This is a genomic window from Cohnella zeiphila, from assembly GCF_014212055.1.
Classification (GTDB): domain Bacteria; phylum Bacillota; class Bacilli; order Paenibacillales; family Paenibacillaceae; genus Cohnella; species Cohnella zeiphila.
The window spans coordinates 57,672-173,014 of sequence record NZ_JACJVO010000036.1 but is presented as its reverse complement, the minus strand read 5'-3'; the positions used below and the strand labels follow the sequence as shown (position 1 = coordinate 173,014).

Sequence of the window (115,343 nt, the reverse complement as noted above, 5' to 3'; positions counted from 1 at the left end):
CCTTTGATATCGTCGCCCAATACCTCTTGGACACGCTGACCGTCCGCCGCCGCTTCTTCGAGCAGGCCCAGCACCCCGTCGAGAATGGGCATGAGGTTGCGACCGGAGAAATTGGTGTACATCCAAATATTTCCGTTCACTTCTTTCCATGCCGCTTGATAACCGGCCGGCAGCTTTTGGGCTCGCGATTCAAAAGCTCTCATTTCTTTCGTCATGTCGTTGCCGGTGATTTTTTCCCAAAAATTCATGGATTTCTCTCCTTTAACTCGTTCATTTTTGACGATACGAACTCCCACTTTTCCCAGAACCTCCTCAGCTCCTCGCGCCCCGCGTCGTTGATCGCGAAAAACTTTCGAGGCGGTCCCATGTCGGAGGGCTTCTTGGTGATCTCCACCAGCTTGTTTTTTTCAAGCCGGATCAGGATGGTGTACACCGTTCCCTCCACAACATCCGTGAAGCCGAGGGCGTTCAGCCGCCGCGTGATTTCGTAGCCGTAGGTTTCGTTGCGGCTTATAATTTCAAGGACGCAGCCCTCCAGCACCCCTTTGAGCATTTCCGTTAGGTTTTCCAGCGCCATCACCTCTCGCTATTCTGTATGACCGGTATGCAGCGTTACTGACTACTGCTATAAAGTAACACGCAGTAGCTGGATTGTCAATAGCTTTTGCTCTGACAATCCTGCACGATACAATAAGAACAATCCATCCATACTCTAAATACAACATTCCGATTCATTGATGAAATGGATGATTTACGCTATGAAACGATTTGAATACAAGCCAACGACAAAGGTGGGAGAAGGATGAATCTGCACGCATTGCGCGTTTTTGCGGAGGTGGCCAGCACAGGAAGCGTGACCCGGGCCGCCGGCAACTTGCTGCTCAGCCAGCCCGCAGCCACCGCCCAACTGCGGAATCTGGAGCAGGAGCTCGGGATGAAGCTGGTTGCCTCCAAGGGGCGCTCCATTCAATTGACGCCAGCCGGCGAGCGGCTGGCCACCCGAGCGCTGCAGCTGTTTTCGCTGGAATATGAAATGGAGCGGGAAATGAACGCGCTCAAAAACGGTCTCGAAGGCAGTCTCCGGATCTGTGCCACGGATCTGCCCGGCCGAACCGTGCTTCCCCCCTGGATTGTCCGTTTCGGGCAGCAGTATCCGAAGGTGAATGTCCAGTTGACCCGAGGCAGCTCCCGTACCGCGATGAAGCGTCTGCTCGACCACTCGGCGGACATTGCGCTCATCTGCGGCGAGGGCCCGAAAGATTCCGGCTTGGAATACGTCACGCTGCTTGAGGATGAGCTGATCTTCATCGTCCATCGGGACCACCCATTGGCCGGTTCCGCCGCTACGCTCCAGGATCTCATGCAAACCGCTTTTATACTCAGGGAAGAAGGCAGCTACACCCGCAAGAAGCTCTTCTCCCTGTGCGACGTCTATGAAGTGCCGAAGCCGCGGACCGGGATCTGCATTGAAGGGATGCATGAAACAATTGAAGCCGTCAAATCGGGATACGGCGTTTCTTTTGTGCCTTCGCTGGCGGTAGCCCGGGAGCTCAAATCCGGCGAGCTTGCGGAGGTGCGCATTCCCGGGATGCGCGTCAAGGACCCGATCCGGCTTTACACCCGGATTGGTGAAGAGCCTCTGGCGCCAGCGGCTAACTTTATGGCCATGATTGCTTCCCCCGCTATCCCAGGTCCGGTCATGAAACATCCATTATATTGATGATACTGCTTGATATATATATTGGATTTATCCTCGAAAGCTCATTATGCTGAAAGCACGGCATGGAAATGAAACCGCTGTTCAAACCGATCTCCCAAAGGAGGCACAACCTATGATCTCAACACTGTTCACTGCATACCAAAGCGCGGTCAAGTCCCGCCTGGAAGAAATGAAACGCACCGCCGAAGCTGCCGTCGGGCAGCTCGAAGATTCCGCCCTTTCTTGGGCGCCGGAGCCCGGCTCCAACAGCATCGCCGTGATCATCAAGCACATGAGCGGGAATATGATTTCCAGATGGACCGATATGTTTACCACCGACGGGGAAAAGCCAGATCGAAACCGCGATGCGGAGTTCATTCCGGAAGAGCTTGACCGAGCAGCCCTGCTGCATCGCTGGGAACATGGCTGGAGCCTGTTCCTGGGACAACTCGCCGCGATCCGGGAGGAGCAACTACTGATGGAAATCACGATCAAGGGCCAGCCCGTAACCGTAATCGACGCCATTGAAAAAAGTCTGTACCATAGCGCATACCACACCGGTCAAATCGTCTATATCGCCAAGCAGTACCGTAAGGAGCAGTGGGTCAGTTTGTCGTGAGCCATACGCTTCTTTCTGACAAAACCTCTGAATAAAAAAAGAAAACCGCTCAATAGCCGGTTTTCTTCTCAGGATATCGACGATGATCATGATCCTTTGACGTGAGCGGAAGCGCAAGACTCACGCTCGATCAGCTCCGTCTTCAAGCTGATGTTGACTTCGGATATCGTCTTGTTCGTGATCAGCTCCGTGAGCATTTTGACGATCAGTCCGCTGATATCGTAGCGGAATCGCCTCACGGTCGTAAGGGGCGGCGTCATATACTCGGACAGCTTCAGGTCGTCGAAGCCGACCAGGGAAATTTCCTTGGGAATCTTCAGCTTCATTTCGGACAGGGCTTTCATTGCGCCGAAGGCCATAATGTCGTTGAAAGCGAACAGGGCGGTAATTCCGCTCCGCTGCCCGATCAGCTGCTTGGCGGCTTGATAGCCGTGCGACGGGTCGAAAGCGCCAGCCAAGACATTGCGATCGTTCCACGCGAGGCCAAGGTCTCGAAATGCGTCCTTGCAGCCGTCCAGCCGGTTCTGGCTGACCAGATGGTCCTCCGGCCCCGCGATCAGGCCGATCGTCCGGTGGCCGAGACGGTGCAAGTATTGAATCACCTCGTAGGCGCCCTTGCGGTTGTCGTAATCGATATAGTTCTGGACGCGGTCGTACCTTCTGCCGTTGGTCACTAAATAGGGAATCCCCTGTTCGATCAGCTCGTCGACGAGCCGGTCGTCGACGAAAGAATCGAAAACGATCGCGGCATCTACCTTGTTGTCGTTCAACAGCCGGTAGGCGGAGCCGGACGCAGGCGCGCCGCGCGAATGGGTCGCCAGCAGGAATTGATGCCCGCACGATTCGAATTCTTCCTTCAAATGGCTTAAATCCGCCGAAGAGGCGGGATCGTTGTCGACGAAATCATGAACCTCCGGCACGAATACGGCAATGGTATACGTCAGTCCGCCGATCTTGGCCGGCGTTACGCCCGGCTTCAAGTATTCCTTGGCGATCTCCATCACTTTGCGCCGCGTTGCCTCGCTGAAATTCCCTTGGTTGTTAATGATGCGGGATACGGTACTGATCGAGACATTCGCCTTGGCCGCGATTTCCTTTAGCTTCAAGAGGGTGGCTCCCTTCCTGCGCAAACCTTTACGCTTTTATTGTAAAATTTGCGCAAAAGGGAGTCAAACGGATTTTTCCGGTCTCTCGCTAGGAACTCCGGATCCCGCAGTCGTCAGCCAAGTTCCCGCCATATAGATCAGGAAACCGAACGCTCCGCCGGCGGAATTGAGAATCAGGTCGTCGACGTCGAACTTGCCGATAGCGAACAACACTTGCGCGCTTTCTAACCCGAGACTCACCGCAAAGGAACGCCAAAAAGCCCTCGCAAGCGCCAGCTTCCCGGCTTTCGCCGCGGTGCCGAGGAGCACGCCGAAGGGGACGAAGACGGCGATATTGCCCGCAAGGTTGAAAAGTCTCTGTCCCGACATCGAATCAAACGTGCCGGCGATTTCCTTTAAGGGGATCAGATTGCCGGCTTTCAGCCTGGCCGCGACTAACGCCGGATGAGCCATACTTAGCTGCAGACGCTCCCAAAGAAATGCAACGTCGATCGGGCCGAACTTAAGTACGATAATTTTGAACAGCACCCCCATATAAAAAAATAACAGAACTCCGGCGGCCCATGATTTCGCTTTGTTCATTCCCGTTTCCTCCTTACCTTTCATTCTCTTCAGGGTAAGGGAAACAGTTTAAAAAGAACCCGGGTTAAAGATAAATATTTTCTTAAACCCGAGCATTTCGCACATATAACGACGCAAGGGTCGGATTTGTAACACACAAAAAGCATCCCCCCTGCTTGGGAGATGCTTTTCTTTGAGACTACAAGATTTCGATATACCCTTCTGTTCCATGTACGCGAATTCGCTGCCCATCCTTGATCCGTTTGGTGGCATTCTCTACTCCCACAACTGCCGGCAAGCCGTATTCGCGCGCGATAACGGCTCCATGGGTCATCAGTCCGCCGACTTCGGTGACCAGGCCTTTTAAGGATACAAATAATGGCGTCCAGCCAGGATCCGTAAAGGAGGTGACCAATATATCTCCATCTTCCAGATCGGCATTTTCCATGTTTAAAATGACACGCGCTCTTCCTTCTATCACTCCGGAAGAAACAGGTAAGCCTACAATCGCGTTTGCCGGCACCTTTTCTCGTTTGTACTCGCCTGCAATGATTTCGCCATCAGACGTGATGACACGCGGGGGAGTTAGTTTTTCGAAAAGTTTGTAATCCTCTTTTCGTTTGTCGATGATCTGATCGTCAAGTTTGTTGGTGCGTACGGCTCCGTGAAGTTCTTCGAAAGCAAGATAAAAAATATCTTCCTTTTCATGGATTACGCCAGCTTGAACGAGTTGTTCGGCTTCTTTCAGTAAAGCCTGCTTATAAACGAAGTAGCGACTTACGATGCCGTATTTTGGATATTCCCGATAGCCGATGAAATTCCGGACGAGGTCGATCCTTCGTTTGGTTTCTTTGGCTTTTTGTTCTCCATCCGGCAATAGCTTCAATCGTTCCATTAACTCTTGTTCTTTGGCCAAAGCTTCCTGACGCCCCTGCTCAAATTTTCGATTGCCGGCATTCGGCTCAAAGTTTTTGATATTAGCCAGAATCATGGGAACGAGCCCAAGTGGTTTTTCGCTCCAACGAGTTCTCGTGATATCGATTTCTCCGGCACACCGCATTCCATATTTATGGAGATAAGCACAGATAGCGTCCCGGGCTTCCTGCCCGCCATCGAGCTTAACCAGTTCATCCAAAAAGTTATCCTCTTTGACTTGTTGCAAATAATCCACGACTTCCGGATAAGGGCGAATCGCATCTGCGACATCCAAAAGCGCCAGCCCCATCTCCGAAGTAATATTGTGGGGTACGGATTGGGAAAGCGTGTCGGCTGCGTTCTTCTCGCCTAACCACTCGTTCATTTTCTCGTTGATCCATGCCGAAGCATCCATAGCAGTCATAAACACAGCCGTACTTTGCGGGTCAAATAAGATCTTCTTTAGCTCCTTGATATCTTCCAGAATAAAATCAAACAAATCCGATCCCGATTTCTCTTGGATGTTTTGTTTCAACTCTTCTATCGATGCTTGACTACGATTAATCAAATCCGTAACGATGGCCGGATCGTTCTCGAACGGTGCGGGCCTATCTGTATTCCTTCTGCCCAGAATCGGTGCCGTTGGATCGTTCGGTAACGATTTTATAAAATCCCGCTCTATTATGGTCATGATTGCGCCTTTTAGGAGCGGATCGGATCCCAGCGTATTTAATAAAGCTTCCCGGCCGACAGGCGTAGCCAGCCTTGGCGCAACGTCAACAAACAACCTCCCGCCGGCTTTACGCATAGGTGCAGGAGTAAGCAACAGGTAAAAAGACAATCCCAACGGTTTTATGGGATCTGTCATCATTTGTTGATGACCGACAGATAAATAGACGTGATTTTCTTGATCGTTCGCTTCCGGGATCGGGAATAAAGTCGTGATGGGCCGACTTTGGACAATATAAAATGTATCGTGGTCCAAACACCATTCGATATCCTGGGGGCTGCCAAAATAGGCTTCAATCTGTTTTCCGATGCGTGCCAGCCGCAAGATTTGCCGTTCCGTCAGCGCCTGAGTCATCTGCCGATCGGGTTCGATCTGCCGAGTCTCGGTTCCGCCTTCCTTCCGTCCGTAGATCGCCAATTTTTTGGCTGCGATCCTTTTATCGACGATTTCACCATCCCGGACTTTATAGCAATCGGGAGAGACCAAGCCGGAGACCAGCGCTTCTCCAAGACCAAAACCCGCATCGATGGACAGCAGCTTGCGGCTTCCGGTAAGCGGATCGGCGGTAAATAAAATTCCGGATGCCTGCGGGAAAACCATCCTTTGAACGATCACGGATAAATAAACTTGACGGTGGCCGAAGCCATTTTGCATCCGGTAGATGACCGCGCGATCCGTAAAAAGCGAAGCCCAGCATTTGCTGATATGCTGCAGGATCGCTTCTTTGCCGATGATATTCAAATAGGTGTCTTGTTGACCGGCAAAAGAGGCATGCGGCAAATCTTCGGCGGTCGCGCTGGAACGAACGGCATAAGCATGCTCGTCGCCAAACCGGGAGAGATAACCGGCAACGGCTCTCGTTACATCGGAAGGAATTTCCGCTTCCATGATGACTTGCCGGATCTCCCTGCTGATTTCACCGATTCGAACCCGATCTTCTGCCTTTACCGTTGTCAGTCGATCCAACAAAGCCTGATACTCTTCGTTGGCTTCGATGGCTTTTTGATATCCCTCTGTTGTGACGCAAAATCCTTCCGGCACATGTATTCCTTGAATTTTAGATAGTTCCCCTAAATTCAACCCTTTTCCGCCAACGAGCAAAAGCTGCGATTTGTCCAATTCCTGAAAACCGAGAACCAAAGAACCCATCCGACATCTCTCCTCACCAATCATTTGAGAAAAACATTTGACAAGAGTTCACCGGCATAGTACAATAAAGATGTAAGATAAGATATTTATGACCATTTCACGAAAAACAGTCGTAACCCGATTGTATCATCGTGTCTGTTTATATGCAAGCAAAAAGAACCTGATCCCCTCATCAGGTTCTTTTTTGATTTTCCGAGACGGATTCGGACAGAGGACGACCTCTCCTCTTCGATTCCGATACCTGGCAAGCAGACGCCAAAAAACCGGGCAACCGTCCGCTGACGGTTGGCCCGGCCCGCGACATTTATCTAAGGCTGTGAAAAGCATTCCGGCGTCCGGTCTCCATCCGATTTTCGCAGGGTGTCGTTTCTCCAGAAGTCCACGTGATAAGTGGGTCCGACTGCGTTCCATATTTTGCTGACGATATCGAGACTGCCGTCGCCGTTGACGTCGCCGACGACCGCATCGTGCCAGCCCGGCCGCCCTTCGTGGATGACGACCGGCTCGAATACCGGCGGATTGCCGCCGCGGTTCATCCAGAACACGCCGCGCTCCAGCAAGCCCTCCGGCTTCATCGGCAGCCTTCCGGCGTCCATCATGCCCCGGTCCGGATCCTCCTGCTCTGCCGCGAAGATCTCCAGCCGACCGTCGTGATTGAAGTCGGCAACCGCAAGCGAGTGGAAGGAACCGGTATCCGGGTGTCCCGGCGGATCGGGCAGGCGATGAACGATCCAGTTATCTCCCCGGTCCAGATTCTCGACCCAATAAACGTGGGAATAGCCCGTATCGCAATCGCTGTAGACGATATCGTTACGGCCGTCGCCGTTGATGTCCGCGATCCATACGCGAATGCAGGTCCCGTAGGAAGCGTTCTTGATCGGCGAATGGGGCCACTCGTGCCGCTTCCACTCGCCGGAGCCGTTGCCCGGATTCTCGTACCAGACGCCCGGCAGCACGATGTCGGGCAACCCGTCGCCGTTCAGGTCTCCTACGCCGCAGGGCGCTACGCCGCCGTGATCATCGCGGCCCTCGGCGATAATCGTCCGGGCCAAGCCGTTCGACGTGTCGAACCAAGACAACACGTCGCCGTCGTAGCATACGATATCGAGCTTGCCGTCGCCATTGATGTCGGCGGCGATGATATCATGGCCGCCTCCCTCGAACGGGTGAGCCTCCCATGGCGCGTCGGGGTCGACGTGCAGATTGCCGGGATTTCGAAACCAGACCCGATGCGTGACATAATCGATCAGACCGTCCTGGTCGACATCGACGGCGACGCCTCCGAGAGCCTCCGCCAAATGCGGCGACGTGCCGACCGTGTGCCGAACCCAGACGGCATCGTCTTTCCGTTCGAACCAGTAGGCCGTCTGGGTCTCTCTGCGCGATACGATGACATCCAGGTCTCCGTCTCCGTCAAAATCGGCGAGTCCGATCACTCCCGTCCCCCAGGCGGAGCCCGGCAGGTTGCCGTCGATCGTGAAATGCGTCCATTTCATCTCCATTGCCCGATACCTCCGTAAATCAGACCGTTGCCGTTCGTCCTCATCATAAACATTCTGGGCCGGCAAAAGTATCGGGCATTGATCAGATTTCTACGGCGATCCGACGAAGTTAAGCGTCGGCAACTAGGCCGAAAATTTCGGGAAACGCGATAATGGATACCCAATTCCCCGTTCAGGCTACTTACATTTGCACGCCGCGCTTCTATACTGAGAGCGACAAGACTTACGGGAGGAAGAATCGTTCATGGTCGACGGAGCGGTAGACGCCGTCCTGACGGCAACGGCGGGCGGCATGAGGCTGGAGTGGGACGTATCGCGGGATGAAGCGCGGTTGCTAATAGCGGACTCGGGTGACAGCGGAGCGCCGCAGGGCGACTTCACCGTGTGGACAGGCAGTCTGCTGCCTGCCTTCGAGCTCGATGAGGGCGGGACGGCGCTGTACGTCAAAGCGGCAGCGAAGGCATGCGCCTTAGGGGAGAACGGAGAATGGCGGATCGGGCTTGACTTAGGCGAGCACGGCTCGGGCCTTCTGGTATGCGAACTGCCGGCATGGGGGCTGCGCATCAAGCGGCTGGAAGCGCACTGGTCGCGTCCCTCCCGCATCCTGTCGCTGCAGTTTGGCACCAGACTGCTGACGGCGGCCGAGCGCCGCCGGACGCCGGACGCCGGCACCGTCCATTGGCCGGATTGGTCGGCGGAAGGCTACTGTGTCCCCGCGGCAGGCTCTTCCCCGACCCATTCCTTCTGGCGCTCGTGGGACATGGGCGACGCGCGGCTGCCGCTCGGCAGCTTCGGCGATGCCATGGGGACGCCTTATGCGGCCGCCTTCCCGCGCCCGCTCTACGCCGCGGCGATGGGCGGCCGACGCGGCTGGCTTGCTTTCGGCCCGGGCGAGGTGCCGGACGCGCCGCTGACGCTGCGGCTCCGGTCCGCCACGGCCTGCATTCATTACGCTTACCGCGAGGATCTGTGGGAGCCTGCGGACGACTTGAGGCGCGTCTGGAACGAGCCGCTGCGGCTCGCCCGGGGCGATTCGGGCTACGAGGCGCTCGGCGCGCTGTTCGACAGCTTCGGCCCGTTCGAGCCGAAGTCGTCCCGCCATCTTCGGTCGTTCCTGTGCACGTGGGGCGACTTCAAGGAAAAACGGTTCGACCTGAGGCGATTCGTCGATCGGGTATCCGGCTCCGCGGCCGCGGACATGATCATTCTGGACGAATCGTGGGAGACGTTCGACGGCAGCGCGGAGCCTAATGCCGAGCTGTTCCCGGACTTCGACGCCGATCTGGCGATCATCCGGGAGCATGGATACGAGCTCGCGTTCTGGCAAAGCGTCGGCTGGACGGACGCCCCCGAATTGCAGGGGCTGACCAAGGAAGATTTGCTGTGCGGCCCCGACGGCGAACCGCGCGAATGGCGATGGTCCGGCAGCCCGTTCGGCGCCAAGTTCCATTACCTGCTCGATCCGAGCTCCGAGCGGACAAGACGGCTGATTGTCGAACGGACGATGCGGCTTGTGGCGAGATGGCGGCCGGCCGCGCTGAAGCTCGACTTCGGCTACGGCTACCCGGGGCCGGACGCGGCCGCGCCCCGCGACCCGGCTTACCGCGGCGAGCGGCTGGCTTACTCCCTGCTGAAGCTGATATACGACGCCGCCAAATCCGTCGATCCGGACATCACCATCATCTACTACGGCATTCACCCGCTCATGCGCGACGTCGCCGACCTGATCAGCATCGACGATCTCGGCGACGCCGGAGACAGCGCGGCGCATGAGATCGCCGGCCACAACCAGCGCTGCTTATGGGCCTCGCTGGCGGCCAGACACGGCATGGCCGTCAATACGTCGACCGGCTATTACTACGGCGCGCTCGGCTCGATCCTGCTCGATACGGCCGTCGTGGGCGTCAACGGTCTGACGCTTGGCGAGACCGACAACGACGGCAGTAGGATGGAGCCCGCGGATCTCAACCGTTGGACGGCGCTGCAGACCTGGCGCCGCCGCACCTGCGGCTGGAAGCCGCTGTGGCTCGACGCCGACCTTGGCAGCCTCAAGGGCGAACCGCGGCTCGGCTCGTGGGGACGTCTGGAGGCCGCCCCGGACGGCGCCGGAGCATCCAGGCTGACGGCGTTGACGCTTCGAGGCGACGAATCGGCCGCCTTCTCCTACCCGGTCGCCGGCTCGGTCAGCTTCACCGGACGCTGGGCGCTTATCGCGCAGGACGACCGCGACATCGCCGATGCGGAGCGGGTCGCCTGCATCCCGTTCGCGGCCGGCGAGCTTCGGCTGGACCGCTCTTTCAGCCGGGTTCAAGTCTACGCCTCGGCCGGCGGCAAAGTCACGCCGGCGCGCACGGTTGAAGCCGGCGACCTGCCCGAACGGAAGTTAATGGTGACCGAAGGCGAGCTGGCCTCGATCGCGGGATTCGTCATCGAGGGCTGATGCGCTTAGGACCTGTCGGGCGACCGTTCCATGGCGCTCTCCGCTCTCCGGTTTCATCCGGCCAGATAAGTCCTAATGCCGTCAAAAACGCCGCTCGCCAGCCTCTCCTGATAACCCGTCGTAATGCTGTTTGCGAGCTCCTTCGGATTGGATAGAAAGCAGCCTTCGATCAGAACGGCCGGCTGACGATTATTGCGCAAGACATACAATTGATCCTGCTCGACGTGTTCCTTCTCCTCTCTGCTGCCGAGCGAGGCTAACGCAGCCTCCTCGATCGCCTTCGCCGGCGCTGCCGATTCCGGTCCGCTGTAGAAAGTAATGGTGCCGGATACGCTTGGATCTTGCACGAACATATTTTGATGAATGCTGACAAAGAGGTCGGCGCCGCTCCGGTTCGACAAGTCCACCCGGCTTTGCAAAGTAACCGTTTGATCGTTGGAAGTTCGGGTCATCAGCACTTTCGCGCCGGCGGCTTGCAGCTTATGCTTCAGCGCTCGGGCGACGGACAGATTGACATCCCGCTCATAGACATCTTCAATCTTGCCTCGCGCCCCCGAATCGATGCCGCCGTGACCCGGATCGACGACGATCGTTTTTCCCTCCAGGGGACCTTTCGCCGCTTGGAGATTTCCGTCAACGCCTTCTCCCGATTCGTTAAACGCTGCAATTGAAGCAGGTTCCCCATGGGTCCAGATGGCGTCCGATGCCTTGATCCACGATGCGGTTTCGCCTTCCCCCTGCAATTCGATCCATTGTCCGCTCACTCGATTCGGAACATAGACATGGTTCGGCCGAGCGGTTCGTACCGGGCCGAACGAAACGTCAGGACCCGAAAAAATCGGCGCATCCGCTTGAATCGAAATCACTTGCCTATTTTCGGTCAGCTTTGTCGTTTCAGTCCCTTGCTCCGGAACCCAGCCGGATTGGCTATCGCCTAACCGGACTTCGTACCAATGATCTTCCTCCCTCAGCACGGGAAACCATTCGTCCGGGATTGCTTCCAGCATTTCCGGCGAAGTCGGCTTCGGCTCCTCGCGCAAAGCGGCGGCCGTCGTAATGCGCACCCATTGCGTTGCGGAGACGGAATTTTGCGCGGATTCGGAAGCCGCTCCGCTTGGATCCGGGTGATCTTGCGGACTCCGATTTCCCGTTATGTGCACCGGAGCAACGGTTTCCCCTCCCGGCCGAGCCAGCTTGTCCAATTGCAGCAGTACTTTCCCGTCGGCGTCAGGGGCCATCATCGGGCGAAACGCGATAATGCTGAAGCAGCAAGACGATAGAAACAAATAAAAATAGCCCCATCGCCAAAAAGAGCGCCGGAACGATCCATGAGTCCGATAACCAGTTTTCAATGTCCTCATCTTCTCTCAATCTATTTTTTTAAATGATATGAAGAAAAGGACCAAGATAGAATCATACAAAAAAACCTCACCGGAATACCGGTGAGGGAAATGGGTAAACTTACGCTTTGTAAACCAGATTGATGTGGTCGAGGTTCGTGCTGCTGTTGAAAATAAACTCGAGCTGATAGGCTCCGCGGATATAAACGATTTTTTTCTGCTCCACGCTGCCGGTTTTGATAACGGTGGAGGAATGAGGCGCCCCCCATTGCTGCACGAGCATCTTCACCGTAATGCCGCCGATATTGGCCTCCCGTTCCACATTTGTCCCGAAGTAGCGCATCTCCCGGATTTTGTCCTGCTTATACGAGATCGCATACCCGGGGTGGCCCATTTCCGCGTGATAGACATCGAATGCATTCGACGCATTGGACGGCATTTCAGGCTCGCCGATCGCTTTGACTACGTCCTCCCGCGTGCTTTTGCCTAACGTCAATCCCTCAAGACCGGGAAACTGGCCTTGAAGTGCCGGCTTGTAGAAGCTGTTCAGCGTCTGCAAGGCCTGCTTATAGTAATCTCCGGCAGCGGAAGAATTATCGGACCCCGCTGCGTCCTTTTTAACCAGATTGATGTGGTCGAGGTTCGTGCTGCTGTTGAAAATAAACTCGAGCTGATAGGCTCCGCGGATATAAACGATCTTTTTCTGCTCCACGCTGCCGGTTTTGAAAACGGTGGAGGAATGAGGCGCTCCCCATTGCTGCACGAGCATCTTCACCGTAATGCCGCCGATATTGGCCTCCCGTTCCACATTCGTCCCGAAGTAGCGCATCTCCTGGATTTTGTTCTGCTTATACGAGATCGCATACCCGGGGTGGCCCATCTCCGCGTGATAGACATCGAATGCATTCGACGCATTGGACGGCATTTCAGGCTCGCCGATCGCTTTGACTACGTCCTCGCGCGTGCTTTTGCCTAACGTCAATCCCCCAAGACCGGGAAATTGCCCTTGAAGCGCCGGTTTGTAGAAGCTGTTCAGCGTCTGTAAGGCCTGCTTATAGTACTCCGATGCTGCAGACGATGCGGACGCAGACGCCGCGGCTGCTTTTGCAGGCAAAAGTTCATTCGTAATTCCAGCGGTGCTTAGCGTTAAGGCTCCTACGGCCATAATTGCAACGGTTGCTTTTTTGATTCGTTTCATTCGATTCGTCTCCTTCTTTTGCTGTCTTGTAGAAATTGACGTCTCATCCTTGAATATTGTTACACTAAATTGCTGGAAGCGAAGCGGAGTTTGCCTGCGCAGAAAAAAGAACTGTCCGGCAACAGCCGTGCAGTTCTCTTCGTTCACCTTACCGTTTGTCGCTGAATGGTGCATAAAGTCCGGAAAATTGTAAAGAGCAAGTAAAATCGGCCGGAATTCATAACAAACCGATTTTGATCTTGATATAATCGGAGAAAAAGAGAAGAATTTCCCGGAGGGATAGGCAGTGGATATCTTAATTTGAAGCGTCCAGGAATTTCTAAGGCAAAAAAGACCCGATCCTTAAGGATCGAGTCTGCTCCCCAAATCGAAGCCTCATTGAACGCATATGAAGACGTGCCGTAACCGCCTAAATGACCTGATCGTCCCGCAGCAACCGCTCGCGCAGCTTGCCATACGGCACCGCCTGAACGGCGATGTCTGCCTCCAGCGCAAGCGCGGCCGCGGTCGCCGCCGACTGGCCCAGCGCCATGAACACGGGCTCCATCCGGATGGAGCCGTACGCGATATGCGAGGCAGACAGGCAGACGGGGACTAGCAAGTTGGCGCACTGTTCTTCCTCCGGCACGAGCGAACGGTAGCTGATGGGATAAGGAGAATTCAGCTTGATCTGCACGTCTCCCTCGTTCCGGACGTCGCCTTCCGGACTGACATGCCGCTGCACGTTGTGGGAATCCATCGTGTAGGAGCCGAGGCCGACGGGGTCGTCGATGGGTGAACGCAGGAAAATATGATTTTCGTTCATCACCAGACCGCTTACCATCCGTCTGGCTTCCCGGATGTACAGCTGCGGCGTCCAGTGGCCGTTCTCCGTGAACTCGTCAAGAGGAAGCCCCCACGGCTTGTAAAATTCGCGGATAGCGGCCGGAACGCGGGGATGATGCTGCAGAGTCCAGATCAAGCCGCGCTGATGGCGCTCATGGGCGGCCGCGAGCGCCTCTCTCTCCGCATAAGAGGCTTCCGGATAGGCATAATTGCAGCCGATAAAGTCCGTCGAGAATCCCTTGTCGTTATTGGAATCGGTCTTCCGGTTCGGCACCATCCGCAGCTTAAAGAATACGTTCTCTCCCTGTTCGGCGGCACGGAACAACAGCTCGTAGTCCCGTTCGTCGTAGCCCGCCGGCTGCTCCACGGGAAAGCGGTTATCCGGCGCGTCCGTCAAGCACATCCGGTAGCAGTACGCCTGGATTTTGTCGTCTCCTTCGCCGTCCCGTCCCCCGGAGTCGGGATTGACGCCGGGCAAAAGTCCGCTCGCCCGATCGCCCGGCACGACGTAAGGATCGATGCCCCGGGGCAGCTGGTTTTTGACGGCGGCCGCCGTCTGAATGCCGTTGTACGTCTCCCCGTACCGGCTGTTCGGCTCCCTGCCCAATGCATACGAGACTCCCGCCGCTTTCATCAGATCCCCTTCGTACCCGGCATCCATGAACATTCTGCCGGCGTACGTATGCCCCGATTCCGACCGGATCGACTCGATCCGATTGCCGCGCTTCGCGACGGGATCGGCCGGATCGAGCCTTTCGCCGTACCGGACCTCGATGCCGTATTCCTCCGCCCAATCCTCGAAGACGGACAGCGCCGTCTTCGGCTCGAACATCCAGACCGCTTCGTCCGAGCCGTACTTCCGGCCGACTCGCTTGTAGAATTCCAGCGACAGCCCGCCGATCGCCGACTTGTCGCCGAAATCGGTGTCGCCCAGCCCGCCGCTGCTTAACCCCCCCAGCCTGCGGGACGGCTCCAGGACAACCGGGTTCATGCCCATTCGGCGGGCTTGAACGGCAGCGGCCATTCCTGCCGCCGTGCCGCCGTAAATCACCAGATCGTAGATCATCTCTTTATGGGTCTCCTCTCTCTTGAAATTCGAGGCCTCGCCGTCAAGGCGAAGCCCCGAATCTCTTTCCTTAATGTTGTTGGCTTGCGTACCAGTCGTTCACTTCCTTCTCTACATCCTGGCCGCCTGCGTCGTTCCAAGCTTTCTGGAGATCGCCGATCGCCTTGTCGGACACCCCGTCCACGATCATCTGGATCAGACGATCGTTGACAAGCGTATCCAGCTTGACGCTGTTCGCCGAATACTTCGGCAGGTACGGCGCGAAGGCGAGCGGGTCCATATGAATCTGATCCTGGGGAACCGAATTGATGATCTTGTAATTGTCGAACATCGGCTTGCTCTTCTGCAGGCGGGCCTGCCAGTACTGGACGAAGTTGGCTTCGTCCATCCCGATGACGAAGTTGTTGGACTGGCCGCGATCGTCGAAAAATGCGGGAGCGATCGGCATGTAATTGCCGTTCTCCACCGTATACGTCTCGCCCTCTTTGCCGATGAACAGGTCTTTGAACGTGTCCGGATCCAGCATGGCGTTGACCAGCTTGATCGCATCCTCCGGGTGTTTGGCCGACTTGGGAACGAACGTAATCTTATTGAAGCCCCCGATCTCGGTAAATCCGCTTAGCCCGCCAGGTCCTTTCAACGGAGGAATGTATTGGTACGTTGCTCCCGGCACGTTCTTCTGCAGAGCTTCGTCATAGCCCGGGATCGACGACCATCCGGCCAAATAGATGCCCGCCCGGCCGCTGGTGAACTTCTCGGCCGCAGTCGCCGATTTGTTGGTGGCGAATTCCTTGTCCAACAATCCTTGATCGTACAGATCCCGGATGAAAGTGACGTAATCCTTGAGCCCGGGATGATTGACGACGTTCACCAGTTTGCCGTCCATCTCGGTCCACGATCCGAAAATTCCGTAAGCGCCCGTCAAGTTGTCCAGCAGCGCGACGGCATCGATCGTCATCGGAATGTTGTTCTTGCCGTTTCCGCCCGGGTCTTGGTCCTTAAACGCTTTCAAAACATCGACGAGTTCGTCCAGCGTCGTCGGCATCTTCTTGCCGACCTTCTCCAGCCAGTCGGTGCGGATCAGCAGTCCCGTCCGGACGTAAGAGACGTTCAAGGTCGGAATGCCGTAGATTTTCCCGTCGACCGTTACGCCTGAGAAGCTCTCCGGCGAGATCGCTTGCTTGATGTTCGGACCGTATTGGTCGATGAGCGGGGTCAAATCCGTCAGCGCGCCGTTCTGGGCGAAGTTGAAGAAGTCCTGCTTGTTCATGGCGTCCACCAGATCGTAATCCGAGCCGGAAGCCATGATCAGATTCAGCTTGTCGCCCGGATTCTCCTGGGGCAGCATATCGTTCTGCAGCTTGTAGCCGGTCGCTTCCTCCAGGAATTGATTCACCGGATACGTGTTGTAATCGTCGGCCATGTAATTGCGCAGCAGCTTCAGCGTCGGTTTGTCCTTCGCCTCGGCGCTTGGGCTTGCGGCCGCGCCGGAGGCCGTCGGCGCGCTTCCCGTCGCCGTGGCGTTCCCGCCATCGTTGTTGCCTCCGCTTCCGCATCCGGCCAGGATGACGGAGATGGCCAGCGGCAGCGTGACAGCTGCGGCAAACCGTTTTTTCTTCGACATGTGAACCCCTCCATACCGTAATTATAAATTAACCCTTGCGGTTCCGGGAATGAGGCCGGCTCGTCAAGGGATAATTCCGTTGCCGATGCCGCAGGCTTGTTATCCTTTGACGGAGCCGATCAGAATCCCCTTGATGAAGTACTTTTGCAGGAACGGATATACGAGCAGAATCGGGATCGTCGACACGATGATCGTCGCGTTGCGAATGCCTTCGGGCGAGGCGTTCAACAGCAGGTCGTTGTCCTGGTTCAGCAGATTCTCGTCCGACGCTTGCAGCACGACATCCCGCATATACAGCTGCAGAGGCTTCAATGCCGGATCGTTCAGATACAGCATCGGATGAAACCAGTCGCTCCAGAAGGAGACGGCATAGAATAAGCTGATCGTGGCGAACACGGGCGCCGAAAGCGGAATAATCAAGCGCAGCACGATGCGAAGGTTGCTGGCGCCGTCCAGCTTGGCCGATTCCTCCAGGCTCTCCGGCAGACTTTCGTAATAATTTTTCATCAGCAGCAGATTGAAGACGCTGATCAGCGCCGGCAGCACAAGCGACAGGAGGTTGTTCATCAACCCCAGGTTTTTGATCAACAGGTAATTCGGAACGAGTCCGCCGTTAAACAGCATCGTGAAGATGTATAGCAGCAGCACGAACTTGATCCCCGGCAAATGCTTCTTCGACAACGGATAGGCGGAGACAGCCGTCATGACGACCGAAGCCAGCGTGCCGACGACGGTGAGCGAGACCGAAATCAGGAATCCTCGCTGGAACATGTCGTCGCCGATGACGAACCCGATGTTCTTCAAGTTGAGGTCGATCGGCCAGAGCCCGACCTTCCCGGAGACGATCGCCCAGTTGGCGCTGAGCGATTTGGCCAGCACATTCAGGAACGGGAAGAGGCAGAGAATGCCTGCGCCGGTCAAGACAGCGTAGACTATCGATACATAGACGACTTCGGAAAAGGGCCGGCTGCGTGATGGGGTCATCGTCTCTCTCCTCTCGTCACCAGATGCTCTTGCCCGTGATCCGCTTGGACAGCTGATTGCCGCCGATGACCAGGAAGAAGCCGATCACCGACTCGAACAGTCCGACCGCGGTGGAGAAGCTGTATTCCATGGAAGTCAGCCCCATTCGGTAAATGTAAGTGCCGATGACGTCCCCCGTATGGTATACCGTCGGGTTATACAGCAGCAGAATCTGCTCGGTTCCCGCTTCCAGCACGCCGCCGATGCGCAGGATGAGCATGAGAACGATCGTCGTCGAGATTCCGGGCAGCGTGATGTGGAACATCTGGCGCACGCGGCTGGCGCCGTCAAGCCTGGCCGCTTCGTACAGCTCGGGGTCGAGGCCGGCAATGGCGGCGATGAAGATGATGGCGCTCCAGCCCGATTCCTTCCAACCCGCCGTGGCGACGAGAACGCTGCGGAAGTAATGGTTGTCCATGAAGAAGTTCACCGGCTCTCCGCCGAACCAGCCGATGATGCCGTTAACGATCCCCGTGGACGGCGACAGAATGTTGACGAACAGCCCCGCGATCACGACCCAGGACAGGAAATGCGGCAAATAAATAATCGTCTGAATCGACCGCTTGAACCCCATTCTGCCGACTTCGTTCAACAGCACGGCGATAATGATCGGGATCGGGAACAGGAAGACGATCTTGTACAAGCTGATAAGAAGCGTGTTCGTCATAATGCGGCCGAAATCCGCGGAATGAAACAGGCGCTCGAATTGCTGCAGACCGACCCATTCGCTTCCTCCGATGCCCTTGAAGATGTTGAAATTCTGGAAGGCGATGACCAGGCCGTAAATCGGCGTATATTTGAATATCAGCAAAAAAACGAGTCCCGGTATCAACAGCAGATACAAATCATAATTGCGGCGAATCTGGGAAAGCCAATCCGCTCGGCCTTTCATGCCCTTCCTCCTCCCTTCGGTGTAGGTTATGGTTCTTATCTTAGCGGGACCGGATGGCGGCGCGTGAGGTACAGCATTCAGCTTCGCTGGTCGAATCTTCAGGTAAGGGCGTCTGGCCCACGGCATAAAACAACAAACCGCCCTCCCCGAGCGGATGCTCGGAGAGAGCGGTTCAATCGCCTGATCTTATAGGGATTCGGATGTCTCGCCGGACGGAGCCCCCTCCGGGAACGTCAGGCTGACCGTCGTTCCTTCGCCCGGTATGGACGCGACGTCCAGGCGGCCGGCGCCTCCGGTATACAGACGCAGCCGTTCCCAGACGTTGTACAATCCGTAGCTGGACGTCGAGGTCGTCGGCGACGAGAAGCTCGCGAGAAGCTCGCGCACCTTGTCCTCGCTCATGCCCGTGCCGTCGTCGGCGACGCGGATGACGAAGCCGCCGTCCTGCTCGAACACTTCCAGCCGAATGCGGCCTTGATGTCCTTCCTTGTTCTGGATGCCGTGCAGAATCGCGTTCTCGATGATCGGCTGCACGGTCAGCTTCGGCAACGGGCGTCCGGCCAGCGATTCGGGATAGGTCAGCTCGTACTCGAAGCTATGGAACCTCTGCATCTGGATCTCGAGATACGCCTTCGCAAGGTTCATCTCCTCCTCCAGCGTGACGATATCCTTGCCCTTGCTCAGGCTGAGGCGGAAATACTGCGCGAGCATGTGCAGCATCCGGCTGATGTCCTTCGCCCCTTTGGTCAGCGCCATCCAGTTGATCGTGTCAAGCGCATTATAGAGGAAGTGCGGGTTGATTTGCGCCTGCAGCACCTTCAGCCGCGCTTCTTTCTCCTTCTCCTTCGTCCGATAGTTGTCCTCCAGCAGCTGCTGCAGCGTGCTTAGCATGTGCGTCACGCTTTTCTCGAGCCGAATGACGACGCCCCGCCGCTGGGGCAGTCCTTCCTCGATCACCACCGCGCCTCGCTCCTTCAGCTGTTCGGTGATGTGCCGCAGTCTCGCGATCATGCTGCGATTGACGTTTGCAAATACGAGGAACGCGCCCAGGATGACCAACAGCACCAGAGACAGAATCAGAACAACGGAGAAGCCGACGTTGAAGTCCGCATTCGTCCGGTTGATCAGGCGAACGGGCAGCAGCGAGACGACCTTCCATCCGTTCTCATCCAACGTGTCGAAGATCAAATAATAGGCTTCATTGCCGATCGTCACGCGCCGAATGCCCGAAGCCTGGTCCCGCACATCATCGAACAGATCCGGCTCCAGTAGCCGATTGCCGATCTGATCCTCCTGCGTATGGGACATAATGAGGCCTTCGCTATCGACGACATACATCGAGCGGCTCGTCCCCTGATACTCGGCCGGCGCGAGGATAGCCGACAGGTTGGCCTCCGGCACGTCAAGCTCCAGAATGCCGATGATTCGGGCAAACTGGTGCGGATCCCGGATGATGCGGGCGGAGGAGACGACTCGAACCGAGCCCGGGGAACCGAGGAAGGAGACCGTCCGGGTGGGAATCCAGGACACGGCGCCGTTGCTCTTCATCACCTGCTCGTACCATGGCTCCTCCTTGGCTTCGTCCAGGCTGAAAAAGTTGACGTGCTCGCGAGCGTACATTTTGTCGGGATTGACGTACAGCTTGATCTTTTGAATGTCGTTCCCCTGCAGGCTTCGAACCAGATTGCCCAGTTTGGCTTCTTCCTGCACCTGGCTGTAATGCGAGCCCGCGAGCGGATCGCTGGCCAGCTGGTCGTACAGATCCGTATTCAAGATCAGCGCGTCTGAAATTTCGTCGACCTTGGACAAGCGGTAGTCCAAGTTGATCTTCACCTGCCGGATCGAGTTCAAGATCGACACGGTCACTTGCCGCTCGAGAATGTTCTCGGACCGCTGAAAGTAGTAATACAGCAGCATGCCGGCCGGCAGCAGCACGATAAGCAAATAGAGGAGAATCGTCCTTCTGTACGTCGCCCACAACAGACGGAATTGGCGAACTACGCCCATCGCCGCTGCACCGCCTCTCCTCCGATATCAGAGTGCCGCCAGGAAGGGAATAGCCAGATCGGCAATCCGCCGGTGGCCCGCCTCGTTCGGATGCAGCCGGTCGGTCGTCAACGCGTCGAGCGTCAGCTTATTGAAGCCGCTTCGCGCGTGCAAATCCAGCACGGGCAAAGCATACATCTTCCCGATCGCGACAACGGCCTCCGCGTAATCCGCCAGCAAGGCGCCTTGATCGTTGCGCCGCTCGCCGTCGAAGCCGTCCTTATCCCGCTGCAGTGGCGTCCACAGGTTCAGACGGCACAGCGGATGGCGCGCCAGCAAACCTTCGATAACCGTCTGATAGGCGCCGCAAAAAGCGCGAATATCAAAAGACGCCTGGCCGGCCGGGCAAAGGTCCCCTAAAGGCATGCCGAGCCGGTAATCGTTCGTTCCTGCGAAGACGGTCACGCAGTCGTAAGCTTCCTCGAGTCGCTCGGCCATATAAACCGTCGCGCCCTCGTCCCTGTCGCTGCCCGCCGTCATCGGACAGCCGCTCCGGCCATAATTGCCGACTCGCTCGAATGCGAGCGCTTCCGTAACCGGCGGCTGATAGCCGTTTGCCGCGGTAATACTGTCGCCGAGCGTCGCCCAGCTTTTGCCCCGCCAACGTTCCCTCATGTCCTTTACCTCCGATGAATGTCTCTGTATTCGCTTGGCTTCATGCCGGCGTATTTGCGGAATTGCTTCGTGAAGTAGCTCGGTTCCGAGTAGCCGATGGCCTGACTGACGTCGGCCAGCTTCTTGTCCGTCTCCTTCAGCAGCTCCCTCGCCTTCTCCATCCGGACTCTCGTGATATATTCGTTGATGGTCTCCCCCGTCTCCTGCTTGAAGAGCAGGCAAATATACGTTTTGGCCAAATAAACCTGCTGCGCGATATCCGAGATCGTCAGGTTCTCCGCATAACGTTCGCCGATTATCCGGACGATCTCCCCGATCACGTCGTGGGCCTTCTTGAACGACTTCGTCTCTACCTGGCGGCAGATCGAGAACAAATAATGCTTCAGATGCCGGCTCATCTCGTCCAGCGTCTCCAGCTTCAGCAGCTGCTCCCACACTTCGGATTCTTCGCCGTTCTGGAGGTCGGTGCGAAGGCCGAATTCGGACAGAAATTGCGAGGCGACGAGCAGCACCTGCAAGCAGATCCGCTGGCAATCCTTATAGCCGATCCCGCGGCTGAGGCTCAGTTCCCGGAACATCGCGTCCAGCAGCTGCTCGATCTGGTTCGCGTCCTCCGTCTTGAGCACGGATGCGATGGCCGCCAGCATCTCGTTGATGCGCCGGTAGTCGACGTCCTTGCGGGCCGCCATTGCGTCGAACATGACGGCCTGGTTCCGGCCGAGGAACAGCTTGCGCTCGATCGCCTCCTCAGCCGTATGATAGCTTTCGGCCAATTGGCCCAAGTGCGCGGCGGTGCCGCCGATGCCGATCGTCAGGTGGAGCTCCACCAGCCGCTTCAGGAATCCGTTCAGGCTGGTCGTCAATTCCTCGACGAACGGAAGGAGAATATCTTCTCCCAACATCTCCGGCAAAGCGATGATGAGCACGTATTCGCCGCGGCGATTCTCGAACGCGTAGCCCGACGCGTGCCGATCGACCAGCTCCTGGCAAATGTTCTGGATCGCGAACGAGATCAGCTGCGTGCTCTGCTCCGACATCGCTTCGAACACGGCGATCGCATTGTCGATCCGGATGATGAGCGCGCAGTAGGCAGCGTCGAAGGGCAGGCGCAGCTCCAGGAAGCCGATCCGCTTCTCGATCTGGGTTCGGTCCGGGCTGCCGTCCCGGATCAATTGGATAAAGAACTTCTCTCTCAGCAGCGGAATGCTCTGGTGCAGCTTGGCGCTCATTCGCTGCAGCAGGTCCTTGCGATTCTCTTCGCGCTTGGACATATCCATGATTTTCTCGACGACGGCTGTCAATTCGTCCAGGTTGACCGGCTTCAGGATGTAATCCACCGCGTCCATCTTCATCGCCGACTTCAGATACGCAATATCGTCGTAACCGCTAATAAAGACGATCTTGGTATCGGGCATGTCCGCCCTCAGCCGTCTGACCATCTCGATGCCGTCCATGCCGGGCATTTTGACGTCCGTCAGCACGATGTCGGGCCGGCAGCTTTGAGCCAGCGCCAGTCCCTTCGTCCCGTTCTCGGCTTCGCCGACGACTTCAATGCCGTATTCCAGCCAGTTGATGCACAAGGCAAGCCCGTTGCGGGTCGAAAATTCATCGTCGACGATGATCAATTTGTACATGAACGGCCCCTCTCCCCCAAGCGAGGTTTTGTCTCTCCATTATAAATGGAGACCACAGAGACCGCTGGTACAATCATCTCTATATCTGGTCGAATTTTCTGCAATTTCTGACCATGGGACACAGAAAGGCCGGGCAGCCGTCAATCGACGGGCGGCCCGGCCTGCGACGTTCCCCTTATCTGCCGTGCGTGGACATTCCGGAAGAACCTGTTTCCGAAGTCAGCGATGCATGCTGCAGCACGTAGCTTAAATCCTTGACCAACGAACCCGATTTCGCGCGTACCGCCCCGGACGAGAGAGCTTTATTGATTCGGTCGATGGCTTGAATGGCTTTGGGATCCCTTACCGTCAGATGAATCGCCTGATCCGCGCTCTGTTCCTGATAATTGGGGATGCCCCTTCCCTTCCTGGCGCTTCTCCCGGCGTTGCCGGCCATGGAGCGGGCGCCAAGGCCCGTTTCCCCGCTTGTCCCTTCGATTCTCATCCAGTTCCCAAGCTGCAAAATATGGGACCGTGTGCCCGGGGATGCAGTCTGTGTATGGCCGACGGCTTGATTGCCTCCGGGACGGGACAACACGTGTTGCCGAATGTTGCCTGCTTGATTCATGCTTTTGGCTGTTAAATGGCCTGCCTTATTGATGCTTTTGGTGGTTACATTGCCTGCATTGTTCATGCCGCCGCAACCGGCGAGCAGCATAGCCGAAAGTCCGACGCAAGCGAGCGACTGCACCATTCTGTTCAAATCCATAACCTCCCGCAATTCGTTTCCTGTAGTATTTGCGGCCCGGAAGGAATTAAGCGAGAGATGTTTTGGCAATACTTGTTGTTTAGAAAGAGGCATACAGCCCGCAACCGACGCCGGCGCAGATCGCCGCTCCCCGCGACGCTTCCTCCCCACCGTCGGGCAGGAGGAGCGGCAGGCCGAATAGGCGCTCCAATATACGCCGCAGCGCTCCGTTTCGACGCACCCCATTACCGGAGACAACCAGCGCTTTCGCCCGTTCCCTGACGGAAGGCGGCAATAAGTCGTAATAGCCGGCCAGTTCGCCTGCCATCCCCTCCAGAAACCCGCGGATCAAGTGACCCGGGGTCCAATTGTCCGGACAGACGCCGTCGATCGTCCCTCGCGCCAGCGGATCGGCCCGGGTGCCGAAGAACCGCGTATTTACCTTTAATTCAAATTCGTCCGCCGTCTCCGCCTCCGCCATTCGGTTCATCGTCTCGTACAGGCTTGACTCGTCGGAACCCGTAAACGACGTTATCACTTCACGAAAGAACCGCTCCAGCAGCGCATACGATTTGCCTCCGCTTAAGGAAGCGCCGACGAGCAGATATCCGCCGCCCGGGAAGGGACGAATGTCGATTCCCCCAGCCGTCCGGCATTCGTCCGCACAATACGCATCCGAATAGACGGAAATTTGCGATCCCGTGCCGATATTAAGCAGAACCGAGGACCGAACATCCGGAACCGCTCCGAGAAAGCTGGCCTGATTGTCGCCGAGCGCGGTGGCGACCGGTATTCCATCCTTTATCCTGCCGATGACCGTTCCCGACGGAACTTGTTCCGGCAGCAGACCGGCGTCGATCTCGGCGTGCGTCAGGGCGGCCCGGTCGAATTCCAGCAGCCGGGGATCATACAGCCCCAAGCCCGACGCATTCGTCGGGTCAATCAACGGTCTCGTTCGATTTGCGAGCCGCATCGCCACATAATCGGCAATCGTACAGAGGGCCGAGGCGCCTGGCGGAACCAGGCCGTTCTGCTGGTTGTAGAAATGGGTCGCCATCCCGAAGCCCGTCGCCATCGGATAACAGGTCAACCGTGCGAGCTGTTCGGCGTATGTCGCTTCCTTGGAATAAGGCATGTCGCCCCGCTTATCCTGCCATGTGTAGAGGGGCGACACCGCGTTCCCTTCCTTATCGACGTACAGGATGCCGTGCATTTGGCCGGTAATGCCGATGCCGAGGACTTCCGCACGGTCGCTGCGAAGCTCGGACAAAACCGACTCCGCCGTTCGCCAGATGGACTCTGCGTCCTGCGCAAACTCCCAGCTCCGGGAAGAACGCAAAGCGGCCGTATTGTCCAAGGTAACCGACCGGATCATTCGGCGCGTCCGTGCTTCCAGCAGCGCCCCGCACACCGAAGTCGTACCGATATCCAATCCGATCAAATGCAACGAAATCATCCCCTTTCAGTCCGATATCCGCTTGAAAATTCATTCAACCCGTTCCCGCCGCAGCATCGACTCGCTGTCGAACTCGAAATCGAGCCGTATATCCAGCGGCCTGGGCTGACGCTCCGGCTTCTCCGCGGAGGCCCACCGGCGCCACCGCTCCGGATCCGCGTCTTCCATGCGACCGCTTAACCGGCGCAGCTCCAGCAGCGCGCCGCGGGCCAGCATCGACCGGTTGTCCGACAGATAAGCGATCAGAACGGCATAGCCTTCCTCGCTTCCGCATCGGGCCAGCGCCCGTCCGATCGCCAGCTCCAGCATAGCCCGGCGTTCGAGGAAATAATCCGCCTGAGCCCGGTCCGAGCATTGCTGTCCGTTCAGCAGCGGAATCCGATGCAGCCGCTCCAGGGCCGGGAGGGCGGCGCGGCTGCCGAGCCGCTCGGCCCCCCGGCACACTGCGTCTACATAATAGAACAGGCCTTTGCGGGAATCCTTGAAGCTGACTTCGTCCAGATCGATCCGTTCGGCCACCTGTTCCCATGCCTTCACGCTGCGCGGATCGGCCGCCGGGGCAAGCGAATAGAGCAGATAAGCCGCATCCGGCATCGCGCCGTGGTCCGGCGGAAGCTGGACATACAGGATGTCCGCCGTGCGCTCCGGAAGCCGGGGGCCCTGCAGCTCTCGCTGAATCGCGTCCAGCAGCACGGGCACGCCCGAACGGGATTGCAGCATGCACAGCGCCTGGGCGATACGGATTCGGCGGTTGCCTTCCGCCCGTCCCATCGCACGCTCGAGAACCGGAACGATACGAGGGCCGACAGAACAGATCTCGACGAATGGAATCGGTTTTTCATAGGTCTCGTTCATCCGCATGTTGGCATATTCGTACAGCGGCTCCGTCTCGATCGAATCGACGAGGCGTTCCAGTTCCGCCTCCGAAAAACGTACCGGCTCCAGCCGGCGCTCCAGGACTCGCTCCGGAATCAACCCTTCGGCGGCGAGTCGGGCTTGCAACTTGGACAGCGTTAGGTTCCGCAGCCCTTCATTCGCGCGGACGGCCATCGAAGCCGCCAGCGCCGCCGCGGCGCCCAGGTTCTCCAGATCGGCCTGCATGCGGATCGCGGGCAGCGCGTCATGGGTCGCCGAGATCGCCTTGCCCGCGACAAGCAGCCCTTCCAACCCTTTCGGGAGAAGCATGCGATAAGGGATCTCGATGTCCAGATTGGGCGGGATCAAGCCGACGTTGACCCATTCCGCGCCGCTGACTCCTTTGACGTCATGGTTGCTGAAATGAACGTTGATGACGTCATGCCATCGGCGGTGCAGCAGCTGGTCGGTCAGGCGCATGACGACTTCCCCCATGATGTGTCGGCTTTCCCGGGTTGCGACGTAGATACCGTGGTCATGCAAATCTTCACCGCGCCGGCGTCCGGCCAGTATCGCCCGCGTATAGTCCAAGACGTTCGACACGTCCACCATGCCGGTAAAATTGTTCGTGCTCTTGCCCGGTTCCTTGAATTGAGCCAAAGAATACCACATGACCGCGTGGTCCCGCTCCGAGCCGTAGACGAATTCGGCACCGGCAAAGGCGGCGACGTCGCCATCTCCGGATGCGTCGATGACAACCGAAGCGAGCACCGTCGACAGTCCCCATCGGGTTGCCACGACCGCGCCGCACACCCGCCTGCCGAGCATTGCCGCCCCGCAGGTAACGGCATTCAGCAGCAGGTCGGCTCCCGTCTTCTCCGCTTCGCAGAGTAGCGCGTGCATCTTGGCTTCGAGGTTCCACTTGTGGCCTTTGTAGCGGAGCTCAGACTGCACCAACCGCACCAGCTCCGCTATTTTCGCCGCATAGCCCGTTTTCCGTCCAAACCAATAGCTGTCGACTCCGCCGTACGTCCCGGTGCCTCCCAGCCCGGGATTCAAGTCGATCAGCGTCGTCGCAGAGCCTTCTCCGGCTGCCGTAATCGCGGCGCTCGCGCCGCTGGACCCGCCCCCGACGACCAGCACCTCGGTCCGCTTCCATACCGGGATCGCCCGCGCTTCCACCGGGATCGTCCGCTCCACGCGCTGGAAGAAGTCCGTCCCCGGCACGCACAGCTCATATTCGTTCCGGTCAGACGCATCGATCCCGATACCGATTGCCGCAGCTGCCGGCTCGTCGGCCGAATGATCCGTAGCACCCGTTACCCGCTCCAGCATCGCATCCGCCGCCTGTCGTCCGAGAACGCTCGCCTGCACCGGGTCGTGCAGCATCTCGCTGCCGAACGCGAATATCGACTTCGCCAGGCTGACGACATCGGGGCGGCCGACCTCGCAATCCGCGATCGTAAAAGGCATCTCGCCCCTCGTTGCCGGCAGCGGATACGGTCCCAGCAGCTCGTGCGACGAGGCAGCCAGATCCGCTTTGCGGAAAGCCGGCGCCTGCCGGATCAGCCAGACGGCCAGACGCATGCCGGCGTGCCTGGCTTGCGATTCCCGATCGCGGTTCGCCTCGAGCGTGTTCGCGCTGGGCAGCTCGAGCTCGAATTCCGCCCAGACATGGCCGCCCCCGGCGCTGCCCGGCAGAAGGCGAATCCGATCGCCGGCCAGGCCGAGCTCCGTCGGAACAGGCAGTTCGCCTAGCGATTGCCCGGCAGCGTCCACATTCGTAAATTCAAGCGTTCTTCTATACAGCGCCCGCTCCCCTGGCCGATACCTGGACATATCCTCGCCGCATAAGGCGGCGGCCAGTGCGGTCTCCGTCGCATCGACGACGAACCGGCATTCGATGGCCTGCCTGCCGGATTTGTTCGCGATCTCCAGGCCAACCGTCCGTCCTTGCCGTTCCAGCACGGCGGTTGGCAGCGAAGCGTACAGCAGTTCGATCGAACGGCCGGCCAGCAGATCTTCCAGGCTCCGCTTCAACCGGTCGGCATGAAGCGGCCGCACTTCGTCCGAAGGGCGCATCGCCTCGCTAAGCGCCAGCACGTGACGGATCGGATCAGGCAGCGAGGCCTTCTCTTCTTCCTCCGAAAGTTCAAGCCAGGGCCGAAGCGTGGCCGTCAGCTCGCGCCCCAGATACGTTCGAGGCTCGACGACGACGACGCGCAGCCCGCATTCGGCCAGCCGCAGCGCGCAGGCGATTCCGGCGAAGGAGCCGCCGATTACCGCGGCATCCGCCTCGTAAAGGACCGGCAGGCGATCCGAAGACAATACACATTTCATTTCCAAACAACCATCCTTTCCGTTTCCGATGCTGATCTAACCGTTTTCGCTTAAGGGGCATGCAGCGAAAATGCGGCTGCTTCGGCAAAGAAGCAACCGCACCGCTTATGGCTAATGAAGCTTCCGACCGGTCGTTCGAAGCGGCTTCCCTACTTGGTCGTCTGGTACCATTCGTTGTATTGGTCCGCGAGTGCCTGGCCGCCTTTCTCCTTCCACTGCTTGACGAAGTCGTCGAACTTCGCGAGGGAGCTGTCGTCCAGCATCATCTTGATCAGCTGCTCATGGCTGAAGGTGCGCAGCTGCTGGCCGAAATCCTGCTCGGCCTGAACGACCGGCGCCTGATTGACGACCGGAGTGTATACATAAGAATCCGCTTTGGCGTTGATATCGTCCCACAGCGCGGCCATCTCCGGTTCCTTGCGGGCCCGGGCGCCGAACAGAGGCGTATACATTTTCGATTCATTGACCGGGTAGAACCAGCGGCCTTTGTTCAGCTTGTCGAACGCGGGGAAGATCGGATAGTATTTGCCGTCCTCCACCTTGTACGTCACGTTCTCGTCTCCGAGAATGAGCTTCGTATAGTTGGCCGGGTCCAGGAATGCGTTCGCGTATTGAACGACATCGGCTGCTTTCTTCGACGCTTGCGGCACGATAACGAAGCTGTAAAGCCCGCCGGTGCCGGATATTTTCTGGTTGCCGTTCGGGTCCTTCATCGGCGGCAGGAAGGCCAGCTCGGCGTTCGGATCGCTCTCCTTGAGCGCTCTGACGGCTCCTGAATCCCAGCAGGACATCGTGGCCGCCCCGACGTATCCGGCTCCGACTTTCTCCATGACTTTGTCATGCTTGGAAGCGGCAGCGTCCGGGTCGAGCAGGTCTTCTTTGTTCAGCTTGTTCAGGTACGCGATATACTCCTTGGCACCGGGCGTGTCCAGACCGGAGACGATCTTGCCGCCCTGTTCGATGAAGTCGGTCGGACCGCGGCCGAGGCCGAAGGCTTCCGCCAGCCCGCTGATCTCCAGCAGGTTGCCGTCTTCGCCGGCATGGTAGGCAAACGGAATGACGTTGTCCTTGCCGACGCCGCCCGGATCTTGCTCCTTAAACGCTTTCAATGTCTGATACAATTCGTCAGGCGTCGTCGGCATCGGCAGCCCCAATTTATCGAGCCAATCCTTGCGGATAATGAGCCCGTCGGTTACCGCCTCGTAGTTGAACGTCGGCAACGCATAGATTTCGCCGTCGACGGAGACCATGTCCCATTCCTCTTGCGTAAACGCATTTTTCAAATTCGGCCCGTATTGATCGATCAGCGTCGTCAACGGTTGAATCGCCTTGTTCTTGGCATACATGGCCAGCAGGTTCCGGTTGTTCATCGAGATCATGTCGTAGTCTTGACCGGAGCTCAAGATCAGGTTGACCTTGTCGTCGTCGTTGCCCATCGTAGGCACGATGTCGACGCCGAGCATGTCCTTGATGGCTTGGCGTTCATAGTCCGTCTCCGGGTCGAAGTTATCCTGGTAGGACAGAAACTTCAATTGAGTGTTTAGCTTGCTTCCCGACGCGGGAGCCGATGAGACCCCGGATGCCGTACTTGGCGCGGACGGCGTCGCCGTCGAGGCGGCGTTGTCCGTAGATTGGCCTCCGCAGCCGGCCAGCGTCAACGAAGCGGCCAGCACCAGCGAGCCGACAATCCCTTTTTTTCCCATTCGCATGGATGATCCCCCCTGAGTAAGATGAAGCATAATTGTTTAGGTTGCGGCTATCCATGTTCCATTGCCGCCGGGCCGTCGCGGACCCGTTCGCTCGATTTCATAAGCTTCCCCTCCCCCGATTATCCTTTGACCGATCCGATAACCATCCCGCGCAGGAAATGCTTCTGCAGGAACGGATACAGCACCGCCATCGGCAGCATCGACAGAAATACCGTTGCGTTGATAATGCTCTGCGGCGCGACGTTGCGAAGCGAGTTCTGGTCGAGCTTGAAGTTCCCCGTCGGATCCTGCGCCTCGAAGATGACCGTGCGCAGGTACACCTGAAGCGGCATCAAGTGCTGATCGGTAATGTACATTCTGGCGTTGAAATAATCGTTCCAGAAGCCGACCGCGAAGAACAAGAAGATGGTCGCCAGCACCGGCTTGGACAGCGGGAGCATGATCGTGAACAGAATCTTGAGCTGGGAAGCTCCGTCGATCTTGGCCGCTTCCTCGATCTCGCCGGGCAGCGCCTCGAAGAAGTTTTTGACGATCAGCAGATTGAACACGCTCGTGACGGAAGGAAAGATTACCGCCCATATCGTGTTCAGCAAATGCAGCTTGTTGATCAGCAAGTATTGCGGCACGATGCCCCCGCTGAACATCATGGTGAAGACGAACGCCAGCACGATCCATTTGCGGGCCGGCAAACCGGGTTTGGACAGCGGGTAAGCGGCCATTACGGCTAGAAGAAGTCCCAGCACGCTGCCGAGCAGCGTCATGATGACAGAGACTCGAAACGCGCTGAAGAACGTTTTGGATTGAATGACATACCGATAGGCATCGAATTGAAGCTGCTCCGGCCACAGCTTGATGGCGCCTGCGTATACGAGGTTTCCTCCGCTCAGCGAGACCGAGATCAGGTTGAGAACCGGAAGAGCCACGAGCAAACCCGTCACGATCAGAACAGTGTAGCAGACGGCGACGAAGACGCGGTCGCCCTTTGTCAGACGATGGATCAATGGGGCTCCCCTCCTCACCACATGCCCTGGTTAAAAAATTTCCGGCACAGCTTGTTGGCAGTCACGACCAGGATGAACCCGACCACGCCGCTGAAGATGCCGACGGCGGTCGTGTACGAATATTGCATCTGGCCGATGCCGTTGCGGAACACGTACGTCTCCAGCACGTCGCCGACATTGTAGACGGCGGGATTGTACATGATGAGAATCTGTTCGAACGAGTTGCCGAGCAGATTGCCGAGCGACATCATCGTCATGAGCACGATCGTGCCGCCGATTCCCGGAATCGTGATATGCCGGATTTGCCGCAGCTTGGATGCGCCGTCCGCTGCGGCCGCTTCGTACAGCTGCGGGTTGATGCCCGCGATGGCCGCGAGATAGACGATCGTCCCCCAGCCGACTTCCTTCCACATCGAGGATGCGACGATGATATGGCGGAAGTACGCCGGCTCGAGCAGGAACGAGACTCGTTTGCCGCCAAGCGATGCGATCAGGTCGTTGACCAAGCCGCCGTGCGTCTGCAGCAGGTTGACGAATACACCGCCGACGATAACCCAGGACAGGAAGTGGGGCAAATACAAAGTCGTCTGCAGAACTTTGCGAAACATCAGCTTGCGCACTTCGTTCAGCAGAATCGCGAAGAATGCGGGCAGCGGGACCCAAAACGCCAGTTTGTAGATGTTGATGACCAGCGTGTTGCGCAGGACCCGGTAGAACTCGTCGCTGGAGAATAAGGCGTGAAAGTGCTTCAACCCGACGAACGGACTGTGACCGATGCCTTGAAAAATATTGTAGTCTTGAAAGGCGACGATCAGCCCGCCCATCGGGATGTATTTGAACAGCACGAGCAGAGCCAGCGAAGGAAGCAGAATAAGGTACAGCTCCAAATAGCCTTCGCGATTGAATCGTTTTCGTCCCGAACGTTCACGGCCTTTGGCGCCGGGGGCAGGCTGACGAACCGATGCTTGTTCCGAGGTTGCCTGATTCATGAAGGTCGCCTCCTTTCCGAATGGTGATCAGCGCTTGCGTATGGTTGACTTCAAGGCTGATCTCATTGTAATCGGTTGCAATTCGGCAAGGAATGCACAGGATTCGGATCGACGGGTAATATATTAAATCCTTCGGGCTAAGGGCGAAGAATGGACGGAAGACGTAGAACGCAGCGGGTTCCTTCACCGAGAGCGCTATGCACGGTAAGACCATATGGCGCTTCATGCCGCATGCGGATTCGCCGGTGGACGTTGCGCAGCCCGGTACCGGACCCGTTCGTCGCCTCGGAGTCCAATCCCTGCATCACCTGTTTGAGCTTGGCGGCTTCCATTCCGAGCCCGTTGTCGCGGACTTCCAGGAACAGATCGCCTCCCTCCTCTTTGTCGCGCCAAGCGCGAATGACGATCGATCCCTTCAGCGTATCGTGCTTTAAAATTCCGTGCAGAATGGCATTCTCCACCAGCGGCTGCAAAATTAGCGGAAGCACCTGCAGCGGCTCCAGCGATTCCGGCACGCCGATCGTCAGATCGATCCGGTCCTCGAACCGGTACTTCTGAATGTTGAAATAAGCCCGGGTATGCATCAGCTCGGCCTCCAGCGTCGACGGGCCGTCGATATGCAAGCCGATGCGCAGAAAGCTCGACAAATTGCGAACCATGTAGCTGATGTCCGGCGCCTGATGTTTGACCGCCAACCAATTCACGCTGTCCAGCGTATTGTATAGAAAATGAGGATTGATCTGCGACTGAAGCAGCTTCAGTTCCGCTTCTTTTTTCTCGTAATTGGCTTTATAAACGTCCTCGATCAGCGTCCGGATGCGCTCGATCATCCAATTGAACCGGTGCGTCAGCGCCCCGATCTCGTCGTTGCGGTCGGTCGGCACCTGGATGTTGAATTGGCGGATTTCCACCGTGCCCATGACTTTCATCAGCTTCTTCAGCCGGCTGGTAACGTTGCTGGCGATTAGGTAAGCAAGTGCAAACGATACGGCAAGCACCAGCAGCGCCACGCCCCCGAATTGGTAGAGAATCTGGTGAGAGCGGTTCGTGATCTCGCGGTACGGAATATTGACCGCCAGGTACAGCGGATAACCGCCTACCGAATGGTAGACGAGCAGTTCCGCTCCATTCTTTCCTTCGAGCCGAAGACTGCCGGCCCCTGTTTGGCTCACTCGGCCGAGCTCGGCGGAATCGACCGTACGTGAAGGCATCCCGCCTCCGGCCGAACCTCCCGTATCGTAAAGAATCCGTCCCTGCGGATCGAAAACGTACAACGAGCGATCTCCCGGAATTGGCGTTCGGGAAAGGACGTCGGCCGCCGCTTTCGCACTCACGTCGAAGGCAACGGTGCCTAATTGCTGGCTGATGTCCGAACCGCTGATGATCCTTCGGCGCAGCGTGAACAGCATGTCGCCGGATTCCGGGTCCGACGGATTCGAATACAGGCTCCATTCCATCACCGAATTGCGACGGAACAAAACCGAATCGGACGCATCGCCCGACGCGCCGCTCTCTTGAAGATAACGCTCCCCATCGTTGAGGAAACGGCGCGGTTCCTTCAGGAACACCCGAATGCGGTAAGAAGGATAGTTTTTCTCGAATGCGTCGATAACCTTCTGCATATTCACATATCGGTCGTACTGCTGGATGACCGTAGCTGTACCGGGCGCAAGCGAATCCTGCACGACGTGGCTTCCCGCGAACAAATTCGCTTGCTGCTCGACTTCGGACAGCAAAACGTTCATTCCTTCCGCCGTCTGCGCCATCGTTCCTTGAACGGCGGACGTGAAGTTCTCTTCCGCCGTGCGCACGTTCGCCTTATAGGCGTAATAGCTGTAGGAGATGGTGGACACGATAAGAAGCAGCGAGAAATACAGGAACACGCGGTGTTTGAGCCGCATATCCTTCAGTCTCATCGGCTCGCCCTCCCCGACTTGTATTCGGAAGGAGAGACGTTCTCGTATTTCCGGAACACTTTGCTGAAATAATTCTCGTTGCTGTACCCTACCTTCAGGGCAACTTCAACGATTTTCATATCGGTCTCGGCCAACAAGGCTTTGGCCTTGCGAATCCGCAGCAGATTGGCGAAGTGATTGATCGTAATTCCCGTGACCTTCTTGAACGTCATGCAGAGATGGGCGCTGGTATAGGACAAGCCTTCGGCAATATCGTTAACCGTCATCGTCTCGTCGGCATAATGCCGCTCAATATAGGTCTTGATCGCTTCGACAAGCTGAGCGTTACGCTCCGATGGCGATTCGGCGTCGGGTTTTGCAGTTCCGATCTTGACCATTTGCTTGAGGCTTTCCCCGATCCGTTCCAGAGGCTCCCCCGCTTTGGACCGCTTTGCCGTTACCTGACAGCCGAAGTAATCCCGCGCGGCTTTTACGAATTCAATCGAAGCGTCCTCCAAATCCGGGAACGTTCCCGTTTTTGGGAATTCTCCGACCGCTACCATCCACTCAGGCTCCCAGGCGGTCAAGACATATCGGCAGTCGAACGCTTTGAACGCATGATGCAGCGCCGCCTTCAGCTCCTTCCGGACGACTGGAGTCAGTCTCGCCATCCGGCCTTCCCGTTCGTCGGCAAAGCGGAATACGACGGCCTGCCAACGTCGGTCTTCCTCAGCCGGAATGCCTAATGAAGCGCATAGAGACGCCAGCTCCTTATCCGGTTCGTGCTCTCCGCCGATCAGAGACAGCAGGAATTGCTCCTGCAGAAGCGGAAGGTTGCGGTCCAACACGTCGCGGTCCCGCCTGCGCGATTCGCTCTCCTCGATTCGCCGGATGGCAGACTGCACCGCCTGCTCGAGCTCGGCCATATCGACCGGCTTTAGCAGGTAGTCGACCGACTTGGTACGCATCGCCGACTTCAGATAGTTCAGTTCGGAATACGCGCTGAGCATAATGATGGCCGTATCCGGCAATTCGGTGCACAAGTGTCCGGACAGCTCGACGCCGTCCATGACGGGCATCCGAATGTCCGTGATGACGATGTCCGGCTCCATCTCCCGCGCGATCTTGAGCGCTTCTTGTCCGTTGCCCGCTTCGAGCAATTCGGAGACTCCCCATTTTTCCCAAGGAACATACTCCATCAGTGCTTCTCTCGTCTTGTTCTCATCCTCTACGATGAGCAGCGTGTACATGCTAGCCCCCCTCTTTGAGACCGCTTCCAACGATAATCGATATGGTCCGGCGGCGCCTTCATTGTATCAGAATTTTAGGATTCCGACTTCCGCTTCCGCCATTTTATAAATTAAAAAACGCCTGAATCACAGGCGTTTGCGGAGGAATATTATTTTCCTGAAATGGGTTCAGTCTTCCTCGGCTTTGATAGCGGAAACCCCGCCCACGACGATGACGGCAAGAAGAGCAGCAGCGCAAAGCGTTAAAAGGATCACATAAAGCAATTTAAATCCCTTCTTTCAAAAAGATGGCCTCTACTCAACCGATCCCATTTAATATAACAGTAACCCTTCGCCTCGTAACCATCCAATTCGACTTAAATTTATCCCATCCATTGATTCATATCCGTCCAAGCGAGTTTACTAACAGGTATACTGGCCAAGGAGGTTAGAGTGCATGAGCGAACATCGGAAAAGCTGGAAACCTGTCGCCGGCAAAAATGATCCTTGCCCCCCTCTCAAGTCCAAAACGTATGAGACTCCGCCCAATCTATATTTGGGCTTTCAGGAACCCGGGCTGAAGCAGTACAAGCCTGCCGAGGCCTTAAAGAAAGGCACGCTCTGGCCGGCATTGTTCGGTCCTTATGAATCCCCGTTCCGGTCGGCGGACTCCGCCGGAGGAAAGGAGGATTCCCGATGAAGCAGCCGACGGCAAAAGCGATGAAAACGTTGGAGGAGCTGCAGGCGCTCGATTTTGCGCTCGTCGAGCTGCGACTCTACTTGCATACTCATCCGGAGGATACGGAGGCGCTGAAGCAATATAACGAAACTGCCGAGCAGCGGACGGAGCTCAAGGGGCAGGTGGAGGCGGAATTCGGCTCGATTGCGCCGAATGAGCCGTTTACGCCCGGAAAGACGGCCGGCTGGAGCGATGATTTGTGGCCATGGCAGCTGTAATCCTTTAAACGAACACGATCGCAAGGGAGGAATGGTTGCATGTTCGTATACGAGAAAAAGCTGCTCTATCCCGTGAAGGCGAGCAGCTGCAATCCCAAATTGGCTAAATATTTGATAGAGCAGTACGGCGGATCGGACGGCGAGCTGGCCGCGGCGCTTCGGTACATGAACCAGCGCTATGCGATTCCGGATAAGGTCATCGGCTTGCTGACGGATATCGCCATGGAGGAGTTTTCCCATCTGGAGATGATTGCGGCGATGGTATTCAAGCTGACGAAGGACGCCACGCCCGATCAGATCAAAGAGGCTGGACTCGAGGCGCACTATGTCAACCACGGCAGCGGGCTTTATTATGAGAATGCCGGCGGCGTCCCTTTCAACGCATCGTATATTGCGGGAAAAGGGGATCCGATCGCCGACCTGTTCGAAGACATCGCGGCGGAAGAAAAGGCTCGGGCGACGTACCAATATATCATCGATTTAAGCGACGATCCCGACCTTAATGACGGTCTTAAGTTTCTGCGGGAGCGCGAAATCGTCCACGGGCAGCGGTTCCGCGAAGCCGTGGAATTGCTGAAGGAAGATTACGGCGCGAAAAAAGTATTTTAGCGATCCGATGAGTCATAGAGAAAGCGACCGCTCAGAAAGGGTCGCTTTTTTTGCCGGGCAGTCGGATGCCGCGCCAGTCGCTTACATCGCATTGCCCGCTATGGTTATCGCCTGCAGCAACCACCTTACCGTCCGATTGAAGACCAACGGTATGACGGCGCCCCGCCGCTAGAGTATTTTTAGGCCACAGTATAGGACACAAAGCTTTTCCTTCAACCCCCTTCCTCTTGCTGCGGAAGTTCTCGAATATCATAAATTCGATCTCGATACGTCTCTCCCCAATCCCTCATGGACAAAATGATCGGCTCCAACGTTCTTCCGAATTCCGTGAGCGAATATTCCACCTTGGGCGGTACCTGTTTATAAACCTCGCGGTGGACAATGCCGTCCCGTTCAAGCTCGCGGAGCTGCAGGGTAAGCATGAATTGCGTTATTCCCGGATAGAGGCGGCGGAATTCGTTAAATCTTTTCGGACCGTCGATCAGATGATAAAGAATGATCCCTTTCCATTTTCCTCCGATGACATCCAAAGTCGTATCAACAGGACACCCTTCCACGCTCGGAGTCGTGCAGCTCTTATTCCTTCGATTGCCCAAAGCCTCTACACCTCTAATAGTTTGATTTTTAATACTATATTATAAAATTATGCGTACTTTTCTAATCGCAGTATACACCCTATTATATAGCAGTATCAACGACACTTTCATTTGGAAGGAGACATCCCCTATGACCGCTATTAGCGCCACCCCCATCACCACTCCCAAAGCCGCGCGGCTTCCCCTCCCGGCACTGATCGTAATGGCCTGCACCGTTTTCATCGTGATCATGACCGAGACGATGCCGGCCGGACTTCTCCCGCAGATCGCCCGCGGGATCGGCGTCTCCGAAGGAGCGGCCGGCCAGCTCGTCAGCGCCTACGCGATCGGAACGGTCCTCGCGGCGATTCCTGCGATCATGCTGACCCGAGGGGCCCGGCGGAAGCCGCTTCTGTGCATCGGGCTGCTCGGCTTCCTCGTCGCGAACAGCGTCACCGCGCTGGCGCCCAACCTTGCCGTCGCTCTCGTCGTCCGGTTCATCGCGGGAGCGTTCTCCGGTCTGCTGTGGGGCATGCTCGCCGGATACGCGATGCGCATCGCCGCGCCGGAACGTGCCGGACGCGCCCTGGCCATTGCCATGTCCGGCACCCCGATCGCGCTCGCCGCGGGAACTCCACTGGGCACCTGGCTCGGTACGACGGTCGGATGGCGTTGGGCGTTCGCCGCGATGTCCCTGTTCATCGCCATCGTCCTCGTCAGCGCGCTGATCCTTGTCCCCGACGCTCCCGGCCAGCAGGCGCAGACACGTATCTCGTTCCTCAAGGTGCTGCGCATTCCAGGTCTGGCGACCATCCTCGCCGTCGTCTTTGTTTGGATGCTCGCGCACAATCTTCTCTACACCTACATCGCTCCCTACCTGCAGCAGGCGCGCCTCGATCTGAGGCCCGACCTGGCGCTCGTCATCTTCGGCGTCGCCGCGATCGGCGGGATCTGGATCACCGGCATGCTGGTCGACCGCATGCTCCGCCGCCTAACCCTGGCCAGCGTAAGTCTGTTCATCGTCGCCGGGGCGATCCTCCTCGCCACGCAGGGATCCGCACCGCTCGCGATCCTCGCCATCATCCTGTGGGGCATCGCCTTCGGCGGCTCGGCGACACAGCTCCAAACCGCCACGGGAGATGCCACGGGCGAGAATGCCGATGCGGCCATATCCCTGGTTACCACATCCTTTAACCTGGCGATTTTCGCGGGCGGCGCGCTGGGCGCGGTTCTTGTGGAAGGCATCGGAGCGTGGACCCTCCCCGTGGCGATGGTCGTTCTCGCGTTTATAGCGCTGATCGCGGTTGGTTTCGGCCGGCACGCGGCGTTCCGGTCCGGTCGCTGATCGACGCTAGCCGGGGCGCGCCATGTAACGAAAGAAGCCCGCCTTTTTCGCGGACTTCTTTCGGACAACTTTTTGTCATCCTTGATCTCAATTCCAGAAATATTTCATCTTCCTATACCCAACATCCCATAGTTTTTCATTTCCCTCGACGGTTATCGTAAGCTCGCTTACCGATTCGATCGGAATTTCGAACATTTCCGGTTCCCTGAGTTGATATTTCTCAGAGCTGGAAAAGACCTCATGGCCATCGACGAAAACGCTTATGCTTCCTTTATTATCCGTTTGATCCGGTATTCCGTAGAACAAGGAGAAAACAAGCTTCTCCTTACTGCCTAACATATACGTGTACGTTTCCCTATTTTTTCCTTCAACGCTAAACACGTTATATTGGGGTTCTACGTTTTGACCGCCCATTTCAAAGCTGTACCGTTTTGTTCCCGTCAGGGTATTTCCGGCGCTGTCTTTCAGTTCGTTTATAGCCGCGAAGGGACCTTCTTCTTGGGTGAACGCTTTGTCAACAAGCCCGCAGAATCCCCATACCCCAATTAGAAGGACAATAACGGAAATGCCGGTAGTCGCAAGAAGACTCCAAACGTTTTGGGTACGAAATCCAAGCTTGTAAGCCCCGAATCCGACTGCTGCGCCTATTGAGTTTTGAATGGCGTCGTTAACATCGAAGCTGCCGAGCAAAGTTAGGGCCTGTATGGTTTCAATCGCGAGAATGCACAGGATGAACCATGTAATGAATCGGATAAAGCTGATCCGGTATAACAATGGAATCAAGATGCCGAAAGGAATGAAGGCGGTGAGGTTTCCAAAATCTACGAAATCCATCAGCGTAGGATGCAGAAGATCGGATATGCTTGGCAGCTTAAAGAAACTGTCCGGTACAAAAATAAAGGTGTAGCCTGCCATTTGCTCTACGGTACCTAATCTACCGAAAGCGAGAAATATAAAATAAAGAATCAAAATCGTATACAGTATGGTAATGCTAAAAATAATCTTACGAGACTGCGGCATGGTGAACTCCTTTATAAATCCGGTTAAAAAGTGATCTCTTACCAATAGTCTAATATTTTATCTTCTGAAGACAATAGTCAACGGGAAAAAGCCAAAAAAGCGCGAAGAAGGTCGAATTCGACGATCCCCGGCGAGAATGGAGAGCAGAACGCCGCTATCGCTCTCGGACAGCTGCCAATACTTCCCGCTCGGCTCTTTGCTCTGCCCTATACCTTGCAATAGGTTCGAGCAGGCAGGAAAATGGGTAAGTAGATATACAATCTTCTGGCGAGGTGACCGCGATGAACGCATTTGAACGAAGCGCAGACCGTCAACGCGAGCAGCAGGGCAAGCGCGACAATCCGGAGGGCATTCCGACGGAGAAGGAGAGCCTGTTCGACAAGTTCGCCAGCGAGCGCACGGTCGATCCGATCCCGGTTGAGGACCAGTCCATCGAGCAGGAGGACGAGAAGGACAAGAACCGTACGAAACGGGATTCTTCCAGCGAGCGTAAGTATCGTACGGGGATTTGACTTGACGACAAAACAACAAGAAAGACCGCCGACGCTCGGCCTAAACCGAACGTGGCGATCCTCCTGCCGTCCGAAGACGGGGGTACCCGTGGCGCTCATTTGTTGCTTTGATTCGCATCCCGCGCCTCCGTCCGGGTCTAAATGTTTAGAATCGGGCGGACCGGGTAAGGGACGCGATCAACATGGAAGATTGAATGTTGACCACCTCCTTTCTTGTACAAACACTTTATCACAGCCGCAGGCAAAGCGCCAGATATTATTTTAATTTTCAGAACTTTCATTTATTCAATATGCGGAAACTAAGAGCTTCCACGGATTTCTTAGCGGTCACGAACTGATAAATGCCTTTAAACGTGCTGTCCAACGTGTCCGCGCTAAGTTTCGCTTCAACCGGAAAACCCAGCCCTTCTTCAAAAGCAGGCACGAACAGGCTGCCGCTCTTGGAGATCTGCCCGCCGATCACGATCGTGTCCGGCGCGAACGCGTTAAGCGCGGGCGCCAGAATATCCGCCATCCGCCGGCCGAACGCCGCGAACAGTCGCTTCGCATCCGCGTCCCCGGCGATCGCCTGCCGCGCGAAGTCGTGTACGTCCCGGCCATCCAAGTCCAAGCCGAATTCCCGCGCCAGGCTTAATATTCCTCTACGGGAGACGTAATCGTCCGCCATCCCTTCCCGAAAGGGCGTCGTGTATAACCATCCGTTCTCCGGAACGCCGTCCCCGTGCTTGACCCATCGTCCCCTCATCAAGTAACAGGATCCGAGCCCCGTTCCGATCGTCAGGCAAATCGCCCGGCTTGCGCCCGCCGCTTCCCCATAAGCAGCCTCGCCGAGGCCGAATAAAGCGGCGTCGTTCTCGAAATGGACTTCGAACGTCGGAGCAAGTCTGCCGACCAGCGCCTCGTTCCGGCGTATTTCCGCTTCCAGCAGTTTGCCTACGTTAAGCTCGTATAACGACTCGAACTTGCCCAGGCCGCGAATGAGGCTGATCCCGTTCTCGTAATCGAAGGGTCCGGGGAAAGCCATGCCGATCCCGCCGACCGGAAGCGATGCCGTCCCCGATTTGGCCACAAGATCGGCCGCGATCGCCGCAAAGTGCCCGGCGATCTCCTTCGCGCTTCGATCGGCATGGGAAGGGTAATGGGAGACGGTCGCCTCGATAAGCTCGCCTCCGACCAGTGCGCCGGCTTTGATTTGCGTGCCGCCGACATCGAAGGCAAGGATGAGCGAAGTTTCCATTTTTCGAGATCCCCCCTATACCCGGACGTACGCTTTGATGGTGCCGATCGTTTGCCCTATGCTCGGACCGCTTGGCCGGATCGTGTACGCGTCTATGCTAGCCGGAACGATAAACGTCTCCGCATAGCGGATGACGAACGGCTCGAAAGCTCCCGTCGGGCTTTCCACCGTCGCTTCTTCGCCTTCGATCAGGTTCAGCATTTGGACGCTTCCGTTCGTCTCGTGCCGGACCGGCTCGGAAAACCAATGGCGGCGCGTCTCGATAAATTCCAGCTCGTGCAAGCCCGTCCGCTCTTCCTTCCAGCCAGACCCTTCCGCGACAGTCTCCACCCGGCCCATGCAAGTCGAAGTCGTCCAATCGGTTGTCCGGGTCCACTGAATGACCTTGCCGCCGTGCTCCACGTGAACCGGACGCGGTCTCCCGTCAAGCCCTAACCGGTCCCAGTCCCACAGCTTAAACGTGAAAATATACGGAGTCGCGCTGATCTCCAGCACCATGCAGCCCGCGCCCGAGCAATGGACCGTGCCCGCCGGAATGAGGAAGTGATCGTGCTTTTATTCCGCGCCGAACCTGGCGTAAACCTTCTCCCCCAGCAGCTTGATCGATTCGAAGAACACGAGATTGATCGCCGGCAGTTCGATTCTTGTATCTCCGTATTGGAAGTAAAGGCTGTTCTCCTCCGGAACCCCGTCGAAGCCCCAGGCATACGGATGCTCCCGCTTAGGCAGCTCGATGTTCGACTCCAGCCACGTGCCGCCCCATACGCCGGGATCGAAGTAAGGCACGAGGCGGAACGGCTGCGCAGCCGTCTGGGCGAGACCGTCGAACAAGGCATGCCGCGTAACCATCTTCGGCTGATCCTTTACGTTCGTGTCCAAATAGTAATCGATGGCGTGGAAAAGCGATTTTTTAAGCCGGTCCGCCATGCGCCATTCGAAGAAGAAACCGCGTTTGTAGAGGCGCAACAGATCGTTCTCCGCGCGATTCGTCCGCCAATTGGCGTATTCTTTGGCGCGATAACGAAGCTGGATTTCCCAACGGGCAAGATCCGCGTAGAGGAGGATGTCGCCGTCCGCGACGATCGAAGCGCCAAACCCGATCACGAGCGTAACCCCAGCTTCGGCCGCCTCCAAACTTTGACGCAGCTCGGCGAGCTTGCTTGGGTCGTAAAACTCGTCGATCGCGAACGGAGCCATAAAGCCGAATACGCGGTCATCCGTTAGATATCGCTCCACGATCCGGTCGACATCCGCCGGATCCAAGGCCGCGTCTTCCGAGCGGATGATCTTTACCGGTTTAAGCGCAGCGGACAAGCCGGCGATGATCTCCTCCTGTCTGACGCCGGGATAACATTCCACGACGACGACGGAGCTGCGCCGGACTTTTTGGGCCAAAGCTTCCTTAAGGGTCGCTCCAATCGCCTCGTAGCCTGTCCAAATCTCGCGATCCCGGTTGCGAATCCGAATCGTCGGTTCTTTGTCATACGTTTTTCCCATGTTTCGGGCTCTGCTCCTTCTTATCCTTGCTGGCTTTGCCGTTCTTGCCGTACTGCGACATCAGAGCCTGAACCCGCTGCATCCAGGCTTGGTTGACGGTGCGGCAGGTCATGTCGTCCACTGCATTCGCAGCCGGACTCCATGAGGAGTAATAACCTAAATCGGCCGTATTCCGAAGTTTGTCGTTCAGCGTATCGATGTTCTGCCGAGCCGTATTCAGCCAAGCGATGTTGCCGTCCGCTTCATACAGCTTGATAAAAGATTGAGAGGCCCAACCGGAATAAACCGGACTGAGACGCGGATCCCATGTATTGATGATGAAGGCGCCGTTGCTGTTTTGCGTATTCCAAAGCACGGAATTCATGTTCGTCGCGAGAGCTTCCGCCTTCGTCAAATAAGCGTTGTCGCCCGTAATGTCCTTGTACAGCAAATTCACTTCGATCATGATGGCGTTATCGTACGTGAATTGGGCGGTTTGGACGCACCCGCAGCCTTGATCGTATTCCCAATTATAGAGCCCGTTGGAGTCCAACATTTCGCTGTTCAGCCAATCGTAGATCGAATCCGCCCATTGCTTGTAGTAGTCCGCGCCCGTGATCCGATACAATCGCAGGAACAACTGGCAAGCGAGCGCATTGACTTCGCTTCCTTTAATCTGAAAACCGGGGATCGTCTTGTTGGTCGTCCACCAGAAGCCCCCGCCGCTTGTCGAATCCCACAAGCCGCTGTTCATCAGCCAGTTCGCGATAGCGATCGCCGAATTCAAGTAGTTCGTCTGCGTCGTTCCGCTCGTCGCTTCATAGGCATCCAGATAAGCATTCCCCGTCAAGGAAGCGTCGTCGACGTACTTGTCCCCGCCGGCTCCCGTTCCGTCGATGTTGCCGAGGGCGAAATACCCGCCGATCGGACTGCCGAAATCCCACATATGACTCATGAACGCATAGGCGTCGTTTAAATAAGGCAAGTAGCTTGAGTCTCCCAAACGCACCATCGCCGCGTCCGCGTAGATTTGGCTGGCGTTATACCACTCGGTCGTCGTATGATCCCCGATCGATGTCCGATAGCTATGATAGGACGTGAGCAAATTGCCGACCGTAAAGTCATGCGTCTCCTGGGCGGCCGTCCAGTAACCGGAGCCTGCGCCGGCGGATGCGGCGCCCGCCGAACCCGAAACCAATCCCAATGCCAACAGAAGCTGAATCCCAATCATGAAAACGACTTTCGATTTCTGTTTGAAATACGATTGCTTGCGCATACACGAATGACCTCCTAAACGGTTGATGTAAGACAGGCCGGCCTCTGTCTTCGCCGTTTAGTATGCGGACCTTTTCGCCATCCGTATATATCGTATTTTTTCGAAACGCATCCGTTTTTTACGTTATTGGCTCCAGGGATACCGGAATCGTCACGCGCACCTTCGCGCCCTCCCCGGGCCGGCTCGAAATCGTGACGCCGTAGCCTATCCCGTACTGCATGCGAATCCTTTCGTTCACGTTAAACAGCCCGTAGCCCTTCGATTGCCTGGTGAGGATCTTGTCTGCGACCTCCTGCTCCATGCCGGGGCCGTTGTCCTCGACCGTGAACGCGGCGTTCGGACCTTCCCGTTCGGCGGCGATCCGGATGACGCCGCGGCCGGACCGCTTCTTGTCGATACCGTGCTCGAGCGCGTTCTCGACGATCGGCTGCAGGATCAGCTTGATCACTATGCATTCCATCAGCGATTCCTCGATGTCATAAACCGCATCGAACGAGTAGTCGTGCATGATGAGCTGGATCTCCATGTACGACTTCGTATTCTCCAACTCGTCCTTGAAACGAATTTCGTTGTTCCCTTGGTTCAGCGAAGTCCGGTAGAACACGGATAGCAGGTTCGTGATCCGGCTGATCTCGCGATTGTCGCTGTCGATGGCCTGCCAATTGATAATGGACAGCGAGTTGTAAAGAAAATGCGGGTTGATCTGCGCCTGCAGCGCCCGCAATTCCGCGTTTTTCCCGTCGATCTTGCTTTGGTACACTTCTTCGATAAGCGCCTTGATGCTGGTCAGCATCTTGATGAAACGACGCTCGAGGTCCCCGATCTCGTCCGGGGAATCGGTCTGCGCCGGAATATGGAAATCGCCCTGCTCGACCATCTTCATCTTCCGGATCAGCCGGTGAATTCGGCGGACGAACCCCTTCGAGAACAACCAAATGAACAGCAGAACGAGAACGACGCAAATGGACTCGAGGATGACGGTCGCTTTGATGATGGCGTTCACGCGGGCGTTGATCGATTGAGTTGACGTGTAAATCGAGACGGACCAGCCCGTTCCGGGGATCTCTTTCTTCAGCGACTTCCCTTCCGCTTCGCTTCCCCGTCCGCCGTTCATGGCGAACAGCGGGACTCCGGTTTCGTCGGCGACGGCGATCCGGTAGTCCCGCAATTCCGTGTCGCCGACGATGTCGAAAAATTTGTTCGGATCGACTTGCAGGTAAACGAGATTTTTCAAATCGCCGTCGACGTTGCTGAAGATCCGTTTGGCGCCGAACAGCTTCCCGTTCTCGTAATGCCACTGCGTCTCCGCCTCCTTCAAGGCTGCGGCGTACCAAGGGGCGTCGGCGATCGTGCCGATCGGAAGAATCGAGCCCGTGCGCGGCGTCAAGTTGTTCTCCGTATAAATAACGATCGACCGGATGTCGTTGTTCAGCGATTTGACCGAATTGAGCAGCGGATCGACTTTGTCCCGCAGATCCAAATACATCGAGAAATAATCGGTATAAGCGTTGTTGAACACTTGCTCAAGACCCGGATTGAAGCCGATCAAGTCGATGGCGGCGTCGTAGCGCTCGATCTTGCTGCCGAGCGTCAGCGAGATTTTATTCAAATTGTCCTGCATCAGCAGGTTGGACTGCTGAATTTGCGATTCCCGGGATTGCCGGTATGCGTAACCGCCGAGAATCGTCAGCGGGATCATGACGACGATCAAATACGAGACGATCAGTTTCTGGCGCAGATTCATCGTCTTCCAGACCGTCAGGCTTCTCCAGATCCGGCTGCTCATGGCTGCGACTCGCGGAATTTGGCGGGACTGACCCCGTAATGGTTCTTGAACGTTTGAATGAAATACGACGGATTCGCGTACCCGAGACGTTCTCCGATTTCCGCGATCTTCATCGTCGTATTCGCGAGGAGGTCCGTGGCCTTGTCCAGACGGTACGAGGTTAGATACCGGACGAGGCTCGTTCCCGTTTCCTTCTTGAACAGGTAGCTCAAATAACTTGGCGTCAAATATACTTTCTCCGCGATATATTCCAGAGAGAGATCCCTCATGTATTCATTTTCGATAACGCTTACAACTTGACGGACCACTTTGCCGATCCCCCGCCCGGCGGCATCGGCCGCTTCCGGCTCCGGCGCAAGCTGCTGGACGGCCGCGAGCAAAATCGACTTCAGCTCCTGAATGGAATCGGTCCGGAACAGCGGTTCGAACCAAGCTCCCGGCATCGGCTTCCCGAGACGTTTAAGATCCGCTACGATCTTCTGCATGATGTTCGTGACGATGAATTTCGTATACAGGACGGAAGCGCTCCGCGCCGCTTGCAAATGAGCGAACAGCAGTTCGATCCCCGTAACCGCCCCTTGCGCATCCCGATAAGCCAAACACTGCTCGATTTTCTCCAGCAACCGCTCGACTTCGAGTCCCGGCGGCAGAGAAGACGGGGTCTCCTGCTCGTCTGCGAACAGAACGGCGCTGCCCTCCAGAAAAAACTTGACGTCCCCCAGTTTCAATTCCATCTCGTGATATATGCTCTTTAAAGAAGCCCATTCCTGCACGGGTTCGCCGAAAATGACCGACGCGGGCAATCCAAACCTTCCGGCGATCTCGCCCAGCAAGCGTTCTCCCCATAAGCGCAGCTCCTGACGGTCGCAAGGCTCGTCCTGCCGCAGAAACAGCACGCTTTGGCGCTCGTTTACATTAAGAAAGTCGAAAGCCCATTCCGTAATCGTAAGGAGCATCTCCCGAAAACGGGTCGGGTCCGCGTCGAAAAAACGACTGGAGAAATCGATCAAGGCCAGCTGGATCCAGCCGCCCCGGTCGTCCGTGCCCCAATCGCCGCCCTGCTTCGTTCCGTACAAGGCGTCGAGCAGACCTTTTTCCTTCTCGTACTGCATCCCTTTCCGATAGCCTTCCATCACCCGCTGCCATTCTTCCCGCTCTCTCTTCCGCTCCTCGCAGCTTGCGATGGTCGTTTCAAGCACTTTCCGGAATTCGGCGATGTTGATCGGCTTCAGTATATATTGAGAGGCGTTCGTCTTTAGCGCCCTCTTCGCATACTCAAAATCGCTGAAAGCGGAATAGATGATGACCTCCAGATCGGGATTCAGCTCGCTTGCCTTCTCCGCCAGCTCCAGGCCGTCCATGAAGGGCATCTTGATATCCGTCATCAGGATGTCGACGCTTTGGCTCTTCAGGACATCGAGCGCAACTTCCCCATTCTCGGCCGTAACCGGCTTGAGCGCGAAGCCTTGCCGGCCCAGCAGCTTCAAGATGCCTTCTCTCTCGATCCTCTCGTCGTCCACGATCAGAATGGTGTACATGCGAAAGCCCCCAGGTAGATTCCCTTATTCCTTAACCGAACCGAGCACGATCCCGTGGATGAAAAACCGCTGCAGGAAAGGATAAATGACCGCGATCGGCAGCATGGAGATGATGACTTTGGCTGCGTTGAGCAGCTGCCCGGACAGGTTGGTCAGCCGCTTGATCTCCTCCGGGTCGGTCGTGTTCATAATCGAGGTAACGGATACTAGCAGTTGTTGAATATACGTTTGCAGCGGCCAATTCTGCTTGTGGTTCATCAGAATCATGCCGTCGAAAAAAGAGTTCCAGTGGCCCACGATCGAGAACAGAGTCACGGAAGCCAGCGCGGGCAATGATACGGGCACGTAGATCGTCCATAAAATTTTCCAGGGACCGGCTCCGTCGATGTTGGCCGCTTCGTCGAGCTCCTTCGGGATGCCGCGGAAGAAGTTCATCAGCAGGATGACATTAAATACCGGAACGGCGGGAGGCAATACGAGCGCCCAAATCGTGTCCATGAGTCCCAGCTTGTTGATCGTCATGTACCAGGGAACGAGCCCGCCGCTGAACAACATTGTGAATATTATAAACCACATATACCCATTCCGCATTGGGAATTGCTTGCTTGTCCGGGAAAGCGGATAGGCCATAAGCACGGTTAGCAGAAAGTTCAGCCCGCCGCCGAGCAGCACCCGTTTGACGGAGACGCCGAACGATACGAAGAAGCTGCGATCCTGGAGCACCTGCTTATAAGCGAATAAGTTCGGATCGACCGGCCAGAAGGTGACTTGGCCCGCGCTGACCGCGACTTTGCTGCTTAAGGAGATGGCCAGCGTGTTCAAGATCGGAGCGAGAGACATGAACGCGACGAAGGCCAGGAATACGTATATGAACGCGTCGACGAGGCGGTTGTTTCCGCGGATGACCATGGATGGGAGCCTCCTTCGGCTAGAAAATGCGATAGTTGGCGAAACGGGTAGCGAGTCCGTACGAGGCGGCGATCAGCACGAAGCTGATGACCGATTTGAACAAGCCGACGGCGGTCGACAGTCCGTATTGGGCTTCCAGCAAACCGGCACGGTACACATAGGTATCGATAATGTCGCCGGATTGGTAAACGATCGGGTTGTACAGGTTAAAGATTTGATCGAAGCCGGCGTTCAGCACGTTGCCGAAACTGAGCGTCGCCAGCAGGACAATCGTCGCGACCATCCCGGGGACCGTCACGAAGCGAAGTCTCTGGAAGCGGTTCGCGCCGTCGATGGCTGCCGCTTCGTACAGGCTGGGATTGATGCCCGTCAAGGCTGCGAGGAAAATGATCGTGCCCCAGCCGAATTCCTTCCACACGTCGGTCGTCACCAACACGACGCGGAACCAATGATTGCTCTGCAGGAACATGACGGGATTGCCGCCGAACCATTCGATCAGCCGGTTGACGATGCCTTCCAGGCTGAGGAAATTGATGATGACCCCGGACAGGATGACCCAAGACAGGAAGTGGGGCAAATAAACGATGGTTTGCACCGTCCGTTTGAATTTCGCGTTCGCCGCTTCATGGAGCAGCAGCGAGAAGACGAAGGGCACGGCGAGGCCCGCGACGATTTTCATGACGGCGATCGCGATCGTGTTGACGAACACTTGCCTGCTGTCCGGCAGGCTGAACATATAGTTGAAGTTATCCAGTCCTACCCATTCCGAACGGAAGATCCCTTTGGTCGGCATGAAATCCTCGAAAGCGATCGTCACGCCGAACATCGGGACAATGCTGAACAGGATCAGCAGCAAGATGCCGGGTAGGAGCATGAGGTGATAATACTTGACGAAGGATCTATTGAACATGAGTCTCTCCACCCGTCTGAAAGTTGAAATAGGGTATCTGTATCTCCACCGGAGCAAAGATACCCTATGAATCCCCCACAAAGTGACGAAAAGCTTCGAAGCTTATTCCGATTACTTTGCGGGGGCCTCGAAATCGAGTCCGATTACTTTGCGGGGGCCCCGAAATCGAGTCCGATTACTTTGCGGGGGCCCCGAAATCGAGTCCGATTACTTTACGGCGTCGTTCACTTCTTTGGTGATTTGGTCGCCGCCGATACTTTTCCATTGCGAGACGAATTTGTCGAAGTCGTCGAGAGGCGCTTGGCCCGTAATGATCTTCAAGAACGTCTCGTTCTCCAGCTTGGTCAGGTTCGCGCCGCGCTTGAGCGACGTTTCCGTCTGACCGGTATAGGCGGGATCGATGCGATTGAATTTGTCCGACTCCAGCGCGGTGCCGCCAGTATAGTAGGCGAGCGAATTGGCGAACGAAGGCATGTCTTGCTTCGGATTGGCCGCGTCTTTCTTAACCGAGTCGAACGTCGCCAGCTGCCACGGCTTCAGGCCGCTCGTATCGTTGCTTGTCAGCGCTTGCTTGTACGCCGCCGCGCTGCGCGCCACGGAGTCGAAGTAGTCGAGCTGCAGGTTGAACGGCCAGTTCAGCCAGCTTACCCCTTTGTCCTTGTAAAGATTTGCCGCGTCGGAATCCAGCAGGCGCAGCCCTTGATACTCCATGCTCAGCACTTTCAGGACGGCCTCGGGATGCTCTACGCCTTTCTTCACGACAAGGAAATTCGAGGCGGGGCTCGACATGATGACGTTGCGTTTGCCGTCGGCATCCAGCGGAGCGGGCACCGGAACCCAGTCGGCCTTCGGGTCGGTCTTGACGGAATCGGACAGCATCCAGCCCGCGTACCATGGCGCCAGGACAAGGCCGGCTTTGCCGCTGGACACGAAGCCCGCGTTGTCGTCGTATGATTTGCGCGTCAGAAACTCTTTGTCGATCACGCCGCTGGCATACATCTCGCGAAGCCTGCCGAGCGCTTGCTTCGTCTCCGGCGCGATGGAACCGTTCGAGACTTGGCCCGAAGCATCCTTGAGCCAGCTGTCCGGATAGGAATGATAAGCATTAAAGATCGGGTCGAAGGTGAAGAAGCCGCCGTCTTGGAACAGATGGGAGTCGCCTAGCAAACCGAACGTATCGTTCTTGCCGTTGCCGTCCGGATCCTGGTCCTTAAACGCTTTCGCGACCGCCTCCAAATCGTCCACCGTCGCGGGAACTTGCAGGTTCAGCTTATCCAGCCAATCTTTGCGCACCCACAGCAATTGGTAGTTGCCGTCAATATTCGTATTGGGCAGAGCCATCAATTTGCCGTCCACCTTCGCCGTCTTCAGGGCGCGATCGCCGAACGAGGAGTAATAGTCTTTGATCAGCGGGGACAAGTATGGGTCATACAGCCCCGAGAGGTCCTCCAGCAAACCGGCTTGCGCGAGACGGGTGAACTGATCCTGACTCACGATCATGACATCCGGAATGTTGCCGCTTGCGATGGCCAGATTGACTTTCTGATTAAAAGCGTCGGTGTCTTCCACGGAGAAATCGTACTTGATCGTCACGTTCAGCTTGTTCTGGATGTACTTCAAGTAATCGTTGCTCTCCAGCGTATCCGGCGCAGGCAAGTTATTGCCGCTGACCCCTTGCCGGCCGATCGTGAGCGTCACCGGAGAATCGTACTTCTTCGAAAAATCTTCCGCCGCCGCTCCATCCGAAGCCGAAGCGGATGCCGCTGACGTTGCCGGCGCGGATGCCGACGGTGAGGCCGACTGTGTAGCGCTGCTGCCGGATGAAGCCGAACCGTTGCCGTTGCCGCATGCCGCGAGGCTGACGGAGAAGACCGTCGCCACCGCCAATGCCGCTGCTTTTCTGCTCATTTCCCCAAACCCCCATTGTGGATGAATGATTGCACCTTCATGTTACCCTTGCGAATCGGGGCCATCTATCTAAGATTTTTTGGATTTATATCAAAATATTAGGATGACGTTCTAAAGGACGGAATCTCTGCATTCAAAGCCTCGCACTGCCGGAAAGCCTTCTCGGGACGATCCCATTCGGGTCCCCACTGCAGCCGGTAATGGAACTCGTAGAAACCGCCCAGCGTCGCCTTGAAGTTCGTCTCCCAATAGTTGGACAGCAGCCAGGCGTAAAGCGGGTGGCCGGTTTCGCCGTCCTGCTGCCCTTGAAGAAGCCTTCGGCCGTGCTCGAGCGGACCCGTCTGAATCAGCGGCGTATCGGGAGCCGCGACGAGAAGCCCTCTTCGGTCGGACAGAAAGGCCATTCCCTCCTGGACGCAATAGTAGTCCGTACAGGTGCCCGGAAGCTGATCGACGCCCGGTCGCACGTTGGCGCCCGTTTTGTGCAGCCACAGCTGATCCTCCGCTTCGCCGGACCGGAACGGCAGCGAGAGATACATGTTCTCCGGGTCCCACACGCTGTCTTTGTGCATGCGGACGGACACGTCGACTCTGGCGATGTCTTGGTAAACCTTGAGATAAAGCGAATAGTGGCTCGTTCCTTCCAGTTCGTACCGCAGTTCTACGACGCCGTACAGCTCTCCCTGGACGACGGATTGCACGCCCGCCAGCCTGCCGGCGTAACGGCGAACGTCCGGCCCTTTGCGGTTGCGGCCCATCCGGCGGCGAACGTCTGCCATCATCGCTTCCGACGGAGCTTGGGTCACCTCGTAAACGGGCGTGAATGCCCCGTGGATGCTGCCCGAGCGGACCAGATTCTCTCCCGTCGCTTTGTCGATCCAGGATACGATGCCGTCGCTGGAAGTCCACCGGATGCAGACGTGCGCGGATTCGATGTGGTTTTCCGATAGGACGATTCCGTTCTGCGGCTTGCTCTCGTACAAATCCATCAGATCGCTGACGCGGTCGTTGCCCCGGAGCCGGGTGCTGCTCGTCGTCGCGGCAGGCTTCGAACCGTTCGGACGGATTCGAAAAACGCGTTCTTCCTGCGGTGCGAGCCGGATGACGATTGAAATTTGGTTCCCCCGGCTGACGACCTCCATTTGATGAGGAATCACCGGCTCTCCGTCCGCTTCCTCGTACACTTCGAAGCCGTTCGGGAACATGGACGGCTCCCAGCTTTCGAGGTAAAGACAGGCGACGCCGCGAAAAACGTGATCGTAAGGGTTGATCACTTTGTACCGGAACGGCAAACCCGCCGCCAGCAGCGCTTCGCCCCGCTCGTGCAGCACTTCGTCCAGCATCGTATAGACGCTGCGGCTCGCTTCCGCGGCATACGCTTCCTTGCGCACGGCCAGCGCATGAACCATCGGATGCCAAGGTTCATATACGGAGGAATGGTAGCCCCACGTATGCTCGGCGTACATCATCAACTGATGCTCGGCTTGCGCGACCCGCTTCTCGTCAAGGGACACGCGGCCGTTTGCGAGCCGTTTCACTTGACGCAGCGTGCGTTGAGCGTCGCGGAACACTTGCGTATGCACGGCCGTCGAGACGACGCCGTCCGTCCACCAATCCGGCCAATCGCCGCGGTAAGTCGGAATCGGCGCCGTTTGCTTGCGCACATGCTCGAAAAAGCGGCTCAGCGTCGTCATTTCGATCTCGACTTGCTCGCCGTGCTTCTCGTTCCATTGCCGGATGAACGCCATGACGTCGCCGTTCGGCGCGGCATTGTCGCGAAGCAGGCCCATCACGTTGACGAGCGCGAAGGAGTATGGGTATTCCTCAGACTCCAGCTGTGCCAAATATCGGCGAATGCGCGTCTCCGCGAGCTTCCAATGATCCGTCGCCGTGCCGTAAGTATCGAGTTCGTCGCGGATCGTATACGACAGAACGGCGCCCGGTGATAGGCCCAAGTCGTTGCCGAGCATGTAATGCTCCCCGTTCCAGACCAGCAGGCGGTCGCCTTTCGGCGTCTCCCAATAGAACGGCGTCTGCTTGCGGCCGATGGCGAACATTCCGTGATGCGTGTGCACGCAGGACAGCAAGTTCTCGATGCCCGCGTCATAGAGCGCTTGCGAGTAGCCCCAGCTGTACCCGTTAATGTCGGCCGTCATCGCCGAGTTAACCGATAGGCCGATCGAACGGGCATACTCGCCCGCGGCTTTTGCTTTCTTGCCGACGATATCGTAATCGATCAGTTCCGTCATGTTCAGATACGTTCCGGACAACTCGATATCCCCTTGCCTCAGAGCGCTTGCGAACCGTTCGAGCTCGTCCGGCGACGCTTTCTCCAGAAATCGTTCCACCGCCCAGAACGTCTCGCACGTCCATTTGAAGCCTTGCCATTCCGGACGGCTCCCCGTACGGGCATCCTCCACGATGCGAATGGCCTGCCTCACATAGTCGGCGTGATATTGCTCGATTTTCTCCTGCCGTTCGGTATAGCCGATATCCGAATGAGAGTGATGAATGACGTAAATTTTCCATTTGCGATTCAATTGCACGTTTTCACTTCCTGTTCCGCGGGATCGTTAAGATGTGCAGCAGCAAATCATGATCCTATTATCCCTTCATCGTCCCGGCGGTTCTATCCCAGATTTTTTGGATTCATATTAAAAAATTTCGACATCAATACTGTATCCGCAACTCTCGAAAGATACATATCCATATGAAAAAGCCGACTTCCTCGTAAAGTCGGCTCGGCATGAATTCGTATGATCTCTCGATTTTGTCATCAAAAGCTGTTGCCGTCCTCAAGCTCGTTCATTAAGGAAATTTTGGCTTTCAACATTTCGTTAAGTGTTTTGTGAATCTGCGCAAATTCGATCTGTTTCTGCTCGATCTCGCGTATCTTTTCCCGAAAGAGTTCAATGAGTTCAAATCCTTTTGAAATTGTAAGCTTATTCACAGCGTATTCTTGAAAAAGTTCCGTCATTTCGCCTAGAGAAAAACCAACGCTCTGCAGCCTCTTTATGATCATCAAATGTTCGATTGTCTCCTCTGCATAGTCACGATAGTTATTTTTCCCTCTGCGAACATGACGACTGTCTATCAAACCTTCCTTCTCATAATATCGAATGGTAGGGGCCGTTAAGCCTGTTTTTATTGCTAACTCATGGATTTTCATGTCAATCTCCTCTCAAACAAAACGATTTGCCTTCAAGTTAACTTCATAGTTTATGATTGCATTGTATCACGAGTTGCCTAAACAAAAAGGAGGAAATATTCAAATGAAGAATTTAGATACTTCAACACTTGCAACCATGCGTACGGTCCGCTTCCACCAATACGGCGAACCGGCGGATGTCTTGCGCATGGAACAGGCCGCCATCCCTAGCCCAGGTCCCGGACGTATTCGAGTGCAGGTACACGCTTGCGGGCTGAACCCGGCCGACTGGGCACTATGCAGAGGCCTGTTTCCCGGTGATCTGCCTCGCGGCATTGGTCTGGACGTGTCCGGGGTAGTGGACGCGGTCGGCGAGGGCATCACCGATGTCGTGATCGGCGACGCCGTCCTCGGCACCGCCGATTACGCCGGTGCCCCGAGCGCCGGCGCGGCTGACCGAGCAATCATGGACCATTGGGCCCGTATCCCAAAAGGACTGGACTTCGTGCGGGCCGCGGCGCTGCCGTTGGCAGTCGCAACATCCTATCACCACATTGAAGCGCTCGGAGTGAGGTCGGGTCATACCCTGCTGGTGCACGGAGCCGGAACAGTGATTGGCTTTACTGCCGTTCAAATGGGTCTGATGCGCGGTGCCCGAGTGATCGCTACCGCTGGCGACACATACGCCGATCGGCTCCGAGCGATGGGAGCGAAGGTGACCTCGTACGGCGACGGAATGGTCGAACGCATAGCCGAGTTGGCTGGACACCCGGTGGATCTGGTTCTGGATACGGCACCGCCGAGCGGAGCACTGCCTGCTCTTATCCGGATCGCCGAAGGTGATCCTCGCCGCGTCCTAACACTTAGCGACTTCGCCGCAGCCGCCGAACTCGGCGTACGCACCACCTTCACTGAGTTCTCCGCGGATCAGACTCAGAATTACGACGTTCTCGGCGAGTTCGCCCAGTACACCGCGGACGACAAGTTCATTGTCCCGGTTGCCCGGACTTTCGCGCTCGACGAATGGCGTACGGCACTCGACATCAGCCAGAGCGGGCGCGCTCGCGGCAAGCTGGTCCTGCTGCCTGCCGGCAACTAATGTAGAGATGAACTTATAGCAGAGCCGGCGTCTTAGAGGTACTTTCCCTTGCAGGTCTCGATAAATGAAATTCGAGACCTGCTATTTTTGCGGGAGTCTAGTTCAGATCAGCCACTAATCCTTGCCTTTCGACGCATGGATTCGAATAGAACCCGCCATAAACTGGAATGCTAACATGTTTATTTTTCAATTAGGCACAACGATAAAATACGGCTTCGGCGGCTCGGTCGGCCGAGATGCGTGGATCGGCGAACTCATTTCCTGCGGCTTAGGCGTATTTATCATTCTGGTCTTAACTCTTGTTCAATGGTTTCCCGCACAATTTGGACGATGAAAACACTCCTTCTGAGATTGGCCGATTCATCTAAGCCAAGTTGAACTCACATCTGAGATGTTATGGTGTTGCTGTTTTAAGAAGCTTATAAATGAATATAGCTGCTTCTGCTCTCGTCGCCTTGTCCATCGGTGCAAATTTTGCTCGGAATATCATACAGACCACTTAAAAGCCAATCTGAAAGCGTATTCATTTTTGCTGCGATTTTTATTATAGCTAAGCGCTTTCATGCTAGCCATGCAGTTGTTTGTGTGTTTTCTTGTACATTTTTTCCGTAAACTCTTTTTCGGCAATGCTCCTTAAATCCGAACACGCCGTTACGAAAGCACCCCCTAGAATAGATTGAAATAACCAAAGGTTCTCCAATACCAATCTAAAGGGTGCTTCAACTGTCTTTTGTTCTGTGTTCGAAAATTCGTTTTACCTATAATCTCTAAGGTCAACCTTTCTTCCCGTTCGGGCGCTCTCTACAGCGCCAAGGACCATCGCGATACTGTTGATATTGTCTCGGCAGTCTGTTTCGGCCGGCCGTCCTTCCTTCAGGGCGGCGAACATTTCATCGAGGCAGCCGGCATGTCCCAGGTTTCCTTCCCATTTATAATCGCTTTCAACGCGAACATAATCGAGAATGAATTTATTCTCTTGTTCGTCCGAAGCGACGATCTCGGCATAAGGAGCCGTATATCCATCCCATAGCGCCGTCCCCCGTTCGCCCGTAACCCGCCAAGAAGCCTCCCAGGAGGTAGGCGCTCCCTCCGCGCACCAGGAACCACGGTAGCAGAATACGGAACCATCCGACATTTCGAATATACATATTGCGGAAGCATTTCCCTTGTACCATGATCCGGGCGGATTAAATTCATGGCAGTATACGGAAACAGGATCGGTACCGGTAATAAAGCGGGCCTGGTCAAACGTATGGATCGCCATATCAAGCACCAGAGGGCTGTCCATCACAGCGCGAAATCCATCGAAATGAGCGCCGATAAAGAAATCTGCACCGATATAGCCCGGTCGGCCGATGGTGCCCGACTGTACAAGATTGCGAAAAGCGCGAATGTTCGGATCGTATCTGCGGTTCTGCATCACGGAAAATGACTTTTTGCTTTGTTCGGCCTGGCTAATCATCTCTTGAGCTTCCGCCATCGTTGCCGCCAGCGGTTTCTCGCTGAAGACGCTGCATCCGAGCTTCAAAGCAGTTGTACATACGCTGAAATGACTCGCAGGTATTGTTAAATCGAATACGACATCGGCGCCCGTTTGGGCAATGGCAGTAGCTACGTCCGTAAATGTAGGGCATGTAAGTCCATATCGTTCAGCCAGAGAATCTGCAGCCTCTTTTCTGATATCTGCCAACGCAACGATTTCCATGTCTGTTCGCGAGAGAGCGTTTTTCATCCACTCGTTTGCAATTGTGCCGCAGCCTGCGGATACCACCTTGAATTTTTCCATTTGAATACCTTCCTCTATTGGTTAATTTGTCGGATTGGGAATCCAGGAGCCTCCGCGACACTGCTTCAAATAATTCAATGCATGAACCTGGCCCGTTATCTCCAACTCACCCCGGTATACAGGATCGTGCCAGCCTTCGATATCGATTGTGCCCGTATAGCCGGCTTGTCTCAATATCGTGATGATATCTGTCCAATTGCTGTCGCCGAACCCGGGAGTACGATGCCAGACAAAGGGTCGGGGACCATGGACTCCGTACTCTTTGACAATGTCCCATGCAATCGTGGCATCTTTCCCATGAACATGAAATACTTTATCCACCCATTTTCGAAGCTGCGAAATCGGATCGATCAGGCTGACCATCTGATGAGCCGGTTCCCACTCCAGACCGATATTATCCATCGGAACTGCATCGAACATCATCTCCCAGGCAGATGGATTGTGCGCGATATTCCAGTCTCCTCGCTTCCAATCCCCGTCCATGTCGCAATTTTCAAAGGCAAGCCGAACGCCTTTATCCATTGCTCTTCTCGAAAGCTCTCCGAATACTTCTTTAAAACGCGGAATCGATTCGTCGATAGGCCGGTCCGTCAATCGTCCTGTGAAGCCGGTAACGAGATCGACGCCAAAAAGATGCGCATGATCGATCAGACGTTCCCAACTGGCAATCGTGTCGGCGTTGCTGCCTTCGTTCGTAAGCGCGTTCCCGAATATCGTCAGACAAGAAATACAGGCATTATGTCCGGCCAAGTGCTCCTGCAGCCGCTTCGCCATTTCTTCAAACTTAAAATTCCCCGTAGTCTGCCAGAAAGCGAGTTCAAAACATTCAAATCCATGCGGCAAAATTTGCGGAATTACGTTTAACGCATCTTTTCCCCACACCATGGTTCCAATACGCAGATTTTGCAAAGCGAAGCCTCCTTGAAAATAGAAGTATGGGCTTAAACTCGTTCTCTTACCGTCAACGCAATCTCATTCTGGCCGCGAAAAACTTGTACGACAAAACTCTCTTCAGAGGCGGCTTCATATAGTCTCAATAAATCATCCACCGTATCCACCTTTTCCCCATTCAATCCCAAGATTACGTCCGCCACCTGGAATCCTTCCTCCATCTGCCAGCTGCCCCAAGGGAGGGACTCAATCATCACTCCAGTTTCGCTCGGAAGGCCGGCTGCAGACACTTCCCCCATCCCGACGATGTTCTTTACTTTGCATCTCCCCCAGACGGCGCTTTGCGGAAGACGGCCGGACTCGCTGATCTTAACGCCAATTTCCGGCAATTTGGGAGCTTTCGCGATCTTCTTCAGCTTGGGCTTGCGCACGCCGAACCGATCCATCGGGAAATTACGGAATCCCAATCCAAGCGCGGGGGAGCCGTCGCCAACCTGATAGTTTCCGGAATCCGTATCGATAAATAAGGCATCTCCAAGGAGCGAATGGGAATCCGCCCCGCTCTGCTCTTGAATCGTCGTTGCCGGCCTCGGCTCTGCCATGCCGGCTTGATGAATGAAGTTCCAGTCACATTCTTTTCCCCAAGGCCTGGGTACGCGGATAGGCGCATACTCGCTAAAGACGATATTATGGCGAAAAATATCCCTGCTTCCCCGAAACCAGACATGCGGATGAAACGTGTTGTTCACCATAATATTGTTTTCACATATACGATAAAAACCTTCTCTTAACTTGACACCACCTCCAAGACATAAGTTGTTGTAAATGCGGTACCATGTGGAACCATCGTCAAGATCAATGTCCCATCCATAATCACAACGCCATCTGTTATTGCGAATCGTAATGGGCCTTACCATATCTAAGATTGGCAATACACTATCGGCCGTTTCGTTGTCCGGATTCATATTATCCATATCTACGTCTTCCAGCAGCCAATATCGGTCTCTCCCCCATGAGTTGAACGAACCGTGATCTCCGGTTTCAAGCACGGTATCGAACACGTCGCAGTATTCGATCAGATGTCCTCCGAAGGTCCCTTCGGAAATATTGATTCCGGCCCTTGGCACTTCATAAATACTGCAATGCCGAACCGTGATATCCAAGGACATGGAAATCTGAATGGGGGCGGATTGCTTCTCTACTCGTCCGACTCTATAGATCAGGCAGTCCTCAACCAGACACTGGGCAGGATATTGATTAGTTTTGGGCCCGCGAGCTTGATCCATTCCTTGAAGTTTTTGGCGTTCATTATATTCGAATAACGGACTGCGAACCGCGTTCGGATTCCCGACAAAAGCGATTCCGTTTGCTCCCACATCTCCAATATGACACCCTTTGATCGCCACATTGCGGTTATAGCTATCGACGAATACTGCATTCCCCCCTAAATGAACAAAAGAACAATCTTCAATCGAACAGTTCTCCGAGCCTCGCAATACAACTGCCCCTCCGCGATAAGCAGTCCAATCGCTGCGCAGGAGAGGCTCCCGGTTATCCATGAATGTTCTGGCAGTATGTTTGAAAGTAAACCCTTTAAGTTCAATGTGACGAACCGGCGAACCCTCGCTTCCGCAAAATTCAAACAAATGAGCCAAGCTCACGCTTTCGATTAGAGCCTCTTGAAGTGCGGTATCCGGATCCGGATATACATAGAGCTTTCCAGTCTTCTCGTCATAAAACCATTCGCCTGGCGCATCCAACTCCTCAAATATGTTTTCAACATACCGATAATCGTCATGCATGCCCATCAATCGGTTGTTCTGCCAACCTCCCTCAAGAATAAACTGATCGTTCTTGTCTTTCCCTTTGATCCGGTAACGAAAATCTCCCCATAAGTGCTTATGCATGGCATGCACATAACCGCCCTCCGGATTTGCCCAACGCGCGATACGTTCCGGAGAAAGGCAATCCCTGGCATAACCGTTCATGATTCGGGTAAGTTCATTAAAATTCGGGTACCGAGCCATATGCATCTGTCGATTATTAATAAATAATTGATCCATTTTCAAGCCAGGGGGGAGCGAGTCTGTTTGCATGATTTCTCCATGATCCAAACTCCATTGAAGATCAAGCTTCTCTCCGCCGCTTATTGTAACCTTTTCTTCAGAAAGCGCTTCATAAATGACCGGAGCATCGGCAGTCCCGGAATCTTCCGGCAAAAAACGCATGGTTTCCGAAAGATAATAGATACCCCCATGCACCTGCACGCGGACCGGCTTTCCTTGTCTCGCCGCAGCGCGCGCTTCGATTTGGGCCCGATGCAAGGTTGCAAAAGGATGCAGCTCGGTCCCATCGGAAACATCATCTCCGTGGGGAGAGACAAATATTTCAACAGTGGATTGTTTCATTTTTGCTCCTTTTCCGATCGAATCGGTCGTGGAATCCATTCCTTTCATCGACCCGCGTTCAATCATGAATGTTTTACGTAAAAATTATATTATCAATAAGCATAGAAAATCTAACAGGAAATTCCCTATATTTATCACGATATTATTATGGGGATCTGTTTGGGATGAACAGGAACAGGGAAAGCCGTCGTTCGGCTATCCCTGTTCCATCGATCACACTTTCAGATATCGTCCGACGCAAGACTGCAAGATTTCTTGCCCGCATATCTAAGTTGCTTATTCTTTTACGGAGCCCACAAATACGCCTTTGACAAAATACTTTTGGACAAACGGATAGATCAGAAGAATCGGAATTGTCGTGATGATGATTAAAGAATACTTGAGCAGAGTCTCCATATTTTGCATGACAACAAGTTTTTGAGTATCCAGCGAAGCTGACATGCTCGTATAATCGATTTTATTTTCTACCAGTATTTGACGGAGCACAAGCTGCAAGGGATATAGCGAAGGCGAGTTCAAAAAAATCAAGGCATTAAAATAGGAGTTCCATTGACCGACTGCCCCCCACAAGACCAGAACGGCCAGAATAGGTTTGGAAAGCGGAATGACCATACGCGTTAAAAATCGGAAATCCCCGCATCCGTCCAGTTGTGCTGCCTCATACAGTTCCTTCGGCAAGGAATTTTGGAAAAACGTCTTTGCGATAATGACTGCAAAGACGTTAAGGGCGGTCGGAACGATGATGGCCCATGGCGTATTTACCATCCCAAGATCCTTAACCACGAGATAGAACGGGATGAGGCCTCCGTTAAACAGCATCGCGATGAGAATGCCCCAGATCCATACGCTGCGGCCGAACATCTCTTTTCTGGACAAGGGGTATGCCATCATAACCGTCAGACTTACGCTGAGCACGGTTCCGCAGACCGTATAGATAATAGAATTTATAAATCCGGTCCAAACCGCGTTATATTTAAAGACGCCAATATATCCGTCCAACGTGGGATCGACCGGCCAAAGCCAAACCCTTCCATCCTGCACGGCCGCCGCGGAACTGAAGGATGAGCTTACTATAAAAAGAATCGGATATAAGACGAGGATGAGGATAACGCTTAAAAAGATGTAAACGCAGCATAAGAATATTCGGTCTTGCCCGGACTCCCGAATGGCAGATAGGCGTTGCAACGGACTTCCTCTCCTCTCTTAAAACAAGCTGCTGTCCGAAACTTTGCGAGCGGTATAATTGACAATCGAGATCAAGATCAATCCAACGACCGAGTTAAACAGGCCAATCGCCGAGGCAAAGCTGAAATCTGCATTGATCAGCCCCGTTTTGTACACATACGTAGAGATGATTTCGGATTTGCTTAGATTTAGATTGTTTTGCAAGAGAAATACTTTCTCGAATCCCACGCTCAGCAGGCCTCCGATACTTAAGATCAATAAAATGATCATCGTCGGACTGATGCTCGGGAGATCTACATACCGAATCTTCTGCACTCGTGTTGCGCCGTCAATTTTCGCAGCTTCGTAGAGATCCGTATTCACACCCGCAAGCGCCGCAAGATAGATGACGGCCCCATATCCGGTTTCTTGCCATATTCCGGACCACACGTAGATGGAAGAGAATCCGTTTGCGCTTGCCAACAAATTGGGAGGATTGGATACGCCGAACTGATGGAAAATGAGCGCAAGCGGACCGTTTGTCGGAGAAAGGATGATCTGGATCATGCCGACCAGAATGACTGTCGAAATGAAATAGGGCGCATAGGTAAACATCTGAACCAATTTCTTAAATCGAACGCTCCGCACTTCGTTCAAGGCGATGGCCAGAATGACCGAACATGGGATCGATACAACAATATAATACACGCTCAAGGTCAACGTATTCTTCACTAACGGCCAAAAATAGGGCGACGAAATAAACGACCTGAACTGCTGAAGTCCGATCCACGGGCTTTTCCATACGCCAAGAACAGGGCTGTAGTCACGAAAAGCGATTTGGACCCCCAGCATAGGCCAATAGCTGAAAGCGATCAGGAAGGCAGTCGGCAATGAGATAATTGCATATAACGGCCAGTGCCTAACGAAACTCCTCTTCATCGCAAAACCCATTCTCATGCCCATCATTCCTTCGTTAAAAAAAATTGCGTCACCCTCCCCAAGCCCCTTCAGAGGATGACGCCAGTCCACGGGATATGAATCAATGGCCGGAGAGGGGCGACCGGATCCGAATTTACTTCAAGGACTCCAGATACGTAACTACATTGTCGTCTTTCTGGAAAGAACTCGTATCGAATGGCTGAACCATTGCGGACTCCGTAATGCTGAGGTATTGATCGAGACCCAACTTCTTAACGCCGGAGACGTAGCTGTCCCAATCCTTGTCAAGGGATTTATGCCCGACAATAAATTCGGCCGTCCATTGTTTTACATAATTATTGATGCCGGTCTTCAACTGGGCGTAGGTTTGCGAATCTTCCGGCTTGATCCAAATGGAAGCGGGCACCACTTCCTTCGGTTGCTTGCCTGCGTAATCTCTTTCCGTATAATATTGCAGCAAGGCTTCGGAACCGGAGCCGTCTTTGGCAAAAGGAGGCTTGGCAACAATGCCGTTTCGCCATTCTTCGGATTGGTTGAACGGTCCGAGTTGATCCCATCCCCAAGTAAACGGACTCGGCGGCTGAGCAGTCAGATCGAACAATGCAGGAGTACCCACCAATCCCTTCTCGCCTTCCTTTGCTTTGGACCAATATTTCCCTTCCGGGCCAAGGTTGGCGATTGTCGTCCCTTCCGTCGTCCACATGAAATCCAGCAGCTTCATGATCGCGATCTTTTCATCCTCTTTGGCGCTGTTTGTAATCGCAAAAACCGCGCCGCTGACGCCGTTCCCTGCAAACGATGCATAATGTACTCCGTCAGGCCCCGTTAAAGGAGGAATCGTCTCCCAATCTACGATGTCGCTCATATGCTCGGCACCGACAACGCAATTCATGCAACCCCAAGGAACCACTCCAACCTCATGGTTGATCGCTTGTTTGACCAGGACATCGTTTGTCTGGGTAAACGCGGCAGTGCTAATCAGACCTTTCGAATAGAGCTCATGAATATATTCGAGCCCTTGTCTCCACTGATCCTGGATCGGCGAGAATCCGATTTTTCCATCCGTGATATTCAGATGGTCGCCTCCATCGTCGTAGGCGAAGGAATTCATGAGGTACGTTGTAGGATCGGAGTTCCAGCCGTCCGTTGAACCGGTTAAAGGCAAAATGCCGTTTTGCTTAAACACTTCGAGCATGTGCTCGAAATCCGCTGTCGTCGTAGGAAGACTGAGATTGTATTTTTCCAGCAGCGGCTTATATACCCAAACCTTGTGCGAGTAATAGCAATGCAAGCAATAATTATAGAACGGCAATCCGTAGACGTTCCCGTCCGGAGCGAATATCCCTTGCTTCAGAGCGGGCGTATTCTGAATCGCATTCCATACGTTGGGAGCGTACTTTTGAAGCAGATCGTTCAAGGGAATAATGATGCCTTGTTTGCCGTACTTCAATAAATCTGCGTTGTTGAACGTTCCCGCCCAGAAGATATCGGGATATTGACCGCTTGCAAGAAGAATGGGCTGCTTCGTGGCCACATCCGTATTAGGCACGACCGTCCAGTTAATCTTCATGTTGAACGTATCTTCCGCATACTTGGTGAACCAGTTGGTATCCAGGTTGCCATTGAAACTGGACGTGCCGGCAAATAAATTCACGGAAACGGGCTTGGAACCGGCCGATGCCGGTTGTGAACCGGATGGACTGGAACTGCCGCCCGAACTTGAAGAATTGCCCGAATCCTTTTGAGAGCAAGCGGCCAGCAAGACGAGAAGCATCGTCGCAGCCAGCAGAAGCGATATCCATTTGTTCGCTTTCAATGCAAACACCCCTTTATTCGATTGGACATGTTTAAAGCGCTTACCATTCAACTGTGCCAGGCTTGGACGGCACGGCATCTCCTCCTTTCGTAGTCTTCGAGAATCCGCTTTGCTCATCGTATAACTTTTTCATATAAAAAATTAATTTGATCTTGGCCAATTTGCCGTTAAAGAAAGCCGCCTGAAGGTTTGATTTTAGCAAACGCTTCCATTCTAGACCTTTCAAGTGTTCCTGCTCTAAGACGGGATTCATTATCCCTTGCCGATCGTCAATTTACTTCCTGTCTCAAAGGCTGCCTTCCTCTTGCTACCAACTAAATCATAATAGATGGCTCGTCATTATAAAATCTTGTATAATTCTTATTACATATAAAAAAATGAAAGTCGGTGAACCGTTGAGGCACTTCATGAAGCAGATGTTTGTCACAGCCTTGGATCGTACTCTTCCCATCTTCATTGAATTGATGGGATGGAATGAATGGCAGGAGGAGTTCAACCGGCCGGAAGGCTATCATTGTTATCACTGGCTGCATACGACTGGAGGAAAAGGATTGTTCGAATGTTCCGGCAAGACGATGACCTTGTCGCAAAATCAAGGGGTTTTGTTGCCGCCCCATGTTCCGCACCGCTATGTAACCCTTACGCATCCTTGGTCGACCTGGTATGTTACCTTCAACGGGAACTATGCTTCATTCATCGTTTCTTCGCTCGGTTTGGCAACTTCGACCGTTATTCAATGGGAACCCGATTCTCCGCTGTCTTCCTTGCATAAAAAGAGCCGGAACATGGCCATGCGAAACTTGGATTTCAACGGATTGGACGGTTCCGCGTTCGTCTATCGCTTTCTGGTCAATCTGAAACGACATGGGCAAGTCGATAATCAACGTTCGCTTTCCCAGCATAATGTACGGCTGATGCCTCTTTTCCGATTCCTGGACGAGAACTATTCCGATCCGAATCTCGGGTTGGCCCATATGGCCGCTTATGCCGGCGTCAGCTCGCAACAATTGAATTACCTGTTTCGAACGACCACGGGAATGAGCCCCTATCAATATCTCATTCACCTTCGCATTCTGAAAGCCAAAGAAATGCTGATAAACGAAGAAAAACTTACCATCAAGTCGATCGGCGCATTGGCGGGCTTTCTGGATACGAGCCATTTTGTTTCCTCCTTCAGGAAACTTGAAAACATGACTCCTGGTCAGTATCGAAATCTTCATTTTAATCGCGTATAACAAAAAGCCGCGACCTTGGTTGGATGGTTTCGGCTTTGAATTAGGATAAAGGCGGCTGCCAGGGGGTCATTCTCTGAATTCTTGCGGCGTAACGCCAAACTGTTCCTTAAATACCTTGATGAAATACGTCGGGTTTTTATATCCCGTAAGACCTGCAATTTCGTAAATTTTATATCGGCTTTCCTTCAACAGATAAACGGCCTTCTCCATTCTCAATCTCAGCAAATAGTCGGAAAGGTTTTGGCCGGTTTCTCTTTTGAACAGCTTCGATACGTGAGTGGGATGCATATACACGTGGTTGGCGATTGCTTGCAGAGAGACGTCTTCCGACAGATGCTCCTGGATGAATTGCTGGATTTGAGCCACGAGCGAGTGGCGTGATTCCGACAATTCCGTGTTCATCTCCCCTTGAAGCCTGTCCAACATGCTCTTGGCCCAGTATTCCAGTTCCCCCAAGCCCTTTATTTCCGCTTCGTTCTGCAAGCCGTAGTCCGCGAGCAGACTACCGCTCTTATGCACGAAGTAGGAGAACGCAGCCCTCATGGAGTAATGGATTTCGGACAGATGCTCCTTCGAACCGGAATATTTGGCCCGCCATTCGCGGAAAATTTCCTGCAGCTTCTCCCTTGCGGCATCCCAGTTCCCCGCTTCAAGCAAATGCGCGAACAGCGGAGGCGTATATAACGAGGCAACGACATGGGAAGCAGGCTTCGCCACATCCCCGCTAAGCCGGACGACAAGATCGTTGTCGTTACCGATTTGCGAACGGACTGTGGCTACGCATCGTTGGTACAGATCTTCGACGCAGGCGGGAAACGTTCCCGATGGCGACAAGATGACGGATATGGTCAAATGAAGCAATCGATGGACGATTCTTCTCATCTCGTCTGCGAGCCGTTCCAGGTTCCGCTCATCCTGAATCCCATTGCTCCGGTTCGCGACGAACAAGATATGGCCGTACAAATCCTCGCAGTTCCAGCTCTTATAATGGTCGTCCAGCAATTCCTCGGTAATGTTCGTCACGGCAAAGCCCATGACCATCATATCCGAAGAACGGTAACGCTGGTCGCGATCCTCGATGCGTATCAGGAGCAAGGACACGGTGTCGCCGACCCGGACCGGAATATCGAATAATTGCAGCTGCTCGGCTAATTTACGCTCCGGCCATGATCGGCCCTGGATAAGATTATTCAACAGATTGGAACGCAGCGATGGCAGATTGCGGTGTACCATCGCCTGCGAATGCACGAATTCCCTCATCTGCTCCCGTTCCGTGAGCAAAGCTTCGACCGCTTCTTTGACCGCTGCGAGCAGCTCTGCATCCTTAACGGGCTTCAGCAGATAATGAGAAGCTTTCTGCCTTAGTCCTTCTTGCGCATATTCAAATTCTGCATGACCCGTCAGCAGCATGCATACCGTATGGGGACGCTTGCCTTTGATCGTGCGAATGAGATCGATTCCGCTCATGCCGGGCATTCGAACATCGGTGATGACAATGTCCGGTGCCTCATTGTCTATAATGTCAAGCGCCTGCCTGCCGGAATAGGCGGAGAAGAGTTCGGTTACGCCCGCTTCTTCCCAAGCGACGCTGGCGATCATGCTCTCGACCAAGTGCTCTTCATCGTCCACGATCAACAGCTTAACCATGCGTCTCCTCCTCTCTCCAATGCAGCTCCACCCGAAGCCCCAATGAGGCGTTTATCGACAGTTTTAAGCCGGATTCCTCTCCATAACGGAGCTGAAGACGCCGATGTACGTTCCGCAGGCCGCAGCTTTCCGAATGTTCGCCAATCGGATCCGCTAACAGATTCTGCATCGATTGCAGCCGTTTCTCTGTCATGGTCCCTCCGTTGTCGTCCACCGCCAGCGAATTCCAGTTGTCCGCGCGACTGCCGGTTATCGTAATAACCCCTTCGCCCTCCAGCGCTTCAATTCCATGCAACAAAGCATTCTCGACAATAGGCTGAAGAATCAATCGAGGCACGTCAAGGGTCAACATGTCGCTGCTTACGTCTATTTCGAAGCGAATTCGCTTCATCCGCATTCGGTGAATGCTCAAATAATCAACCGCGTTCTTGAGCTCCTCCTCGAGCTTGACCACTTGAGACTCCACCCGGGTCGAGTAGCGATAATAATCGGATAGATGATAGGCCATTTCCAGTATCGCGTCTTTCCGGTTCAGCTTGGCCATATTGATAACGTATGACAGACTGTTGTATAAAAAATGCGGATTGATTTGCGATTGCAGCTGTTTGAGCTCGGCCTCCCTTGCATGAAGGCGCTGCTCCAGCACGTTCTCAATGAGTTGCTGGATCTGCTCGGCCATCTCGTTGAATCTGGAGATGATGAGCCGAAATTCGTTATGGGCCTCCAGCGGGATCCTATTTTTGTAATTCCCCATCTTGATGAATTGCACTCCCTTCACAAGAGCGCGCAAGGGAACCTGGACGTGCCGGTACAGTACCCAGGATACGGCAATGCCGACGATGAGCAGCAGTCCGAGAACGAGATAGGAGAAGAGACTGGTCGTATGCAACGGAGTCAGAATCTCAGATAACGGCACCATGTCAACGACGTATCCCTCGAGTTCCCGCACCTTGGAATAAGCAAGAAGATAGGAAATTCCGTTCGATTGAATCGTAAGGCTCCCCTGATCCGCCAGCTGCGTTCGTTTTAACTTGAACACAGCTTCCCCGAGAAGATCCTGAGGGCAGGAACTTGACGAAAGTGAAACTTCATCAGGCTTATAAAATAAGGCTTCGCCGCCGCCCTGCGATTTAAACTGATCCAGCGATCGGATGATATTGCGCAAATCAAAGCTGATTTCAACGATAGAATTCGCCTTGGCGATGCCGCCTGTCTTATCGTACGGTTCGAACGTTAAGTGGATCAGCTTTGCCTGCTCGTCCGCCTTCCCGTCGTGCAATACAAAATTCCAATTGTTCAGGCTCAGCTTTTGCAAACGCTTCGGGTCAAAGGAAGCGCCGGGAAGGGTCGAGACGGTTTGCCCGGTTCGAGGAGAATAAACGGTGATGTCGTGGACCCAATCCGCCGAAGCGCTTTGCAAATACAGTTTATCCTCAATGGTTTTGATTTTTTTGATTCGATCGTAGTAGCTCGAATCCAACAAAGGCAGATCCTGAAATTCAATGACGTTCGGATCGCGGATCAAGATGCGCGAGAACGTCTCGAGCTGCAGGAGGACATTGTCCATCTGAGCCGCCAAGGTCGAAAGCTGGCTGATACTCGATTGTTTGATCTGACCGGTAATCACCTTTTCATTGACTCGATTGGAATACGCCAACAGAATCAGTACGGGAAGCAATAATAAAATAAGCGAGCCGATCAGTTTGGAGAAGAGACTGCTTTCCTTCCGGTTCATCCGCTTCGACTCCAATGGTTTTTGCCTAACTTTATTCCTTGACGGCTCCCATCGTCAACCCGTGAACGAAAAAGCGTTGCAAAAACGGGTAAACCAGCAGGATCGGAAGCGCACCGATCAGGATTTGGGAGGAGCGTACCGTTCTTTCGGACAAGACCTGCAGCGTCCCGGGATCAATGTTCGTATTTCGCATATCGCCGCTCTGAATAATCGTCTGCAGAAATGTCGCAAGCGGGTATTGCCGGTAATTGGTTATATAAATCAATCCGTCAAACCACGAATTCCAGTGCCATACCATCGCGAACAACGATAAAGTGGCCAAGGAAGGAAGGGATAACGGAAGATAAATGGTCAGCAACGATCGGATATACCCCGCGCCGTCTATGTGGGCCGCTTCCTCCAACTCTTTGGGAATGGCGCGGAAAAATTGCATCATTAGAATCGTATTGTAGACGTTAACGGCGGATGGCAAGATGAGCGCCCATAGCGTATTGGTTAAGTGAAGATTCGTTACAACCAGGTAAGTCGGAATCAAACCCCCGTTAAACAGCATCGTAAAGACGAAAAACCAGGAATAAAAGCTTCGTCCGGAAAACGATCGCGATAAAACATAAGCCGCCGAAACGGTCAAAGCCATCGAGAGCAAAGTGCCCGCCAGCGTTCGCTCTACGGAGATGACCAGCGAATTCAGGAACAAAGGATTCGCCAGCGTTCGGGTGTAGGCTTCCGCATTAAACCCGATCGGCCAGAAATAAACTTGGTTGGCGCTTGCGGCCGAGCTTGAACTGAGCGATACGGCTGCAACGTGAACAAGCGGCAAAATGCAAAGAATGGAGATCAGAGCCAGCAAAGTCGTGTTCAAACCGGTAAACCATCGATAAGTGACTGTTTTTCGATACACAGGATGACCCTCCCTTACTCAAAAAATTCGATAATTGCCAAACCGGTACGCAAGCCGGTAAGCGATAACGATCAGGACGAGCCCGACAGCCGACTTGAACAGGCCGACGGCGGTCGCAAAGCTGAACGAACCGTTCATAAGACCGATCCGGTATACAAATGTATCGATAATGTCTCCTTCCCGATAAACGAGCGGATTGTACAGATTGAAGATCTGGTCGAAGCCGGCATTCAGAATGTTGCCCAGCGCCAGCGTCCCGACAACCAGAATGACCGGTACCAGAGCCGGCAAAGTGACATGGAACGTTTGCTTAAAACGGCCCGCCCCGTCCATCTCTGCCGCTTCGTACAACGACATATTGATGCCGCTCATGGCCGCAAGATAAATAATCGTGGAGAATCCGAATTCTTTCCAGATATCGCTGACCACCACCGTAATTCGAAACCAGGTCCCGTCCCCGAGGAAGAAGATGGGGTCAGCTCCCAGTGCGGATATCAAATGATTCACGATGCCCTTGTTGCCCAGAATATCCGTCAAGATGCCGCCCAAAATCACCCAGGAAAGAAAATGGGGAAGGTAAACGAGAGTCTGAACGAATCGCTTAAAAAACAAGGCGCGAACTTCATTGAGGAGCAGGGCGAAAACAATCGGAACCACGATATTGGCCGCTATCTTGAGAGAAGCGATCAACAGCGTATTCCAAATCACTTGGACGCTGTCGGGGTAAGTAAACATGTATTCGAAATGACTCAGGCCGACCCAAGGCGAATGCAGATAGCCCAGTCGGGGCTTATAGTCTTGAAAAGCCATAACGAGCCCCGCCATCGGGTAATAATTAAACAGGAGCAAACCGATTACGGACGGCAGGATGAGCATATGCAAAGGAAGTTGCCGAATCCCCCTTTTCCTGCCCTTCTTCGTCTCCATCATCCAGACATCTCCTCTATTCCATGGTTTAGAAAAAACAGTAGGCCTTACGTCGAACGCGGTCCGTAAGGCCTACCTTAGACGATCCCCTTATTTGCGGACCTCTTGATACCACTCGTTCACTTCTTTGGTGATGTCGTCCCCTCCGGACGATTTCCACTTGGCTACGAAGCTGTCGAATGAATCCACGGGTTCCTCGCCATAGATGATTTTCAGGAAGGTTTCGTCCTCCATCTTGCGGAGCAATTCGCCTTTCTGAGCCATCGTTTCCGTCGGGGGCCCGGTAAACTGATCGTAGACCGCAGCTTGGTCGATATAAGGTTGCAGGACGGCAGCCGCTTCCGCCCACTTCTTCGGTCTGCTGGAGAAGTACTTTTCGTATGGGGTTTCAGGTTTTTCTCCTCGGCCAAGCTTCGCCATAACCTCCAGCTCTTTTTTCGGTGTCTGGATATCGTTTCCATAGATCGTGTACTTCTTCACGTCAATCCATCCGCCCGGAATTTTATCCGGATCGTACACGGGCTCGCCGTTCTCCATGACATAGTCGTATCCCTCCGCCCAACCGTTGGCGAATTCGGAAGACGGATCGTAGAAGCCGGGCCCCATGATGGCATCCAGATAGTTGAAGAAGGCGTCCATGTTTTTGAAGTCTTTATTAAAGTAGAATCGAACGGAGGATTGCGGTTCGCTACCGAAACCCATGGTTCCGTCGATTCCCGCCGGAATCGGAACCGGCTCGTAATCGAATTTCATATCGCTGTTGAACGGATATTGCGGCATCCAGGTCGGACCAAAGATCATACCCGATTTCCCTTGCACGAAGCTTTCCGCCGCTTTGGCTTCATCCATCGTCCCCGCATCCTTATCGAGATAACCTTTCTTCATCCATTCGCTAAGCTTGCCGAGTCCTGCCTTGACGGTCGGCTGTATGGAACCATATTGAAGCTTCCCGTCGGCTCCCTCGGACCAGTAGGTTGGGATGGCCGAATGACCGAACAGGAAATCGCTTGTCGCCATGAAGGTATCTTTCACGGCCGATACGCCTTTTTTTAGCGATAAAGACAATCCGATGGTGTCCTTGACTCCGTTGCCGTCGGGGTCCCGATTGACGAACGCATCCATGACTTTCTCCATGTCCTCGATCGTCTTCGGCGGCTGCAGTCCCAATTTATCCAGCCAATCCTTGCGAATCCAAAGAACGCTGAAGGAACTGTTGGCATTGAAGGTGGGAAGGCCGTAATGTTTGCCGTCGTACGTTACCGTGTTCCAGATTTCAGGATATTTGGCGTATAAATCCTTGATCCGAGGAGAAGCGTATTTGTCGAAGGCTTCGGTAATATCCATGACTTTGCCGGAATCGACCATCTGATTCTCCATGGTCGGATCGTTCAGCGTAAAGACGTCCGGCAGCTTTTCGTTAGAATTGAGCAAAAGACGAAGCCTGGTATTGTAAGCATCCGCGGTTCCTACGGTCCAGTCCACCTTGAAGTTGATGCCGAACTTCTCCTTGGCCCATCGGGTGTGAACATTGTCTTCGATGGTCTCGCCGTTTTTGAATTTGTTATCGGAGCCGACGACCCTTCCCAACGAGATCGTGACCTCTTTGGGGCTTCCCGCGTTCTCCTTGTCCGATTGCGCATCCTGTCCGGAGTTCGAAGCCGAGCTGCAGCCGGCAACGGACAACAGCGCGACGCCGGTCGCAAGCGCAACCCACGCCCGCTTCTTCAACCTTTTTTTCATTCCAAGACCTCCCTTTGACGAATCTGCATTCAGTATATCTTCCACCGCCGGAACTCATATATATCAAAAAAAAGAGAATTATATAAATATATTGGCTGATAAAAAACAAACTCATTTTTTTATATCATTCTCGTCATATCTTATATTTCTTTTCATTCTCATACCGTTTATGATACCTTTTGTACTTTAATATTTTTATATGGCGGTGATAGCTTGCTGTTTGCGGGAACCAATTACCATCCGCACGATTGGCCCTCCGAGAGATGGAGACACGATATTGATCTCATGCGCAAAGCTTCTTTCAATATCGTTCGACTCGGTCATTTGTGCTGGGATAGCTTTGAACCTACAGAGGGGAATTATACATTCGAATGGTTCGATGAAGTGATGGATCTCTTTGAGGAAGCAGGCATTCGGGTCGTTCTCGATATCGCGACACGCCCCGCTCCGACCTGGCTGCACAAAAAATATCCCGAGATCGATCTGACGGATCCGAGCGGCGTTCGATTGGAAGCGCAGACGCGATATATGGAAGACATCGGTCATCCGGCCTTCCAGGAGTATGCGTTCAAATTCGCCGAACGGCTGGTTTGCCGCTATCGGAATCACCCTGCACTTTATGCCTTCGGCTTGTGCAACGAGCTCGGCTCGGGATCGCCATCCTATTCAGCCAACGCTCGGGATCGCTTCGAAGCTTGGTTAAGGAAGAAGTACAAAACGGTTGACCGACTGAACCGGGCGTGGACGACGCAGAGATGGTCTCGAAAGTTGAGCAGCTTTAGCGATGTCGTATTGCCGGTTTCCGGTTCCGTTCACGGCGCTCCGGAACGAATGCTGGACATGTGGCGTTTTTATTCCGACGAGACCTTATCTTACATGCACGGTTTAAGCCAGCTTGTCAAGCGATTGGCCCCGGATGCGAGGGAATCGACGAACCATTGGTCGGAGAACCCCAGGTATGGGTTCGACTATTTAAAGCAGTACGAGAACATCGTCGATCTGCCCGGAATCGGCTTCTATCCCGGTACCAATCCGGAGGATCGTCAAGCATTGTTAGCGGCCTGCTTCTTTATGGACCATCGAATCGGAGAGCTGGACCGGCCGATCTGGTGCCTTGAATTCCAGACCGGAGATTTCGGAGGTTACGGTTCGCCCCGAAAGGCTATGAGAATGTATGCATACCTTTCCCTTATTCACAGATCTCAAGCGGTGTGCGCCTGGACCTGGCGCTCAATGCTTGGGGGCGAGGAGCAGTACCTGTTCGGACTCGTGGACCATGACGGCGTTCCGGGATGGAAGTATGAGGAATTCAAACAAATCGCCGAGGAATTCGTCCAGCTTCAAGATCGCGGACTTCCCAGAAGAACCAAACCCGAGATTGCCATAGCGTATTCATTCGAAAGTTTTAAAGTAATGGCCGGCAACCGAAGCTTCTACAAGACGGACTATACCCAGCAAGTCTTGCAAGCTTACGAGGCTCTCGAGCTTTCCAATCTCGACTGCAATATCGTGAATTTGCGCCAGCTGCGTCAGAATTACAAAATCCTAATCGTGCCGGGACACGCCGTGATGGATCCCGCCTCGGCGGCCTCCATCCGTACCTTCGTCGAGAACGGCGGCACCGTTGTGATGACCGCGTATTCGGCGAAAGTGGATGAGAACAACCGCGTGTTCGACACGCCGCTGCCCGGAGAGCTCAGCGACGTCTTCGGCATTCGCAGCGGAGCGTTCACGCGGACCCGAAGCCACACCCCTGCCGAGAATGCCGGAGGCCTGGAGAAGACGGAGCTTGGCTTGGAGCGGGAAAAACCGCGCATTCTGCTTGGCGGGCGCGAATATCAACCCGAGATCGACTATTATGAAATGGTTGAAGTCCGTTCCGCCGACATCCTCGCGACGTTTGCCAATACGTTCGAGAAGTCGCCGGCTGTCACTCGGAACCGGTACGGCAAGGGAGAAGCCCTCTATGTCGCCATCCCGGCGATAGCGAATTTCCTTCAGCCGCTTCTGGAGTCCTTGTACCCGGCGCTCGAAATTCAGCCCGGTCCGGTTACTCCGTTAGGCGTGGTCGCGCGAAAGATGGAAGACGGCTCCGTCCTCTACATTAACACGACCGGCACCACGCAAACCATGAAGCTTAACGCCCCGGCATCCGGACTGTTATCCGGCAATCGCTTTGAGCATTCGTTGTCGTTGGACGCTTATGAAGTTGAACTCTTGACTAACAATACAGTTATCGAAAAAGGGGAATGACAAATGGAGAAACGGATCAAAAAAGCGGCTCGAGTCGTACCGTCGGCCAGACAGCTGGCATGGCAGGAGCTGGAGTTCTATTCCTTTATTCACTTCGGAGTCAACACCTTCACCGATAAAGAATGGGGGCTGGGAGACGAGGATCCGGCTATCTTCAATCCGGCGGAGTTTGATGCGAAGCAGTGGGTGGACGTCTGCAAGTCGGCGGGAATGAAAGGGTTGATTCTCACATGCAAGCATCATGACGGCTTCTGCCTCTGGCCCAGCGCCTATACGGAACATTCGGTCAAAAACAGCCCGTGGCGCGGCGGAAAGGGCGATCTTGTCAAGGAAGTCGCGGATGCATGCCGAGAGGGCGGAATCCGGTTCGGGGTCTATCTCTCTCCCTGGGACCGCCATGATCGGCGTTACGGTTCTTCCGCGTACAACGACTACTTCAAAGATCAATTGCGCGAATTGCTGACCGGGTATGGAGATATCTTCTGTGTTTGGTTCGACGGCGCATGCGGCGAGGGGCCGAATGGTATGAAGCAGGTTTACGATTGGGACGGCTACTATGAAGTGATCCGCGAATGTCAGCCCGGCGCGGTGATATCCGTTTGCGGTCCCGACGTTCGGTGGTGCGGCAACGAAGCCGGGCATACCCGCGATTCCGAGTGGAGCGTCGTACCCGCGGAGCTTCAGGATTGCGAGAAAATTCAAGAAAATTCGCAGCACGTCGACGACGGCGAGTTCTCCAAACGGGCGAATTCCCGGGATGAGAACCTAGGCAGCAGAGAAGTCATCGAAGGGAAAGAGCCGTTGGTCTGGTATCCGGCCGAGGTGAATACGTCGATTCGGCCAGGATGGTTCTATCACGCCTCCGAGGACGATAAGGTCAGGAGTCTAGAGGAGCTGTTGGACATTTACTACAAGTCGGTTGGCGGAAATGCGACGTTCCTGCTGAACCTTCCACCCGACAAGCGCGGACTTATCCATGAGAACGACGCAGCGCGAATGGCCGAACTCGGAGAGACGATCCGCTCCACATTCAAGCATAATCTCGCTGCGGATGCCCATGCCTCGGCCACGGAAACGTTAAGCGAGAACCACGGTGCGGATCGGCTGTTCGACGGCGACAAAAATACCTTTTGGTGCCCCCTCGAAGGCACGGAGCACGCTTCGATCGAGATCGATTTGAAACACGAGCAGACCTTTGACACAATCGTCCTCAAGGAACATGTGTTATCCGGTCAACGCATCGAAAAACTTCGATTGGAATATCTGGATGACGAGACCTGGAAGCCTCTCGCCGAATGCACGACCGTCGGCTACAAACGCATCTGCCGATTCCCGGCCGTATCGGCAAGACAGATTCGGCTCGCGATCGAAGAATCCCGTTGGTGCCCTACTCTCTCGGCGTTCGAAGTTTACTTGAGTTCCCCGAACGTTGCGGCGTCGGCCATAAACTAAAAAAGCGAAGGCGTCTCCGAAGCGACAAAAGAAGATACAGCCCCCTCTTTTGAGGAAGGGCTGTACCTTTTTCTTGTGGATCAACTTTCCATTAAAGGACCTGTTATCGTTCGATACCCTCTCCTTCGACCTCGATCCGGTAAACGGTCCCGGCTTCCGCCTGAAACCGGCGGCTGCCTTCCTTGGTCGTCTCGACTTCGATTGCCTTCCCTTCATTCGTTATCAAGATTGGTTCACGAGTCATGACGGAGCATGAGCCGCCAACTGCCGATCTGAGAACCGCAGCCGACAGAACGCCGTTCTTCCAAGCGATATCGACCGTAAAGCCGCCTCTGGCGCGCAGTCCTTTAACAGTGCCGGTCGACCAAGCCGCAGGCAGTGCCGGGAGCAATTGCAGCTCGCCGGTATGGCTCTGTAACAGCATCTCGGCAATGGCGGCTGTGCCGCCAAAGTTGCCGTCAATCTGAAACGGCGGATGATTGTCCAGAAAGTTAGGCAGCGTCGAGTGCGTCAGAAGCGTCGCCAGATTGCCGGCAGCCTCTTCCGCGTCTTGCAATCGAGCCCAGAAGTTGATAATCCACGCCCGGCTCCATCCCGTATGTCCGCCGCCGTTTGCCAGCCGTCTCTCAAGCGTGCGCCTGGCAGCGGCCGCAAGCTCTGGCGTGGCGGCCGGCGTAATCTGGCTGCCGGGATGCAGGGCGAACAGATGGGAAATATGGCGGTGGCCCGGCTCAGCCTCCTCGTAATCCTCATACCATTCCTGAAGCTGGCCGTAGCGCCCGATTTTGGGCCGTGGAAGCTTGTCCAGCACCCTTAGAAGCTCCGATCCCAGTGCTTCATGCTCCGGGATGCCGAGCACCGCTTCCGCATTCAGCACCGCTCCGAACAATTCCCGAATGATCTGCGTGTCCATCGTCGGTCCCGCACATAAGACACCCGATTCGCCATTCGGCAGGATATAGGTATTTTCCGGCGACACCGAAGGGTTAGTGACTAATTCGCCGCTCTTCGCCTCTACGACGTAATCCACAAGGAACACCGCCGCCTCCCTTAAGGTCGGATATGCGGCAAGCAAGAATTCGCCGTTCATCGTGAATTGATAGTGCTCCCACAGATGGAGTGAGAGCCATGCGGCCCCTAACGGCCAGTAAGTAGAAGGGAGCCACATGTCCTGGGGAGCGGTGTCGCCCCAGATGTCGGTATTATGGTGAGCGGTAAATCCCCGGCATCCGTACATGACAGCCGCCGTATGCCTGCCCGGCTCGCGCATCCGTTCCAGCAGCTCGAACAAGGGCTCGTGGCACTCGGACAACGCGCACGATTCCGCTGGCCAATAATTCATCTGCGTATTAATGTTGATCGTAAACTTGCTATCCCACGGCGGTAGAAAATGTTCGTTCCAGATCCCCTGAAGGTTGGCAGGCAGCGAGCCGGGACGGCTGGAGGCAATTAGCAGGTAACGTCCGAATTGAAAGTAGAGCGCAAACAGTCCCGGATCCGCTTTGTTTGCCAGACGCTCCATGCGTCTCCCCAGACTCATGCGATCAAGCTCCGGATCCGCTTCGCCAAGTGACAGCGATACTCGGTCGAACAGCTCGCGGTAATCGTCGACATGGCGCCTTCGAAGCTCATGATAACCAAACCGAAGGGCCATCGACGTTTGATCCGCGGAGCTCCCCACCGGGTCGGCAATGCGGAATGTCGTAGCGGCGGCCAGCACCAGCGTCACGCTGTCTGCATTCTCCACAATGAGGTGCTCTCCGACAGCCTTCAATGTCCCCCCTTCTGCGGACGCCTTCAGTACTGTTCCGTATAAACAGCCTCCTTCGCCGCCGCAACTGCCGCTCATCCATATGGCGTCGTCCCCCGTTCGGCCGGTTCGGTCGACATAACGCCAGCCTCCCCGTTCCAGACGCGAGGTGAAGCCAATTGAGCCTGGCCGATCTGCCTCCAGCCTAAGGACGATCACTTGGTCCGGGTAGCTGGCAAACAGCTCGCGCCGAAACGTTGTGCCGCTTTGGATGAAGGAGACCGTAACAATACCGGAGTTCAAGTCCAGCACTCTCTCGTACTGCTCTACCTCTCCTCCCGGAAGTTCGAAGTCAAGCAGCAAGTGGCCGAGCGGCAAGTAGTGCCGCTGCGATTCCGGCAGTCCGGACAGCGCAAGACGAGCTAACCGTTCCGCTTCCTTCAGCTTCCCTTCGAAGATCAGCCTTCGGATCTCCGGCAGGTTGACCCGAGCGTCCGGATTGTTACGGTCCCGCGGTCCACCGAACCAGACGGAGTCTTCGTTCAGTTGTAGTCGCTCCTGCCGCGGCTGCCCGTATACCATCGCTCCCAGCCTGCCATTGCCGATCGGAATCGCTTCCTCCCATTTCGATGCAGGACCATCGAATAACAATGAAGAGCGTGTCGTTAACGATTGTTCCTCCATTAAATCTCACCCCTTATCCTTATAAACGATCGACTGCGATACAATACGTATATATTTACCTTGCTTGCAACGGGGTGACATGGCGTATGATCAATGCAGCTTATAGAAAACTTTCGCATTTTCTCCGAACAGTTTCGTCCGCTCCGCGGCGCCCCAATGATCCGGAAGGGAATGCTCGATAATGTAAATAACCTGGTCATAAGAGGCCGCGGTCAAACAGACAGGCCAGTCGCTTCCGAACAGGACGCGATCCGGTCCGAAAAGATCGAGGATATGCCGAATGTACAAGGCGAAATCTTCGTGGTTCCAACGTTCGGAATCCGCTTCGGTCACCATCCCGGACAGCTTGCATCGAATATGGGGCATTCGCGCAATCTCCCGCATATGACGCAACCAAGGTTCAACCTCTCCGTCCCGGATGCGAGGCTTGGCGATATGGTCGATTACGCCGCGAAGTCCGGGCACTTGATCAAGAAGACGAACCGTCTCTTCAAGCTGATCGCTCTTTAACAGCAGATCGACCGGCACGTCTTCATCCGCATAGCCGCGAAGCGCATCAATGAACGCCGACTCCAGGACTCGCCCGGCATCGGCCATCTCCTGAATCATGATCCGGAATCCCACGAACTTGGGGTGACGCCTGAACGCTTCGAAATGAAGACGATGATCCGGATCGAACAGATCGAGCCAGCCCACCACACCCATGATCGAGGGATTCTCATCCGCAAGCGACAGCAGGTATCGCGTTTCTTCCAGCGTAGGAGCCGCCTGGACCGCGATGCTCCCGTCCATCCGGTGCGTTGCAAAATGGGGAGCCAGATGTTCGGGCAGAAAGTCTCGATAGAGCGTCGGAATGGCGGGCGTAATCCAGCCGTAATCGCCTCGGTCGATTTTCCAGTAATGCTGATGCGAATCGATCCTCAAGTTCCTATACCTCCACCATCGCTTTGATCACTTTCGATTGCGGATCCAGCCAAGCGTCGAATTGGCCGATCATCCTCTCGAATGACGATCGATGCGTAATATAGCCGCCGACGTCGATCAAGCCGCCTCCGACCGTCTCCATGACATGAAGGAAATCCTCCTTCGTGGCATTTCGGCTTCCGAGCAGCGTCATTTCCCGCTTATGGAATTCGGGATCCTGGAAGGCAATCTCTCCTTTAACGAGTCCGACGAACACAAGCTTGCCGCCGTGTGAGACATAGCGGAAAGCGCCTGCCATGGAGCCTGCGTTCCCGGTAGCGTCGAAGACAATCGTCGGATACTCGCCGTCTGTCAGCTTTGCCAGCTGTTCGGCGGGATCCTGCAAGGCATTTACCGTGTTGTCGACGTTCGCCCATTTCTTGCAAAACGCCAGTCGTTCGTCGTTGATATCCATGGCAATGACACGCGCGCCCCGGTGCTTGGCGAATGCCATGACGCCGAGACCGATCGGTCCCGCTCCGATTACAAGCGCCGTCTCCCCGGGCTGCAGTTCCGACCGGCGCACGGCATGCGCCCCGATGCTGAGGGGCTCGATGATCGCCGCTTCGTCGAGCGTCAAGCCATTTGCGTTCAACAGATGCGTCACGGGAACGGAGATTCGTTCGCGCATGCCGCCGTCCGTATGCACGCCGAGCACGCTCATCTGCGTGCAGCAGTTTGTCTTGCCTTTGCGGCAGGCCACGCAAGTGCCGCAATGCAAGTACGGAATGATACTGACCCGATCGCCTTCCCGAAGACCGAATTCGTTAGCGCCGATGCGCTCGATGACGCCCGACAACTCATGGCCGAGAATCCGCGGATAAGTAAAGTAAGGCTGATTCCCTTTAAATGCGTGCAAGTCCGTGCCGCAGATGCCGATTCGCTTAATACTGACAATGGCTTCTCCCGGTACGAAGACCGGTTCCTCCAGCTCGACCTGCTCGAATCGCTCGACTTGTTTGCAAACAATGGCTTTCATGAACATTCTCCTCCTCTCGATGTATCCTAAAGACTCAGATTCCGGTTGTACGCCGGGATGCCGCTTGTCCAAGATTTGTCACGGATCGGCGCCAGGATGTCCAGCACTTCCCGAAGCAGCTCCCGGTCCGGTTCTTCCCCTACCCAGGAGGCATTCTTGCGTATATTATCGGGATTGGCCGTACTGACGAGCGTCGTCGGGATCCGTTCGTTCGAAGTCGAGAATTGAACTGCGAGCTTTGCGATGTCCACGCCGTTCGATGCGCAGAACTCCGCCGCCCGCTTGCAGACCGCCTTCAATTCGACGCTTGCCGGATGCCATTCCGGCGTTCCCCGCGTGCTGAGAAGGCCCATCGAGAGCGGCGAAGCGTTCACCAGTCCGATCTGTTGCCGTTCCAGCTCCGGCAGGAGCCCAAGAAGCGTCGTATCGTTCAGCGAATAATGGCAGTAGGAAATAATGGCGTCCACCTCGACGTCGGGCAGCAATTGACGGAAAAGATCGAGGGGCAGCCCGCAAATGCCCGTGTTGCGGATCTTGCCCTGCTCCTTGAGCCGGTGAAGAGTCGGAATCGCTTCCTCGTAAAGGATAGCCGGCTCCACGAATTCAATATCGTGCAGGAACAGGATGTCGACATAGTCGGTGTTCAGCCGCTGCAGACTCTCCTCGAGACTGGCGACGATCCGCTTCGACGAGAAATCGAAATGGTCCGTACCGTAACGGCCGGCTTTGGTAGACAGATAAAACGAATCGCGGGGGATTTCCTTGATCGCCTTGCCCAGTACCGTCTCCGCCTTGGTCAAGCCATAATATGGCGACACGTCGATGTAATTGATGCCGGATGCAAGCGCTTCATGCACGGTCCGAATGCTATCGCCGTCATCGGTTTCCCTGAACACCGATCCAAGCGACGATGCGCCGAAGCTGAGAATGGAGACATCGAGGCCCGTCTTGCCGAGTGTTCTGTACTTCATGGGTTAATCGCTCCTTTGAGCATTGTCTGATTATCATATCTTTCATCTTAACATCATAATTGTGCTTTATCCTCAATGAACATTGCGATTTTCTGCTCCATTTTGCTATTATATTATCTGAATCGTTCAAATTCTCTATTCGAGGTGGGCGTTCCGTGCAGCCGTTGCGTAAATCGATCGAAAGCGGCGATCGTTTTCCTTTCCGACTGGTCTATCGTGACACCAAATCGCCCAGACACGAGCTGCCCGACCATCTGCATGACGGGAATGAGCTCATTTACGTTTATGCGGGCAAAGGGGTTCTATTCGTCAATCATACATTCTACGAAATGCTGCCCGGCGATTTGTATCTTATTCCCGGCAACACGATCCATCGCGCATTTCCCGACGAGCTCACTCCCGTTACGTCGACCGCCCTCTTCTTCGGGCGTTCGTTGCTTCATCCGCTGGAGCTCAGCGAAGACTATTCCCCGCTTAGCTGCTTCGACTATGCGAAAAAACGGCAAAGCTACAAGCTGGAGATTGCAGAGGCAGATCGGAAGACGGTGATTCGTCTGATCGAGGAAATGCAGGCAGAGCTGCAATCGCGGCAAATCGGGTACCGCCATTCGGTGATGATTCGGCTTCATGACCTGTTATTGACTCTTAATCGAATGTCCGATGCCGGCACCGGGGATAAAGGGGCAAATTCGAGCATGGAGCCGGCTTGGATGAGGGATACGCTGGCATATATCGATGCGCACACCGCCAGTACGGATTTGAAGCTGTCGGACCTGTCTCGCCGGGCGTCGATTACACCGTCGCATTTCTCGCGCGTATTCAGGCAGCTGACGGGGATGACCGTAACGGATTATGTCGCGGCCAAACGGATCGTGGCGGCAAAAGAACTCTTAGCGAACACGGACGATAGCGTCAGCTCGATCTGCGGGCAGTGCGGATTTGAAAGCGAGTCTTATTTTTACAAGACCTTCAAATCGCTGACCGGGATGACGCCATCGTCTTATAAGCGAAAACGAAACAAGGACGGTTAACGCGGGAAAACTTATGCTTCCAGCTCGATCGCCAGACAGTTGACGTAAGCCGTCGGCCGATGGGACGGCAGACTGACGACCAGCGTTCCGTAGGGTTGCTCGAACGGAACCTCCCCGACGCCAAGGAGCCGTACGGATCGGACTTTCTCTTCGGGCGTCAGGCTTCGGATAACGGCGCGGTTGTCATCCGGCCAACGCATCTGGAAAGCGTACAGCGTATTTCCCTTCTGCGTAAAGCGGAAGTCCGCGCCGGACCACTCGACCCGATCTTCCTTGAAATGATCGATGACGACGCGGGATTGGCCTTCGCCCGATACGCGGAACGGACGGGTTCCGTACACGCCTTCCGAGCAGACCGCCATCCAGCCGGCCATTTCCTTCAGGATGTGCTTGCACTCGTCGTCGATCGTACCGTCGGGCTTCTGCGGAATGTTGAGCAGCAGGTTGCCGTTCTTCGCGATAATGTCGATCAGGATCTCGATGACATGCGCAGGCTGCTTGTAAACCGTTTTGACATTATAGAACCAATCCCCGACGCAGGTATCGGTCTGCCAAGCCTCGGGCTTGATATCCGGCTCCTGACTTCGCTCAATATCCAAGACGCCGAGACTGTATATTTCCTTCCTGCGGTCCTTCTGATTGTAAACCGCCTTGTTCACGCCGCCGTTTCGCGCCGCACTCGTATTATACAGATGCGCGACGGCATGGAGCCCTGCCGCAAAGTCGGGGTTGTCCAGCGAGAGGTCCGATTTTCCCCAGGAATTGACGAACGGCAGCCCCCCGTCCGAGTACAACAGATCCGGCTGGTACAGATCAATGACTTCCTTCATGACGTCAAGCCAACGCCGGTGCCACCAGGGGTTTGAAGTATACCACGGATCCAGGTCGTGATGGGCCCGATCGGGGTCGTAATGTTCACGGTTCGGCAGGTACAAGTCCTCATACCGAGGGTCGTTTCCGTCATAAGGGACGCCTTTGTACGGACCGTTCTTGTCCTGCCCTTTATTCCATTGATACCAGCTGAACGTCGCTCCCATATGCTCGGTTACCCCGAACGGCAATCCGCGCTTCGAAGCCGCTTCTTTCCAGAGGCCGACGATATCCTTCCCCGGCCCCATGTTGACCGAATTCCATCTGTGAATCTTGGAATCGTAATTGAAGAAGTTGTCGTGATGCATGGCCTGCGCGACGAAATACTTGGCACCTGCCGCCGCATACAAGTCCATCAGCCCTTCCGGGTCGAACTTCTCCGCTTTCCACAGCTGTACGATATCCTTATAGCCGAACTTGGACGGATGTCCGTAGCGGCGAAGATGATAACGGTATTGTTCGGAGCCTTCGATGTAAAGATTTCGAGCATACCAGTCTCCGTACATGGGGACGGATTGAGCCCCCCAGTGCGACCAGATGCCGAGCTTCGCGTCTCGAAACCATGCCGGGCACTCAAACTTGCCGAGAGATTCAAACGTGGGCTTGAAAGGACCTTCGGCGATTGTCTCTTTCATCATGAACAGCAGCCTCCAATTCGTTGAATATTTCGTGCGGTACGTTAGCTCCAAGATGTCAGCATTGGTTGAAAAGCGTTTTCATCAATATTATTATAACAGCGTATTTAAGCTTGAACCTCTTCAAATCATGCAAATTTATGCTTTGTTTTGCGCTACATTTTCCGTCATCGCTATAAAATGCATCGCATCCGTCGGGCTGCCGCTTGCGAAAATAATCCGCTTCGCGACGGTATGATCGGTCATGGAGGCAAAACCTCCTTGCTTTTAAATCTCGGCTTGCTGTCCTCCGTCAACCGGTTTGAGCTGCAGAGACCAAAACAGCAGCCCTTTCATATTTTTTCGATTGATTAGAGAAGCCCTGACTTGGGCGTCGCACTGTCCGGTCCGATCCAACCGGATTCGTCCGGCTCGGATCGTCAGCGGTTCATTGGCCAGAGCTTCATCCTCCTCAACCAAGCACGCCAAGCGCTGACCATGAATCGTAATTATCACTTCGTGGCCATAGTCCCATTTTCGATATTTCGGACCGGTCCCCACCAGAAGCGAGGCTTCATACTCCCCCGGCTGCGTCACGATATATTCCCAGCTCAGCCAGTCTTCCGAGCAGAACCAATTTTGAATGCCTCCGGTGCGAGCCAGCTTGATTCTGCTCCCTTCCGCCTCCCGATGTATGGCTGCCTTATTGGCAGGCAGCACGATTTCCCGCGATTCGTCCTGAATGATCGCCTGGTCCACATCGGGCGCTCCCTCCAGCTCAAGTACCACCAACGTGCAATATGGGTCCGGGGGCACCCTGGGAAGTTCAATCGCCATTCGTTCAAACTCTCGCGCAGGGGTCGAGGACTGTCGATAGGCGATTGAACAATTGGGATCGGAGAGGATATAACACCGGTTCACACGGTTCCGTAATCCGTAGAGATAGATCGTGTTCTGCCATTCATAAACGTGCAGATAAAGCTTCTCGCCTTTAACTGTGATCCTGCCCCATTGGGGACGCGTGGCAAAGGGAGACCCTTCCGTACCATAGACGGCTTCTCCGTTGACGTTCATCCAGCGGCCCACCTCCCTCAGACGCTGCTGAGCCTCGTCCGGAATTTCCCCCTCGCCGTTCGGACCAACGTTAAGCAAATAATTGCCTCCCAAGCTGGCGATATCCACCAGTTGGCGAACGAGTTCCCGAGTCGAGCGGTATTCGTTGCCTTCCCCCGTGAAATATCCCCACCAGGTGCAGATGGTCATGGGAGTTTCCCAATCTGTTCCCACCGGAATTCCCGGTATCTCGCAATCGCCCAGACTCAAATAATCGTAATCCACGGAGTCGTCGTCGGAGACGCGGCTGTTGATGAGACAGTCCGGCTGCAGCTCCCGAACCAGGTCGACAAGCTCCTTCGCTTGGTCGGGACGGATCATGGATGGCGTATCGAACCAAAGAATGCCTACGGGTCCATATTGGGTAAGCAGCTCCCTCAACTGCGGCTTGTCAAACTCGTCCAAATAGATTTGAAGATTTTTACGCTGCTCGTCGGGATAGTCCCAGAAGTTGCCGTAATTCCCGAACAAGTTCGGATCGATCGCTTCCAGGCTCTGAGCATGCGGATGGCGCCATTCGCGGACGTGGGAATAATAGAAGCACAGCTTCAGGCCCTCCCGTTCGCAGGCTCGCGCCAACTCCGTCATGACATCTTTCCCGTAAGGCGTGCCGTCGACAATATTAAAAGAGTCCGCTTTCGTCCGGAACATGGAAAACCCGTCATGGTGCTTGGCGGTGATGACGATATATTTCATGCCCGCTTCCTTGGCGATTCGCACCCATTCATCCGCGTCGTACCGGACGGGATTGAACTCTTGGGCCAGCTTCTCATATTCCTTTACCGGAATTCGTTGATTGTACATCACCCATTCTCCCTGGCCCATCCGACTATATACGCCCCAATGGATGAACATGCCGAAGCGGCTTTCTCTCCACCAAGCTTTTTTTTGTTCTTTCTTCATCTTGACACCTCGTTTGATGTTTCTCGGTTTTCCGGACAAACAGGCTCTCGAACCTGCCAACGGCAATCGGCATGTCCTGAGAGCCCGATGTTGGCGTTTCGGCCCATTTATCCGTTTTGCTTGTACGAATCGTATGCCTTCTGCATGATCTGGACATAGGTCGGTAGATTCAGCTTATTGAAGCCTTCCACATACGAGTTCCAATCCTTGTTCAAATCCTTGTTGCCCATAATAAATTGAACCATGGATTCCTGAATATATTTGTTGATATCCGTCTGGAAGTGCTGCACGTTCTCGGCGTCTTCGGGGTCGATGAACAGCGACTGAGGGAACGCCTCTTTGGGCTCGAAGCCTTCGTATTTTTGGGTTGAGAGCGTCAATAGATATTCGTAACCGACCAGGGTATACGGATTCTCGGGAACGGTGAACGAGAACCGGTAGTCTTTGGTCCTGAGCGCCGGACCGATCTGCCCCCAGCCGTCTCGCAACTCCCCGACTTTGCCGTTTTCCGGCGTTTCCGTGTATTTGGCCTGTCTGCCCATCGTATCCTTTTCGCCCGGATTGGCGGGTCGGACGTATTCACCGGACATTCCGTACATTTCGTTGGTAGCGAATGGCTCGGTATACATAAAATCGGCGAGTTTAATCGCGGCAATCGCCTGTTCTTTCGATGCCTTATTCGTGATGGCGAACGTGCCGTCGCCGAGATTCAAGGTGTGCGTAGTGAATTGTGCGCCATTTGGTCCTTTTAGCGGAGGCACCGCTTCATATTCCTTCCATCTGTCCTGCCCCTCCGTCACGCTCGGACCCATTCCGAGATGGCCTGCGGTATATGCGCCAATGATGTTGTCGCCAGGATGGTTGGCCAATTGGACGAATGCGTCATTGTTTTGCGTGAAGGCTCCTTGATCGATAAGTCCTTCCGTGAACAACCGATGCATATATTCGAGTCCTTGCTTCCATTCGGGCTTATTGGCCGCAAGATCCACTTTGCCGTGGTTGACGGTGAAGAAATAGGTATTGTCATCCGGTACAAAGGCATTCATCAGGAAGCCGTCCACATTGCCGTTCCAGCTTTGCTGGAATCCGCTCAAGGCAATTTCGTCCTGCTTGCCGTTGCCGTTCGGATCGTTTTCTTTGAACGCCTTCAGCACCTGCTCGAATTCGGCGGTCGTCGTCGGCATCTGAAGTCCAAGTTTCGCCAGCCAATCTTTGTTGATCCACATTTTTTGTCCGTAAGAGCAGTGATAGCATTCATTGATCGAAGGAATGCCGTAGATGTTGCCGTCCGGCGCCGTCATCTGGCCTTTCAGGTAAGGGATGTCTTCCATAGCCTTTTTGATATTGGGCGCGTATTGGTCGATTAAATCGTTTAACGGAATCAGAACCCCTTGCGATCCGTAATTTTGCTCCTCAGCCTTGGAGAAGCCTGACATAAATACGTCCGGAATATCTCCGCTCGCAAGAGCAAGCTGCTTCTTTTCGTTGACGACATTCGTGTCCGTGGAAGGAACGGTCTGCCAGTCGATTTTTACGCCCGTTTGGTCTTCCACCCACTTGGTGAACGGTTGGCTCGGGTAATCGATTCTTGTTGAGTCTTGCGCCGCAAAGATGGAAAGACTAACCGGCTTGCTTGCGGACGAACTGCCGGTCGATTGGGCGTCATCGCTTTGCTTGGTCGCGCATCCGGCCAGTACCAGAAGCGGCAGCAACGATAAAATGGTCGTCATTTTAATCTTTCTAAGCACACAAACCCCTCCGATTATTTAAGTGGACTGCAGCGATCGCACTATCCCTTTAGCGAACCGATCATCATGCCCTTGACAAAATATTTTTGTATGAAAGGGTAGAGAATCAATACCGGTCCGCTGGAAACGACAATCAAGGAATATTTCAGCAAGTTTTTCAGCCCTTCTCGTGCCGCCATCTCGTTGACGTTGATCATCATGGTGGGATCGACCGAATTGATCACCAAAATGTTGCGTAAGATGATTTGCAAGGGGAACAGATTGGGCGATTTCAAATAGATCAGCGCATCGAAATAAGCGTTCCAGTTGCCGACGGCGTACATCAGAAACAATACGGCTATAATCGGTTTCGCGAGCGGAAAAGCTACCCTTGCCATAAAACCGACGTCTCTGCAGCCGTCTATCTCGGCGGCCTCCCGAAGCTCGTTCGGAATGGTAGCCTGAAAAAAAGTTCTCGTTATAATCACTTGCCAGACCGCCAAAGCTCCCGGCAGCAGCATCGCCCAGCGCGTATTTAGAATCCCCAAGCCTTTGACAACCAAATAAGTCGGGATGAGGCCTCCGCTGAACAAGAGGGTGAACACCAGCATTCCCATTATCGCTTGCCTGCCATAAAAGCCCTTGACCGATAACGCATAACCAAGCATAACGGTCAGCGTGACATTAATGAATGTGCCAAAAAATGCATAAAAGACGGAATTTGCAAAGCCGATGCCAATTTGCGGATTTTTAAACACGGCTTGATATCCCATTAGCGTAGGCTCCACCGGCCACAACCAGACCCTTCCGGACAATACGGCTTGCGGCGAACTGAACGAGGAACTGAAAATGTAGACAAGCGGATACAGAACGACAAGAAAAAATACGGTTAGAAGCGCATAAATAAGGAACATAAACACTCTGTCGTTGAGTGATTCCCGAATAGCCCCTTTGTTCGCCATCTCCATCCTCCTTCTCTACCATAAGCTGTTCTCTGAATATCTTCGGGCAACTTGATTGACCGTAACCAACAAAATCACATTGATCACCGAATTAAACAAACCTACCGCAGCGGAAAAACTAAAATTGGCGCCAAGCAAACCTTCTTTGTACACATAAGTTGCTATCACTTCCGAAGACACAACATTCAGTTGGTTCTGCATGAGGTAGATCTTCTCGAATCCGACGTTCATGATGCCGCCGACGCTCAAAATCAGCATGACAACTGCGACCGGCATAATCCCCGGAAGGTCTACATGAAGCATCTTCTGAAAACGCGAAGCGCCGTCTACCCGAGCCGCTTCATATAAATCCGTATTGATGCCCGCCAACGCCGCAATATAGATAATGGCTGCGTAACCGGCGTTCTGCCAGACATCGGACAACACATAGATCGTCTTAAAGAAGCCGGCAGTGCCCATAAAGTTGATCGGTTGATAGCCGAGCGCCTGTATGAGCATGTTCACAATTCCTACGTGAGGGTCTAAAAACAGCAAAACAATCGATACCATGATGACGGTGGAGATAAAGTAAGGAGCGTAGGTCACCATCTGCACGAGCCGCTTGAATGCCCCCTGCCGAACTTCGTTCAGCGCCAATGCGAGCGCAATCGGTACGGGAAAACCGACCGCAAGCGCATACAAGCTTATCCCTAGTGTGTTGTTAAAGATCGGCCAGAAATTAGGGGAATTAAAAAAGTACTCGAAGTGTTTCAGCCCCGCCCATGGACTTCCTAAAATTCCTTGCACGACATGGTAATCTTTAAACGCGATCAAAGCCCCGTACATAGGTACGTATTTAAAGATGATGACATAAAGCATGGGGATCAGAACGACGAAATAAAGCTGCCAATGCCGCTTCATCTTTTTTAAAACCACTGTTCCATTTCACCTCCCCATCCGTTTGTAATGTGCATCGTAAACGCATTCAGGATGCACGCTAAATATAAAATGGTCGCAGCGATTTGGGCAATAAATCCTTTTCCTTTATAAATCATTTTCTACGCTACCCGGCAATCGAATGATTGTCGGGCTCGTTTTCGGAGGCTAAACCCTTTTCTATTATGAATCGTTTTCTACAACCCTTGTTTCGCCGTTCGTTTTGATCTGTTCCCGGTAAACGCTGGGGGTAACCCCGACGATTCTTTTGAATACACGCCCAAAAGCGATCGCTCCGGAATACGCGACCTCCTCGGCTATTTCCTGAACAGGCCTGTCCGTTTCGAGCAGCAGGCTTTTAGCCCGCTCTATTCTCAGATGAGTCAAGTAATCGATAAAGTTCACCCCAAATTCTTCTTTAAAAAGCTTGCTTAAATTTTTTACACCAATTCCGAATTTATCGTTGAACAGCTCCAGCGACAAATTGGAATCCGTAAAATGAGCTTCGATATACTCTCTGATTTCGTGGATCAAATGATGTTGTTTTCGCTGAACTCGATCGGTCTTGATGGCCTCTAACAGCTCGGTCAATTCCGAATAAAACTCGTTCTGTAGCTGCTCAATCTCCTCGAATTGGTCGATCTGCGCCTTCATCTGCTCTAACCGGACTTGATAGCCTCGCGGCTGATCTTGGGAATTGATTGATTCTTGATGTTCGAATTGGCTGATAAAAAACAAAAGAAGCCGGGCTACATCATCCCGGGATAGACGGCACTCTTTCATGATCCGAAAGACGTCCGCGAACTTTTCCTTCCATTGTTCCTCCTGAATTCTCATGCTCTGAGCCAACAGTTGAAACCGAACATAAATATCGTAAAAGGATTTGCGGTTATCAAGCTTTTGTACGTCACGATAAAAGATAATATTGGAGGCGCCAATCGTTGCCTTATACTGGATGGCAATCATGGCTTCTTTGTACGATTCGGAAATGGTCCCGATCGAATCGGCCTGCTCCCCGACCCCGATCGTCACGGAAAATTTCAAATTATCGTTCACCCAGTCATGAAGCCGATGGACGACCTCATGGACTTGATCGAATTGACGCACTTTGAATTGCATCAGACTGCAAAGCCGCTGGGGCGAAACCCAGTCCGACCAGACGGCGCCTTCATGGGACCCGACGATTTCTTGCAGGACTTGAATCAGAATAAACCGCAGCAAGTTTTGATCCCGTGGCGAATAGGTCTCTCCGAATAGCTGAAAACGGTCAATTTCAATAATCGCGATCCATTGATAGGGCAAAAGCCGGGGCACACTTAGATTGTCCTCGTATTCCTGCCATTCCTCAATTGAAATTCTGGTGGAGCCTTCGATCAATTCGTAAAAAAGCTGACGCTTTCGCAAATGTTTGTCTTCTTCCATCAACAACTGAAATTGAGACGACTGTTCGATCATCAGATTGAAGGCGGATTCAATGACGGACAGCTCGTTTTTGCCGGTAAGAAGATGCGTCGATTTAAAAATGGGCAATGAATTCAGCCGCAAAAATATTTTTTGAATCGGTATATATTGTTTGCGGGTTCTGATAATGATAACCACGGAACCGACCGCCACAAATATAATCCCGACAAACATCCATATGTTCGTCAGCAAGTGGATCGCAAAAACAATATTCTGATTTTCGGAACCGCTGGCTACGGACCATCCCGTATAAGGGGAGGTGACTGAGGACGAAACGACCTTGTCCAACGCTTCCCTAGTCATGTCGTTTTTCGAATCGAGAAACAGTTGGCCCGAACGATCGCTGATCTGAATTTCGTGCAGCTTAAAGTCGTAAAAGGATTTAATCAACTGATTGATCGAGCTGACGGAGATGTTGACCACCAAATAAATGCCTTCATTTGAGGCAGAAGGATACCGACGGACCAAGCTGACCACATGCGTGCATGCCTGATTCTCGAATTCGCTAAAGCACCGGGCATCCGACCAGTAGATCGAAGCGACCTGCTCGACTGTCGTCTTAACAAACGAGTAATCTCCATATTGGGGCAGCGATTGGATGGTACTGGTGCTAAGAACATAGTTTTGTTTGGGATGCACCAGATAGATGGAGTGGATTAATGAGTTGGAATCCTTTAATTTTAATAAATCCTGCACGATGGTGTAGTTCAAATAATATTGATCTTGAGCCCCGTTTTTAATGAAATTGTTCAATCCCGTAGAGGTGAGCAGCCCTTTCAGCATATTCTGGTCGATGGATTGCAAGTGGGAATCGACGGTCTGCATGACTTGAATGGCGTATTGCCTGCTGACATGGGTCATTTCATCTTCGTTTTGTTTCGTCAGAAGATGAAACAATAAAAACAGCAAAAAAGCAGCAACAAACAAAAAAATGAACAAATTAAACAAAAGCGTCTTAAACAACCAGGACTTCTTCATTGGCTCCCCCCATTTGCAATCGAGCGCAGTGATATTGCAATATTTGTAATTTTATATTTATTGAATCCGCTTTCAAGTTATCCGGGTGAACAGCGGCAAACCCTTTATGATAATTATATTATTGGGATACGAATGAAATCTAGCAGGATATTGTGTATACTTATCACGATATTATGATGGAGGTATATTTGTGTTCGAGCATCGTTATCGAGAGAATTCCCACCATGGCGTCCCCGACTTTCCATTTCATATTTATACCATTGAACATCCAGGGAATGTTCATACGATTCTGCCCATTCATTGGCATAACGAATTGGAAATGATTTATCTGGCAAAAGGGACGGCTACTTTCAAAATTGAGAGCCGGGAGTTTGAAATAAGAACCGGAGAGGCGCTGATTGTTCACCCTGGCGAGTTACATTCCGGGGTAAGCAATGATGGTGGCGGGGTGTTCTTTTACTCCATTGTGTTTAAATTATCTTGGCTGTCATCCCTTCATAACGATCGGATTCAGGAACATTTCTTGGTTCCGATTCTGAGCGGATCCTCCAGATTGCCGGCATTGTTATCTGCGGAAACAGAGGAGTATGTTGAATTGCTAAACTATATTCGACAAATCCTTTCATGCTTCGCCGGCGGATATCCCGCATACGAATTAAGCATAAAGGCCAAATTGCTTTTATTCATCGCGGATATTTATCGATTGGGTTTAGTCGAGACCAAGCTACATTCACAAAAACGACATGGGCATGAACTAAATCATCAAATAAAACGTGTATTAGCTTATATGGAGAACAATTCTTTCAGGAAGCTGGATTTAAACCAATTAGCATCCGTTGCATCTCTAAGCAGATCCCATTTTTGTAAATTTTTCAAGGACCAGACTGGTATGAGGCCAATGGAATATTTAAACTTTATTCGAATTAATAAAGCTGCCTCCTTGTTGCGTACCGGTTCTTGCAACGTGATAGAAGCTTCACTGGAAGCGGGTTATCAGAATGCCAGTTACTTTTCCAAATGGTTCAAAATCTACATGAATATGACTCCGTCCGAATATAAGACCTATTACTCATCAGGGATTTAAATGGACGAATTTGAAAAAATCCGAAGCGACGGTGTTGAAACGTCAGAAAACCGCGGCTATTGCCCAAAAAATGGACAATGCCGCGACTTAATTCATTCCTTATGCAAGTTCGACAATCTCTACCTCGTACGGCTCCATGTCCAGCTTCGGTCCAATCCGCCTCTCATGAAGCTGACTGGAATACGCTTGATCAAGCGTTACAGTCTGACGGTTCCGCGATAGATTCAAAATGAACAAATACCGCTCCTCCCCCTTCTGGCGAACCGAAATCTGAACGCCTTCCGGCAGATCCGGGAACAGCTCAACCCCGGCTTCTGAAGCGGCTTCCCGGAAAAAGTCCACATAAAAGTTCTCTTCGGCTATCATCCCCAAATAATACACCTTGCCGTCTCCAAGCGAATGCACCGAAGCGGCCGGCTTGCCGGCGAAAAAGTCGTCTTCGTACCAAGCGATCGGCGCCGCGCCCGAGAGTTCCAGAATATCGCACCATTGCGCGCACGTATACGTCTTCCCGTTCTTTGCTCGAATGGAGTGAACGTCTTTGCCGATCGGGTCGTATTCGGAAACGGATACTCCGGCCGCTTCGGCCAGCAGTCCAGGCAGCGGCTCCATCCTGCAAACATTGTTCATATTTTTTACGCCGCTGCGATTCGTAACGATCAAGGTTGCCCCGTTTCGGACACATTCCTCCAAATGGCGTGCTACGCGCTTGTCAAGCAAATAGAGGGACGGTGCGACGATGAACCGATATCCGCTTAAATCAGCTGTCGTATTCAACGCATCGGATTGAATGCCCAGCTTGGTCATGGCACGGTGATACAGCTTCAAGTTGTCGAAATAATCCATTCCCTCTGCCTGGGGCTGAATCTGCAGCGCATTGTATAAGTCGTGCGAATGGAGGATGGCCGCTTCACTTTTTACTGTCGATCCGGACAAAAGCGGAGAAAGCCGGTTCACTTCCTCGCACAGCTTGACGTATTCCTCGAACCGGCGTCCCGGGACGTTGCTATGGTCGATCAAGCCATGCCAGAATTGCTCGGCGCCTGCCGGAGCGTTTCTCCATCTGAAATGTACGAGGGTATCGGCACCGCGCGAAACGCATTGCCAGGCAAAGGCTCGAATAAAACCCGGCTGAGGAGTCCGCCACATCGGGAACCAGCATCCGGGCGGGCCGCTGATGGTTTCCATGATCCAGAAATTTCTCCGCTTAATCCCTCGAGTCAAATCCAGCGTAAGCGCCCCGCTGTATCCGCTTATCATCGACTTCTCCGGACTTGTGTTCGGATAATAGTCTAGGGAGGCAAAATCCAGTGTCTCGCAAAGTTTATAGTAGTCCAGGGACATCGGATAGCTCCAAATGTTATGGGTTACGAAATGACCCGGGCACCGATTCCGCAACACATCGGCTTGCAATTGCTGGAACTCGGCTACGGAATCCGTTTCGAACCTTTTCCAATCCAGCAAATAGGAAGGATTTTTGAAGGCGGTGCCGCCCAGCGGAGGGTTGATTTGCGACCAACTGCTGTACTCTCCGCTCCAGACGACCGTCCCCCAAGCACGATTCAGAGCTTCCAAAGATTCGTATTTGGCCGACAGCCATTGACGGAATCGTTCGCTGCAATTTTCGCAATGACATTCGTTCAGGGCAAATTCGTTGTCGATCTGCCATCCGACCACTGCCGGATGCTTCGAATAATGCGAGGCAAGCTTGTCCACGATCTTCTCCGAATATTGGCGCATGGACGGGCTGTTGTAGCAACGATGTCCCCGTATTCCGGGATTCCGGGGATGCAGCAGGGAATCAACGGGAAGAACGTCCGGATGCCGCTCCACAAGCCAGTTCGGCGGGGTGTTGGTCGGGGTTCCGAGAACGACCTCGATTCCGCGTCGATGAAAAACGTCTATTGCGTCGTCCAGCCAGGCGAAATCGTATCGATCTTCCTCCGGCTCCAGACGCGACCATGCAAATTCCGCTAACCGAACCAAACGAACTCCCGTCTTCCGCATCAATTCCGCATCTTGATCCCACAGATCTCGTTCCCAATGCTCCGGGTAATAATCAACGCCCATTTTTATCATAAGCTGCCTCCTATTGATTGCAGGATAAAAGCAATTATTTAACCTGCCGTATAAGCCGATCTGCCATCCTTGGCGTAGGAAAAGCCGTTATTCGAAACATGATTCCCCGTCAGGTTCAGGTAAACCGTGTATTCTTCTTCCTCCACCCGATAAAGCGGAATGAATTTCGTTTGATTGCCCTGCTCGTCATCCACGGCAAGTTCCAATCGATCGGACTCAAGCTTAACGAACTTGTCATGGAGTTTTTGAACTGTAATGCCCTTCAAAGGATTTCCCCCTACCTGAGCGAGCAAAACGCTGCCGTACATAACCGCCGACAAGCCTTCGGAACCCTGCAGCGGAACCAGATGCAAGGAGGCATCGATTGCTATCTCGATTTTATCGTTATGGCGAAATACACGTTGAACCGCGACATATCCATGTTCCTTCTTCAGATCGATAGAAACGGAATTGATTTTGATCGATTTAACGGCCCTTTCCTTCAACATCAGTTTAAACTCCGCTGGTTCGGCCGACTCGATCACAAGCGTTGAGGTAAGCCGGTCGGGAAAGTCCGTACGTTGAGCGATCTTGATATTCCGTTCCTTCCAATCTAATGTTGAGGGTATAAAAGCATTAAGCAGGATCGTATCTTCTTTTTTAAACCAGATATTTTTTTGAAGCTCGCTCATTGCCTCGACTCCGGACGCCGTACAGCACCAGAAGGAATCGTACAGGCCGCTGAATTTCTTGACCGCGCAGCTGCCCATGGGCTGATGGTACTGGGAAAGACCGGTTTTATCGCTCGCGCTGTTAAGAATGGCGTTATATTTCAAGGATTCCATATGATCCAGATATTCGACCGTGCCGGACCATCCAACCAACTTTTCAAGTATTCTCTCCGTATTATGAGCGCAGCAGCTTTCGCTTTCTCCGCCTGTCAATGCATCTCCCAGCTTTCCATAGCCTCCCCAATGCTCGGATTTTTCAGAAACCCCGCCTTTGATAGAAGCGGTCGCCTTGGAACTGCTGTTGCCGTTGGCAAAGGTTCTTCCCTGCAAGTAGCGGTAAAAATTCAAGGTAGCCGTCTTGTACTTCTCCTCCCCGGTAATGTTGTACCGATGCATGGCGGCAATCATCATGGGGAGATGCGTGTTGGCATGCAGATCTTCCAGCACGTCTTTGCCGGCTTCAAGAGAACCGATCCAATAATCCCTGTCGAAAGTGTTGGCCAACTCAAAGAGCTTGGCATCGCCTGTCAGGTCATACAAGGTGTAAAGGGTATCGCCAATACCTCCGAACTCGTTCACCGGGTTCACCTTCGTGCAGCGGAGAATCCCGTCGATTTTCCAGAAGGAAAGCTTCTCAAAGCGGTTATGAATGTAACGGGCCAAGTTTACGGCAAGAGACAGGGACCCGGAGATGCCCAGATAGAGATGACAATCAACCAAGCCCTGCATGATTTTGTGCAGCGTGTAATAAGGCGCCCATACGTTTCGGTTTTCTTCGAATTCCAGAATATCCAACTTCTCTTCTTCGAACGCGCTTAGATATCCGTTCGGTTTTGCGCATTTCCCCATGATATCGACGATCATGTTTGCTTTATTTCGGAGCAATTCATCCTTATCGGCAAATGCGATTTTGGCGCATGCCGAAAGAAAATGCCCGACAAAGTGTCCCCTCAAGCCGCATTCCGTATCTTCCCAACCGCCCAGTGGCTCTGCTTCTGACGGAATCCCCGCATTGATTTTAAACGTATGCATAAGTCGGTTTAAGTCAAATTCAACCATATACTTTTTAACGAGATCTCTTCGGTGAGCAAATGTTTTGTCGGTCAATTTCACTTCATCTAATTGAAAATTGACAAACATACCTGGCACCTCGCCCCATTTTCGAAAAAAAGCCTATTCATCGCATGCTAAACGACCGGTTGGGCCCCCGAGATTCGTACGCGGGCTCCGGCAAGCTTTATTTCTAATATAGCAGCATATATAAATTCGAGCCTCTTCAAAACATGCGGATTTATGCTGTATTCTGCTCTTGCTTCCGCCTACTGTTCCTGCAGCAAGAGTAAAAAGCTCCTTTATCTCGGAGGAATGACGCCATTTCCGTCATTCCTCCGGCAAAGGAGCAGCTGATGGAGTTTAGCCGCTGCATTTCTTACCTGGCTTTCATTTTTAATTCCCGCTGCTTTTTTTGTACTGATCGTATTCGGCCTGCATGATGTCCAAATAACGTTTGAGATTCAGCTTCTCAAACCCGTTGACATAGGAATCCCAGTCTTTATTGAGGTCCTTCTTTCCCATAATAAATTGGGAGGTGTTCTGCTGAATATAGCTTTGGATATTCGTTCGAAGCATGGACACTTCGTCGGCTTCCGAAGGATCGACCCAGGTCGCCCAATGGGGGAACACTTCCGACGGTTCTTTGCCGTCATACAAGTGGGTCGCTTCCTGAAGCCTGCGCTCGTAGCCGGTATCCTTATAAATGTCGGTGTCCTGTACGATACCGTCCCTATACGCCTTGTTATGGTAATATTGCGCCATCGCTCCCCAAGCGGAATTATGGGGGGCTTCGCCGTCTTTGGCAGGGATGGTGGCATAGAGCGGCTGAACGCCGTCTTCGATCGCCTTTTCTCCTTCCTGAGGCTTTCTCCAATCCAAGCCTTCCTTTCCCAAATACCCTTCCGTGGCGCCTTCTGTCGTATACATATAATCCAGTACCTTGATCGCTGCAATCTGCGCTTCCTTGCTGGCTTTGTTCGTCAGTACAAAATCGCCGCCCGGCGAACTCGGGTAGTTGTAAGTCGCATAAGAGGTTCCGTCAGGCCCTTTCAGCGGAGCAACCGGGTTGTAAACGTCCGCGTACAGCCTGCTTTTATCCGATAAGAATATCCCGGGATGCATAGCCGGCCCCGCTCCCAGAATCGGCGCTTCCGCATTATCTCCCAATGCCAGATACGCATCGGCGTTCTGAGTAAATGCGCCCGGATCGATCAAACCTTCCTGATATAAGGAATGAAGGTATTCAAGTCCTTGCCTCCATCCTTCTTTGTTGGGGGCAAACTCGACTTTGCCGTTGTCCATTAATAGGTAGGTTTGGTCGTCGTCATAGATGAATGCGTTCATCAGAAACGGAACCGGCGACGTCCAATTCCAGTTGACGGATCCGCTTATCGGCACTTCGTCGGCTTTGCCGTTGCCGTTCGGGTCTTTGGTTTTAAACGCTTCCAACACCTTCTTGAAATCTTCGGTCGTTGCCGGCATTTCCAGATTCAGCTTCTTCAGCCAGTCGGTATTGAGCCACATTTTGGCTTCGTAAGTGCAATGGTAGCACTCATTCAGCTGCGGAATTCCATAAATATTCCCATCGGGTGCCGTCAGCATGGCTTTGTAGTAAGGATGGGTATTGATGGCTTCCACGACATGCGGAGCGTATTCGTTGATAAGGTCGTTTAGCGGAATGATGACGCCTTGTTTGCCATACTTCAGAAGCTCCGCTTGCGAGAAATGGTCGACCCAGGGAACGAGCAAATACAAATCCGGGTAGTCTCCGCTGGCAAGCGATATTTTTCTCTTTTCGGAGGCGCTGGATGCATCGTATGTCGTCGTCTGCCAGGTGAATTTGATATTGAATTTGTCTTCCATTTGCTTAGAGAACCAGTTGGTATTCAGGTCGGCATCCGAGCCTTGCGGAGCAAACACGCTGATCGACGCCGGTTTGCCCGTTGTGCCGTTGTCGCCGGTTGAATTCCCGGATTCCGCCGCGTCGCCGCCTCCGGACTTCGAACAACCGGATAGAACCATGACGAAAAGAAATACCGCGACCGTGAATCCCCATACTCTTTTCTTCAATGTTGACCGCTCCTTTTTTTCGTTCGTTAATTTAATAATCTTCGTTTACCGTTCGCAAGGCGCAACTTCCTTTACATCGGCATTCCCCCTTTCAAGCTCTCGCCGTCAACCTTTCACCGAACCGATCAGCATTCCCTTTACAAAAAAGCGCTGAATAAACGGATACACGACGAGAACCGGCAAGCATGCAACGACGATGAGGGAATATTTCATCAAATCCGCCACGTCTCTTCGCTTTAACAACTCCGCCGCATCGATGTTGCCTCCGGAGACCGTATTCAGAATCAAGATGTTTCGCAGCACCAGCTGCAAAGGATACAAAGCCTGAGTTTTTAAATAAATCAATGCATCGAAATACGTATTCCACTGATAAATGCCGTACATAAGCGCGACGACCGCTATGATCGGCTTGGACAAGGGCAAGACAATGGAGCCAAGAAATCTCAGATCGCTGCATCCGTCCAGTTCGCTCGCTTCCACAAGCTCATCCGGAATGGTAGATTGAAAAAACGTTCTTGCGATAATGATTTGCCACACGGCAATCGCTTTGGGGATGAGCAGCGCCCATCTCGTATCGACCATGCCGAATTGCTTGACGATCAAGTACTCGGGGATCAATCCTCCGTTGAACAACATCGTAATCACGATAAAAATCATCAGGACGTTGCGCCCGTAAAAGGATCTCCTGGATAGCGGATAGGCGACCAGAACGGTCAGCGTCGTGCTGATGAGCGTTCCGAATATCGTGTAAAAGAATGAATTCGCATAGCCTAGCACGACTTGCGGGTTGCGAAAGACGGCCTCGTAACCGGCAAGAGAGAAGTTCACCGGCCAGAGCCATACCTTGCCCGATGAGACGGCCAGCGGACTGCTCAGAGATGCGCTGGCAATATAAACGAGAGGATAGAGGATGACAATCAGAACCGCGGTCAACAGGATATAAATAAAGGTAAGAAAAACTTTGTCCCCGTAGGATTCCTTAATCCGATTCTTTGAAGCTATCAAAGACGATTCCCCCTTGGACGTGATTACCACAATGCATTTCCGGAAATACGCTTCGCCAACGCATTAACCGCTACCAGCAGGATCAGATTGATAATGGAGTTGAACAGCCCGATCGCCGTGGCAAAACTGAAGTTTGCGTTCAACAGACCCATTTTGTACACATAAGTGGCGAGAATCTCGGATTGGCTGAGATTGATCGGATTTTGCATCAGATAAATTTTCTCGAAGCCGACCGACATTAAATTCCCTACGCTCAGGATCAAAATGATCGTTGCCGCAGGCAAAATCCCCGGAAGGTCGACGTTCAGAATTTTCTGGAATCTGGAGGCGCCATCCACCCTTGCGGCCTCATAAAGAGAGGGATCGATGCCGGCCAAGGCGGCTAAATAGATGACCGCAGAGTACCCGGTATTTTGCCACGCATCCGACCATACGTAGATGGATCGAAACAGAGACGGCTCTCCCATAAAATTGATTTCATGGATTCCGAAAAAACCCAAAAGATGATTAACCACGCCGAGCCTGGGGGACAGAAGCATGATAAGCATGGAAACGATAATAACGGTAGAAATAAAATAAGGCGCGTAGGTTACCATCTGGACCGTCTTTTTGAACCATCCGTTGCGGATTTCATTCAAAAACAATGCCAGGATGATCGGCAAAGGGAAGCTGACCGCGATTTGGTACAGACTGATGAACAGAGTGTTCTTGACCAAAATCCAGGCTTGGGGATTCTCGAAAAACAATCTGAACTGTTTATCCCCGACCCAAGGACTCCCGAACACTCCTTGCACCACGCTGTAATCTTTAAATGCGATGAGGACGCCGGCCATGGGAATGTATTTAAAGATAACAAAGTACAGCACGGGAACGATCAGCACCAGATAAAATTGCCAGTGTTTCTTGAAACTCTTCACAGCGACTTTCCTTCTCATTGCTCTTTTGTTCGTCTGGTTCGATACAGGTTGCAACGACACGGACTGCAGAAGAACCCCTCCTTCGCTTTTATGAAAACGGTAACAAAACTCTCACCGCTACTTTAAGGGATTCGTTGAAAAGGGTAAAGGAACAATTCAATCCGGCGGATACTTTCCCCGGAAATGGAAGGGAACAAATCGGAAGACGGGATACAATTCCAGCCGTTCGCCATTTCTTATTTGACCGTTTGCCGGTATTCATGGGGGGTCATTCCGCAATATCGCTTAAAAGCTCTCCGAAAAGATTGAGGACTTGCATAGCCGCATTTCTCCGAGATGCTTTCGATTTTCTCTTCCGTCTCCATCAATAATTGCCGGGCCTTGTTCATACGAATTTTTTCAAGGTGAATATAGATGTATTCCCCCGTATGCTCCTTGAACTTCTGCGTTAAATATTTCTCGGGACGACCGATCGCGTCGGCCATTTGATTCATGGTTAAATCCGGGTCTGCATAATGAGAGTCGAGGTAGGCCAATACCGTCCGAACAATCTTATTCTCCGCTTCGCTCTTTTGCTCGTCGACCAAGCTGCAGAAGGATTGCAAGCTTTGTCGAATGGTTTGCTTGATGACTTCGTTCCCTTGGCTCGCCTGCAATTGAGCCACTCGATTTTTTATGGATTTAAGTTCGTCCGAATCGGCAAGGCCTCTGACATCGAAGCCTTTCAGGAGCGACGTTTTCAGGTCGGAAATCAAAAGGCTGTAAAAATCAAACGAAAGCTCTCTCGCTTCGAAGTTCTCGTAAAAAATCCCGTTCAGAATCGCGCTGGCTTCCGGATAATCCCCCGCCCTAATGGCATGAATAAGCCTGATTTCCAATTCCAACGGGTAATCGTACATCACGCTGTCCCGAGGAAGGTCTTGAAACCAGAAAACGCCTTCGCTATCGATTGCATTGGAATATGCAAGCGCTTGTTTGGCTTCTTCGTAAGCGCGATGAATTTCTCCGGCGGAATGATAGGCGGAGCTGATGGATACCGCAAACAACAGCTTATATCTTTGGGCATTCCGTTCATGCAGCAAATCCAGCATGCGGTTGATTTCTGCTTCATGATTCTCGGATGTCGGTTGGACGGGAATCAGAATGACCAGCTTGTCGAATTCCCATTCGGTCAGCATGATTTCGGGCATGTCCTCTAATATGGCGCTTTTCATGACCAGCCGGGCGGCAAACAATTCGTTTAGGATCTCCTTGCTCTCCATCGTTCCATACCCTCTGATTTGGAGAAGAACGACATATCCTTGTTCGTCTAAATGGCGAATGTTCGCTTGGGATGCCGCGGCGTGAATGGCCGTTGCGGAGCTAAATTCTCCATTGATCAGCCTTTTCACGAATACGTCTTTGAGAATCGGCTCTTGGCGGACGATCTCTTCCCGCAAACGTCTGTTATGGGAGAGAATTCGCGAGATGTTTCCTTGAATGAAGTCATAGCCATGCCCTTGCGGCAAACCGTCTTGCGTTAAAAAAGCGCGTATGCTTTCGGCGATTTTGTATAGGGGTCTGGTGTTCCGATAGGCCAGAAATAAACTGGCTAATAACCCGAACAGCAAAGTTGCGGCTGTCAACAGCCAAGTAACGTTCTGGATCCGATAAGCGCTCTTCATCAGAATCGATTTGGGCATTCCCGCGACATAATGCCAGTTCGTCAGCTCGGAAGATCCGATACTGAAAATAATCGTACTGCCGCTAGCCTCCGGATCGGCCTGTTCGTTCCGCAGCGCGTTCACCTTCGCCGCCTCGGATTGCGAAATGCCGGATGATGCGATAATGTTGCCCTTAGAGTCGGCAATATAGGACCAACCCCCGATTTTGTCCGAAATCCCGTTTAACAAGTTTAATATTTTCTGTTCGTCGATTAAGACGACAACGGTGCCCGAACCCGATTCGATGCTCCCGATCGGCAATGTCCGGGTATAGGCGACGAATTTCTTTTCCACGGCCTGCACGGCATAGGGCTCTGCTTGCGAAAATCCGTTTTTTTCATTGTCTTCCCTCAGATTCCGAATCCATTGATCGTAGTCCTCGTCTGCAGGATGATTCAATGCAAAGAAATGATTGGGTCTGACAAATACCGACCCCGGCTCAATGACCGTATTGCTGCTTTTCAAATAAACGTATGTATTCGCCAAAAAGTCGTTGGTACTCGCATAGTGGGTTAGCGTTTGGGCCAATTTGTACATTTGAAGCGCATCCGTCTGCACGTCATCCCGATTCATCAGATCCTCCAGATCGGCATCGGAGCTGAGTTGTTGAGTGAATCGAATGACTTCGCCGAGCCTTTGGTCCACAATCTGTTTGCTTTGCTCGAGGATGGACATGCCGATTTTCAAGGAGCTGGCTCGGGCTTCCTGGATAGAAATGGTATACGAGATGTAGCCGGATAAATTGGGAATCATCAAAATCATAACATAGGAAAAAAGAAAAGCTTTGAATGGATTGGATAATTGAAAACGAATAGAAACCACTCCCATCTTTTGGATTCGGTACCGCTTTCATTTAAACATAACATAAAGGCGAATCGCCGGAAACGGCGAAAAAGCCGCGCCATCCATCGGCAGCGGCTGCGTCAAAATCGGGCCGTTCGTTCGTTGCCTCAATTAGTCATTCTTGAAAAGAAGCTGTGAAAAATGATACAGGTCGTTCTTCCAAACGCTCCAATCGTGGCCGCCGCTTTCTTCGCGCCATAGGTGCGGCACCTGACATTCCGTCAAATAGGCGTGCGTCCGGTCGCTGATCGGCTTGAGATCGTCCCGGTCGCCGCACGAAAGCCAAAGCAGCCGGAGACGGGCCGAAGCTTCCTCCGGGTTCGGCAAGAGCAGCTCGGGCTCCCTTGTGTTCGGCGCGGGAGAAAAAGCCCCGATCCAGGCGAAGCATTCGAGATGGCCAAGACCGATATTCAGCGCTTGCCCCCCGCCCATGGAAAGACCGGCCAGCGCCCGCTTCTCCCGCGCTGTCTCTGCCGGGTAGTTTGATTCGATGAAAGGAATCAAGTCATGAAGCAGATCGGATTCGAACGTCTCGAACGATTTGACCTTCTCAGGATCGAAGATGTCGCCTCCGACTCGGTCATCCGGCATTGCTCGGCCGTTAGGCAGAACGACGATCATCGGCGCAAGCTTGCCGGCGGCATACAGATTGTCCAGAATCTCCCGCAATCTGCCGTAACGGGACCACTCGGCTTCGTCCCCTCCTATGCCGTGCAGAAGGTATAGAACGGGATACCGCCGGTGCCCGGAAAATCCCGGAGGCAAATAAATCATCGTTTTACGGGGATTGCCGACCGTCGCGGAAAAATATTCGACGGTATCTATTTGGCCCTGCCGGCTATTTTCCTGGACTTGATCAAATCCTGGCGGAGCGACAGCCTTCATGGATGATGATCCTCCTTTCGGATAGGCGGATCGGACTCGGGTGTTCCGCCTGCCGTTGCGAGCGCTCGCATGCCGGCCTCCAACGTCTTGACGATCCGGTCGATGTCGTAGACGCACCCCTTCCAGGTGCCGCCGCTGGCCGCCTGAAGCGCCGCCCACAGCCGCGTATCGTCCGGCAGTTCCGGATCGGCCGCCAGACCGGGATGCGGCAGCCTCGCCGCCAGAATCGCCGTCCCGGCCTCCGGCGAATCCGGCGGCTCGCCGCAACCGACCATCTCGATTCGGCCTTCCAGCTTGCGAGTGTCGACGAGGATGTCGACCCAGTCGCCGTCCCGAAGCCTCCCGATCGGCCCGCCCGCCAACGCTTCGGGCCCGACGTGGCCAATGCAGGCGCCCGTCGATACGCCGGAGAAGCGGGCATCGGTAATCAGCGACACCTGCTTGCCGAACGATAGATGCTTCAGCGCGGACGTCAACTGGTACGTTTCCTCCATCCCGGTTCCGGAAGGTCCGCGCCCGATCAGCGCCATGATGTCGCCTGCGGAGATCCCCCCGGTTTTGATCGCGCGAATCGCATCGCGCTCGGTCGTAAACACCTTAACGCGGCCGATATGCCGGAATACGCCATCGGCGTCAAGAACCGCCGGATCGAGAGCGGTCGATTTGATCACGGAGCCTTCCGGCGCCAAATTGCCGGTCGGGAAGGTGACCGTTGGCGTCAGACCGGCTGCGCGCGCGCTTTCGGGACTGTAGATGACGCTGTCCGGATCGATCCCTTCCTTCTCGGACAGCCAAGCTCTCATCCGGAGCCGCCGTTCGGACGTCTCCCACCAGTCCAGCACCGCTCCCAGATGCATCCCGGACGCCGTAAGAGCGCTCTCATCCAGAACGCCAAGGCGGCGCAGATGCAGCATGACCTCCGGTACGCCGCCGGCCAGGAACACGCGCACCGTCGGATGAGGGACAGGTCCGTTCGGAAGCACGCTGACCAGACGCGGCACGCTGCGGTTCACCTCCGCCCAATCCCCGGCATCCGGAACGGCAAGCCCCGCCGCTTGCGCGATCGCGGGAATGTGAAGCAGCAAGTTGGTCGAGCCGCCGAAGGCCGCATGAACGGCCATGGCGTTGCGAATGGAAGCGTCCGTCAACAGGTCGCCCAAGGTCAAGCCGCGCTTCGCCAGGGCCATTGCGGCGCGTGCGGATTGCCGCGCCATCGCCGTCCATACCGGTTGGCCCGACGGCGCAAGCGCGGCGTGGGGCACCGTCATTCCCATCGCCTCGGCCACGACCTGCGCCGTTCCGGCCGTGCCCAGGAACTGGCAGCCGCCGCCGGGCGTAGCGCAGGCGCGGCAGCCGAGATCGGCGGCCGCCTCCAGCGTCAGCTCGCCATTCGCGTATCGGGCGCCGATGGTCTGAATCTTGCCGGCGTCTTCCCCATGCGTCGGCGGGAGAGTGACCCCGCCCGGCACGATCACGCCCGGCAGATTCTTCATGCCGGCGAGAGCCAGCATCATGGCGGGCAGCCCTTTGTCGCAAGTCGCCACGCCAAGGACGGCTTGGCGCGTCGGCAGGGAACGAATCAGACGGCGCATGACTATAGCCGCGTCGTTGCGGTAAGGCAGCGAATCGAACATCCCCGTCGTGCCCTGCGACCGGCCGTCGCACGGATCGCTGACATAGCCGGCGAACGGGATGCATCCGGCCTTCGCGATCTCTTCCGCAGCCGCCCTCATGAGAAGCCCGATCTCCCAATGCCCGGTATGATAGCCGAGTGCCGCCGGCGTTCCGTCTTCGTTGCGAATGCCGCCAAGCGTGCCCAGAATGAGAATCTCTCGTCCCTGCAGCCGGTCCGGCCGCCAGCCCATCCCGACGTTCTGGCTCCACCCGAACAGATCGCCGCTCGGCGAATTCAACAGAAGCTCCGGCGTAAGCGGCAGCTTGCCCGACGGACCCGGCGCATGCGTCTCGACTTCGAAATACGTCTCTTCCTCCGGCCCCATCACTTCCCTTAGCCGTTCGTCCATGACCTTCCTCCTCCCGTTCAGGGCTTGACGAACACCGTCTTGATCTCCGTGAAGAACTCGATTGCCGCTTGTCCTTGTTCGCGCGAATGGGAGCTGGAACCTTTCATTCCGCCGAACGGAGCTTGCAGCTCGACGCCTGCCGTCTCCGCATTGACACGGACGAGACCCGCTTCCGACTCCCGGGCGAACGTCAGTGCGTTCGCAAGATCGCGCGTATAGAGCGAAGCGCTGAGCCCGAAATCCGTGTCGTTCGCCAGCTCGATCGCTTCCTCCAGGTCGCGCGCTTCCATCAACGCCAGCACCGGTCCGAAAATTTCCTCCCGCGCGATGGTCATCCCAGCCGTCACCCGGTCAAAAACGGCGGGAGAGACGAAGAAGCCGTCCGCAAGCGCAGGATCGCCCGGCCGCTCGCCTCCGACGAGAAGCTCTGCCCCTTCTTCCCTCCCTTTGCGAATATATTCGAGTACCGTCTCATACTGCTTCTGGCTCGCGCAAGGGCCAAGCCAAGTGTCCGCATCCAGACCGTCGCCGATCCGCAGCGATTTGATCTTGGCCAGCAGCTTCTCTTTAAAGGGCTCGTAAACGTCGCGCACGACAATGACGCGGCTGGTGGCCGTGCACTTCTGACCGGTGGATCTCAGCCCGCCGCTGATTGTCGCTTCCGCTGCCAGGTCGAGATCGGCGTCGGCGGCGACGACGATCGGATTTTTGCCGCCCATCTCCAGCTGATATTTCGCGCCGCGCGCCAGCGCGATCTGACCGACTCGCTTGCCGACCGCGTTGGATCCCGTGAACGTCACGCCGTGGATGCCGGGATGCTCGGCAATGCCCTGGCCGATGACGGCTCCGTCGCCCATGACCATATTCAGAACTCCCGCCGGAAAACCGGCCGCGTGAAAGCACTCCATCACGAGAGCGGCGGTGACGGCGGTCTCGATCGCAGGCTTCCAAACAACCGTGTTCCCGTAGATCAAGGCCGGCGCGATCTTCCAGAGCGGAATCGCCACCGGGAAATTCCACGGCGAGATCACGCCGACCACGCCAAGCGGGACGCGGGTCGTGTACATGAGCGCGTCCGCGTCCGTCGACGGAATGACGTCGCCGACCGGACGCATGCCTTCGCCGGCATAGTAGCGAAGGATGGCAGCGCCTCGCGCCGTTTCGCCCTTCGCCTCGCCGATCGTCTTGCCCATCTCCCGCGTCATGGCCCGCCCGATCTCTTCCATGCGGCTCTCCAGCAGATCCGCCGCCTTGAACAGCAGCGCTCCGCGCTGGGCGCCGGCCAGCTTCCGCCAAGCCCGCCTAGCCGAGTCGGCCGCCGCGACCGCCGCTTCGAGATCGGCCCGGTCCGAATCGGGCGCAAATCCGACCGTCTCGCTCCTGCGGGCCGGGTTCGTGCTCGGTACCCGGCGGCCGGAAGCCGGCGGCCGCCATTCGCCGCCGATATAATTGTCGACAGTCATGGTCTCGGCATTTTCTTCATATTTCGTCATCGAATCGTCCTCCCTATTCGCTTACAAGCTCCGGTTCTATCTCATTCGCATAGACCGCCGTGTTCGCCAGCGTGCCGATTCCTTCGATCTCGATCTCGATCCGATCGCCCGACCGCAGCGTAAATTGGTTCGGCGGGACGAGACACGTTCCGGTCAGCAGCACCGTTCCGTCGAACAGCTCGTTGTCCCGCTTCAAGAAGCGGACAAGCTCGTCCAACCGGCGTTTGAGTTGGCTTGTATTCGCCGTCTCTTCAACGACTTTCGCCCCGTCCCGGTATATGCGGCAGGCTATGCCGAGAGAATAGGGATCCTCCACGGTCTCCGCCAGCCGCACGAACGGACCGATGGCGCAGGAACGTCTCCAAATCTTGGCTTGCGGCAGATATAAAGGGTTCTGCCCCTCAATATCGCGGCAGCTCATGTCGTTGCCGACCGTATAGCCGACGACCGCGCCCGTTCGGTCCAGCACAAGCCCCAGTTCCGCTTCCGGCACCTGCCAGGAGGAATCGCTCCGCAGGCAAACGCGCTCTCCGGGTCCGACCGTTCGGGCCGCAGTCGACTTCATGAACAGCTCCGGCCGCTCGGCGTCGTACACTTTGTCGTAGAACGTCTCGGCGTCCGTCCTGCCTTCCGCGGCTTCGAAATTTCTTGCCTCGCGGCTTCGTTGGTAAGTAACGCCGGCCGCCCATACCTCCGGCGCGTCCAGCGGCGTCGCCAGATCGAGCGAATGGGCAGGAGCCTCGATACGCCGGCTTTCTCGCAGCCGCGACCGGACGTATTCCTCCGTCGTTTGGCCCGCTGCCCTTGCCTGCCGGACCAACGCCATCAGATCGGAAGCTTCCAGCCGATACGCCGAGCCGTCCTCCACCCGCACTGCCAGATTCAGATTCGTCCCGTCTCGATAACGGAAGATAAGCATGAGAGCATCGCCTCCATTCAATTGTTTTACATTATAAAACCGCGTTCTGATTTATAAGCAGAAAAAGGCAAGACGCAGAAACGTCTGCGAGGGTTGCCTTATTTCCGGCGAAAGCCGAGACCGGACGAGATTCGATCCGCCGTCTCGCTGAGCCGCCTGGCGAACGAAGCCAATTCCTCGTCGTCCACCGTGGCGGCCATTGTCGATATGCTGATGGCCGCCGCGACGTTTCCGGCATGATCGTATACCGGCGCCGACGCGCAGCGCACGCCGGGCTCGTTTTCCTCCCTGTCGTAAGCGACACCCTTGTCCCGCACGGATCGCAGCTCGTCGCGAAAAGCCGCCTCGCTCGCAATCGTATGAGGCGTGTGGCGGGAATATTCATAGTTCTTCAGCAGACGCTCCCGTTCCGCGTCGGGCATAAAGGCGGCCAGAACCTTGCCGACTGCGCTGCTGTGCAGGGGAACGCGGCGCCCGATCCGGGAATAGCGGATCGCGGCTCTGCTTCCCTCGACTTTGTCGATATAGACGCCTTGCGCCCCGTCCCGAATGACCAAATGCACGCTCTGCCCCGTTTCGTCGGACAGCTCTCGCAACGGACCGCCAGCGATCTCGCGAATATCGAAGCCTTGCAGCAGCAACTGTCCCTTCTCGAGCAGACGCATGCCGAGCCGGTACAGACCGTGCTCGTCCTGCTCGATATATCGATGCAGCTGCAGCGTCTTGAGCAGGGAGTGAACCGTGCTTTTGTGCAGGCCCATTCGCGCGCTGATCTCGGTAATTTTCAATTCGCGGTGATTCTCGTCGAACAAATCCAGAATGTTAAGCGCACGGTCGAGAGACTGAATGATCGGCATAAATCGATAGATAGGCTCCTTGATTTTATAATATAAAACTATGTACTATATTATTGTAACAGATACTCTTTCCTTGCGCCATAAGCTATTCATCTGTCGAATCCGCTTTGCCGTATCCAGGCGAATGCACCGCGGCGGCCGGCTTGCCGGCGAAGAAGTCGTCCTCGTACCAGATGATCGGCGCCGCCGCGCCGGGAGTTCCGGAATACCGCACCATTACGTGCACGTATGCGTCTTGCTCAGAAATACAAAACAGCCCTCCCAAAAAGCGGAGGGCTGCTAACGGAGCCGGCACTATGCTTGCTTACCGACCCGGCATAATTCTTTTCTCCTTGCGTCGAACCTGTCTTTTAACGCACCATCCAGCCGCCGTCGACGCACAGCACATGGCCGTTCATGTAATCCGACGCGGCGGACGCCAGGAACACGGCGGGGCCGACCAGGTCGGTGTCCGCGCCCCAGCGTCCCGCCGGAATCCTTTCGAGAATCTGGCGGCTGCGATTCTCGTCGGCACGCAGCGCTTCGGTATTGTCGGTGCTCATGTAGCCCGGCGCGATCGCATTCACCTGAATCCCCTTCGGCGCCCATTCGGTAGCCAGCGCCTTCGTCAGTCCGGCCACCGCGTGCTTGCTTGCCGTATAGCCCGGCACGTTGATGCCTCCCTGGAACGACAGCATCGACGCGATGTTGATGATTTTGCCCGCTCCCTGTTCGATCATCCGCCGGCCCGCCAGCTGGCTGAGCACAAACACGGAATTGAGATTGACGTCGAGCACCTCCTGCCAATCCGCATAGGAATGTTCCGCGGCGGGTGTTCGTCTGATGATGCCCGCGTTGTTGACCAGAATGTCGATGCGTCCAAACCGTTCGACCGTTCGTTCCACCAACTCCGGCAGACGGCTGCGGTCCGCAACGTCGGCCGTTAGCGCCATCGCCTGGCGGCCGAGGGATTCGATGCGCCGCTTCGTCTCCTCCGCCGGCGTTCGGTTCGTCACGAGCGCCGCGTCGGCGCCGGCTTCGGCCAATCCGACCGCGATCGCTTGTCCAAGGCCGCGCCCTGCGCCTGTTACCAGCGCGATTTTCCCCGTTAAATCAAATAGCCGTTTCAATATCGTCTTGCCTCCCTCTAGCCGGATCGAAAAGAAGAAGGCCGCAGTCTCCGAAATTCATGAGGACCGAGGCCATCTTGTCTACTGCAGCGAATTATCTTTGAAGCCTTACAGCTTGACGATTTCGTCCCATTTTTTCTTCAGCTCGTCGTACGCCTGTTCCGGCGTCATTTTATCGAAGGCGACGGCCTGAGAGATTTTGGTCCACTCATCTGTCCAAGCGCCGAAGCCCTTCGGCCGGCTCGAGAACGGATTGGCGTCGGGCGCCACCCGGTCGATGATGTCGATTTGCGCCTTCGCCGACGAATCCAGAGTGGGAGTCAGATCGTCAAGCACTGGCTTGGAGACCGGAACGCCGCGAGCAAGCGTCAACGTGCGGCCGGCTTCTTTGTCGTTGACGAACCAATCGATGAATTTCTTGGCTTCATCCGGATGCTTGGACGCTTTGCTTACCGTAAAGAATTGGGAAGGAAGCATAAATCCTCCCGCATTCGATGCAGACGGTACCGGAGCCATGGCGTATTGACCGGGGTGTACGCTTTCAAAATTGGGGAATCCGGCCGAATAATCACGCTGCACCAGGATGGTTCCATTCATGAAGAGATCCAACTGCGGATCGTACTGCTTGTGTCCGGCCGTGACATCTGCCGGGGGGACGACGCCTTCCTTCCGAAGATCGGCGAACAGCTTGTTGAAGGCCAAATACGTGTCCCGGTCGATGTTGAATTTGCCGTCGGGCGTATGGATGAAGCCTTTCCCTTGGGCCAATTGATAAATTTCGTACTTGTCCGATTCCGTGGTCCCTGTCGCCATGGACAAGTCCATCATGAAATATTTGCCCTTCTCCAGCTTCGGCTGCGTCTCCTTTGCAATCTTCAGCCATTCATCCCAAGTGAAGCCCTTCTCCGGAACCTGAATCCCGAGCTTGTCGAACGCCGCTTTGTTATACATGAACGTAATAGCGTTCGCGCCTAGAGGAATGCCGTACAGCGTGCCGTTGACCTTGCCGGCGGACAGCAGCTTGTCGTTGATATTCGAGGTATCGATTCCGGCGGACAGGTCCGTCAATTGATCGCGCAGGGCGTAATCCATCAGATTGCCCGTATCGATCTGCATGATGTCGGGAAGATTGCGAGCGGCCGACAAGGTTGCCAGCTTGGTGAAGTAAGTATCGAACCCCATATAGGACGGTTCGAATGTCACATTCGGATTATTCTTCGAATACAGGTCCAACGCTGCCAGCGTTGCGTCGTGACGGACCTGGGACCCCGCCCAGGTAATTCCCAGTTTCACAGAAGAACCGGCCTTGGAACTTTCTTGCGAGCCCGCGCTTTCCTTCGAATCATTTGAATTCGAGCTGCCGCAGGCGGTGACCGTCAGAGCCACTGCGAGCGCGGTTGCACCCAGCCCGAACCCTCGAGCTTTTGACATTTGGATATCCCCCTCTATGCTGATTTCTCTTTTGATTATAGGCATCCGCCGCCGGGCCTCAAATGAGAGAAACCAACAAAAACTTCTATAAAACATCAAATAGCGGCCGCATTACGATTTGTTCTTCAGAACGTCCGCAGGGTTCACGCCGATATACTTCTTGAATTGGCTGCTGAAGTACGGAACGTTGGTATACCCCACCTTCATGGCAATCTCATAAATATAAAGCTTGCCCTCCAGAATCATCTGACGGGCTTTCTCCATCCGCACTCGGGTCACGTATTGATTGAAGGTTTCGCCCACGCCGTTGCGGAAAATCTGCCCCAAATAATTTTTTGAAATCTGGATCTCCTCCGCCAAAACTCCCAACGTCAGGTTCTCGTGGTAATGCTCATGCACGTAACGAACGGCGAAGTCGATGATCTGCCGATGCTTGACATTATCGGTCCAATACGCGCTGCGAGTGATCGTCTCCACGATCCGTTCCAGCCACTGCCGCAGCATCTCCGGGGAGACGTCTTCGCCCATATCGGCCGTCGGGTCGAATGTCGGCGCGATCAGGCTAAGCTCGATCCCGAGATCGTACAAGGAATAGGCGAGCGTAGCCCATAATTCCGCTCCCCAGATTTTCAGTCCCTGCTCGTCAAATACGCATCCCGAGTCGTGTCTGCCGATAAAATCATCAATGATTTTACGAGCTTCCTCCTCATGGCCGCGTCGGATCGCATACGCCAATTCCTGATAGAAACGAAAGGAGCGCTCGGGAGAAGAAAACGGAGTAGCGGCCATCTCGGGCTGCTCGAACATCCGTTTGAACGCTTCGGGAATCCCTCTCCAATCCTCCAGGACGGGACTGAGTTCGAGGGTCGCCGGAACCTTCAGCTGCGTGCTCAAATAGGACGCAAGCTCAGCCTTCAGGCGTTCGGCCTCGCGTTCGCGACTTCGAACGGGACGACCGGGCTCTCCATGCAGAATGACGATAAAGCGGCGGCTGTGCAATTCGACATAATCGAAGGAGGAGAAGGTCTTGCCGACCATTTCGCAGGTGACGTTCTGAACGGCGAACCGCAAGAGATTCCGCTCTCTCTCCCAGGCTTCCCAGCGATGATCGAACGGCAGGTCCAGGCCCAGCAATCGGTGGTCCCGTCCATTCCATCCGGCCACGATCTCCCGGATTTCCGGCAGCTCGTCCGAATATTCGGACACGCTTCCCGTTACGGCCGACTTCAGCCATTCCTGAATGACGAAAGGCTTGTAACGCTTGATTTGATCTTGCAATTGCCGATACTCGCTCTCCGTCGACCGATCTTGCTCCAGTCGTTCCGTCACGGAGGAGAGAACCGTTTTCAAGCTTTCCAGCGTAACGGGCTTGCTCAAGTAATCGTCCACGCGAAGCCGGACCGCCTGCCGCGCATATTCGAAATCCGAATAGCCGCTCAAGATGACGAATTTGCCGGCATAGCCCTCCTCTCGCAGAATCGCGATCATCTCCAGCCCGTTCATCACCGGCATGTTGATATCGGTCAGTACGATATCCGGCTGGAGCTCGCGAATGAGATGCAGCCCCTCCCGGCCGTCAATCGCTTCCCCGAGCCACCGAACCGCAAGCTTCTCCCAGGGAATGGATTCTCTCATTCCTTCCAATACGTTCGGGTCGTCGTCGATAATGACGATGGTCTTCATGTCACCCCTCCCTTTCCGTCGGCTCGTCATCCTGAAGCTCCGGTATAAGCAGCGTCACGAGCGTCCCGCCTTCCGTTCGATTGCTTATCGCTAACTGCGCGCCATTTCCAAAAAAAGCCGACAATCGCTCCCTGACATTGCGAAGTCCGTATCCTCCCCGGGTTCGGGAAGGCAATCGATCGGCTTCGGAAGGCAGACCTCTGCCGTCGTCTTCGATGACAATCCGCAGGCCGCCCTCCTCCTTCCTGCAGCGGATGGCGATCTCTCCGGATTTCCGGCCGTGAAATCCATGGCGAATGCTGTTCTCGATAAAGGGCTGCAGCGTCATCTTGGGCACCAAAAGCCCCATCGTCTCTTCCGGAACGTCCATCGCATACCGGATCCGGTCTCCCAATCGGATCTGCTGAATCCTCATATAGCATTCGCACAATTCCAGTTCCTCGGACAACGGAATCAGCGACTTCCCGTTCGACAAGCCGATCCGCAGCATCCTCCCCGTTAATTCAAGCACCCGGCTGATTCCGTCGTTGCCGTCCTTGATCGCCATCCAGTTCAGCTGGTCCAATGTGTTGTACAGAAAGTGGGGGTTGATCATCGCCTGAAGCGCGCCGATCTCCGCTTCTTTCTGCTTGCGGTACTGAACGCGGAGAGATTCGTACAATTCTTCGATCCGGTGAAGCAGCTTCCGATATCCGTGGAACAGTTGGCCGAATTCGTTCTGGTAATCCATCGGTAGCATCGCTTTCCCTTTCTCGGCGGGAAATTGGTTCATCGCCCGCAAGAGCATATAGATGGGATGGGTGAACTTCCGGTTCAGCAGCCAAAAATAAAGGACAAGCACAAGGATCGCCGCAATGCCGATCGAGAGCAAAATTCCCGCCATGCGCGCGCTTCCCGACACCAGGTCCCTCCATGGCGTCGTCTCCACAAGCAGCCAGCCCGATCCTGTGATTCGGGTCCAGACCACCAGCGCTTTTCCGTTGAGAAGCCGATACCCATTGCCTTCGGGCGAGGAGGCGACATTCCCCTCTCCCGTTCGCAATTCTTGAAGGCCGGCGCCGGGGATATCCTCTCCTACGCGGGTGATGAGATGCCCGCCCGAATCGAGCAATTGCCGATTGGTCCGGACGTTCTCCTCCAGAAGAAGCTTTTGAACCTCGCTCGCTTTCATGT

At 54.4% G+C, this 115,343-nt stretch carries 87 protein-coding genes and 1 pseudogene (2 of these 88 cut by a window edge); 14 read left to right on the top strand and 74 right to left on the bottom strand.

Annotated features, from left to right (window positions below; genetic code table 11):
- Together H7C18_RS28180 and H7C18_RS28175 are read right to left on the bottom strand one after the other, a co-directional pair.
- Positions 1-248: the 5' portion of a DUF1048 domain-containing protein gene (locus tag H7C18_RS28180; protein WP_185132457.1), read on the bottom strand. The gene continues 100 nt to the left of window position 1, outside the view; 248 of the gene's 348 nt are visible here — the first part of the coding sequence; its start codon is at positions 246-248; its stop codon lies beyond the left edge, outside the window.
- The gene (locus H7C18_RS28175; protein ID WP_273388204.1) at positions 245-553 is read right to left on the bottom strand and encodes a PadR family transcriptional regulator; all 309 of its coding nucleotides are present in this window, start codon (positions 551-553) and stop codon (positions 245-247) included. Before H7C18_RS28175 ends, H7C18_RS28180 begins: the two co-directional genes overlap by 4 nt.
- A gap of 249 nt (positions 554-802) precedes the next feature.
- Here H7C18_RS28175 and H7C18_RS28170 point away from each other — a divergent pair, with 249 nt between their 5' ends.
- Both H7C18_RS28170 and H7C18_RS28165 read left to right on the top strand, forming a co-directional pair.
- Positions 803-1,720, top strand: a complete 918-nt coding sequence (locus tag H7C18_RS28170; RefSeq protein WP_185132455.1) for a LysR family transcriptional regulator — start codon at positions 803-805, stop codon at positions 1,718-1,720.
- Between the two features lie 112 nt (positions 1,721-1,832).
- Complete coding sequence (locus tag H7C18_RS28165) at positions 1,833-2,318, top strand: DUF1572 family protein (RefSeq protein ID WP_185132454.1); 486 nt, start codon at positions 1,833-1,835, stop codon at positions 2,316-2,318.
- Positions 2,319-2,404: 86 nt separating this feature from the next.
- Here the strand turns inward: H7C18_RS28165 and H7C18_RS28160 are convergent, their stop codons facing one another.
- From H7C18_RS28160 to H7C18_RS28145, 4 genes are all read right to left on the bottom strand, one after another.
- The gene (locus H7C18_RS28160) at positions 2,405-3,424 is read right to left on the bottom strand and encodes a LacI family DNA-binding transcriptional regulator (protein WP_185132453.1); all 1,020 of its coding nucleotides are present in this window, start codon (positions 3,422-3,424) and stop codon (positions 2,405-2,407) included.
- A 63-nt stretch (positions 3,425-3,487) separates the two neighbouring features.
- A complete protein-coding gene (locus H7C18_RS28155) occupies positions 3,488-4,006 on the bottom strand; it encodes a VanZ family protein (RefSeq protein WP_185132452.1) in 519 nt (172 codons plus the stop codon).
- A gap of 178 nt (positions 4,007-4,184) precedes the next feature.
- Positions 4,185-6,779, bottom strand: coding sequence for a phosphoenolpyruvate synthase (gene ppsA, locus H7C18_RS28150; RefSeq protein ID WP_185132451.1), 2,595 nt, complete (start codon positions 6,777-6,779; stop codon positions 4,185-4,187).
- Between the two features lie 308 nt (positions 6,780-7,087).
- Positions 7,088-8,281, bottom strand: coding sequence for an FG-GAP repeat domain-containing protein (locus H7C18_RS28145; protein ID WP_185132450.1), 1,194 nt, complete (start codon positions 8,279-8,281; stop codon positions 7,088-7,090).
- Between the two features lie 244 nt (positions 8,282-8,525).
- On the opposite strand from H7C18_RS28145, the gene H7C18_RS28140 reads away from it, so the two are divergent.
- Positions 8,526-10,721, top strand: a complete 2,196-nt coding sequence (locus H7C18_RS28140; protein WP_185132449.1) for an alpha-amylase family protein — start codon at positions 8,526-8,528, stop codon at positions 10,719-10,721.
- Between the two features lie 53 nt (positions 10,722-10,774).
- Here H7C18_RS28140 and H7C18_RS28135 read toward each other — a convergent pair whose 3' ends face one another.
- From H7C18_RS28135 to H7C18_RS28055, 17 genes are all read right to left on the bottom strand, one after another.
- Positions 10,775-12,007 carry an N-acetylmuramoyl-L-alanine amidase gene (locus H7C18_RS28135; protein WP_185132448.1) on the bottom strand — a complete coding sequence of 411 codons (1,233 nt, stop codon included), beginning with the start codon at positions 12,005-12,007 and terminating at the stop codon, positions 10,775-10,777.
- 175 nt (positions 12,008-12,182) lie between these two features.
- Positions 12,183-13,406: a YjgB family protein gene (locus H7C18_RS35385; RefSeq protein WP_337913917.1), complete on the bottom strand. Its 1,224-nt coding sequence runs from the start codon at positions 13,404-13,406 to the stop codon at positions 12,183-12,185.
- 262 nt (positions 13,407-13,668) lie between these two features.
- Positions 13,669-15,150, bottom strand: coding sequence for an FAD-dependent oxidoreductase (locus H7C18_RS28125; protein WP_185132447.1), 1,482 nt, complete (start codon positions 15,148-15,150; stop codon positions 13,669-13,671).
- Positions 15,151-15,220: 70 nt separating this feature from the next.
- Positions 15,221-16,774 (bottom strand): extracellular solute-binding protein, encoded by a 1,554-nt coding sequence (locus H7C18_RS28120; RefSeq protein ID WP_185132446.1) that lies wholly within the window; start codon positions 16,772-16,774, stop codon positions 15,221-15,223.
- A gap of 99 nt (positions 16,775-16,873) precedes the next feature.
- Positions 16,874-17,758, bottom strand: a complete 885-nt coding sequence (locus H7C18_RS28115) for a carbohydrate ABC transporter permease (RefSeq protein ID WP_185132445.1) — start codon at positions 17,756-17,758, stop codon at positions 16,874-16,876.
- 16 nt (positions 17,759-17,774) lie between these two features.
- Positions 17,775-18,689, bottom strand: a complete 915-nt coding sequence (locus H7C18_RS28110) for an ABC transporter permease (RefSeq protein ID WP_185132444.1) — start codon at positions 18,687-18,689, stop codon at positions 17,775-17,777.
- A 186-nt stretch (positions 18,690-18,875) separates the two neighbouring features.
- Complete coding sequence (locus H7C18_RS28105) at positions 18,876-20,696, bottom strand: cache domain-containing sensor histidine kinase (protein WP_185132443.1); 1,821 nt, start codon at positions 20,694-20,696, stop codon at positions 18,876-18,878.
- A 27-nt stretch (positions 20,697-20,723) separates the two neighbouring features.
- Entirely contained in the window at positions 20,724-21,350 is a 627-nt protein-coding gene (locus tag H7C18_RS28100; RefSeq protein ID WP_185132442.1) for an SGNH/GDSL hydrolase family protein, read from the bottom strand.
- Positions 21,351-21,355: 5 nt separating this feature from the next.
- On the bottom strand, positions 21,356-22,984 hold the full coding sequence (locus tag H7C18_RS28095; RefSeq protein WP_185132441.1) for a response regulator: 1,629 nt from the start codon (positions 22,982-22,984) through the stop codon (positions 21,356-21,358).
- 175 nt (positions 22,985-23,159) lie between these two features.
- Positions 23,160-23,726 (bottom strand): hypothetical protein, encoded by a 567-nt coding sequence (locus H7C18_RS28090; RefSeq protein WP_185132440.1) that lies wholly within the window; start codon positions 23,724-23,726, stop codon positions 23,160-23,162.
- A gap of 85 nt (positions 23,727-23,811) precedes the next feature.
- A complete protein-coding gene (locus H7C18_RS28085) occupies positions 23,812-25,158 on the bottom strand; it encodes a sedoheptulokinase (RefSeq protein WP_185132439.1) in 1,347 nt (448 codons plus the stop codon).
- Between the two features lie 39 nt (positions 25,159-25,197).
- Positions 25,198-28,362 (bottom strand): FAD-dependent oxidoreductase, encoded by a 3,165-nt coding sequence (locus tag H7C18_RS28080; protein WP_185132438.1) that lies wholly within the window; start codon positions 28,360-28,362, stop codon positions 25,198-25,200.
- Positions 28,363-28,511: 149 nt separating this feature from the next.
- A complete protein-coding gene (locus H7C18_RS28075; RefSeq protein ID WP_185132437.1) occupies positions 28,512-30,071 on the bottom strand; it encodes an extracellular solute-binding protein in 1,560 nt (519 codons plus the stop codon).
- 119 nt (positions 30,072-30,190) lie between these two features.
- Positions 30,191-31,072 carry a carbohydrate ABC transporter permease gene (locus H7C18_RS28070; RefSeq protein ID WP_185132436.1) on the bottom strand — a complete coding sequence of 294 codons (882 nt, stop codon included), beginning with the start codon at positions 31,070-31,072 and terminating at the stop codon, positions 30,191-30,193.
- Between the two features lie 14 nt (positions 31,073-31,086).
- Positions 31,087-32,061, bottom strand: coding sequence for an ABC transporter permease (locus H7C18_RS28065; RefSeq protein WP_185132435.1), 975 nt, complete (start codon positions 32,059-32,061; stop codon positions 31,087-31,089).
- Positions 32,062-32,198: 137 nt separating this feature from the next.
- Positions 32,199-33,977: a cache domain-containing sensor histidine kinase gene (locus tag H7C18_RS28060; RefSeq protein ID WP_185132434.1), complete on the bottom strand. Its 1,779-nt coding sequence runs from the start codon at positions 33,975-33,977 to the stop codon at positions 32,199-32,201.
- Positions 33,974-35,206, bottom strand: coding sequence for a response regulator transcription factor (locus tag H7C18_RS28055; protein ID WP_185132433.1), 1,233 nt, complete (start codon positions 35,204-35,206; stop codon positions 33,974-33,976). The genes H7C18_RS28060 and H7C18_RS28055 overlap by 4 nt, the downstream gene beginning before the upstream one ends.
- Before the next feature lie 436 nt (positions 35,207-35,642).
- Between H7C18_RS28055 and H7C18_RS28050 the strand changes: the two genes are divergently transcribed.
- The 3 genes from H7C18_RS28050 to H7C18_RS28040 are packed head-to-tail and all read left to right on the top strand — an operon-like array spanning position 35,643 to position 36,751.
- Complete coding sequence (locus tag H7C18_RS28050) at positions 35,643-35,885, top strand: spore coat associated protein CotJA (protein WP_185132432.1); 243 nt, start codon at positions 35,643-35,645, stop codon at positions 35,883-35,885.
- Positions 35,882-36,142 (top strand): spore coat protein CotJB, encoded by a 261-nt coding sequence (locus H7C18_RS28045; RefSeq protein ID WP_185132431.1) that lies wholly within the window; start codon positions 35,882-35,884, stop codon positions 36,140-36,142. The genes H7C18_RS28050 and H7C18_RS28045 overlap by 4 nt, the downstream gene beginning before the upstream one ends.
- 39 nt (positions 36,143-36,181) lie before the next feature.
- Entirely contained in the window at positions 36,182-36,751 is a 570-nt protein-coding gene (locus tag H7C18_RS28040) for a manganese catalase family protein (protein ID WP_185132430.1), read from the top strand.
- Between the two features lie 64 nt (positions 36,752-36,815).
- Here H7C18_RS28040 and H7C18_RS36130 read toward each other — a convergent pair.
- A pseudogene (locus H7C18_RS36130) lies at positions 36,816-36,953 on the bottom strand (RCC1-like domain-containing protein); the annotation flags it as partial.
- Between the two features lie 10 nt (positions 36,954-36,963).
- On the bottom strand, positions 36,964-37,347 hold the full coding sequence (locus tag H7C18_RS28030) for a winged helix-turn-helix transcriptional regulator (RefSeq protein WP_185132428.1): 384 nt from the start codon (positions 37,345-37,347) through the stop codon (positions 36,964-36,966).
- A gap of 130 nt (positions 37,348-37,477) precedes the next feature.
- Between H7C18_RS28030 and H7C18_RS28025 the strand changes: the two genes are divergently transcribed.
- Positions 37,478-38,671: an MFS transporter gene (locus tag H7C18_RS28025; protein ID WP_202887546.1), complete on the top strand. Its 1,194-nt coding sequence runs from the start codon at positions 37,478-37,480 to the stop codon at positions 38,669-38,671.
- Positions 38,672-38,758: 87 nt separating this feature from the next.
- On the opposite strand, the gene H7C18_RS28020 is transcribed toward H7C18_RS28025, so the two are convergent.
- Positions 38,759-39,691: a VanZ family protein gene (locus H7C18_RS28020; RefSeq protein ID WP_185132427.1), complete on the bottom strand. Its 933-nt coding sequence runs from the start codon at positions 39,689-39,691 to the stop codon at positions 38,759-38,761.
- A 281-nt stretch (positions 39,692-39,972) separates the two neighbouring features.
- Here H7C18_RS28020 and H7C18_RS28015 point away from each other — a divergent pair, with 281 nt between their 5' ends.
- Positions 39,973-40,203: a hypothetical protein gene (locus tag H7C18_RS28015; RefSeq protein WP_185132426.1), complete on the top strand. Its 231-nt coding sequence runs from the start codon at positions 39,973-39,975 to the stop codon at positions 40,201-40,203.
- A gap of 277 nt (positions 40,204-40,480) precedes the next feature.
- Here the strand turns inward: H7C18_RS28015 and H7C18_RS28010 are convergent, their stop codons facing one another.
- The 11 genes from H7C18_RS28010 to H7C18_RS27965 all read right to left on the bottom strand — a co-directional run bounded on the left by H7C18_RS28010 (position 40,481) and on the right by H7C18_RS27965 (position 54,412).
- Positions 40,481-41,440: an ROK family protein gene (locus H7C18_RS28010; RefSeq protein ID WP_185132425.1), complete on the bottom strand. Its 960-nt coding sequence runs from the start codon at positions 41,438-41,440 to the stop codon at positions 40,481-40,483.
- Positions 41,441-41,455: 15 nt separating this feature from the next.
- The gene (locus H7C18_RS35380) at positions 41,456-41,938 is read right to left on the bottom strand and encodes a cupin domain-containing protein (protein ID WP_238358019.1); all 483 of its coding nucleotides are present in this window, start codon (positions 41,936-41,938) and stop codon (positions 41,456-41,458) included.
- A 57-nt stretch (positions 41,939-41,995) separates the two neighbouring features.
- The gene (locus H7C18_RS35375) at positions 41,996-42,937 is read right to left on the bottom strand and encodes a hypothetical protein (RefSeq protein ID WP_238358018.1); all 942 of its coding nucleotides are present in this window, start codon (positions 42,935-42,937) and stop codon (positions 41,996-41,998) included.
- On the bottom strand, positions 42,921-44,192 hold the full coding sequence (locus H7C18_RS28000; RefSeq protein ID WP_185132424.1) for a glycoside hydrolase family 76 protein: 1,272 nt from the start codon (positions 44,190-44,192) through the stop codon (positions 42,921-42,923). The genes H7C18_RS35375 and H7C18_RS28000 overlap by 17 nt, the downstream gene beginning before the upstream one ends.
- A 118-nt stretch (positions 44,193-44,310) precedes the next feature.
- Positions 44,311-45,978 (bottom strand): sensor histidine kinase, encoded by a 1,668-nt coding sequence (locus tag H7C18_RS27995; RefSeq protein WP_185132423.1) that lies wholly within the window; start codon positions 45,976-45,978, stop codon positions 44,311-44,313.
- Positions 45,975-47,516 (bottom strand): response regulator transcription factor, encoded by a 1,542-nt coding sequence (locus H7C18_RS27990; protein ID WP_185132422.1) that lies wholly within the window; start codon positions 47,514-47,516, stop codon positions 45,975-45,977. The genes H7C18_RS27995 and H7C18_RS27990 overlap by 4 nt, the downstream gene beginning before the upstream one ends.
- Before the next feature lie 24 nt (positions 47,517-47,540).
- Positions 47,541-48,425, bottom strand: coding sequence for a carbohydrate ABC transporter permease (locus H7C18_RS27985; RefSeq protein WP_185132421.1), 885 nt, complete (start codon positions 48,423-48,425; stop codon positions 47,541-47,543).
- A gap of 19 nt (positions 48,426-48,444) precedes the next feature.
- Positions 48,445-49,335 (bottom strand): ABC transporter permease, encoded by an 891-nt coding sequence (locus tag H7C18_RS27980; RefSeq protein ID WP_185132420.1) that lies wholly within the window; start codon positions 49,333-49,335, stop codon positions 48,445-48,447.
- 207 nt (positions 49,336-49,542) lie between these two features.
- Positions 49,543-51,243, bottom strand: a complete 1,701-nt coding sequence (locus H7C18_RS27975; RefSeq protein ID WP_185132419.1) for an extracellular solute-binding protein — start codon at positions 51,241-51,243, stop codon at positions 49,543-49,545.
- A 98-nt stretch (positions 51,244-51,341) separates the two neighbouring features.
- On the bottom strand, positions 51,342-53,789 hold the full coding sequence (locus tag H7C18_RS27970) for a glycoside hydrolase family 38 N-terminal domain-containing protein (protein WP_185132418.1): 2,448 nt from the start codon (positions 53,787-53,789) through the stop codon (positions 51,342-51,344).
- Between the two features lie 230 nt (positions 53,790-54,019).
- Positions 54,020-54,412: a MerR family transcriptional regulator gene (locus tag H7C18_RS27965; protein ID WP_185132417.1), complete on the bottom strand. Its 393-nt coding sequence runs from the start codon at positions 54,410-54,412 to the stop codon at positions 54,020-54,022.
- Positions 54,413-54,515: 103 nt separating this feature from the next.
- On the opposite strand from H7C18_RS27965, the gene H7C18_RS27960 reads away from it, so the two are divergent.
- The gene (locus H7C18_RS27960) at positions 54,516-55,490 is read left to right on the top strand and encodes an NADP-dependent oxidoreductase (protein ID WP_202887542.1); all 975 of its coding nucleotides are present in this window, start codon (positions 54,516-54,518) and stop codon (positions 55,488-55,490) included.
- A 754-nt stretch (positions 55,491-56,244) separates the two neighbouring features.
- Here H7C18_RS27960 and H7C18_RS27955 read toward each other — a convergent pair.
- The 6 genes from H7C18_RS27955 to H7C18_RS27930 all read right to left on the bottom strand — a co-directional run bounded on the left by H7C18_RS27955 (position 56,245) and on the right by H7C18_RS27930 (position 64,494).
- Positions 56,245-57,276 carry a Gfo/Idh/MocA family protein gene (locus H7C18_RS27955; protein ID WP_185132416.1) on the bottom strand — a complete coding sequence of 344 codons (1,032 nt, stop codon included), beginning with the start codon at positions 57,274-57,276 and terminating at the stop codon, positions 56,245-56,247.
- A 21-nt stretch (positions 57,277-57,297) separates the two neighbouring features.
- On the bottom strand, positions 57,298-58,161 hold the full coding sequence (locus H7C18_RS27950) for a sugar phosphate isomerase/epimerase family protein (protein WP_185132473.1): 864 nt from the start codon (positions 58,159-58,161) through the stop codon (positions 57,298-57,300).
- A gap of 56 nt (positions 58,162-58,217) precedes the next feature.
- Complete coding sequence (locus H7C18_RS27945) at positions 58,218-60,614, bottom strand: right-handed parallel beta-helix repeat-containing protein (protein WP_238358016.1); 2,397 nt, start codon at positions 60,612-60,614, stop codon at positions 58,218-58,220.
- Positions 60,615-60,851: 237 nt separating this feature from the next.
- On the bottom strand, positions 60,852-61,760 hold the full coding sequence (locus tag H7C18_RS27940) for a carbohydrate ABC transporter permease (RefSeq protein ID WP_185132414.1): 909 nt from the start codon (positions 61,758-61,760) through the stop codon (positions 60,852-60,854).
- Between the two features lie 18 nt (positions 61,761-61,778).
- Positions 61,779-62,696, bottom strand: coding sequence for an ABC transporter permease (locus tag H7C18_RS27935; protein WP_238358015.1), 918 nt, complete (start codon positions 62,694-62,696; stop codon positions 61,779-61,781).
- A gap of 115 nt (positions 62,697-62,811) precedes the next feature.
- The gene (locus H7C18_RS27930) at positions 62,812-64,494 is read right to left on the bottom strand and encodes a type 2 periplasmic-binding domain-containing protein (protein ID WP_185132413.1); all 1,683 of its coding nucleotides are present in this window, start codon (positions 64,492-64,494) and stop codon (positions 62,812-62,814) included.
- Between the two features lie 407 nt (positions 64,495-64,901).
- Here H7C18_RS27930 and H7C18_RS27925 point away from each other — a divergent pair, with 407 nt between their 5' ends.
- Positions 64,902-65,729: an AraC family transcriptional regulator gene (locus H7C18_RS27925; protein ID WP_185132412.1), complete on the top strand. Its 828-nt coding sequence runs from the start codon at positions 64,902-64,904 to the stop codon at positions 65,727-65,729.
- Positions 65,730-65,795: 66 nt separating this feature from the next.
- Here H7C18_RS27925 and H7C18_RS27920 read toward each other — a convergent pair whose 3' ends face one another.
- The 5 genes from H7C18_RS27920 to H7C18_RS27900 form a co-directional block, all read right to left on the bottom strand.
- Positions 65,796-67,376, bottom strand: a complete 1,581-nt coding sequence (locus H7C18_RS27920; protein WP_185132411.1) for a response regulator — start codon at positions 67,374-67,376, stop codon at positions 65,796-65,798.
- Complete coding sequence (locus H7C18_RS27915; protein WP_185132410.1) at positions 67,369-69,033, bottom strand: sensor histidine kinase; 1,665 nt, start codon at positions 69,031-69,033, stop codon at positions 67,369-67,371. The genes H7C18_RS27920 and H7C18_RS27915 overlap by 8 nt, the downstream gene beginning before the upstream one ends.
- 109 nt (positions 69,034-69,142) lie before the next feature.
- Positions 69,143-70,012 carry an ABC transporter permease subunit gene (locus tag H7C18_RS27910; RefSeq protein ID WP_185132409.1) on the bottom strand — a complete coding sequence of 290 codons (870 nt, stop codon included), beginning with the start codon at positions 70,010-70,012 and terminating at the stop codon, positions 69,143-69,145.
- 18 nt (positions 70,013-70,030) lie between these two features.
- The gene (locus H7C18_RS27905; protein WP_185132408.1) at positions 70,031-70,942 is read right to left on the bottom strand and encodes an ABC transporter permease; all 912 of its coding nucleotides are present in this window, start codon (positions 70,940-70,942) and stop codon (positions 70,031-70,033) included.
- A gap of 87 nt (positions 70,943-71,029) precedes the next feature.
- Positions 71,030-72,679 (bottom strand): extracellular solute-binding protein, encoded by a 1,650-nt coding sequence (locus H7C18_RS27900; RefSeq protein ID WP_185132407.1) that lies wholly within the window; start codon positions 72,677-72,679, stop codon positions 71,030-71,032.
- Positions 72,680-72,892: 213 nt separating this feature from the next.
- Here H7C18_RS27900 and H7C18_RS27895 point away from each other — a divergent pair, with 213 nt between their 5' ends.
- Both H7C18_RS27895 and H7C18_RS27890 read left to right on the top strand, forming a co-directional pair.
- On the top strand, positions 72,893-74,932 hold the full coding sequence (locus tag H7C18_RS27895; protein WP_185132406.1) for a beta-galactosidase: 2,040 nt from the start codon (positions 72,893-72,895) through the stop codon (positions 74,930-74,932).
- Positions 74,933-74,935: 3 nt separating this feature from the next.
- Complete coding sequence (locus H7C18_RS27890; RefSeq protein WP_185132405.1) at positions 74,936-76,384, top strand: alpha-L-fucosidase; 1,449 nt, start codon at positions 74,936-74,938, stop codon at positions 76,382-76,384.
- A gap of 103 nt (positions 76,385-76,487) precedes the next feature.
- On the opposite strand, the gene H7C18_RS27885 is transcribed toward H7C18_RS27890, so the two are convergent.
- The 4 genes from H7C18_RS27885 to H7C18_RS27870 form a co-directional block, all read right to left on the bottom strand.
- A complete protein-coding gene (locus H7C18_RS27885; protein ID WP_185132404.1) occupies positions 76,488-78,818 on the bottom strand; it encodes a glycoside hydrolase family 95 protein in 2,331 nt (776 codons plus the stop codon).
- A 90-nt stretch (positions 78,819-78,908) separates the two neighbouring features.
- Positions 78,909-79,742 carry an amidohydrolase family protein gene (locus H7C18_RS27880; RefSeq protein WP_185132403.1) on the bottom strand — a complete coding sequence of 278 codons (834 nt, stop codon included), beginning with the start codon at positions 79,740-79,742 and terminating at the stop codon, positions 78,909-78,911.
- Between the two features lie 4 nt (positions 79,743-79,746).
- Positions 79,747-80,760: a zinc-binding alcohol dehydrogenase family protein gene (locus H7C18_RS27875; protein WP_185132402.1), complete on the bottom strand. Its 1,014-nt coding sequence runs from the start codon at positions 80,758-80,760 to the stop codon at positions 79,747-79,749.
- Positions 80,761-80,786: 26 nt separating this feature from the next.
- Positions 80,787-81,731 carry an aldo/keto reductase gene (locus tag H7C18_RS27870; protein WP_185132401.1) on the bottom strand — a complete coding sequence of 315 codons (945 nt, stop codon included), beginning with the start codon at positions 81,729-81,731 and terminating at the stop codon, positions 80,787-80,789.
- A 155-nt stretch (positions 81,732-81,886) separates the two neighbouring features.
- On the opposite strand from H7C18_RS27870, the gene H7C18_RS27865 reads away from it, so the two are divergent.
- Positions 81,887-82,762: a helix-turn-helix domain-containing protein gene (locus H7C18_RS27865; protein WP_185132400.1), complete on the top strand. Its 876-nt coding sequence runs from the start codon at positions 81,887-81,889 to the stop codon at positions 82,760-82,762.
- Between the two features lie 11 nt (positions 82,763-82,773).
- Here the strand turns inward: H7C18_RS27865 and H7C18_RS27860 are convergent, their stop codons facing one another.
- From H7C18_RS27860 to H7C18_RS27835, 6 genes are all read right to left on the bottom strand, one after another.
- Complete coding sequence (locus H7C18_RS27860) at positions 82,774-84,270, bottom strand: alpha-L-fucosidase (RefSeq protein ID WP_202887541.1); 1,497 nt, start codon at positions 84,268-84,270, stop codon at positions 82,774-82,776.
- Positions 84,271-84,534: 264 nt separating this feature from the next.
- Positions 84,535-86,262 (bottom strand): alpha-L-fucosidase, encoded by a 1,728-nt coding sequence (locus H7C18_RS27855; protein ID WP_185132399.1) that lies wholly within the window; start codon positions 86,260-86,262, stop codon positions 84,535-84,537.
- 107 nt (positions 86,263-86,369) lie between these two features.
- Positions 86,370-88,010, bottom strand: coding sequence for an ABC transporter substrate-binding protein (locus H7C18_RS27850; protein ID WP_337913916.1), 1,641 nt, complete (start codon positions 88,008-88,010; stop codon positions 86,370-86,372).
- 41 nt (positions 88,011-88,051) lie between these two features.
- Positions 88,052-88,951 carry a carbohydrate ABC transporter permease gene (locus H7C18_RS27845; RefSeq protein ID WP_185132398.1) on the bottom strand — a complete coding sequence of 300 codons (900 nt, stop codon included), beginning with the start codon at positions 88,949-88,951 and terminating at the stop codon, positions 88,052-88,054.
- A 15-nt stretch (positions 88,952-88,966) separates the two neighbouring features.
- Positions 88,967-89,851, bottom strand: a complete 885-nt coding sequence (locus H7C18_RS27840) for an ABC transporter permease (protein WP_185132469.1) — start codon at positions 89,849-89,851, stop codon at positions 88,967-88,969.
- A 198-nt stretch (positions 89,852-90,049) separates the two neighbouring features.
- Positions 90,050-92,305 (bottom strand): helix-turn-helix domain-containing protein, encoded by a 2,256-nt coding sequence (locus tag H7C18_RS27835; protein WP_185132397.1) that lies wholly within the window; start codon positions 92,303-92,305, stop codon positions 90,050-90,052.
- Between the two features lie 190 nt (positions 92,306-92,495).
- On the opposite strand from H7C18_RS27835, the gene H7C18_RS35865 reads away from it, so the two are divergent.
- Positions 92,496-93,389 (top strand): helix-turn-helix domain-containing protein, encoded by an 894-nt coding sequence (locus tag H7C18_RS35865; protein WP_185132396.1) that lies wholly within the window; start codon positions 92,496-92,498, stop codon positions 93,387-93,389.
- Between the two features lie 99 nt (positions 93,390-93,488).
- Here the strand turns inward: H7C18_RS35865 and H7C18_RS27825 are convergent, their stop codons facing one another.
- From H7C18_RS27825 to H7C18_RS27750, 16 genes are all read right to left on the bottom strand, one after another.
- The gene (locus H7C18_RS27825) at positions 93,489-95,468 is read right to left on the bottom strand and encodes a beta-galactosidase (RefSeq protein ID WP_185132395.1); all 1,980 of its coding nucleotides are present in this window, start codon (positions 95,466-95,468) and stop codon (positions 93,489-93,491) included.
- A gap of 38 nt (positions 95,469-95,506) precedes the next feature.
- A complete protein-coding gene (locus tag H7C18_RS27820) occupies positions 95,507-97,318 on the bottom strand; it encodes a beta-L-arabinofuranosidase domain-containing protein (protein ID WP_185132394.1) in 1,812 nt (603 codons plus the stop codon).
- A 306-nt stretch (positions 97,319-97,624) separates the two neighbouring features.
- Complete coding sequence (locus H7C18_RS27815) at positions 97,625-99,301, bottom strand: type 2 periplasmic-binding domain-containing protein (protein WP_337913915.1); 1,677 nt, start codon at positions 99,299-99,301, stop codon at positions 97,625-97,627.
- Between the two features lie 105 nt (positions 99,302-99,406).
- Entirely contained in the window at positions 99,407-100,303 is an 897-nt protein-coding gene (locus H7C18_RS27810; protein WP_185132467.1) for an ABC transporter permease subunit, read from the bottom strand.
- A 26-nt stretch (positions 100,304-100,329) separates the two neighbouring features.
- Complete coding sequence (locus H7C18_RS27805; protein WP_185132466.1) at positions 100,330-101,241, bottom strand: ABC transporter permease; 912 nt, start codon at positions 101,239-101,241, stop codon at positions 100,330-100,332.
- Positions 101,242-101,459: 218 nt separating this feature from the next.
- A complete protein-coding gene (locus H7C18_RS27800) occupies positions 101,460-103,754 on the bottom strand; it encodes a helix-turn-helix domain-containing protein (RefSeq protein ID WP_185132393.1) in 2,295 nt (764 codons plus the stop codon).
- 126 nt (positions 103,755-103,880) lie between these two features.
- Positions 103,881-104,654: an alpha/beta hydrolase gene (locus tag H7C18_RS27795; protein WP_185132392.1), complete on the bottom strand. Its 774-nt coding sequence runs from the start codon at positions 104,652-104,654 to the stop codon at positions 103,881-103,883.
- A complete protein-coding gene (locus H7C18_RS27790; RefSeq protein WP_185132391.1) occupies positions 104,651-106,678 on the bottom strand; it encodes a YjhG/YagF family D-xylonate dehydratase in 2,028 nt (675 codons plus the stop codon). Before H7C18_RS27790 ends, H7C18_RS27795 begins: the two co-directional genes overlap by 4 nt.
- 17 nt (positions 106,679-106,695) lie before the next feature.
- Entirely contained in the window at positions 106,696-108,171 is a 1,476-nt protein-coding gene (gucD, locus tag H7C18_RS27785; protein WP_238358014.1) for an alpha-ketoglutaric semialdehyde dehydrogenase GucD, read from the bottom strand.
- 13 nt (positions 108,172-108,184) lie between these two features.
- Positions 108,185-109,090, bottom strand: coding sequence for a fumarylacetoacetate hydrolase family protein (locus H7C18_RS27780; RefSeq protein ID WP_185132390.1), 906 nt, complete (start codon positions 109,088-109,090; stop codon positions 108,185-108,187).
- Between the two features lie 98 nt (positions 109,091-109,188).
- Positions 109,189-109,947 carry an IclR family transcriptional regulator gene (locus H7C18_RS27775; protein WP_185132389.1) on the bottom strand — a complete coding sequence of 253 codons (759 nt, stop codon included), beginning with the start codon at positions 109,945-109,947 and terminating at the stop codon, positions 109,189-109,191.
- 85 nt (positions 109,948-110,032) lie between these two features.
- Positions 110,033-110,173, bottom strand: a complete 141-nt coding sequence (locus H7C18_RS27770; RefSeq protein ID WP_185132388.1) for a hypothetical protein — start codon at positions 110,171-110,173, stop codon at positions 110,033-110,035.
- 124 nt (positions 110,174-110,297) lie between these two features.
- A complete protein-coding gene (gene kduD, locus H7C18_RS27765) occupies positions 110,298-111,056 on the bottom strand; it encodes a 2-dehydro-3-deoxy-D-gluconate 5-dehydrogenase KduD (RefSeq protein ID WP_185132387.1) in 759 nt (252 codons plus the stop codon).
- Positions 111,057-111,164: 108 nt separating this feature from the next.
- Positions 111,165-112,487: an ABC transporter substrate-binding protein gene (locus H7C18_RS27760; RefSeq protein ID WP_185132386.1), complete on the bottom strand. Its 1,323-nt coding sequence runs from the start codon at positions 112,485-112,487 to the stop codon at positions 111,165-111,167.
- A gap of 111 nt (positions 112,488-112,598) precedes the next feature.
- A complete protein-coding gene (locus tag H7C18_RS27755; RefSeq protein ID WP_185132385.1) occupies positions 112,599-114,170 on the bottom strand; it encodes a response regulator transcription factor in 1,572 nt (523 codons plus the stop codon).
- 1 nt (position 114,171) lies between these two features.
- Positions 114,172-115,343, bottom strand: partial view of a cache domain-containing sensor histidine kinase gene (locus tag H7C18_RS27750; protein ID WP_185132384.1) — the 3' portion only. Its footprint extends 580 nt past the window's final position; the window shows 1,172 of its 1,752 coding nt (coding positions 581-1,752); the start codon falls outside the window, past its right edge — the gene reads right to left on this strand; it ends in the stop codon at positions 114,172-114,174.

Coding starts and splice junctions, on each gene's coding strand:
- H7C18_RS28175 (WP_273388204.1), bottom strand. CDS start 553: ATGCTCAAAGGGGTGCTGGAGGGCTGCGTCCTTGAAATTATAAGCCGC.
- H7C18_RS28170 (WP_185132455.1), top strand. CDS start 803: ATGAATCTGCACGCATTGCGCGTTTTTGCGGAGGTGGCCAGCACAGGA.
- H7C18_RS28165 (WP_185132454.1), top strand. CDS start 1,833: ATGATCTCAACACTGTTCACTGCATACCAAAGCGCGGTCAAGTCCCGC.
- H7C18_RS28155 (WP_185132452.1), bottom strand. CDS start 4,006: ATGAACAAAGCGAAATCATGGGCCGCCGGAGTTCTGTTATTTTTTTAT.
- ppsA (WP_185132451.1), bottom strand. CDS start 6,779: ATGGGTTCTTTGGTTCTCGGTTTTCAGGAATTGGACAAATCGCAGCTT.
- H7C18_RS28145 (WP_185132450.1), bottom strand. CDS start 8,281: ATGGAGATGAAATGGACGCATTTCACGATCGACGGCAACCTGCCGGGC.
- H7C18_RS28140 (WP_185132449.1), top strand. CDS start 8,526: ATGGTCGACGGAGCGGTAGACGCCGTCCTGACGGCAACGGCGGGCGGC.
- H7C18_RS28125 (WP_185132447.1), bottom strand. CDS start 15,150: ATGATCTACGATCTGGTGATTTACGGCGGCACGGCGGCAGGAATGGCC.
- H7C18_RS28120 (WP_185132446.1), bottom strand. CDS start 16,774: ATGTCGAAGAAAAAACGGTTTGCCGCAGCTGTCACGCTGCCGCTGGCC.
- H7C18_RS28115 (WP_185132445.1), bottom strand. CDS start 17,758: ATGACCCCATCACGCAGCCGGCCCTTTTCCGAAGTCGTCTATGTATCG.
- H7C18_RS28110 (WP_185132444.1), bottom strand. CDS start 18,689: ATGAAAGGCCGAGCGGATTGGCTTTCCCAGATTCGCCGCAATTATGAT.
- H7C18_RS28105 (WP_185132443.1), bottom strand. CDS start 20,696: ATGGGCGTAGTTCGCCAATTCCGTCTGTTGTGGGCGACGTACAGAAGG.
- H7C18_RS28100 (WP_185132442.1), bottom strand. CDS start 21,350: ATGAGGGAACGTTGGCGGGGCAAAAGCTGGGCGACGCTCGGCGACAGT.
- H7C18_RS28095 (WP_185132441.1), bottom strand. CDS start 22,984: ATGTACAAATTGATCATCGTCGACGATGAATTTTCGACCCGCAACGGG.
- H7C18_RS28080 (WP_185132438.1), bottom strand. CDS start 28,362: ATGAAATGTGTATTGTCTTCGGATCGCCTGCCGGTCCTTTACGAGGCG.
- H7C18_RS28075 (WP_185132437.1), bottom strand. CDS start 30,071: ATGCGAATGGGAAAAAAAGGGATTGTCGGCTCGCTGGTGCTGGCCGCT.
- H7C18_RS28065 (WP_185132435.1), bottom strand. CDS start 32,061: ATGAATCAGGCAACCTCGGAACAAGCATCGGTTCGTCAGCCTGCCCCC.
- H7C18_RS28060 (WP_185132434.1), bottom strand. CDS start 33,977: ATGAGACTGAAGGATATGCGGCTCAAACACCGCGTGTTCCTGTATTTC.
- H7C18_RS28055 (WP_185132433.1), bottom strand. CDS start 35,206: ATGTACACGCTGCTCATCGTAGAGGATGAGAACAAGACGAGAGAAGCA.
- H7C18_RS28050 (WP_185132432.1), top strand. CDS start 35,643: ATGAGCGAACATCGGAAAAGCTGGAAACCTGTCGCCGGCAAAAATGAT.
- H7C18_RS28045 (WP_185132431.1), top strand. CDS start 35,882: ATGAAGCAGCCGACGGCAAAAGCGATGAAAACGTTGGAGGAGCTGCAG.
- H7C18_RS28040 (WP_185132430.1), top strand. CDS start 36,182: ATGTTCGTATACGAGAAAAAGCTGCTCTATCCCGTGAAGGCGAGCAGC.
- H7C18_RS28025 (WP_202887546.1), top strand. CDS start 37,478: ATGACCGCTATTAGCGCCACCCCCATCACCACTCCCAAAGCCGCGCGG.
- H7C18_RS28020 (WP_185132427.1), bottom strand. CDS start 39,691: ATGCCGCAGTCTCGTAAGATTATTTTTAGCATTACCATACTGTATACG.
- H7C18_RS28015 (WP_185132426.1), top strand. CDS start 39,973: ATGAACGCATTTGAACGAAGCGCAGACCGTCAACGCGAGCAGCAGGGC.
- H7C18_RS28010 (WP_185132425.1), bottom strand. CDS start 41,440: ATGGAAACTTCGCTCATCCTTGCCTTCGATGTCGGCGGCACGCAAATC.
- H7C18_RS35380 (WP_238358019.1), bottom strand. CDS start 41,938: ATGGTGCTGGAGATCAGCGCGACTCCGTATATTTTCACGTTTAAGCTG.
- H7C18_RS35375 (WP_238358018.1), bottom strand. CDS start 42,937: ATGGGAAAAACGTATGACAAAGAACCGACGATTCGGATTCGCAACCGG.
- H7C18_RS28000 (WP_185132424.1), bottom strand. CDS start 44,192: ATGCGCAAGCAATCGTATTTCAAACAGAAATCGAAAGTCGTTTTCATG.
- H7C18_RS27995 (WP_185132423.1), bottom strand. CDS start 45,978: ATGAGCAGCCGGATCTGGAGAAGCCTGACGGTCTGGAAGACGATGAAT.
- H7C18_RS27990 (WP_185132422.1), bottom strand. CDS start 47,516: ATGTACACCATTCTGATCGTGGACGACGAGAGGATCGAGAGAGAAGGC.
- H7C18_RS27985 (WP_185132421.1), bottom strand. CDS start 48,425: ATGGTCATCCGCGGAAACAACCGCCTCGTCGACGCGTTCATATACGTA.
- H7C18_RS27980 (WP_185132420.1), bottom strand. CDS start 49,335: ATGTTCAATAGATCCTTCGTCAAGTATTATCACCTCATGCTCCTACCC.
- H7C18_RS27975 (WP_185132419.1), bottom strand. CDS start 51,243: ATGAGCAGAAAAGCAGCGGCATTGGCGGTGGCGACGGTCTTCTCCGTC.
- H7C18_RS27965 (WP_185132417.1), bottom strand. CDS start 54,412: ATGAAAATCCATGAGTTAGCAATAAAAACAGGCTTAACGGCCCCTACC.
- H7C18_RS27960 (WP_202887542.1), top strand. CDS start 54,516: ATGAAGAATTTAGATACTTCAACACTTGCAACCATGCGTACGGTCCGC.
- H7C18_RS27955 (WP_185132416.1), bottom strand. CDS start 57,276: ATGGAAAAATTCAAGGTGGTATCCGCAGGCTGCGGCACAATTGCAAAC.
- H7C18_RS27950 (WP_185132473.1), bottom strand. CDS start 58,161: ATGGTGTGGGGAAAAGATGCGTTAAACGTAATTCCGCAAATTTTGCCG.
- H7C18_RS27945 (WP_238358016.1), bottom strand. CDS start 60,614: ATGGATTCCACGACCGATTCGATCGGAAAAGGAGCAAAAATGAAACAA.
- H7C18_RS27935 (WP_238358015.1), bottom strand. CDS start 62,696: ATGAGAATGGGTTTTGCGATGAAGAGGAGTTTCGTTAGGCACTGGCCG.
- H7C18_RS27925 (WP_185132412.1), top strand. CDS start 64,902: ATGAAGCAGATGTTTGTCACAGCCTTGGATCGTACTCTTCCCATCTTC.
- H7C18_RS27920 (WP_185132411.1), bottom strand. CDS start 67,376: ATGGTTAAGCTGTTGATCGTGGACGATGAAGAGCACTTGGTCGAGAGC.
- H7C18_RS27905 (WP_185132408.1), bottom strand. CDS start 70,942: ATGATGGAGACGAAGAAGGGCAGGAAAAGGGGGATTCGGCAACTTCCT.
- H7C18_RS27900 (WP_185132407.1), bottom strand. CDS start 72,679: ATGAAAAAAAGGTTGAAGAAGCGGGCGTGGGTTGCGCTTGCGACCGGC.
- H7C18_RS27890 (WP_185132405.1), top strand. CDS start 74,936: ATGGAGAAACGGATCAAAAAAGCGGCTCGAGTCGTACCGTCGGCCAGA.
- H7C18_RS27885 (WP_185132404.1), bottom strand. CDS start 78,818: ATGGAGGAACAATCGTTAACGACACGCTCTTCATTGTTATTCGATGGT.
- H7C18_RS27875 (WP_185132402.1), bottom strand. CDS start 80,760: ATGAAAGCCATTGTTTGCAAACAAGTCGAGCGATTCGAGCAGGTCGAG.
- H7C18_RS27870 (WP_185132401.1), bottom strand. CDS start 81,731: ATGAAGTACAGAACACTCGGCAAGACGGGCCTCGATGTCTCCATTCTC.
- H7C18_RS27860 (WP_202887541.1), bottom strand. CDS start 84,270: ATGATGAAAGAGACAATCGCCGAAGGTCCTTTCAAGCCCACGTTTGAA.
- H7C18_RS27855 (WP_185132399.1), bottom strand. CDS start 86,262: ATGAAGAAAGAACAAAAAAAAGCTTGGTGGAGAGAAAGCCGCTTCGGC.
- H7C18_RS27845 (WP_185132398.1), bottom strand. CDS start 88,951: ATGGCGAACAAAGGGGCTATTCGGGAATCACTCAACGACAGAGTGTTT.
- H7C18_RS27840 (WP_185132469.1), bottom strand. CDS start 89,851: ATGAAGCGGCATTGGCAGCTTTATTTCGTCGTTCTGATCCCCATGCTT.
- H7C18_RS27835 (WP_185132397.1), bottom strand. CDS start 92,305: ATGAAGAAGTCCTGGTTGTTTAAGACGCTTTTGTTTAATTTGTTCATT.
- H7C18_RS27825 (WP_185132395.1), bottom strand. CDS start 95,468: ATGATAAAAATGGGCGTTGATTATTACCCGGAGCATTGGGAACGAGAT.
- H7C18_RS27820 (WP_185132394.1), bottom strand. CDS start 97,318: ATGTTTGTCAATTTTCAATTAGATGAAGTGAAATTGACCGACAAAACA.
- H7C18_RS27805 (WP_185132466.1), bottom strand. CDS start 101,241: ATGAGAAGGAAAGTCGCTGTGAAGAGTTTCAAGAAACACTGGCAATTT.
- H7C18_RS27800 (WP_185132393.1), bottom strand. CDS start 103,754: ATGGGAGTGGTTTCTATTCGTTTTCAATTATCCAATCCATTCAAAGCT.
- H7C18_RS27795 (WP_185132392.1), bottom strand. CDS start 104,654: ATGAAGGCTGTCGCTCCGCCAGGATTTGATCAAGTCCAGGAAAATAGC.
- H7C18_RS27790 (WP_185132391.1), bottom strand. CDS start 106,678: ATGGACGAACGGCTAAGGGAAGTGATGGGGCCGGAGGAAGAGACGTAT.
- gucD (WP_238358014.1), bottom strand. CDS start 108,171: ATGACGAAATATGAAGAAAATGCCGAGACCATGACTGTCGACAATTAT.
- H7C18_RS27780 (WP_185132390.1), bottom strand. CDS start 109,090: ATGCTTATCTTCCGTTATCGAGACGGGACGAATCTGAATCTGGCAGTG.
- H7C18_RS27775 (WP_185132389.1), bottom strand. CDS start 109,947: ATGCCGATCATTCAGTCTCTCGACCGTGCGCTTAACATTCTGGATTTG.
- H7C18_RS27760 (WP_185132386.1), bottom strand. CDS start 112,487: ATGTCAAAAGCTCGAGGGTTCGGGCTGGGTGCAACCGCGCTCGCAGTG.
- H7C18_RS27755 (WP_185132385.1), bottom strand. CDS start 114,170: ATGAAGACCATCGTCATTATCGACGACGACCCGAACGTATTGGAAGGA.